This is a genomic window from Nocardia sp. NPDC050413 (assembly GCF_040655475.1).
Taxonomy (GTDB): domain Bacteria; phylum Actinomycetota; class Actinomycetes; order Mycobacteriales; family Mycobacteriaceae; genus Nocardia; species Nocardia coubleae.
Map to the genome: position 1 here is coordinate 113,764 of NZ_JBFAJZ010000008.1, position 100,624 is coordinate 214,387.

A 100,624-nucleotide genomic window follows, 5' to 3' on the forward strand; every position below is an offset into this window, starting at 1 on the left:
GCGTTGTACTGGAAACCAGGGATCATGCCCTGCTTCCACATCCAGGCGTTGGAGATGGTCGCGAGGATGGCGCCCGCGGCGAGCGGGGTGGCCAGGCCGAGGACGAGCAGGACGCCGCCGCCGAGTTCGCCTGCGATCACCAGGGCGGTGGCCAGCGACGGGTGGTCCCAGCCGCCACCGGCCATCATGTCCTTGGTTCCGTCGATGCCGGGGCCGTGGAACCAGCCGGTCAGCTTCTGCAGACCGTGGTAGATGAAGGTGCCGCCGACCACCAGGCGCAGCACGAACAAGCCGAAGTCGAGGGTGCCGCGCCGGGCCTCGCGGTTGCGGCGCTGCAGGCGGACCGAGTCCGCCGACGCGGCCGTCGCGGGCGGAATCGTCGCGTAGCCATAGTCGGTGTCGCCGGACTTGGCGCTGCTCGCCGTGGGGACCTCGTCGCCGGGATCCAGGCCGAGGTCCTCGTCGGTGCGCGGCACGTCCTTGGGGTCGGGCTTGCGCATCTGCGTGGTCGGCGAATCGAAGGGGCTGGTCACCGGCTGCCCCGCCGCGGAGGCGGACTCTCCGGCCCGCGCCGTCGCGTCGTCGGGGGAAGTGTCGTTCGACTTGTCGGTCACGGTCTCACCTTAGGACGTGGGATCGCGGTGCGTCGCCCTTCGCCGCATCAGGCGTGTCAGCCCCGCTCGACTGCCGGTAACGTCTGCACCATGAGTTCGGTATTCGCGGGCCGCGTGGCAGTCGGATTGGCGCTCGGCACGATTCTGGTCGCCGGGTGTGCCCGTTTCGACGAGTCGGCGTCCAGCCCGTTCACCACCGAGCCGTCGATCGGCGGTGCCAACGCGGAACCGAAGCCGCCGCAGGACTCGCCCTCGCAGGCGCCGCGCCCGACCGGGCCGTGTATCGACCCCGATCCCAATGTCATCGGCACCTGCCTCGATTCGGCCGCCGGGCTGATCGCGGTGGGTGACGGCGCGCTGGTCGCCGAGCGTCGCACCGGTCGCATCCTGTCGGTGACCCCGGTCGACGCGAGTACTCCGCAGCCACCCCCGGAGGAGGTCGCGGTGCTGCCCGTCGACGGGTCGGGCGACGGTGGCATCTCCGATATCACCTTGTCCCCGACCTTCTCCGAGGACGGGCTGATGTACGCCTACATCACCACCGGCAGCGACAACCGTGTGGTCCGCCTGTCCCGTGACGGCGCGCCGAAGGAGATCCTCACCGGAATCCCCAAGGGCGCCACCGGGAATCGCGGCGCGCTGGAATGGGCGACACCGAACCAGCTGCTGGTCCTCACCGGCGACGCGGGCAACCCCGGCGCCGCGGCCGACCCAGGCTCGCTCGGGGGCAAACTGTTGCGACTCGACTCACCGTCGTCGGGCACGAACACACCGCAGGTGGTCGCCTCGGGCATCGGCACCGCCGGAGACCTGTGCCGTGACGGCAAGGACGGCATGTGGGTCACCGACCGCACCGCCGCCGAGGACCGACTGCAGCATCTCGGCACCGACGGCACCCTCACCGTGTCGTGGACCTGGCCCGACCGCCCCGGCGTCGGCGGGTGCGCGGCGACCACCGACGGTGTGGCCGTCGCCCTCACCGAAGGAAAGGCACTCGCCGCCGTCACCGCCGACATGACCACCTTCGCGGTCACCACGGCGCCCACCCTGATCGCCCAGGACAAGTACGGCAAACTGCTCGGCGCCACGGGTGGTGCCGACGGCAGCGTCTGGGTGAGCACGGTCAACAAAACCGACGGCGCCCCAGGCGAATTCGACGACCGCGTCGTGCGCATCCCACCGCCCCAGGGCGGCGCGGGCGGCCCCGACTAGCGCTTCGGCGGCCGAAAGCCGGCCCAACTGTTCTCCCCGAACGGGCGAGAACAGTTGGGCTGCTTCGTTTCTCAGCTACAAGCCGCGATGACCAGGTCGCGAACGCGGGCGGCGTCGGCCTGGCCACGGGTGGCCTTCATGACGTCGCCGACGATCTTGCCCGCGGCCTGGACCTTGCCCGAGCGGATCTTGTCGGCGATATCGGGGTTGGCGGCGAGGGCCTTTTCGACCTCGGCCTGCAGGGCGGTGTCGTCACTGACCATGCCGAGGCCCTTGGCTTCGACGATCTGGGCGGGTTCGCCCTCGCCGGCCAGCACGAAGTCGACCACCTGCTTGGCGACCTTGTTGTTCACCGTCTTCGCCTCGACCAGGGCGATGACCGCCGCCACCTGCGCGGGGGTGATCGGGAGGTCGACCAGGGCGACCTCGCGTTCCTTGGCCTTCTCGGTGAGGTAGGCGACCCACCAGGAGCGGGCCTCGTTGGCGGGGGCACCTGCCTCGACGGTGGCGATGATGAGGTCGAGGGCGCCCGCGTTCACCAGGTCGCGCATCACCTCGTCGGACAGGCCCCAATCGGCCTGGATGCGCGCGCGGACCAGCCATGGGTACTCGGGGATGGTGGCGCGCAGTTCCTCGATCCACTCGGCGGCCGGGGCGACGGGCTCGAGGTCGGGTTCGGGGAAGTAGCGGTAGTCCTCGGCGGTCTCCTTGCGGCGACCCGCCGACGTGGACCCGTCGGCCTCGTTGAAGTGGCGGGTCTCCTGCACGATCTCGCCGCCCGCGGTGAGCACGGCGGCCTGACGGCGCATCTCGTAGCGCACCGCGACCTCGACGCTCTTGAGCGAGTTCACGTTCTTGGTCTCGGTGCGGGTACCGAATTCCTTCGCGCCGATCGCCATCAGCGATACGTTGGCGTCGCAGCGCAGCGAGCCCTGTTCCATCTTCACGTCGGAGACATTGAGCGAGCGCAGCACTTCGCGCAGCGCGGTGACGTAGGCGCGGGCCACCTCGGGCGCGCGTTCGCCCGCACCGGTGATCGGCTTGGTGACGATCTCGATCAGCGGCACACCCGCGCGGTTGAAATCGAGCAGCGAGTGGCTCGCGCCGTGGATGCGGCCGGTGGCACCGCCCACGTGCAGCGACTTGCCGGTGTCTTCTTCCATGTGCGCGCGCTCGATGTCGACGCGGAAGGTGCTGCCGTCGTCGAGCACCACGTCGAGGAAGCCGTCGGTGGCGATGGGCTCGTCGTACTGGCTGATCTGGTAGTTCTTCGGCTGATCCGGGTAGAAGTAGTTCTTGCGCGCGAACCGGCCCCACGGGGTGATCGAACAGTTCAGCGCCAGGCCGATGCGGATGGCCGACTCGACGGCCTTCTCGTTCACGACCGGCAGCGAGCCGGGGAGCCCGAGGCACACCGGGCACACCTGGGTATTGGGTTCGGCGCCGAACTCGGTGGGGCAACCGCAGAACATCTTGGTCGCCGTGGACAACTCGACGTGGACCTCCATGCCGAGCACCGGCTCGTACCGGGAGATGACATCGGCGTAATCCATCAACTCGACCGTGGGTGCGCTCATGCCTAGCAGTCTATGTAAGCCGCTCACGGCCGCGGCCGGTGGTCCTAGCGCGGCGGGACACGGCGGGTGAGCCAGTCGGTGACGTAGGTGAGAACGGCCGGATCGATGGTGGTTTCGATGGTCGAGTATTCGCTGGGGTTGCCGGTTTCGGTGGGCTGCATCAGGTGGTTGAGGCCGGGGAAGGTGTGCACCGTCGGGTCGGGCGCGCCCGCCAGCGCCTCGCGCATGGGCCCCTCGCTCTGGGCGGCGGGAACCTGCAGGTCCTTGCCGCCGAAGAAGGCGAGCACCGGCACGCGCAGGGCGCGCAGCGACGGTTGCGGGTCGAAGGTCATGAAGGAGGTCATATAGGGGGTGTTGAACGAATCGACCGCTTCCTTCGGTGCACGCTCGTTCTCGGGTAAGGACTCGTTGTGCTGCTGGGAGTACACCCGGGCGCCCTCGAGGTCACCGGCGCGCAGCATCGCGGTCCATCTCGTGAGGTAGTCGACCTGCTGATCGATCTTGTCCTGTGGCGCGCCCGAGGCGGCCATGATGACCTTGTTCTGTTCGATCAGCACGTCGGCGCCGGGCACCGACGGGCCGGCCATCAGGATCGCGAACGCGATATCGCTTCCCGGCCTTGCCGCGACCAGCGGTGCGAGGTAGCCGCCCTCGCTGTGGCCGAACAGGCCGACCTTCGCGTCGTCGATCTCGGGCCGCTCGCGCAGGAACGCCACACCGGCGGCGGCATCACCGGCGAGGGTGTCGTAGGTGGCGTCGTCGAGCTTGCCGCCGGTTCCGCCGACGCCGCGGTCGTCGGTGCGCAGCACCGCGTAGCCCGCGCGGGTGAGGGTGTCGGCGAGCACCAGGAACGGGCGGTGCCCGAGCAGTTCCTCGTTGCGGTCCTGCGGGCCGCTGCCGGTGATCATCAGCACCGCCGGGAACGGGCCTGGCCCTTCGGGTTCGGTGAGCGTGCCCGCGATGGTGATGTCGCCGCTGCGATAGGTGACGTCCTCGCTGCGGTAGGGGAACGGTGGCTTCGGGTCCTGCGGACGGGCGACGTTCTCGATCTTGCCGCGCCGCAGCGTGAGTGGCGCCGACTGGCCCGATTGCGTCCAGTCACCGGTGATCTGCTCCCCCTCGAGCTTGCCGCGGAATCGCGGGTCGCCCGGCGCGTCGGGGAGCGCGAACTCGACCTTGTCCGGCTCGGCGACAACGTCTTTCAGCGGCGCGTCACGCAGACCCTGGATGGGGATGTCGAGGGTGGCCGAACCGTCTTCGGCGAAACTCACCCCGATCGGGATCGGCTGCCCTGGCACCTCGATCGCGCCGTTCCAGTTGCCGTGCACGGTGGTTTCCCCGGAATCCGATGTGGACCCGGAGCATCCGCCGACCAGGGCGGTGAGGACTGCAAGAACCGAAACGAACACTCGACCGGTGCGCATGAAACCACGGTACCGACGCGCACCGACAAGTCCACGCAACGCCTCGCCAGGCAGGCCTCAGCCGAAGAAGGCCTGCGCCTCGCTGAGCCGTTCGGCCGGAACCCGTTTGAGCTGCTTGGTCGCCTCCGACAGCGGGACCAGACCGATGGTCGTGCCGTGCAGGGCGACCATCATCCCGAAATGTCCGGCGTGCACGGCCTCTGCCGCGTGCACGCCGAAGCGGGTGGCCAGGATCCGGTCGTAGGGTGTTGGGCTGCCGCCGCGCTGGACGTGGCCGAGCACCGTGGTGCGGACTTCTTTGCCGATCCGGCGCTCGATCTCGGACCCCAACTGCTGGGCGACACCGGTGAACCGCTCGTGCCCGAATTCGTCGATTCCGCCTTCACGCAGCGTGAACCCGGAATCCGGTGCGGGGTGGGCACCTTCGGCGACGACACAGATGAAGCTCTTCTCGCCGCGCTGGAAGCGGGACTTGATCATCGCGCACACCTGCGCGACGTCGAAGGGTTCCTCGGGCACCAGCGTCAGGTGCGCGCCCGCGGCGATGCCGGAGTTCAGCGCGATCCAGCCCGCGTGCCGTCCCATCACCTCGACGAGCATCACCCGCTGATGCGATTCGGCGGTGGTGTGCAGGCGGTCGATCGCCTCGGTGGCGATCGACAGCGCCGTGTCGTGGCCGAAGGTGACGTCGGTGCAGTCGATGTCGTTGTCGATGGTCTTGGGCACGCCGACCACCGGCACACCCTCCTCGGCCAGCCAGCTGGCCGCGGTGAGGGTGCCTTCGCCGCCGATCGGGATCAGGGCCTCGATGCCGTTGTCGTCGAGGGTCTGCTGGATGCGTGGCAGCCCGGCGCGCAGCACGTCGGGGTTGGTGCGGGCGGTACCGAGCATGGTGCCGCCCTTGGTGAGCAGCCGGTCGGTGCGGTCGTCGTTGTGGATGCGGATCTTGCGGTCCTCGAGTAGGCCTCGCCAACCGTCCTGGAATCCGACGATCGCGTCGCCGTAGCGGCCGTTCGCGGTTCGGACCACCGCCCGGATCACCGCGTTCAGTCCTGGACAGTCTCCGCCTCCGGTCAAGACTCCGATGCGCATGGCGTTCATCTTGCCCCACCAGCGCGGATCAGGGGCAGTGGCCTCCGGCGAGCTCGTCGAGGTGACCCGAGAGCAGGGTCGCCATCTTGTCGAGCATGGTCATACCGTCGGTGAAAGCGCCCGAATCGGGTTTGGCCGCAAAGGCAACCGCGATGCGGCCCGAGGGCGAATCGATCAGCCCGAACTGACGGACCAGGTACTTTCCGGACGTATCCGGTCCCCACCCGCCCTTGAACTCGGCGCTGGTGAATGCCCCCAGACCCCAGCGGTGGCTGACGACGATCTGCTGCATCAAACCGACCACCCGCTCGCTCTGCGGCAGGCACGGCAGCTGGGCGGCGAACCGGACCTGATCGGCCAGCGCCCACTCGGCCTGGCCGTAGATGGAGGCGTCCGAGCGGGTGCGCACGGTCGGCACGGTCGTCGTGGCGTCACCGCCCTCGCGCAGGACCCCTTCCACCGCGGCGGCCGCGTCGGCGTTGTTGCCGAAGGTCGACCACAGAGCGTCGGCGGCGGCGTTGTCGGAGGCGGTGATGGCGGCGTTCACCGACGAGTTGTAGGCGCTGCTGCGGCGCGAGACCGCGATGGCGAGCGGCACCTTGATCGTCGACCAAGCCGGGCCGGTCGTCCAGTCGCCGAAGGTGACCATCTTGGTCCCGGCGACCGGCATGATCGCCATCCCCACGCTGCCACGTAGCCCGCGTTGCAGATCGGCGAAGTCGGCGGCCAGGCTGCCGGGCACCGCGACGGAGACCTCGGCTGTCACCGGGCCGCCCGGCAAGGTGGCCGGGCTCTTCGTGGTGACCTGCGGTGCGGCGGGGCTGCTGTCGGAACCACAGCCCGCGGTGACCAATACGGCAACGCCCAGCAGTGCTGACAGCGCCACCCGTATCGGGTGGCGTCGGTTGTTCGTCATGATGTGAAGCATTTTCGTTTGTGAACTCCCCCGGGCTTTCGGTGCTGGGTAGCCGTGTCCGACACCGTACTGGGCTGTATGGCCCAACGCCCACTTCGTCCGTAAACCGTCAGGTCACACGGTTTTCACCCGAGTAGATGTTCATCGATTCGCCACGGACGAATCCGAGCAATGTCGATCCGGACTCCACGGCGAGGTCGACGGCGAGTGCACTCGGCGCCGATACCGCGGCCAGAATCGGGATGCCCGCCATCACGGCCTTCTGGACCAGTTCGAAGGAGGCCCGGCTGCTCACCACGAGCACCAGGTCGTGCGCGGGGATCCGGTTCTCCCGCACCGCCCAGCCGATCACCTTGTCGACGGCGTTGTGCCTGCCGATGTCCTCGCGCAGGGCGAGCAGGGTGCCGTCGGTGGTGAACAGGCCGGCCGCGTGCAGACCGCCGGTGGCGTCGAAGAGTTTCTGCCCTTCGCGCAGCAGGCCGGGCATCCGCGTCAGCACCTCGGTGCCGACGGCCGGGACCGCGGGCGGCAGCGGGAAGCGGGTGTGGGTGCGCACTTCGTCGAGGGCGCTCTTGCCGCACAGGCCGCAGCCGCCGGTGGTGACGAGGTTGCGCGGGTGCAGCGGCACGGGATCGCGCAGCCGCACGTCGAGCACGTTGTAGGTGTTGCGGCCCTCGCTGTCGGTGCCCGCGCAGTAGCGGGCGGTGACGATGTCGTCGGCGGCGCCGATGATGTTCTCACCGAGCAGGAAGCCGTGCACCAGGTCGATGTCGTTGCCCGGTGTTCGCATGGTGACCGAGAGCGACTGCCCGTCGACCCTGATCTCGAGTGGTTCCTCGACCGCGAGGGTGTCGGGGCGCTCGACCCGCCCGGTCGGTGACAGCCGGACGGTCTTGCGTCGTGCGGTGACTCTGCTCATCAGGTGTGCCGATCAGTCGGTGACGAGTGGTGCTCGTCGTCGCCGGAACGACGGTAGGCGAACCGGCCGGGTCTAGTCGTCTTCGTCGTCGGCGGCCTTGTTGCGTGCCCGCGCGATCTCGAGCGCCCGCTCGGCCGTCGCCTGGTCCGGGTACGGCCCCATCCGGTCGCCGTACCAGCAGGACTTGCCCTGCTCGGCCTTGTGATGCTTGAGGCAGTAGTACCACTGGTCGTCATCAGCCATACCGACAGTATGCAACGATTCGCATATCTGCGTCCGCAGGTCGGCGCGGCGTGGTGCGAAGCCGGTGGTCAGTACACGTAGACGACCGCGTTCTCGCCGCCGGTGCAGGTGACGAGCTTGCCCGCGGGCGTGCACGTCATCGTGTAGGTGCGGCCGGTCACCGGGCTGGTCGCCACCACCTCGCGGGCACCGCTCGCGCTGCCACCGCCCGCGTACGCCTCGCGGACCGCCTGCGCGAACGGGCAGCTGGTGACGGTGTTGCCGACCGCCGCCTTGCTGAAACTGCCACTGCCCGAACCGGAATCGCACGGTTGCGCCCCCGCGGGCAGGGTGACCGGGCCGGCCGAGGTGGTCGGTGCGGCCGTGGTAGCCCGTGGTGCGGTGGTGCCGGTCGGTCCGGCGGGCACCAGCGAGGTGGACGGTGCGCCTGCGGTGTCGGTGGAGTCGGTGGCCGCCATCAGCCGCCAGCCGATCGCCCCGCCGATGGCGACGACGATGACGGCGAGCACGCCGACGAGGATCGGCAACAGCATGGATCGGCGGTTCGAGTCCTGTTGGGACCAGGTGGGTTCCGGGACATAGGCCGGTTCGGGGCCGTAGGGGCCGTCGTTGTCGCGGTAGGCGTGGTCGCCGTAGGCCTGCTGGTCGTCGTACTGGGAGTAGGCGGCCTGATCGTTGTACGGATTCGCCGGGTCGACGGCATTGTGGGCACCGAAGGGCGCTGCGCCACCGCGGTATTGGTGAGTGGGCTGGGAACGCTGCGGGTCCGGGTCGTCGAAGCCGTAGTGCTCGGTCGGAGCGGAGCGGCGCGCCTCCGGGCCGCTCGGGTAGTGCTCGGTGGGCGCGGAGCGTTGGGCGTCCGGGTAGTGCCGGGTCTGCGCGGACCGCTGGTCGCCGATGCTCGCCGGGTCGAATTGTTCGGTGGGCGGGCTGAATTGATCGTTCTGCCCGTAGTGCTCGGTGGGCGCCGACCGCCGATGCTCCGGACCGAACACCTCGGTGGGCGGCGCGAAGTGGTTGCCACTGCCCGGCTGGGCCGGGTCTCGACGGTCGTCGGGCCGGTCTTTTCGCTGGTTGTCATCGAAACCGTCGGCCGACCGTGGGTCGTACTGCGCGGTCGGCGGACCGAAGGCATCGGGGCGCCGCGAAGCCGAGTCCTCGTCGTCCGGGATCCGGTCACCACTGTCCGGACCGAACCGATCACCACCGTGCGCCGAACTCGCCTCCGCCGCATACGGACCGAACGGATTGGCTGTGCCAGCGGACCGGGAATCCGGTGCGTGACCGGGCCCCGGGAATCGCTCGTCGTCGAATTGCCCGGCAGCAGGGCCGAATCGATCCGCGTCGAACTTCTGGGTCGCGGGCGCGGGCGGGTTCGCGCTCTCGCCCGGTCGCGGCCCGTACGGCGGACCCGGACGTGGTTCCGGACCGTTTTCGGCACCGAAAGATCCAGAGGGAGAGCTGAATCCCTGGTTGCGATCGGGCAGGTCGGTGCCGGGGAGCGGGTTCGGGCCGGTGCCACCGGAGACCGGCGGGGAGACCAGCCGGGCGGGTGGAGCCGGACGGTCACCGGGGTTCTGGCGGGAACCGAAATCGGCGGGCGGCTGCCCACCCGGCACCGGGTACTCCCCGGAGTACCGCTGAGTCGGGGCACTGCGTGGCGGTACCAGCGGGCCACGCTGGGCCTCGCCGGGACCACCGAATTGCGGTACGGGCGAGGAGGTTTCGCCAGGACGACCGCCACCGTATGCAGGACCGCCGGCGTGCGAGCCGCCGGGTTGCGGGACCGGCGACGAAGTCTCGCCCGCCAGTCCGCCGCCATACGCGGGACCACTCGGATGAGAGCCCCTCGCGGCGCCGGGTTGCGGGACAGGCGAAGAAGTATCACCCGGGCGATCGCCGCCGTAAGCGACACGGCCGGGGTGCGAGCCGCCAGGTTGCGGGACAGGCGAGGAAGTTTCGCCCGGCCGACCACCGCCGTACGCCAGACCACCGGGATGACCACCGCCCGGTTGCGGGACAGGCGAAGAAGTTTCACCCGGCCGACCGCTGCCGTACGCGCGGCCGCCGGGGTGCGGGGCGCTGGGCTGCGGTACGGGCGAAGATGTTTCGCCTGCTTGGTTGTCGCCGTAGAGGTGGGCGTCGGGGAACGGGCGCATCCGTGGGAGGCCCTGGTCGGGGGTGTAGGCGGGAGGCGGTGTGGGGACGACCGGTTCGGGGGTGGCGTCGTCGGCCGGGAGGGGCGCGAAATAGGTGTCGGCGGGGTGGATTTCGGTGGGGCCGGTGGGCTGGATGACGGCCGGGATGGACACCTCGCCGCTGCCCTCGACCGGAACGCGGTGGAAGCCCGCGGTGTCGGCGCGCGCCTCGGGCGGGCGGATGATGAGCGTCGGCTGGGCGCCGGTCGCGGAGGTCTGGCTGCGGGAGGTCTCGATGCCGCCGGTCGCGGTCACCGCGCCGACAACCCGGAACTCCCCTGTCGGCGTCGGTTTGGGCTGCTCCTGCGCCTCGTCGTCACGCTCGCGCGGCCCGGCGGAGCCACGGCCCGCGCCTGGTCTCGCGGCATCGGTGCCACGCGCCCCGGCTCCGTGCGCGGCGGCAGCGGCACCACCGATGATTCCACCTGCGGCATTACCGAATCCGGCCGCCGCGGGCACCCCGTGACCGGGCGCGTTGACCGGCCCACGGCCGACGATCGGGCCTGCTCCGGGTGCGCTCGCCAAGGCCTGCCTGGCGGCCAGCGCCAGCGCGCCGGCACTCGGGTACCGCTCGGCGGGATCCTTCGCCATGCCGACGGCGATGACGTCGTCGAATGCCACGGGCAGTCCGGCGATCGCGGTGCTCGGCCGCGGCGGTTCCTCGGTCAGGTGGGAGCGGATGAGCACGCTCATGCTGGCGCTGGGGAAAGGGGATGCGCCGGTGAGGCATTCGTGCAGCACGCAGGCCAGCGAATATATGTCGGCGCGGTGCGAGATGGGGGCGGCGTCGAACCGTTCGGGCGCCATGTAGATGTAGGAGCCCATGGCCATCCCGGCCTGGGTGAGCGCGCTGTCGCCCTCGGTGTGGGCGATGCCGAAGTCGGCGAGGTAGGCGAAGTCGGCGGGGGTGACGAGGATGTTGGCCGGTTTCACGTCGCGGTGCACGAGCCCGCCCGCGTGCGCGGCGTCGAGGGCGGCGGCGATCTGTTCGACGACGGCGACCGCGCGTTCCGGGTGCAGTGGCCCCCCGGCGCGCAGCACGCTCCGCAGGTCGGTGCCGGGCACCAGCCGCATGTCGATGAACAGCACCCCGTCGATGACGCCCCAGTCGTGGATCGGGATGACGTGCGGTTCGGCCAGTTTCGCCGCGGCCTGCGATTCGCGCCGGAACCGGACCTGGTAGGCGGGGTCCTGGGCGAGTTCGGCGGCCAGCAACTTCAGGGCGACTACCCGGTCCTTGCCGGTGTCGTAGGCCTCGTAGACCTCCCCCATGCCGCCTTTGCCCAGCATCGACCGCAACTCGTACGGGCCGAATCTGCTCCCCGTCCGTGACCCAGGTGCCTGCACCGGCGTCCGCCTCCCACGTCTTGCGGGCCGTGGGACCCGCGTCTCAGAACGACGATTCTCCCGGTGTCACTATGCCGTGGTCAAACGCGAACACGATGGCGGCGGCGCGATCGCGCAGGTCGAGCTTGCCGAATATGTGTCCGACATGGCTTTTCACAGTTACTTCCGAGATGCCCAGTTCGGTGGCGATCTCGCCGTTGACCCGGCCGCGTCCGATCAGTTCGAGCACCTCGTACTCGCGGGCGGTGAGGTCACCGAGGCGGCGGTCGGTGCGGGTACCGGCGTGTTTCACGGTTCGGTAGGCGGTGAGCACCCGACCGGTTACCGACGGATCGAGCCAGGCGCCGCCCGCCGCGACGGTACGGACGGCGCGGATGAGGTCCTCGGCGGGTGAGTCCTTGAGGAGGAAGCCCGCCGCGCCCGCGCGCAGGGCGCCCGACAGCAGTTGGTCGTCGTCGAAGGTCGTGAGGACGAGGACCGGTGGCGCGTCGGATCGCGCGCGCAGCAAACGGGTCGCATCGATGCCGCCGACCCGTTTCATGCGCAGGTCCATCAGCACCACGTCGGGCCGTTCGGCGGCGACGGCGGCCGCCACCTCGTCACCGTCGGCGCATTCGCTGACCACGAACCCGTCGCGACGGCGCAGGATGCGGCGCAGTCCGCCGCGCACCAGTTCCTGGTCGTCGACGACGAGCACGGAGACGGGGTTGTCGATCGGCGCGGCGGCCGTCACTGGTCCTCCTGGGTTTTCGGCCGGAGCAAGCCGGGCAGCATGGTGGACAGTGTTCCGCAGGAGCCCGATTTCAGCGGAAACTGGGCGTGCACGGTCCAGCCGTCGTCGTCGATTCCGGCGCTGATGGTTCCGGCGAGTAGTTCGGTGCGTTTGCGCATGCCGCGCAAGCCCATTCCGGTGCCGAGGCGTGGTGGCGGGCCGAGGGGCAGGGCGTTGCGCACCTCGAGGGCGGCGAGTTCCGGTGTCACGTCGAGCCGCACCGTCGCCGCGGCACCCGGTGCGTGTTTGGCGACATTGGCCAGCGATTCCTGCCCGATGCGGTACAGCGCGTGGCCGACCGCGCCGGTGACGACCGACAGCTCACCCGTGCGCTGGTAGTCGACGGTGAGTCCCGCGCGCCGGAAGTCACCGACCAGTTCGTCGATATCGGCGGCGCCGGGTTCCGGCTTCGGCTGGGCGGGGCTGGTGTCGAGCATGCCGACGGTGCGGCGGATGTCGGCCATGGCCTGGCGGCCGAGGCGTTCCGCGTCGACGAGCGCCTCCACCGCCTCGGTGACGTCCTCGTCGGTTTGCAGTGCGCGGCGCGCGGCGGTGAGGTGCAGCAGGGTGATCGAGAGCGAGTGCGCGATCACGTCGTGTACTTCGCGCGCGATTCGGCGTCGTTCCTCGTCGGCGGCCTGACCGGCTCGGATGGCCTGGTTCTCGCGTTCCTGGTACAGGAACCGGCGTTGGTACTGCAGCATCATCCCGACGAAGGTGCCGAGCACGATGCCGAGCACGTACATCGGCAGTCCTTCCAGCCGTTCTCCACCCCACTCCAGGTGTCCGGCCAGGTCGAAGGCGATCAGTTCGGCGATCGCGAGCAGGGTGAAACCGAGCGTCATGCCCCGGGTCGTCACCGCCGCCACCTCGCCCGCGACGACGACGAGGACGAAGGGGGCGAAGTCGGCGGGGACGGGTTGCAGCAGGAACAGCGCGCAGGCCAGCAGCCCGCTGGCCTTCAACAGGACCGGATAGGGCTTGATGTCGAACAGCGCGTACAGCGGGACCGGCAGGAATGCCGCGAACATGGCGAGCAGCGGCAGCACGGTCGGGAAGTACTCGTGGCGCTGGATGATCGCGGCGCCGGTGACCGCGAGCAATGCGACGTCGGCCGACACGATCAGCGCGGGCGGGTAGTCGTAGGGCAAGGAGGCGAGCCGCGTCCGTACGGACTCGGTGAACCGGTGCGCCACCGCGCGCAGCCGGGCCGTCGGCCTCGGCCTCCGTGCCGCAACGGTGTCGATCACCTCCATCCTGTCAGGCTAGCCGCCTGGGCAGCCCGCGACATCGTCCCGGGAACGGTCCGCGCCTCCTACCTGGGTAGGAGAAGAAGTCGCGTCTCCGGCACGACGAATCGCCGCCTCGCGCTCCGTAGCGTTGGCTGCACCCGCTCACGGAAGGTGAAGTTCATGACCTGGACCGAGCTGCATCAACGCACCGACATCGTGCACACCGTTCTCGCCAGGGCGCAGGTCGACCCGAACGACCCAGGTCTGTTCGCCGGTCTACCGGACCTGGACCGTCTCTTCGGCGGCGTCGACGGCCTGCTCCGGGCGCTGGCGAACCGCTGGGACAACCACCTGCGCGTCAAAGTCGAGCAGGCCGAGTTCGACGGCAAAACCCTGGTCGAGGCCTATCTCGAGCTCGCGGCCGAACAGCCCGCGCTGCGTGCTCTTCTCGACGCGCACACCGCGATCGGGCAGACTACCCGCGACTGCGCCCTGGCGCGCTGAGACCCGCCACCCGAATACCCTTGGGGGACAACACATGACCGATAACGGCACACCGCAACCTCCGATGCTGGAATTGACCGGCGTCGTCAAGCGGTATCGCGTAGGTGACCAGCAGGTACGCGCGCTCGACGACGTGAGCCTGCGCATCGAGACCGGGCAGTTCACCTCGATCATCGGTCCGTCCGGTTCGGGCAAGTCCACCCTCCTGCATCTGCTCGGTGCACTCGACCGGCCCGACGAGGGTTCGATTCGCTTCCGCGGCACCGAGATCGGCGATCTCGACGAAGACCGGCAGGCCGCGTTCCGGCTCGAGCAGGTCGGTTTCGTCTTCCAGTTCTTCAACCTGCTGCCCACGCTGTCGGCCTGGGAGAACGTGGCCGTGCCGAAACTGCTGGACGGCACCGGATTACGCAAGGCCAAGCCCCGCGCGCTGGAACTGCTCGACCTGGTCGGGCTCGGTGACCGCGCGCAGCACCGGCCCGCCGAGCTCTCGGGCGGACAGATGCAGCGGGTGGCGGTCGCGCGCGCACTCATCATGGACCCGCCGCTGATCCTGGCCGACGAACCGACGGGCAACCTCGACTCCAAGACCGGTGAGTCGATCCTCGGCCTGCTCGGTGACATCACCGCGCAGGGCAATTCGGTGGTGATGGTGACCCACGACATGGGTGCCGTCGCCTACTGCGATCGCGTGATCACGTTGCGCGACGGGCAGATCGGGGCCGACGACCAGGTGCCCGCGCGGGTGCGCGCATGATCGCGGCACTGGACCGGTTGCGGCTGTTCAATATCGGTGACCTCGTCCGGCACCCTGGTCGCACCGTCATGTCGACCGCGGTGATGGCGGTCTCGGCGGCGCTGCTTGTGGCGGTGCTGAGCATCTCCGGATCGGTGACCGGGTCGGTCGACCGGCTCACCAAGGGTCTCGCGGGCAATGCGGTCCTCGAGATCACCGGTATCACCGACGCGGGCTTCGAACAGTCTCTGCTGCCCGCTATTTCGGCCACGCCCGGTGTCGCGACGGCGGCTCCCATGCTGCGCAGCACACTCGGCGCGGGCCCCGACCGGGCCCTGCTGATCGGCGCCGACCAGAACATCAGCGCGCTCGGAGGCGATCTGACCGGGCCCATGTCGCAGTACACGGCCAAGCTGGTCAGCACGCCGCGCGGCGTGTTGGTCGGTGCGGCGACGGGTTACCGCGAGGGTGACTCGATCCCGATCGGCGGCGGCACCGCGACGGTCGCCGCCGTGCTCGACGAGGCGGCCACCGATCGTCTCAACGGTGGTCACGTCGTCGCCGCGCCGCTGCCACTGGCCCAGTTCCTCACCGACCGGGTGGGCAGGCTCGATTCGGTGCAGATCATGGCGAAGCCCGGCACCGATATCGCCGAGCTGCGCGCGGCACTCACCGCGGCGGTCGACGGACGGGCCGTGGTCGCCGAACCCAGCCTGCGGACGGCGCAGGCGGGTGGTGCCATCCAGATCATGCGGTACTCGACGCTGATGTCCTCGGCGGCGGCGCTGATCGTGGCGGCGTTCCTGATCTACAACGCGATGAGTATGGCTGTGGCACAACGCAGGCCGATGCTGTCGCTGCTGCGCGCGATCGGTGGTCAGCGTGGGCCGATGGTGCGTGATCTGCTCGTGGAGGCGGCGATTCTCGGGCTCGTCGGTGGCGCGATCGGTTCGGCGATCGGTGCCGTGATGGGCCGGTTCTCCATCGACCGGCTGCCTGCCGCGATGGTGCAGTCGGTGGAGGCGCGCACCGAGTTCCTCGTCCCGAACTACGCGGTGCCCGTCGCGATCGCCGCGTGTGTGGTCGCGACCGTGCTGGCCGCGGCGATCGCGGCCCGGCAGGTGTATCAGGTCGCGCCGGTCGAGGCGCTCGCCCCTGTCGAGTCGGGCGATGTCGCCGCCGCGGGGCGCGGGCTGCGGTGGGCCGCGCTGGTCGGTGGTATCGCTCTCATCGGTGCGGCCGTCGCGCTGGCCTACATCGATCTCGGTCGGCTGTCGTTGGCGGCGATCACCGTGTCGTTCACCGCGACGGTGGTGCTGTGCTTCGCCGCGACCGGGCCGATCGTGCGGGCGGCCGGGTCGATCGCCCGCTGGTTCGGTGCGCCCGGGGCACTCGGTGCGACCACACTGGAACGTGCGCCGCGCCGCGTGTGGGCGACGGCGATGACGGTGACGATCGGGGTGGCCGCGGTCGTCGCGCTCGGTGGCGCGTCGCAGAACATGGTCGATTCGGCGACCGACTCGTTCCAGAGTCTCGGTGAAGCCGATCTGTACGTGAGTCCGAGTCCGGTCGAACAGTTCCCCACCGGGCCCGTGCTTCCCGCCGACGTGTCGGACAAGGTCGCCGCCGTGCCCGGCGTCGCGAACGTGAGCCCGGGGCAGATGGCGTTCGCGACCATCGGCAGCGGGCGGGTGATGCTGCAGGGTTACCCGCCACGGGTGGAGGACAGCAGGCTCGGTGCCGTCGACCCGGCCGTCATCGACCGGATGGCGCGCGGGGAAGGCGTGGTCGTCACCCGCGATGTGGCCCGGTCGTTGGACCTCGAGGTCGGCGATCGGATCACCATGCCCACTCCTTCGGGCGAGCGCACATCCACTGTGCTCCAGGTGATTCCGTACTTCACCGCCATCTCCGGGGTGGTGATGATGAGCCTGGACCAGATGCGGGAGTGGTATCAGCGGCCCGGCGAGACGGTGCTCGCGGTGCGCTTCGAACCGGGTGCCGATCCGGCCGCGGTGCAGGCGGCGGTGCGGGCCGTGGTGCCCGAGCCGATCCATGTCGACACCGGTGCCGCCATGGTCGCGGCCATCTCCTCGAGCGTGGAGCAGGGTGCGGCGATGAGCACCATGATCCTGTGGATCGTGGTGCTGGTGGCCACGGTGGCGTTGCTGAACACGTTGATGCTGTCGGTGCTCGAACGGCGCCGCGAGCTCGGAGTGCTGCGTGCCATGGGCACCAATCGCAAGTTCCTGCTGCGCTCGGTACTCGCCGAGGCGGCGGGGATCGGGATCGTCGGTGCGGCGATCGGCATGGTCACCGGTGCGGCGGTCCAGTACCTGGGCACCGTGGCGATCGGGCACGCCATGACCATCGACATCGCCTACGCGCCGAGCCCGCTGCTCGTCGTCTACGGCATCGTCGCGCTGGGGTTGGCGCTACTCGGATCCATCCCGCCCGCGGTGCGCGCGTCGCGCATGCCGATCGTCGCGGCGCTGGCCGTCGACTGAGGTCACAGCGGCACCTCCGCCCACCAGGCGATCACCTCGTCCTGGGCGGAGGGCCGCGGTGCGCCGCCGGTCCCGCTGCTGCCCCGGCGGCTCACCACGACGAGATAGTTGTCGCGGTCCGGGTCACCGGGGAAGCCGATCACCTGGTGCGCGGTCTGGACGCGGCTGGTGGCCGGATCGGGCACCACCCAGCGCCGCACCGTCACCGGCACACCGTCCTTCTCCGCCCCGAAGCGGACGGCGGCGGGGAATGCATCCATGGCGGAACGGGCCTGCGCGGAGTTCGGGTACTCGAGGACGAGATAGCTCACCGCACCGAGCGCGTTGTCCACCCGGTCACACTGCCACCCCGCGCTGATCGGGTTCCACTGCAGCGCAGGCTCTTTCCACGCCAATTCGCTCACCTGCCGAACCCCGACACAATTCGCCCCGCGATACCCCTGCCCCTCGATCCCGGTGCCCTGCGGAACCAGTGTCGGGAACACCCGCCTGCTCGCCAGGAACGAATCGGTCGCCTCCGCCACGGCACTCGACGGCCCCGTCACCACCCCACCGATGGCCCCCTCTTCGTCGTCCCCATCCGGCAGAACCGCCACGACCAGCGCCAGAACCACCGTCACCAACACGACAACCAGCGCCGCGAGCACCACCCACCCGAGCCGCTGCAACCCCGACACCGGCCGAGACACCGCCGACTGCCGACGATAGGGAACCGGCCGAGGATGCCGCCCCTGCGGAGGCCGCCCAGGACCACCCATTCCCGGCCCTCCCCCCGGCGGTTGCATCGGCGTCCCCGCCGACGCGACCGGTGTGGCCGCGGCCTGCGAAGGCACCGCCCCGACATCGGGCCCGCGCTCACCGCCACCCGAACCATCCCGGTGCGCACCGAAATCCGGGACGTCGGAGCCTTCTCCGCCCTGCGCCGCCTCCCCGGCAGCCGGGGGCGACGGCACGTTCTCACCACCGTCCGACCCCGGCACGCCGCCGAGCGCAAACGGCCGGTCCACCGCCGCGGCATCTGTTACGGGGTCGCCGACAGGGGAAGCACCATGATCCGACTCATCTTTCAGATCCGGCGCAACGGAATCGCCCCGATCGGGCAGTTCTTCAGCGCCGCCATCGGTGTCCGACTCGGCATCGGCGTTGTGTTCCCCAGCACCCGAAATCGCTGAGCCGTCCGGCATATCGACGTGCGTGCGTGCGTTCCCGACTTCCGCGCTGCCGACTGCTGGGGTTCCACTTCCGGTCGACGTCGGCCGCGCGCTCGCCGCCGCTCCATCTCCCCAGGCGGTCTCTGCGCGCGGGGCCGCCGGCTCGGCAGCTTCCACAGCCGGACTGGCGGCACTTTCGCCGTCAGCCCCGGTGACCGGCGAGGCCGCTTCCGCACCGCTGGGCGTCGTGTGCGTCGCACCACCGGCTGCTCCCGGTGCGCTGTCCTGTCTACTCGCTGCCATGCCAGGCACAGCAGTGACATCCGTTCGTGCCGAGGAATTTTGGGCGTCCGAACGATCTCTGTTCGGCATACCGAGGACATCGGTCGCAGCTGTGCTCGACACGTCCCCCGCGACGGCGCCGGCGGGCACGACTGTCTTGCCGACCGACGACGAAACATCTGCCGCAACGGCTTTTGCTCCGCCCACCGAACCACGCGGTGTCGCCGACTGCTGGTGCGCGGACCGATCCGGTAGCTGTTCGACCGGCGGCTGCTGCGCGGCTGACTGAGCCGGTGGCCGCGGAGCCGGCGGTGGGGCCGCGGGCTGGTACGACGGAGGCTGCGCGAGCGGTTGAACCGGCGGCCGGGGCGCGAGCGGCTGTGCGGGTGGTTGAGCAGCCCCAGGTTGTTGCGGGAGCGGCTGCGGCGCCGGACCTTGCGGCACCGGCGGTTGAACCACCGGCTGCTGAACCGGCGGGCCGACATAGGGCTGGCCGACGGCCGGGGCCACCGGAGGTGATGCCGGGTGCCAATTGGGTTGGGGCCCAGCGGGTAACGGCGGCGCGAACCCCGGGGCGGGCACAGCTGTGGGGGGCTGCCCCTGGACGGATTGCGGCGGGTACGAGGCGGGAAGGACGGGTGGCTCGGTCGACGTGAGGGCCCGCCGAGCCGCCTTGGCGAAGGCGGTGCACGACTCGTAGCGGGCCGCGGGATGCTTGGCCATGGCGGCGGCGAGAACCGCGTCCATGGCGGGAGGTAGGCCCGTTCGGCGCAGGGCGAGCGGGGGTGGCGGTGCGTAGAGAGTGCCCCGGATGATCTCGTTGGGGTCGGGTGAGTCGAAGGGCGCCAGGCCGGTGAACAGCCAGTACAGGGTGCAGGCCAGGGAGTACTGGTCGGAGCGGTGGTCGAGTTCGGCGCCGGTCATCTGTTCGGGCGATGCGTAGGCCAGGGTGGCGGTGAACATGCCCTGCTGGGTGAGGTGGGTGGAGTCGGCGCGCAGACGGGCGATCCCGAAGTCGGTGAGGAACACCCGCTCCCCCTGCCCGCCGCCGGATCGCGCCAACAGGATGTTGGCCGGTTTAACGTCTCGGTGCAGCACACCGTGCCCGTGCGCGTAATCCAGTGCGTCGGCGACACCTTCGATGATCTGCACCGCGCGCTGCGGTGGCAGGGTACGTGGATCGACGGTGGCCGCGTCGATCCCGTCGACGTACTGCATGCTGATCCACAGCTGTTCGTCCTCGGCCCCCCGATCGAACACGGTGACGATGCCGGGATGATCCAGCGCCGCGGCCAGATCCGCTTCCCGCTCGAACCTGGCCCGAATCCGCGCGTCCGCGAACAGATCCCGGTTGAGCAGCTTCAACGCGGTCAACCGGTCGAGCCGCGGGTGTCGCGCCAGATACACCGTCCCCATACCGCCCTGGCCGAGCATCCGTTCGATGGTGAACCCGGCGAACACATCACCGATCTCGTGCACCACGACCCCCTTTCAGCGCCCGTCGCCGGACAGCGCGATCGTTCCGGCATATGCGAAACTTACTGGCATCCGCCCGAGATCGTCCGGGCGCGCTAGACGAGTAGTTTGCACCGCCGGAGCACAGCGCCCCCGCGCAACCGGTGGTGGGGAGGGTTTTCAGGTGGCTGGCTCTACTGTGAAGGCTGCCTGTCGCGGTCTCGTGTCCGGTGTGCTGTTGGTGTCGGCGGCGCTGACAGGTTCGTGCGCGGTGCCCGGGACCCCGACCGCCGCAACGGCACCGACGGTCCAGCGCGACGAGGGCGAGGCCTGGCGTCCCGGCCAGTCGGTGATCCTGCCCGACTCGCTCGCCGCCGAATTCACCCAGCTGCAGGCAACCCTGCCCGGCCAGGTGGGCATGGCATTGATGCCGATCGGCGGCGGACGCATGACGATCTACGGCGACTGGACCACCGGCATCGCCTGGTCCACCATCAAGGTTCCGCTCGCCGTCGCCGCCCTGCGCCACGACCACGACCAGTCCATCTTCGAGATGGTGCAGGCCGCGATCACGGTGTCGGACAACGACGCCGCCTACGGCCTGTGGCAGTCCCTCGGCGACGGCACGGCGGCCGCCGAGGCGGTGCAGCAGGTGCTCGACGAGGCCGGTGAGGTGAACACCGACAAGCCGGAGATGCGTACCGAACTCGACTACACGGCCTTCGGTGTCACCGAATGGTCGCTGGCCAACCAGGTGCGGTTCGCCTCCAAGCTGCCGTGCCTGCCCGACACCGAGGTCGTGATGCGGTTGATGGGCGAGATCACCCCCGAGCAGGGCTGGGGTCTCGGCCTGCTCGACCACGCGGAGTTCAAGGGCGGCTGGGGTCCCGACGACGACACCGGCATGTACACGGTCCGCCAGTTCGGGCTGATCCCCGTCGGCAGCGGCCAATTGGCGGTTGCCCTTGCCGCACAGGCGGATTCGGGCAGCTTCGAGGACACCACCGCCCTGCTCGACCGGATGGCGCTGCTCCTGGCACGTCATCTGCCCGATCTGCGCGGCGGAGTGTGCCCGCGCTGAGCGGGCCCGCTCAGCCGGGTACGACCAGACCGGATTCATAGGCGAGGACGACCGCTTGGGCCCGGTCGCGCAGGCCCAGCTTGGAAAAGACTTTGGAGACATGCGTTTTCACGGTCTGCTCGGCCACGAACAGTTCGCTCGCGATCTCGGTGTTGGACAGGCCCTTGGCTACCAGCTCCAGTACTTCGCGTTCGCGGGGTGTCAGCGTCGACAGGGCGGGCGAGGGTGCGGTGCGCACGGTGTTGCGCCGCCGGGTCACATCCGCGATCAAGCGGCGGGTGATCGTCGGTGCGAGCAGGGCCTGTCCGTCGGCGACGACCCGCACCGCGCGCACCAGCTCCTCGGCGGGTGCGTCCTTGAGCAGGAATCCGCTGGCGCCGAGGCTCAGTGCCTCGTACACGTAGTCGTCGATGTCGAAGGTCGTGAGCATGAGCACCCGCACGGGCGGGTCGAAACCGGCGGCGAGGATGGCGCGGGCGGCGTCGAGCCCGTTCATCTCGGGCATGCGCACATCCATCAGGACGACGTCGGGGCGCAGCCGTTTGGCTTCGGCGACCGCCACTTTGCCGTCGGGGGCGTCACCGACGACGCTGATATCGGGTTGGGCACCGAGCAGAGCGCCGAAGCCCTGCCGGACCATCGCCTGGTCGTCGGCGATCAAGACGGTAATAGCCACGCGACCACCTTACGGGGTCGGCAGCGTCACCGAGACCTCGAATCCGCCGGTCGCAGTGGGTCCGGCGAGCAGTTGTCCGCCGACCGCCGCCACCCGGGTGCGCATGCCGTCGATGCCGTGCCCGCCGCCTGTGCTCTTGCTCGCCACACCGGTGGCGGGGTCGTTGTGCACGGTCACTGTGACCACCCCCGGCCGCACGCCGACGGCGACGCGCACGGGCGCACCGGGCGCGTGCCGCGCACAGTTGGCCATCGACTCCTGGACGACGCGGTACACGACCAGCCCGGTGGTCTCGGGCACGGCCGACAGATCACCGTCGACGGTCCACTCGACGGGCAGACCGGCACGCGCGGCCGACTCGCACAGCGCGGGCACGTCGGCGGCACGCGGTTGCGGTGCGTGTTCGGGCAGTTGTCCGTCGCTGCGCAGCACGCCCAGCATGCCGCGGATCTCGTTGAGCGCGGTGCGCGCGGTGGCACCGATGGATTCGAATTCCGCCGTGGCGGCCGGGTGCAGATCGGTGATCCGGTAGGGCGCGGTCTGGGCTTGCACCACCACCATCGACATGTGGTGGGCGACCACATCGTGCAGGTCGCGGGCGATGCGCGCCTTCTCCTCGAGGATGGCTCGGCGCGCGCGTTCCACCTCGGTCACCTCGGCCTGTTCCTCGAGTTTGGCCCGTGAGGCGCCGAGGGTCTGCAGCAGATAGCCGAGCAGCGCGAGCGCACCGAACCCGACCGGCCACCCCCACAGCGGACCGTCGGCCGAACCGGGCATGGTCGTGGCGAACAGCATCGATTGCCCCGCCCACGCGACGACCACCACGGGCAGCGGCGCGCGCAACGCCACCGCGAACAGCAGCACGAACAGCACGATGACGTGCACCACCTGGAACGGCAGGTCGCTGTCGGCGGTGGGCGAGATCACCAGCGAGATGAGCAGCGCCGACCCTGCGGAGACGGCCCAGCCGAGGGCGGGGTTGATCCGGACGAGCAGGAGCGGGAACACCGCGAGCCCCGAGATGAGCGGTGCGACAGCGGCGGGCACCTGGTGGGTGACGAACAGCGTCGGCCACGCGATGCTGTACAGAATGAGCGCTACCAGCACGGTCGCCAGGTCGAACCAGGTGGTCGCGTCGATCCGGCGCACGGTGGTACGCAGTTGTCCGGTCATGGTCCTGAGCCTAGGAAACCGGTCGCCGACCCACCTCATACCCACGAACCAACTGCGACCCCCTACCCTGGTGTGACCCCGGCGCCGGGACACCACCCGTGCGCCTCGCGAAACCGGTCCACAGCGGGATGCCCGCCGTACGACCCGCTCCTTACTGTCGGAGGCCATGAAAACCCCGCTTCGCCCGGCACCCGCCGCTCGCCGTGCCCGTGCCACAGGTTCCGCGTCGCCCGCCGACACCACCACTCCCCATCGCCGCCGCAGCGGCATCGCGCTGTGCACCGCCGGGCTCGCGATGGCCTCCGCGGTCGTGATGTCGGCCCCGGGTGCGATGGGCACCACCCCGGGCAGCGGGGTCGAGAACGCGGCCGCCACCGCCGTGGTGCACTCCCTCACCGACGACGACCCGGACGTGCCCGCGCTGATCCCTCGCGATTTCGGTTTCAAGTTCGGGTACGACCCGGCCGAGCAGGACGGCATGCTGGTGAATCCGAACGGCGGCTGCTCCTCCCCGGTGACATTGCCCGGCGAGTTCGAGGCCGCCTGCAAGGCCCACGACCTGGGCTACGACATGCTGCGCTACGCCGAGCGGGTCGACGAGCCGCTCGGCCCGTGGGCACGGCGCTCGGTGGACGCGGCCCTGAACCGGCGCATCCACGCCGCCTGTGAGCTGCGCGACGACGAGTTCTCCCGCGCGCGCTGCGGTGTGATGGCCGATATCGCCTTCACCGCCGTCGACGTGAACTCGCGCAGGCAGGACTACGCCGCACCGGTGGTGGAGAACGTCTTCGCCGAGACCGACCCCGCCGATCGACCCAACCTGTGGCCCTTGGCGCGCACGGTGCTGGGGTTGTTCGCGGTGACGGCCGCCTGCGCGGTGATCATCGACGCGCTGCGCAAACGTCGCCGCGTGATCTGACCACATTGCCGATTTCTAGAACTTGTTCTAGCTTTCACGCATGACTCTGGTGATCGACGAGACGGTCGAGATCGATGCCCCCGCCGCGAAAGTCTGGCAGGTGCTCACCGATTTCGCACACTACGGCGAGTGGAATACCTTCTGCTACAAAGCCTCGAGCACCCTGGTGCCCGGCGAGCCGATCGACATGATGGTGAATCTCGGCGGCAACAAGCGCGCCCAGCGCGAGTGGATCCGCACCCACACGCCGGGCGTCGAGTTCAGCTACGCGATGAAGCCGGTGCCGCTGGGCGCACTGCACAGCCTGCGCTCGCACACCGTGGTCCCGCTCGGCGAGGACCGCTGCCGCTACGAATCGCGCTTCACCCTGGCCGGCTGGCTCAGCCCGGTGGTCACCCTGGCGCTCGGCAAGCACCTGCGTGCCGGGTTCGACGCCATGACGGCCGGGGTCGCCGCTCGCGCCGTCTCGTAACGTCGCCCGCGCGCTGGACTCGGCGCGATGACCGCCCGGCCGCGAACCGACCTCGCTGCCCGCGCCTACGAAAAGCGGGGCCCGCCAAGGATTCTCACCCTCGACGAGCCCCGCTCGGTACGAACTCTCAGACCGCGCCCGGGGTGGGCAGCGGGCCACGGGCTGCCTCGTAGGCCGCACCGACCCGGTACAGGCGGTCGTCGGCCAGCGCGGGCGCCATGATCTGCAGACCCACCGGCAGGTTGTCGTCGGCCGACAGCCCCGACGGCACCGACATGCCGGGGTGGCCCGCCAGGTTGGTCGGCAGGGTGCACAGGTCCGACAGGTACATGGCGAGCGGGTCGCCGACCTTCTCGCCCAGCTTCCACGGGGTGAACGGGCTGGTCGGCGAGACGAGCACGTCGACCTGTTCGTAGGCGGCGTCGAAGTCGCGCGCGATCATCGTGCGCACCTTCAGAGCCTGGCCGTAGTAGGCGTCGTAGTAGCCGGCCGACAGCGCGTAGGTGCCGATGATGATGCGGCGCTTGACCTCCGGGCCGAAACCGGCCTCACGGGTCAGCGACATCACCTGGTCGGCGCTGTGGCTGCCGTCGTCGCCGACGCGCAGGCCGTAGCGCATGGCATCGAAGCGCGCCAGGTTCGACGACACCTCCGACGGCATCACCAGGTAGTACGAGGACAGCGCGTACTCGAAGCTCGGGCACGACACCTCGATCACCTCGGCGCCCAGTTCCTTCAGCACCGCGACGGCGGCGTCGAAGGAGGCGATCACGCCGGGTTGGTAACTGTCGGAATGCAATTCGCGCACCACACCCACGCGCACACCGGTCAGGTCACCGTTGGCGCCCTGGCGCGCGGCCTCGACCACCGGGGCGACCGGCACCTTGCGCGAGGTGGAGTCGCGCGGGTCGTGCCCGGCGATCACCTCGTGCAGCAGCGCGGTGTCGAGCACGGTGCGACCACACGGCCCACCCTGGTCGAGCGACGACGCGCACGCGACGAGACCGTAGCGGGACACGGTGCCGTAGGTCGGTTTGACGCCCACGGTCGCGGTGACCGCGGCGGGCTGACGGATCGACCCACCGGTATCGGTGCCGATGGCCAGCGGCGCCTGGAACGAGGCCAGCGCGGCCGCCGAACCACCGCCGGAACCGCCCGGGATGCGGGTGGTGTCCCACGGGTTGCGGGTGGGGCCGTACGCGGAGTTCTCGGTGGACGAGCCCATGGCGAACTCGTCCATGTTGGTCTTGCCGAGAATCGGGATGCCTGCCGCACGCAACCGGGTGGTGACGGTGGCGTCATAGGGCGACATCCACCCCTCGAGCACCTTCGACGCACACGTGGTCGGCATGTCGGTGGTGGTGAAAACGTCCTTGAGCGCCAACGGAACTCCCGCCAGCGGCGAGGCGGGCTGCTCGCCGGCGGCGATCGCGGCGTCGACCACGGCGGCCGCTGCGAGGGCATGCTCGCTCGCGACGTGCAGGAAGGCGTTGAGCTCGCCGTCGACCTTGCCGATGCGGTCCAGGTGCGCCTGGGTGACCTCGGTGGAGGACACCTCGCCGCCGTGGATCTTGCTCGCCAGCTCGGCCGCCGACAGCGTGGTCAGCTCGCTCATTCGCCCTCTCCCAGAATCTGCGGGACCAGGAAACGCTGTTCTTCCACGGCGGGCGCCTGGTCCAGCGCCTGCTCGGGGGTGAGGCCGGGCACGACCACGTCGGGCCTGGTCACATTGGTCGTCGGGTTCGGCGATGCGGTGGCGGGGACGTCGGCGGCGACCTCGGAGATGGTCCGGACGTGGCTGAGGATCGAATCCAGCTGACCGGCGAACTGGTCGAGTTCGGCGTCGGTCAACGCCAGCCGGGACAGCCGGGCGAGGTGAGCGACCTCGTCGCGGGAGATTGCGGGCACCGCGGGACCCCTTTCGGCTTCGGGTGGGAAGAACTTCCGGTACAGCCTAACGAGGTGGGCGAACAGCCCCGGACGCACCCGCCTCGCACGAAAGTTCGCCCTCCTCGCCGCGATGGGGTCATACTCGAGTCGAGATCCCCCGGTTGGGGGTGTAAGTATTGCTTCACCGGGTATTCGTCTCGAACAGCCTCGGCCGTCAAGGAAAGGAACGCACGTGTCATACCTGCTCCGCGTGCAACTTCCGGATCGACCGGGAAGCCTCGGTTCCCTCGCATTGGCACTCGGCGGAGTGGGCGCGGACATCCTCTCGCTCGACGTCGTCGAGCGCGGCGCGGGATTCGCCATCGACGATCTTGTCGTCGAGGTGCCAACCGGCGCACTGCCCGACACCCTCATCACCGCCGCCGAATCCGTGCGCGATGTGAGTGTCGACTCCATCCGCCCGTACTCCGGCGTCCTCGACACCCATCGCGAACTCGAGCTGATCGATCAGGTCGCCGGCGCGCGCGACGACCGCATGCAGGTCCTCGTCGACGGGGTACCTCGGGTGTTACGGGCGGGCTGGTCGACCATCATCGCGCTCGGACCGTCGGGCGCGTACCGGGTGGTCGGCAGCCCGAGTGCCCCTGAGACACAAGCGGGTTCGGCTCCGTGGATGCCCATCGAGAAGCCGATGGGGCTCGACGGCGAAGCCGAATGGGTGCCGCAGATCTGGCGCGACATGGACACCAAACTCGCGGCCGCCCCGCTCGGCGGGTCAGGTAAGGCGCTGCTGCTCGGCCGCCCGGGCGGTCCCGATTTCCGCCCGTCCGAGGTCGCGCGGCTCGGCTACCTCGCTGGCATCGTGGCGACCGTGCTCAACTGAGCGCCAACCGCATCACGAACAGCGGCAGCCCGTCGTCGGTGCTCCAATTGCGTTCGGGCACAGCGACGAAGCCCAGACGCTCGTAGATGCGATGCGCGTCGACCATGGTGGACATGGTCGTCAGCGCCACCGCCTCGTAGCCGCCCGCCTTCGCCTCCTCGATCACGGTGCGCACCAACGCCGTTCCCACCCCGAGGCCACGCGCCCGCTTCGACACCGCAAGCATCCGGAACTCGAGTTCGCCGGGGCGGGCGATCTCGGCGTAGGGACTGCCGGGTTCGGCGATCGTGAGCGAACCGACGACCTGCCCTTCGTGCAGGGCGACGAGCACCTGTGCGTGCGCGGCCCGGTGCGCCGCGTCACCCAGTTCCCGCGTGTAGTCGTTGTCGGCGGGCACATACCCGTCGCCGACGTACACGTCGACGGTGAGGGCGGAGATGGCGTCGTATTCGTCGGGCTGCGCGGTCCGGATCTGCGGACCGCTCACTGTTGCGTGGTTGTTGCCGTGCATTCCCGCATGATCGCACCCGGGCGGCTGTGAGCTTCGACGCACCCGTCCCGGCTATCGGGACCGTCTCAGCTACCGAGATACGGGCGCAGGCCCGGGTGCTGCGCGGACCAGCGGTCGGGGTTGCGCGGTGAGTAGACCACATCGAGCTGGTCGCCGATCGACGGCCACTGCGCCGCGTCCCACGCGAACCGCCCGTACACGACCTTCGCGGGCACCGACGGGCCCGTGATGGTGCCGGTGATGGTCACGTAGTGCTCGCCGGTCATGGCCGGCAGCGGGCTCACCCCGGTCACCGACAGCAACCCGTGCTCGACCTGGACTCCCCCACCGCCACCACGCCTGGTCAGGAGGGCGCCGATCATGACCACGAGCATCGTCACCATGGCCGCCGCCATCACCACTTCGAGCATGACCCCATGGTAGGCCGACTACAGACCGACGAGTTCGCTGACGCCCTGCGTCCGCCGCACCTGCCACACCGCCGTCCTGGTGCGCTGGGACCGGCCGTTGTTGCGGTCGATGAGCGCGCGATTCGCGGTGGTGTAGATCAGCTGGGCGCCGCGGGCGTTGGTCTCCGGGTTCTGGAACAGCTGCACCAGACGGTCGGTCTCCTCCACCGGCAGGCCCGCACCGAGATCGTCGACGGCGAGGACACCGCCGGTGTCGAGCGCCTCGAGCATCGCGGGCAGCACCCGTAGCAGTGCGCGGGTCGCCGTCGATTCGTCGGCCAGGTCGAACGCGATGTCGATGCCTTCGTGCACCAGGCTCAGGCCGGGGCCGCGCCGGTCGACCATGCGGCGGTACAGGGTGTCACGGGCGGCACGCAGCGTGCTCAGCTCCCGTTCCACCAGCACGGCATCGGCGCCGCCCTGGTCCAGTTGTGCTGTGAGCGAGGCGATTCCGGCATCCATGTCACGCAGGTAGTCGGCGTACATCGGGTCGTGCTCGGCGATCAGCAGATCCTCGATGCCCAGATCGGCTGTGCGCAACAGCATCAGCAGGCGCGCGGCGTTGTCGGGCGAACGGGAGATGTGGCTGCCGAGCTCGTACGCCAAGGCCTCCGCACCGATATCGCCCTGCTGCACTTGCAGATTCGCCGCGAACCAGCGATAGGCGGGTACCAGAGCCTCCGCGTACAACTGACCGGCCAGACTCAGCAGCAACGCGTTCGGCCGCAGCAACGGCACCAGCGCCGTCACCCCGTACCGGGCCGCCTCGAACATCGGGCCGATCTTGACCTGATCCCCGTTGCGCTCGAACACGATTCGCTTCCTCGAACGAGGATGGGTGTAGAGCCACTCGGCGATCACATCAGCACTGTCGAGGCGGAAGCCGTAGGTATACGGAACGCCCTCCGCCACGAAGCCGGCCACGAATTCCGTCGGCCGGTCGGCGAATCCGAGATGCGGCCGACGCACCGGACCCGCATACGGATCCCAACCACTCACCGAATTCAACACGGCATCACGCATCTGCGCGAGCGCGTCGACCACACTGGTCTTCCCCGACGCCGCGACGCCGTACACCGCCGTCACCGGCACCGCGAGCGGTCCACCGGCCCCCTTGGTCAGCCGCAATTGCTGCGCCTCGGCCAAAGACCCATGATTGGCCACCTGAAAACTCCGCAACAAGGTGCAGTCCCGCCTCTCTATTCCGCCTCCCCGAGAATCTAGGCCAGATTCAGGTGGGGGGAGACTCCCGTTGGCGGCCAGACCATGTAGCAGGTCACCGTCGCCCGTTCCCGGTGAGTTACCCATGTTCTCACCTGTCTCTCGACGCGGTAGCCGATGCCCGAGGCCTCGAACAGACGTCAGAAGGTCTGTGTGGACCGACGGTAACAGGCGTCATCGGCACCCCTGGAAAGTTGAGAGTCGCTGGGTCTCGGCGGAAGTGTCCAGATTTGCGATCGTGTGCATGTCGCGCGCGGGGGTGTGGGTCTGGCGTAGTCTGGCCGAAAATCGGTGAGAGGCGGAGCTGCAGTGATGATTCGTGGGCTGGTTGTTGCGGCGTTGGGGGCCGGGGCCGTGGTTCCGGTGCTGATGGTCGGTGCGCCGACCGCGGCGGCCGATCCCTGTCCGGACGGGACCGCACGGGTGTTCCTGGGAAACTCGACGAACAGTTGCCAGGGGGCCGGGACCGTCAGCTACACCGAGGCGCCGGTGTCGAAGGTGTGCTCGATGACCGGTAGCGATGTCGTCGTCGACATCGAGGGCAACTCGAAGAAGACACACCGGCACGTGGAGCTCACCAACGGCCAGTGCGCCCAGTTCGACATCCGCACCCAGATGGCGAACACGGTCACCGTCACCCCGAGCTGAGCCGAACCCGGCCCGGGGCCGTCGCTACTCGGCTTCTGATTCGGCCGGGGCGCTGACCGCTACCGGCCCTTGCTCGAGCAGCAGGCGGAAACCGTCCTCGTCGAGGATCGGCACACCCAGTTCTTCGGCCTTGGCGGCCTTGGAACCGGGCGAATCGCCGATCACCACGAACGCGGTCTTCTTCGACACCGAGCTCGCCGCCTTGCCGCCGCGGACCAGGATCGCCTCCTTGGCGCCGTCGCGGGTGAAGGTCTGCAGCGAGCCGGTGACCACGATCGACAGCCCCTCGAGGGTGCGTTCGATGGAGGCGTCGCGCTCGTCCTCCATGCGCACACCGGCGGCCCGCCACTTGTCGACGATGGCGCGATGCCAGTCGACGGTGAACCACTCCACCACGGCCGCGGCGATCGTCGGACCCACGCCGTCGGTCGACGAAAGTTCTTCCACCGTCGCGGATTCGATGCGTTCGAGGCTGCCGAACTCGGCGGCCAGCGCGCGGGCGGCGGTCGGGCCGACGTGCCGGATGGACAACGAGACAAGCACCCGCCACAGCGGACGGTCCTTCACCGCCTGCAGGTTCTCCAGCAGCCGCCTGCCGTTGGCGGACAAGCCGCCTTCCTTGTTGGTGAACAGCGGAACCGACAGCAGTTTCTGCTCGTCGAGATCGAACAGATCACCTTCGTCGGTGATGGCGCCGGAGCGCAGCAACGCGTCGGCCGCTTTGTCGCCGAGCGCCTCGATGTCGAAGGCGCCGCGCCCGGCGAGATGGAACACCCGCTCGCGCAGCTGAGCGGGGCAGAACTGCTGGTTGGGGCAGCGGATGTCGGCGTCGCCCTCTTTCGCGGGCGCCAGTTCGGTGCCGCAATTGGGACAGTGGGTGGGCATCACGAACTCGCGTTCGTCGCCGGTGCGGGCGTCGACCACCGGGCCGAGCACCTCGGGGATCACGTCGCCGGCCTTGCGGATGGTGACGGTGTCGCCGATCAGCACACCCTTGCGTTTCACCTCCGAGGCGTTGTGCAGGGTGGCCATCGCGACCGTCGATCCCGCGATGGTGACGGGTTCCATCACGGCGAACGGGGTGACTCGCCCGGTGCGGCCGACGTTCACCTCGATGTTGAGCAGCGTGGTGGTCGCCTCTTCCGGTGGGTACTTGTAGGCGATGGCCCAGCGCGGGGCACGGGAGGTGGAGCCGAGCCGCCGCTGCAATGCCATCTCGTCGACCTTGATGACCTGCCCGTCGAGCTCGTGCTCGATGTCGTGGCGGTGCTCACCCCAGTAGGCGACCCGTTCGATCACCGCGTCCACGCCCTGCACCAGCCGGGTGTGCTCCGACACCGGCAGTCCCCAAGCGGCGAGCGCCTGGTAGGCCTCGTGCATGGAGGTGGGTCGGTAGCCGTCGATGCGACCGAACCCGTGGCAGATCATCCGCAGCTTGCGCTGGGCGGTGATCGCGGGGTTCTTCTGGCGCAGCGAGCCGGCGGCGGTATTGCGCGGGTTGGCGTAGGGCGGTTTGCCTTCGGCCACGATCTGGGCGTTGAGCGTCTGGAAATCCTCGAGCCGGAAGTACACCTCGCCGCGTACCTCGAGCAGTTCCGGGATGGGGAACTCCACGGTGGCGGTGAGTTCGGTGGGGATGTCGTCGATGGTGCGGGCGTTGAGGGTGACGTCTTCACCGGTTCGCCCGTCGCCGCGGGTGGCGGCGCGCACCAGTCTGCCGTTCTCGTACACCAGGTTCAGGGCCACACCGTCGATCTTGACCTCGCACAGGTAGTGCAGGTCGGGACCGGTTTCGGCCTCCACGCGGGCGGCCCAGGCGCGCAGTTCGTCGAAGTCGAACACATTGTCCAGCGACAGCATGCGCTCGAGGTGGTCGACCGCGGTGAACTCGGTGGCGAATCCGCCGCCGACCAGCTGGGTCGGCGAATCGGGTGTGCGCAGATCGGGGTGCGCCTCCTCCATCGCCTGCAGTTCACGCAGGAGCGCGTCGAACTCGCCGTCGGTGATGATCGGCGAGTCCCGCACGTAGTAGCGGAACTGGTGCTCCCGCACCTCGTCGGCCAACTGCTGCCACCGCACCCGCTGCTCGGGGGTGGCACCTTCGGCACTCACGGAAACCGCGCTGTCGCTCTCACTCACACCCAGCACATTAGTGGAGGCCACCGACACTTTCGGCGACCGTTCCCGCACGTCGCGGCCTCATACCGGCGAGATGACCTCGACGGTGGGAAAGTAGCTGCGATAGCGTGCCGCATCACGAGTGAGCAGCCGGTATCCGCTGATCGCGGCGTGCGCACCGATATAGAAGTCAGGCAGAGGTGACCGCTTCTCACCGCCCCGCCGACGGTAGGCGAGAAAGGCCCGAGCAGCCAGAAAGGCCGCGTCCCACGGCAGCGGTTCACGCTCGAACGCCTGAGGCGGCAACGCGGCCTCCACCGCTTCCTTCGTCGAATAGCCGATCGAGACCTCCGCGTAGATCAACGGATTGATCACCACTCGCCCGGAGTTGCGAGCGGCGGACAACTCCGAAGCCGACCATTGTTCCCAGGTGGGGTCGCCGTCCAGCACATCAATGAGCACACAGCTGTCGACCAACGTGGTTCGCCGCAGGGCGGTAACTGATTCAGTCACGCAGCAGCGCCATGATCTCGTCGGTCGTCAACCCCGCGACCTCAGGATTGTCGAATCGATGCCGACGCATCTGGCGAACGAGCCGCTCGCCGGGGCTGTCCTCGCCACCACGAACCACGATGCGCAACGCGCCGCCGTCCTCGATCACGTCGAGTTCGTCGCCTTCTTTGAGATTGAACTTCGCCCGCAGCTCAGCGGGGATGGTGACCTGGCCGTTCGCGTTCATGCGCATGTCGGACTCCATCTATTAGGCAACTACGTAATAGATGGTACCTCTGATGAGCCGACCAGCGGAAAGCTATTCGAAGTTGATCGACTCCGGGTCCTCGGTGAACGCGCGGGCGACGTCGGTGCTGAGAGAGAGGGCTTTGCGGGCCCAGTCCAGCGGTGCGCCTGCCAGCCCGCACCCCGGGGTCACCAACACCTGAGTGGCCAGGGTGGTGCGTGGGAAGCCGAGGCGGTCGATCAGGCGGACGGCGGGTTCCGCGATCGCCCGCCAGGTGGTCGGCGCGGCCGGTTGCTCCGTCGGAACGAGGCCGAGAGCGATCTTCTTGCCGCGGTCCACGATGTCGCCGAGCACGTCGAGGTCGGCGGTGGTAATGGTGGAGGCGTCGAAGGAGATTCCGGCGGCGGCGGTGCGGCCGATGGTGGCGAGGGCGGGCCGAGAAGCGCAGGTGTGCAACAGAACCGGGGCGCTCTGGGCGTCGATCACCGTGTCGAAGATGCGTAGCGCCTCGGGTTCGGGCAGAGCGCTGATCGTATTGAGGATGCTCGGGCCACGCAGCGAGCCGTCGAGGACCGTGGTGAGCTGCGGTTCGTCGAGCTGGATGACAACCTCGGCGCCGAGCCGCCTGCGCACCTCGTCCGCATGCCGTGCCAATCCCTCAGCGAGGGATTCCGAAAGATCGCGTACCGCACCGGTATCGGTGAGGATTTGATGCCCACCGGGGAGTTCCACCTCAGCGGCCAGAGTGAGCGGTCCGGCCGACTGCAGCTTCACGACGCGGCCGGTACCGACCAGACCTGCTGTCTCCCACGCCTCTTCGATGGCGTCGAGGTCGAACTGGAGCAGATCGCGCGCTCGGCGTGAAACAGCACCGGGACGGGCGGCCAGCCGGTATCCGCGCGTTGTCGAATCGAAGCGCAGGTCCACCAGCAAGGCCGAAACCCGGCCGATCATGTCGGCGCCGATTCCGCGCTGCGGCAGTTCGACCAGGTGCGCGAGGTCGGGCAGTTCACCGATGATCGTCGCGGCGGCTTCCCTCGGATCGGTGCCCGGCCACGACCCGATGCCCGTGGCGATGCCGCCGACGAGCAGGTCCGCGGGCGCGCTCTCCTCGGAGTTCTCGCTTCGCGACAATGTCACGTACACAACACCTTTCGTGTCGTCGAACGGCGCGCTCCTCAGGCGGAAGCGTCGGTGATCCCCGCGTCGACCCCGGCACGATCGGTGCCGTTGATGGTGCCGCTGCCGACCACGGTGTCGCCACCGTCGGCATCGGGCAGGTAGAGCACGATGGCCTGACCCTTCGCGACGCCGCTGAGCGGTTCACGCAGCCGCGCGACCAGCCCGTCACCCACCGGTTCGACGACGGCGGGCGCGGTGCCGCCGTGGGCGCGCACCTGCACCACACACTCGACCGGTTCGGTCGGGCGCACGCCGGAGGTCCAGATGGCGCGGTCGGCGGTGATGACGTCGACCTGCAGGTCTTCCACCGAGCCGACCTTCACCGTGCCGGAATCGGGGTCGATCCCGGTGACGTAGCGAGGCTTGCCGTCGGCGGCGGTGTGGCTCAGGCCGAGGCCCTTGCGCTGACCGACGGTGAACCCGTGCACGCCTTCATGGGTGCCGAGCACGGTGCCGTCGGAATCGACGAGCGCACCGGGGCGGATGCCGATCTTGGCGCCGAGGAACGCCCGGGTGTCGCCGGAGGGGATGAAGCAGATGTCGTGGCTGTCGGGCTTGTTCGCCACGGCGAGACCGCGCTCGGCCGCTTCTTCCCGGATACGCGGCTTCGGGGTGTCGCCGACCGGGAACATGGCCCGGGACAGCTGCTCGGCGGTGAGGACCGCGAGCACATAGGACTGGTCCTTGTCCGCGTCGACCGCGCGGCGCAGCACACCGCCTTCGAGGCGGGCGTAGTGCCCGGTGACCACGGCGTCGAAGCCGAGGGCCTGCGCCCGGTCGGCCAGGGCGGAGAACTTGATCTTCTCGTTGCAGCGCAGGCACGGGTTCGGGGTCTCGCCCGCGGCGTAGGCGGCGACGAAATCGTCGATCACGTCTTCTTTGAAGCGGTCGGCGAAATCCCACACGTAGAACGGGATGCCGAGCACATCGGCGGCGCGACGCGCGTCACCGGCGTCTTCCTTGGAGCAGCAGCCACGCGACCCGGTGCGCAGCGTGCCCGGCGACGCCGACAGCGCCAGATGCACCCCGACCACCTCGTGACCGGCGTCCACGGCCCGCGCCGCGGCCACCGCCGAATCGACTCCACCACTCATGGCGGCAAGTACTCGCATCAGGCACCTCCTCTAGCGCCGGCCAGACCCGCGGCCCTGGCCCTTTCGATGACCTGCGGCAGCACGGTCAGCAATGTGTCGATATCGGATTCGGTCGAGGTGTGGCCCAGCGAGAACCGCAGCGAACTGCGCGCCTGCCACGGCTCGACACCCATGGCGATCAGGACGTGACTCGGCGAGGCCACCCCCGCGTTGCACGCCGAGCCGGTCGAGCATTCGATACCGGCGGCGTCGAGCAGCATCAGCAGGGAGTCGCCCTCGCAACCGGGAAAGGTGAAGTGGGCGTTGCCGGGGAGTCTGCGTTCGTCGGCCGGGCCGTTGAGCACAGCGTCGGGTTCGAGCGCGAGCACACCGGCGATCAGCTTGTCGCGCAACGCTTTCAGGCTGTGCGCGGCCTCGACGGAGGCGGCGCGCAGGGCGGCGGCGAAGCCGACGGCGGCCGCCACGTCGGAGGTTCCCGAACGCAGGTCACGTTCGTGCCCGCCACCATGGATCAGCGGCACACAGGGCACCTGCCGACCGAGCAACAGCACACCGATCCCGTGCGGACCGCCGACCTTGTGCCCCGCGACGCTCAGCGCGGCCAGCCCGCTAGCGCCGAAATCGACCGGAACCTGGGTCACCGCCTGGATGGCGTCGCTGTGCATCGGAATATCGAATTCCTGTGCGACGGCAGCCAATTCGGCGATGGGCTGGACGGTGCCGACCTCGTTGTTGGCCCACATCACACTCACCAGCGCCACTTCGTCACCGTGCGCCTCGAGCACTTCGCGCAGCGCGTGCGGCGACACCACACCCTCGCCGTCGACGGGCAACCAGCTCACCTGCGCACCCTCGTGCTGCTCGAGCCACTCCACCGCGTCGAGCACCGCGTGATGCTCGACGGAGCTCACCACCAGCCGGGTCCGGCGCGGATCGGCAGCCCGCCGCCCCCAGAAAATCCCCTTGATCGCGAGATTGTCGCTCTCGGTGCCCCCAGAGGTGAAGATCACTTCCGACGGCCGCGCCCCCAACTCAGCGGCGATCGACTCCCGCGCCTCCTCGAGCGTCCGCCGCGCCGCCCGCCCCGACCCGTGCAGCGACGAGGCGTTCCCCACCATCCCCAAGGCAGCGGTCATCGCCTCGACAGCGGCAGGCAACATCGGAGTGGTCGCCGCATGATCGAGGTAGACCGTCTTGGGCGCACCCGAATAAGCCGACTTCATGACCGACAAAGCCTATACCACCGCTGACCTGGTCATCTTCGGGGTCCACCCCTGCTCTCTACGATTTTTCAACGATTCACCCGGGACTTCCAACACGTGTATCACCTACTTTCATTCCCGAATCGGCGAAGAGTGGGCCGCTGAGACGGTCGAGATAGCTTGCGAGCGAAGGCCGGGCTGTCGGACCGCAGCGGCCCGGCGACCTGATAGGCAGATGAATGCGAGATTCCGCACCCGTGTAGATGCTCCTCGGACCGCCGACGGCTGCCTGCAGCGCACACGCCTGCTAGGCCGGGAACGCCCGTGCAGCTGCCGACAACAGCCGCTGGCGGCGCCGCTATCGTGACAAATGCAATATTCCGCATGCCAGTGCCGGGCCGCCACCGGTGCATGCACGGGGCGGGCCCGAGATCACTTGGCACGCTTGTCGTCGTACCGCCGCGTAAAGGCCTGGACGAGGTCGCTGGACGAGCTGTGTACGGGCTACCCAGCCTCTGGTATCGACGTTCGAGGTCGGCTCTGGCGGCTGCGAATGCCGCCCAGCGTGGGACGGGGCGCCGGTGCGCGCTGACAGTGTTGTCTGGCCGCGGGAGCCATCGGTGGTGGAGTCGGTGTCCGTCGACGAAGCAACCGTCGCGGATCTGCGTCTCGATCAGGTGATCCCCGTGATAGTCGGTCTTCGGACGACTTCGAGCTCGCGGGACTGTTCCGACGACCTGTTCGTGACCGCGACACGGTCCGATATCGCCATGAACTCGTCGCCGATCTGACCGACGACGAGGTCCGCGCGGTGTTCGACAATTTTGCGGCTGGAATGCGGCGGAAGCGCGGCGCTGTGCCGGAGCAGCCAGACTCCAGCATCCGCGCCAACAGCAGCGCAGGCATCTGGACGCGGCTGCTGATTACCTCTCCACGATCACGACGCTGGCCCGCACCCTGCCTTGGCGCTGGTGATCACTCCTGGTCAGTGGGGTGACAGCCCGCGGTTCGCAGCGGTCCTCGACGCGATCGGGGTTCCCCAGTTCGTGACCGGGCAGACCCGCACGCGACCAGATCGGGTGCTGGCCGACAAGGCCTACAGCTCCCGTGCCAACCGCGCCTACCTGCGGCGGCGGGGTAGTCCTACGTCCTGCCCCCGAGACCGTCGCCCCGGGCTTCGGCCTGCCGAGCTGGCCTGTGGGCGACGGCGGCGGACTTCTGAACGCGAAGGGAGTCCGCGACGTGGCGGGCGGCCTGATCCTCGCCGCTCTCCTCCTGACCGGTCACCGCCGCGCGCTCGGCGTGGTCCTCCTGGCGCAAGCGCTCATCCCCCTCGGTGACATGACCAACGTCATGCTCCACAACGGTTCCGCCGCAACGGCGTTCGGCGTCCACGGCCTGACCGCCGCCCTGATACTCGTCATCGGTGCATCGACCCCGCGCGAGACCGGCGAAGCCACCGCCGTGCCCGCTGGTGGTGCGCTGGCGGCCGCGTGAGGACGGCGACGATCAGCCGATGACGAGGGAAATGAAGGCGGAGCTCCGTCGACCAACACGGAAGTGGACGCGTAGTGCAGGTTGCCGCCCACCGCTTCGGCGGCGACCTCGAGGTTCGGGAGTTGGGGCGCACAATCGTGGGAGATTCACAGCCATCGCGCATCGGCTGACGATGCCAGCTCCCGCGCTCGCGGGTACTGCGCCTTTCCGGCGTCGTTGCGTGGGACCTTCGGCACCGTCGTCATCACGCGCGGGAGCTTGTACCCGGCCAGCGAGGTGCGTAGGGAGGCACGGAGTTCGTCGAGAGTCAACTGGTGTCCCGGTCGCAATTCGACGACCGCGGCGACAGCGTCGCCGAAGCGTTCGTCCGGCACGCCGACGACGATGCAGTCGTACACCGCCGCAACGGCTTTGATCGCCGCCTCGACTTCCTCGACGTAGACCTTTTCGCCGCCGGTGTTGACGCAGTTCGAGCCGCGGCCGAGGAGGGTGACGCGGGCACCGGGCTCGATGCGGACGCGATCGCCGGGGACGACGTAGCGGATGCCGTTGATGGTCTTGAAGGTTTCGGCCGTCTTGACGGGGTCGTTGTAGTAGCCGAGGGGGATGCGGCCGGCGCGGGCCAGTTGGCCGATGGCGCCGACGTCGGCGGTGAGATCGAGGAGATGGCCGTTGTCGTCGAGAACGACGGAATCCGGGCCGAGGGCGACGCGGGGGCCGTCCTGTCGAACATTCTCGCGGGACTGCGCCGCTGTGCCCTGGAATCCGGTTTCGGTCGCCCCGATCGAGTCGGTGAATACGGTGTTCGGGAAATTCTCGAGCCACCTGTTCTTGACCTCGGGGCTGAATACCGCGGCGCTGCTCGCCACCACGACGAGGCTGGAACCACTGCCGAGACCGCTCGCCGTGCGTCGCTGATATTCCTCGATCAGCGGTCGGGCCATGGCGTCGCCGGTGAGGAACAGGAATTGGACGCGCTCACGATCGATGACGTCCCAGGTGGTCGCGGGGTCGAATTTGGGTTCGAGAATTGTCAGATCGCCGACGAACAGGTGCCGGAGAAGCCCGGTCTGGGCGCCGCCGTGCATGAGGGGGCTCAGCGGGAATTTCACCATTCGGCGAGTTTTCGCGGCCGCCTCGGACTGGTCGAATTCGCCCAGGAGCGTACCGGTTTCGAAATCGGTCCCACCGCCGAAAACCCGCCAATAGTCCTCGTGGCGCCACATCACGCCTTTCGGGAACCCGGTTGTTCCGCCCGTGTAGATGATATGGATGTCGTCGCCGCTACGTGGCCCGAAGTCACGCGTCCCCGGCTGTCCCTCGATCCCCTCCGCATAGGTGAGGCCGCCGAAACCCGACAGGTCCGATTCGTCGTCGGGAGCCATGGGATCGACCAGCGCCACACACGTATGAATCCTCGGATGCCGGGGTACACAGCGCGCGAGCACCGATGCGTAGGTGCGGTCGTGCAGCACCGCGACCGCGTCGGAATTCTCGAACAGGTAATCGAGTTCCCCCTCGACGTAGCGATAATTCACATTGATCGAAACAGCGCGCACCTTCAATGTCGCCAGCAAGGCGACCACATGCTCGATGCTGTTCTTCGCATACAGCGCCACATGATCCCCGGGCCCGATCCCCCGCCCGGCGAGAAAATGCGCGAGCCGATTCGCGGCGACGTCGAGCTCGCGGAACGTGAGCGCTCGCTCCCCCACCTTCACCGCCGGAAGATCGGGCACCGCATCCACTGCGTGCTCGAACAGATCTGCGATGTTCAGTGCCACGGTTCTCTCCTCATCCGATGCGGTTGTCTCAGCCTTCGACGCCGACCAGCAGTTCGTGCACGCCGTAGACCAACATGTCAGTCCGCAGCGGTACCTGCTCGGGTGGGACCGCGAGCGTCAGGGTCGGGAACCGCGCGAACAGTCGCGTCAGCCCGATCTCGAGTTCGGTTCTCGCCAAGTATTGGCCGATGCATTTATGTGCGCCGACCCCGAAGGAAATGTGGTTCACCGGTGGACGATCGAGGAGCAATCTGTCGGCGTCGTCGAGCAATGCGGGGTCGCGGTTCACCACCGGGACCGAGATCATCACCGATTGGCCCGCCGCAACGGTCACCTCCCCCAGGCGAACAGATTCACTTGCCGCGCGGACCGGGCCCATATGGGCCACCGACAGATAGCGCAGGAGTTCGTCCACAGCCGCTGCGGCGGACACCTCCCCGGCACGGAATCGCCGCAGCTGATCCGGAGCCGACAACAACGCGAACGTGCTGAGTGCCAGCATGTTCGCGGTGGTTTCGAATCCGGCGAGCAGGAGTACCTGACTGATCTGGAACAGTTCTTCGTCGTCGATCTCGGGATCACGAGCAAGGTCGGCGATCAGCCCACTCGACGGCGAGGCGCGGGTATGTCTGATGGCGTCGAGCAGAATTTCGCGCAGCTCGAGAATGGTCGCGATCATCGAGTCGCCCGACGCCGACAGATCGAACAATACGGAGGCCAGCCGTGCGATATCCCCGCTGAGTCGATCGGGAACCCCGAGCAGTTCGCAGATCAGGCGCAACGAAACCGGCATCGCGAACACGGCAAGCAGATCGGCTTCACCGGCGGAATCGAGCACCTCGGCCATTGTCGTGAGCTGTTCGTCGACGATGTCGACGGCCCGCGGCGCGAACTCCGCGATCCGCCCCGCCGAGAAGTACCCCGCGAGGAGCCGTCGGTACCGCGCATGGGAATCGCCGTCAAGACAGTTGAACATGCCCGGGGGTGTGCCGTATTCGCGCAGGATCGGCGGAAGTTCCCGAATCGGCGCTTCGGTCAACTTCCGGTCGGTGCTGAATCGGGAGTCTCTGAGGACGCTGCGCGCGATCCGGTAGTCGGTGACCAACCAGCCTTCGGCACCGCTGGCGAATCTGAGCGGGCTCACCGCAGGCAGTCCACGCAAACCGTCGGGTGGATCGAATGGACAGGTCCGCTCGGTCGGAATCGGCGACGCCTCGGGGTCCGACGCCGCCGCGCCCACTTCTGGTGTCATGTCACCGTCACCCGCGCCAGGAGATCGGGAGCGCACGGAGATGCCAGATGGCTGATTCCTCGTCCCAGTCCAGGTCGTCGATATCGACCGCGAGGCGCAGGCCGCTGAATCGCTCGAGCAGAACACGGAACGCCGTGTCGAGCTCTACCCTGGCGACTTTGTTCCCCAGGCAGTAATGCGCCGCGTAGCCGAGTGTTTGATGTTGGCGCTCGTCGCGGCCGAGCCGCAGCTCCTCCGGATTGTCGAAGACAGCCGGGTCTCGATTCGCGGCACCGGGCGCCGGAACGACGTAATCACCCGGTTGCAGGTGCATTCCGGCGATCTCGACGGGCTCGCGCACGAGCCACGGAATTCCTTCGCCGCCTGCCACCGAGGTGAGCCGCAAGAGTTCATCGATGATGTCGGGGATCCGCGCCGGTTCGTGACGCACCCGCTCGACGAGTTCATCTTCGACAAGCAGTCTGGCCAGCGACTTGGCCAGCATGTTGGCTGTCGTCTCGAACCCACCCATGACCATCGCGTAGGTCAGAACCACCACTTCGTAGGTGGAAAGGGCGGTGTGCGAGACGACCCGGGAGATGAAGTCCGAGCCGGTATTCCGCTGGCGTTCGTTGACGAGCTCGATGATGTAGACACCCAACCGGGTGCTCGCCTCGGTCGCGGTCCCGGCGTCTCCGCTGTGCCCACCAGCGAGAATCGCGCCGACCATCTCGATGACGAATTCCTCGTCGGTGCCTGGTATCCCGAGGATTTGGCACAGCACACGGATGGCGTACGGCCTGGCGAAATCCCGGACGAAATCGCACCCGTCGCCACGCTCACGCATGGAGTCGACGAGTTCGTTCGCGGTTCGCAGGGCGATGTCCTCGACCTGAGAGATCATCGTGCGATCGAGGACCCTGGTCGCGGCCTGCCGTAGCGCGGCGTGTGTTTTGTCCTTCTGGCACCCGATGGCGCCCGCGAGCATCAATCCGGCGGTCAGGCGGGGCGCTTCCTCGGTATCGATACCCTGGCGGGTGAACTCGGGGCGGCTGTAGATCGCCCGGTTGTCGTCGTAGCCGGTGATGATCCAGGATTCCGGACCGTGGGGAAGCTGGACCTTCCGTGCGCGCTCCCCCTGTGCCAGCATCTCCCGCAGCACTGGATCCAAGCCGAGTGATCGGCATGCCGCAGAAGGGAATTGGGTGATCTCTTCGTCTTTCAGCACGACTGGGACACCTTCCAGGTGATCGGGACGCGGGTCGCTCCGCCGGACAGCTCGTGGCTCAGCGGTTCGAGCTCTTCGAACGGCACAGCGAACCGCAGTTCCGGTAAGCGCCCGAGCAGCATCGCGAACGCCGTCTCCATTTCGCAGCGGGCCAGCGCGGCACCGACGCAGTAGTGCGTTCCCGCTCCGAACGACAGATGCGACGTGGCGGGGCGGGCGGGGCAGAAGTCACCCGGATCAGCGAAGACCGATGGATCGAGGTTTCCCGCCTCGATGTCCATAACCACCAGGTCGCCGCGCCGGATCGTGCACCCGCCCAGCTCGAAATCGGCAGTCGCATAACGCGGTACACCTGCGACGCGACCCTGCACCGGATGCGGCAACCGCAGGATCTCTTCGACCACCCGTGCCCGCGCGGCACGGTCGCCGACAACTATCTCGGCCTGGAATTCCGGGTGGCGAAGCAGATGGACGATGCCACGGTCGATCAGTGTCACTGTGTTGATCTGTCCGGCGAAGCGCAAGCCGGTCGCCAATCCGATGACGAGGTCGACATTTTCCAGGGCAGGGTGGTCGACCCGCAGACGAATGATGTCGCTGATGACATCGTCGCCGAGGTCGGCTTCCTTCTTCGCGACCAGCTGACGCATGTAATCCTTCAGCTGTTGGTCGGCCGGAGCGGAGATCTCGGGTTCGGCGAGGTTGGCCGCCGATTGGGACAACTCCTGAATCAGCTGGTGGTCTTCGTCCGGGACGCCGATCAGGCTGGAGATCACCTGCGAGGAGAGCGGTCCAGCGAAGTCCCGACGTAGTTCGGCGGGCGGTCCGGCGGCGATCATCGCGTCGATCAACGACGTCGTGATCGCCTCGACCTTGGCTTCGATCGCGTGCATGCGGCGCTTGGAGAACGCGTGCGCGACGGTGCGCCGGATAAGGTCGTCCGGCGGCGGCGGAGCGTTCGGATCGAGGTGCTTGAACCGGATGATCTCGGCGTGGGTGAACCGGGCCGGACATTCGACATCCACCGGCGGGAACCTGTTGAGTCGGCCGTCGGACAGCAGACGGCGGATCGTCTGATAGTCCTTCACCACCCAGCTGGGATCTCCCGCCGGTGATGTACCGAGCTCTACGACACTAGGACTCATCAGCTGCCACTCCCTTCCCTAGACCCCTTCATGTCTGCGGTCCCGGCCGTAGATGTTCAGATCGGCCGGTCCGCCGACCACCTCGGCGTCGATGCGTCCCGTGGCGGCGCGCATGAAATCCAGTGGCGTACCGGTGAGCATCATCTCCTCGCCGCCGCTGCCGGCCGTCAGTTCCTGGCCGGTGGACAGGACGATCCTGGTTCTCGGGTAGTCGAGGCGATCGAATTCGGTCGACAACCACTCGGTCGAGATCGTGACCGCGCTGTCGGACAACAGAACTCGCCTGCCGAGCGCGTCGTCCACATCATCGGCGTGCACGGCGATCTCGTGCACGAGCGTGAGCACTCCGACTCCGAAGGGCTGCCCGGCGACACCGTAGGTGTCCGCTGCCCAGATCGCGTCGTCCAGCGATTCCAGGTGTGGTCGCAGACGCTGCGCGACCGAGCGGAATCCCGATGCGAAGAACTGCGGTGTGGCCTGCGGGTAGGCGAGGGCCTGCACGTCCGGCGGCCGGGTACCGATCGTTCCGTCGATGACGTCTTCGCCGGTCGCGAGTAGATGGGCGAGCACGCCGCGGACGGTCCAGCCCGAACAGCGGGTGGGGTTGTCGAGTTCGCGCACACTGATATCGGCGAAACGATCGCCGAGTTGGCTGTATTCGCGGCATGTTTCATCGATGATGCGAGACTTGTCCCAGTGAACAAGGGTCATGTCGAGTCCTAACTGGCGCGATGCGCCCGCGACAGGTTGCCTGAGTCGGCCCATTCGGGGCCCGTATCGGAGAGGTCCAATCGGCGCTCGGCCACCGAGAGCGAGCTCACGACGGCGACTCCGAGTACGCCTTCGGCGTCATAGAGCTGAGCGACATTGACAGCCAGCCCGGCCGCGGCCAGGTGCTGGTGCGCTTCGAGCCCGAGGCCGCCTGCGGCCGGTGCGCGCGTGAAAGCCGCTGTCGTGTCGTGGTTGATGTAGCCGATGCCCGTCGATCCCAAGGCGGTGATCGTGTTCGTGAGCTCGGCGGTCGCGGCCAACCGGGCGACCGAGGACATCGGCACGCCCTCGATTGCCTCGACATGGTTGATCCAGATGCGTTTGCGCTGCGCGTTCTGCACATCGCGTGGCTGCTCGGTCCACAGGTCCGGTCCGGCACCGTCGTGGTTCCACCACAGGCCGGGCCTGGTCGGCGGGCCGGGCGGGCACGGTGGTCTCGCTCCGCGCTCGGCTGTCCAGAACTCGCCGGGTGGCTGTCGCGACTCGCGTAGCAGTGTGAGGGTCGCCCGCGCCACGAGCTGCCCTTCCTGGTGCGAACTCCAGTCCAGGACTTCGATATTCGCGCCTTTGCGGGTGGTCACCACTGTGGTTTCCAGCCCCGCGAAGCGAACCCGACGCAGGAGTTCCAAGGAGAAGCGGGCCGGGACGAGACCGGTGCTGGAGGCATGGTCGCCGAGCTCCTGCCCGGCCAGGGCTGCGACAGCCGTTCCGTTCACCGCCTCGGGATCCCATTGGCTGCGGGCGTAGCCACTCGGATGGCTGGTCCCCGCCGTGCGCACGAAAAGAGCCACAATTTCCCCTCCGCAGACCGTTCAGTCTGCAAATCACTCTGGGCGGTTCTACTACCCAGCGCCGGGCCGAGATTTCCCCATCGACCCGTTCACTTTGCTAAGAACCAGTACCAATATGCACAGTAGAACAGGTTCTATTTTGCCGCAACAGTTTTCGCCTCTTCGACCGAAGCCACCGGCGCTTCAGGCTGCACCTCCACACAGGCCACATTCATTTCCCTCGGCGCGCCGAGGACGAATTCGACCACCTGCGCGACATGGTCGGGATCCATCCGCCCCGAATGACGAGCCAGACCCCACCGCCCCCACAACCCGAACAGCGCACCGAGCTCGGCGGGCGCCCAGGTGCTCCCCATGGCGGTGCGCGTCGATCCCGGCCGCACGATCGACGTCCGAACTCCGGTCCCCTCCAACTCCTTCTGCATGGTCACCGCCAGCGCTTCCAAGGCGCACTTCGAGGCGGTGTAGGCAGCCATCATCGGCTTGAACCGGGTCACGTTCTCACTGCTGACGACCACGATGTCACCGCGACGGCGTTCGATCATCTCCGGCAGCAGAGCATAGATAAGCCGGTGTGCACCAAGCAGATTCACGTCAACCATGGCCGCAAGACCAGCAGGAGAAAGCTCCTCGACCGTGGCGATGTCGGCGTCACCGGCGCACAGAACCAGCGCGCCGACCGCACCGTGGGACTCGCCGAAACCCGCGGCGAACGCCTCGATCTCAGCGGCGGCCGTGAGATCCAGACAGACAGCTGTCGCCGCTCCGCCCTCGGCCCGGATCGCGGCGGCAGTACCGTCGAGCCGCGCGGCGTCGCGCCCGGTGGCGACTACTCGGCAACCTGCCACACCGAGGCGGAGCGCCACGGCGGCACCGATCCCCGACGATGCTCCCGTCACCACGACAACTGGTCGCTCGTCCTTCATTCAGATGCTCCCCACATGCGCTACATCGACTGTACGTAGCCTGGACAATGCCAGACATTCTGCGGTAGAACACGTTACATTCTAAAGAACGAAACCTGTTGCAGTTCTGGCAAGTTGAAGTGAGGGGAATTGTGTTATGGAGTCGCAGTCGAGGTTCGTCCGGGCGTTCGGAGACAGTCCCTACTATCTGACCCTCGTCAAATTCGCCGCCAAGGTCGACCTCGCAGCCCAGCGCCTCACCCGAGGCCGCGTCGGGCTGCTGACACTCGGCGGTTTTCCCAACCTGCTGCTGACCACCAAGGGGCGCAAGACGGGAGCCGAGCGGACCGTCTCGCTGCTCTACGTGCCACACGGCGACGACATGATCGTGGTCGGCTCCAATTTCGGCCAGGCAACCCACCCCGCATGGACCGCAAACCTGACCGCCGCAGGGCGGGCGGTAGTCCGCGTCGAGGGTGAAACGTTCTCCGTGATCGCACATCCGGTGCGCGCGGAGCAGCGCGCCGAACTGTGGGCCCACGTGATCGAGCATTGGCCCGACTACACCGACTACGCCGCCCGATCCCAACGAGAGCTGCGCATGTTCGTGCTGAGTCGCGAGTCCGAGCGCTGACGACGCCGTTCGAGCAGTCACGCTCGGTTCTCGGGCAGCCACGACACGAAGGAGGATCCGATGCTGATCTGCGGGATCAAAGCAACCCATGACGGGGGCATCGCACTTATCGACAACGGCCGGTTGGTCACCAGCATCGAAATGGAGAAGATCGACAATCTCGATCGCTATACCCCACTGGGCGACGCCGCGCGCGTCCCGGAGCTCCTACGCACAGCGGGCATCGACCATCGCGATGTCGACGCCTACGTCGTCGACGGGTGGTGGGCCCAGCCCGGCCAGGATCCGTTCGAACCGGCCGTACCGCTTCGACGCGACGATATGACCGTTCACCTGCCGGTCGCCGCCTACGCCGACTCCCCGGGCCGGTCGGAGCCGATTCAGCGCTACCACTTCGATGCACACGATTTCGGCTCGAGCAACGGTTATACGAGCTACTTCCACAACGCCAACCACCTACTCGGGTCGTACTGTTCGAGCCCGTTCGCGCAGCGGAACGAAGACTCGCTGGTGCTCGTGTGGGACGGCGGAACCACCCCGCGCCTCTACGATGTCCGGCCCGCGGATCGGTCGGTCCGCGCCGTCTCCTCGCTGCTGCGGGTACCCGGCAACTTCTTCTCCGACTTCAACGCGCATTTCGGCCCCTTCCGTCTCGACGGCCGCAACCTCGACATGAACGCCCTGATCCGCCACCACCTTTCTGTGGCCGGCAAAGCCATGGCCTACGCCGCCCTCGGTACCCCGTCGGACGCGGCGTTCCCGGTATTCGACGATCTGCTCGGTAGCTTCCCGAGCGTTGTTCCACAGAACGCCGCAGCGATGGCTCGAGCCATACTGGCGAAACGAGATGCCTATCTACCCGGCCTGTCCGATGCGGACATCATCGCCACTTTCCAGGAATACCTGGGACAACGATTACTCGCGGCGCTGGCTCGCGTGGTAGCCGAACACTTTCCCGGCGCGCCTCGAAACCTGTGCCTCGGTGGTGGATGCGCACTCAATATCAAATGGAACAGCCGGATACGAGCGTCGGGACTGTTCACCGACGTGTGGGTACCACCATTTCCGAACGATGCCGGGGCCGCCATCGGCACAGCGTGTTGCGAGATGTGGCACAACGGGCTGACAGCGCTCGACTGGTCCGTCTTCAGCGGTCCGCCCATTCGCACCGGAACGGTTCCGGAATCATGGACGGTCACGCCCTGCGATGAAGCCGGGGTAGCCAGAATTCTGCATGAATACGACGAGCCGGTCGTCGTCCTTTCCGGCCGCGCCGAACTCGGCCCACGGGCACTGGGTAATCGCAGCATTCTGGCACCCGCTCGGGACGCAGCAATGAAGCAGCGACTCAACCTGATCAAGGATCGAGCCGACTATCGACCGGTTGCGCCCATTTGCCTCGCCGACCGGGCCACCGAAATCTTCACGCCGGGGGGTAGCGATCCCTACATGCTGTTCGAGCACGAAATTCGCCCCGATTGGGTCGATCGCATCCCGGCGGTCATCCATCTCGACGGCACCGCACGGCTGCAGACCGTCCAACGAACCGACGATACCGCCGCGGCCCGGATCCTGACCGCCTACGAGGCACTCACAGGCGTCCCCGTGCTCTGCAACACCAGCGCGAACCTCAACGGCAGTGGCTTCTTCCCGGATGTCGCGTCGGCCCTTAGGTGGGGTGGCACACGGTACGTGTGGTCCGACGGACTGCTCTACACCAACCCGGATCCGACCCGTTCTATTGCCTAAAACTGAAACACGTTCTATCTTGCTGATATGGCTTTGAACGTCGCTGATCTGCTCGAACATGCTGTGGACGCGGTGCCCGATCGCACCGCAATCATTTGTGGAGACCGGCAGGTCACCTACCGTGAGCTCGACGAGCGCGCCAACCGGTTGGCGCACCATCTCGCCTCGCGCGGCGTCGGCAAGGGTGACCATGTCGGCGTGTACTCGCGCAACTCGATCGAGGCGCTCGAGACCATGATCGCGACGTACAAGCTGCGCGCGATCTCGGTCAGCATCAACTACCGCTATACCGCCGAGGAGGTCCGCTACATCGTCGACAACGCGGACCTGGTGGCGCTGGTGCACGAACGTCGCTACGCCGACATCGTCGCCGAGGTGCTGCCGCAGACGCCGAAGCTCACCGACGTGGTGGTGGTAGACGACGCCTCGGACGCCGATTTCAGTCGCTACAACGGCGTCGAATACAACGAAGCCATCGCCGCGCAATCGCCCGAACGGGATTTCGACGAGCGCAGTTCCGACGACACCTACATCCTGTACACCGGTGGCACAACGGGTTTCCCCAAGGGCGTGATGTGGCGGCACGAAGATGTGTGGCGCGCGCTCGGTGGCGGTATCAACCATGTCACCGGTGAATACGTGAAGGACGAATGGGAACTGGCGAACAACGCCAAGCAGTCCCCGGTCGGTATCGTGATGGCGCCGCTGTCGCCGCTGATTCACGGTGCGGCGCAGTGGGCGGCGTTCATCGCCCTGAACTCCGGTGGCACCGTCGTTTTCATTCCGCAGTTCGATGCCGATGTGGTGTGGCAGACGGTGGAAAAGCATCGCGTCAATGTCCTCACCGTTGTCGGCGACGCCATGGCCAAGCCGCTGCTCGACGCCTACAAGGCCGGTAGTTACGATTCGTCGTCGCTGTGGGCGTTCACGAGCCATGCCGCGCTGTTCTCGCAGTCACTGAAACAGGAATACCTCGAACTGTTCCCGAATGTGTTCATCACCGATGTCATCGGTTCGTCCGAGAGCGGCGGAACGGGCCTCGGTGTGGTGACCAAGGATTCCGATCATTCGCAGGGTCCCCGGGTGAAGTTCAGTGCGCAGGCCGCGCTGATCGACGACGACGGCAACCTGGTCGAGCCGAAACCCGGTGCGATCGGCCGGATGGCGCGCACCGGTCACGTGCCGATCGGCTACTACAAGGATCCGGAGAAGACCAAGACGATCTTCGTCGAGACCGGCGGCAAGCGCTACGTCGTGCCGGGCGACTACGCCCGCTACGAGGAAGACGGCACCGTCACCCTGCTCGGTCGCGGTTCGGAATGCATCAACACCGGCGGCGAGAAGGTGTTCCCCGAAGAGGTCGAGGGCGCACTCAAGTCGCACCCGGACGTTTTCGACGCGCTGGTCATCGGCCTGAAGGACGACCGGTACGGCCAGACCGTCGCCGCGATCATCCAGCCCCGCTCCGGCGCCACCATCGACCTGACCGAGCTGGATGCCCACGCCCGCACCAAGATCGCCGGTTACAAGGCGCCCCGTTCGTACTGGACCGTCGACGAGATGATGCGTCAGCCCAGTGGCAAGGCCAACTACCCGGCGGCCAAGAAGTACGCCGCCGAGCATGCCGACGAGGCCGCGTCGCCGCGCTGACCAAGAGCGATCAAAGGGCCCCTGACCACTAGGTCGGGGGCCCTTTGACGTGCAAGCGGGTCAGCCGTGCCGACCGCGGTCCGCCCGAAGCCGCTCGATGGCCCGACCGATCGGCACCATGTCCCGCGCCGATTCGAGATTCTGGCGTTGTCTCTCGGCCAGCTCCTCGTAGCTGGTCACCCCGTGCCAGTCTCCGTACGTCCAGCACTCCGTACCGGGCGTCATGGCCTTCCCGTCACAGATCGTTGCCGCGTCGGGATCATTGACGTAGCCGCAGATTCCGACGCCGAGAAGAACCAACCCGATCGGTATCGCGATGAACGCGACCAGCTTCGCCAGGCCGTTGTGCGCACCGTGCTGTTCGCCGGTCATCGTCCACCCATCCGCGGGATCCTGTTCCCGCACAATGCCATCGCCATCCGGTTGTATCAGATGTCGGCCGGCTTGGGCGGACGATGCGGCCACTATCGCTTGAGGAAGGAAGCGACGAAGCCGCCGTCGACGACCAGGTTGTGCAGTAGGCGAGCACTTCAGGATGTGTACGGCGGCACCGCAGTTCCGCCCGCAGCGAGGCCGAATTCTCGCTCGCCTCGTCCAACGTCGTCGAGACCGCGCAGCGCGGCATCCGCGTCAACTCGGTGAGCCCCGGCTACATCGACACCAAGATGTACCGCGACGCCAACCACCGATCCGCACGCTACCTGGGATTGGCAGGCAGACGCTGCGGATCCTGGTCGCTGAGGGAGGCAGCGCTACACCCGCGCGCATCAAGGACCTCACCGGCGCGAAGAGCCCTTCGGGCGTGAAATCCGCACAGCGGCATGCGATCCGGTCGATGCCGCTGCGGCCGCGGCAGCCTGGATGGCTCATCGGGAGGAAGCACCTCGACAACCGCCAAGAGGCCGCGATCGAGCGGTAGTTTTGTCCGTGTGAACCTGCTGTCCTCGGTTCGCGAGGTACTTGACCAGATCGACAGAGAGCACCGGTGACAGTCCGGCTCCGACACCGAGCCGACTTCACGGAATACCCAGGGGGAGAACAGAACAATGACGGCTGACCCGACACCTTTCGGAGGCGGCAGTGGCGGCGGGCCTACCGGCCCCGACTGGCCGAAGATCAGCGGGATAGCCGCGGTCGTCGCAATCCCGATCGCGATCCTCGCGATCGTCGTGCAGTGCGCCACCAACTCGACTCCCACCACTGCCGATATCAGCAGTGGTGGGACACCGGTGACCAACTCACATCCCGCACCCCCGACCTCGTCGACCACGCCTCCTGGACAGGAGCTGTGTGACGGTCCGAATAATCTGCGGATCTGCGTGATGAAGGACCACTCTGGCAGTCTCAGCTATTGGGCCACCACGAATGTCTCGGACGACTGCACCATCACGATTGGTCTGTACGACGACGACAGCGACTACCTGGGGCCGGTCTTCGAGCCGACTAAGGAACCTTGTGAGCGGGCCCAGTCGTATCGCCCACCGGACCTGGGCGACCCGACCACGGGCCGCAGGTACCACTCCGAGCTGGCGGTGGAATGGAGCGATGGCAGAGTCGAGGTCTACAAGAGTCCAACTCTCGTGTGGTGAGGCGACCGGCGGTGACATGGCCAGCCCTCTGAGCGCGATAGGCGGCATTCGCGGACGTTCATATCGGCTTTACCGGAGGCTGACGAGGAACGGGTCGAGTAGCTCGAGCAGGACTCTTGATCGGACCCAGAGCAGTCCACAACCCCCGACCGTCACCATCACCCGAAAACCCCTGGCTGCGATCGAACCGATCCCTCTAGCCTCACACCGGTGCAGCTCGAGATCAATGTCCACCGTGCACGGCTAGAACCGGACGAATACCGGGTGATCCGGCCCGTCCACCCGATCACCGGCGCTGTCCTCGCCGACCGTAATCCCTGGTACACCTTCGAATCGACCGCAGCGGCGGCTTTCCAGGTCACCGGACTGTGGCTGCTGGCGGCCCGATCCCGACACAGCCTCGTCCATATTCCGTTGCGCGGTAACCAGCCACCGGACCCCGCCTCTCCGACCGAGTGTGGCGAACTCGACCTTGTGCTGGGCCATTCGCGCAGCGGTTTCGCCCCGAATCGATGGAAAGCGCTGCGCCGCAGACTAGATCGCGGTCAACCCCAGACGGTGGCATGGAACCCCAACGATGTGCTGACCTGGGATGAGGTACACCGCGAAAACGCCGAGTGGCGCTGGCGACGGCCCGCCCGAGATCGCCTGCACGAGACAGTGCAGGCACACACTTTGATTTTGCTCGGCACCGCTGACAACTTCTCGCACACCGCCCGCTACATCCTGGACCTAGCACTGTGGCAACCCGACCCCGACATCCTGGACTATCACTCCGCGACCCTGCACCCTTCCGATGGTCAGCTGGATCAGCGCGGCCAAGGGATCTATCTGATCCGGTGGAGCTGAGGCTCAGCCGGCAAGGAGCAGCGGCGACCGCATGGTTCGACGCACGACATCGGTCCAGTTCGCCTGGAGGAAGTATTTCCAGATCTCGCCAATGAGATCGTCGAGTGGCCGGAGCCCAGCAGCTGTGGAGATGGGGCCGTCGCCCGCCTCCCATTTCGCAAATCCAACACAACGTTGGATACACGGACCTCGGCATGTGCGGATGTCTCGAGCCGCATCGGATCTCAGCGGGCCGCCGAGTGCTCAGCGGCAGAAGCGGACGTTGTCTGCCGCAGCGCGTCCGACCCTTACATCCCTTCGGCGAAGACCAGCCGCACGGTGACGCCGGACTTCCGGACTTCACGAGCGGCGCGGTATTCCGGTGAGTCGTACCAGGCCCTGACCTGATCGAGATCGGGAAACTCGAGCACAACCACACGCCCCGGCCAGTCGCCCTCCCGAACCTCGGGCTTGGCGGCCACGAGATATCGGCCGCCGTACTGGCGAATCGAGGGCTCAGCCAGCTTCCAGTACGCCAAGCCAACCTGCTCGTCGTGAACATCGGCCTCGACTACGACGTAGGCTGCCATCCGTAACTCCTGTCGCCGCGCAGACGGATTCGATGTATCGATCGTGTTCTCGCCGAAGGTACTTCACGCGAGCAGACTGGCCGCGCAGGTGTCGTGGAATCAGCATGTGCGGACGTACTCGACGCGCGGGCTGTGCTAGTCGATCACGCACCGGCTCCTTCGCGTGCGATCTGGGCGGTGGCCTCGGCCTCGATCCGCTCGAACTGCTCGCCCATGCGTGCCGCGAGTGCCTGGGCGGCCGACAGCGGACGCACCATCACCATGAAGTCATCGATGCGGCCGTCGGCATCGAAGTGCAGGAAGTCGCAGCCGGTGATCTGCTTGCCATCCACACTCGCCTCGAAGACCAACGCGTGATCGCGACCGTCCGGGGACACGATCTCGCGGACATAGTGGAAGTCCTCGAATACGCGCATCACCGCGCGCAGGATGGCCGCGGTGATCGCCTTGCCCGGGTACGGCTTGAACGCCACCGGGCTGGTGAACACCACGTTCTCAGCGAGCGCGGCTTCGATCGCGGCCTCGTCGCGGGCCTCCACGGCCGTCCGAAAGGGATGCATTCCCTCACCTTTCATAGTCAATTTCTTGAGTATGCTTGGCGACAGTAAGGAACTCGAGCGCATGGCGGCCGACGGGCTCATCGAGACCCGCGTGGTGCAGCAGGAACGCCGCCCCAACAAACGGCTGCACACCATCACCCCGGCCGGGCGTGCCGCACTGCACGAATTCATCGCCTCGGCGGCCAAGCCGACCGCGATCCGCGACGAGATGATGGTCAAGGTCCAGGGCATGGACGTCGAGGACACCGCGGCGGCGCGGGCGGCGGTCGCCGAGCGGATGGAATGTGCGAGAGCGAAATCGGCTCGCTACGAACGCCTTCGGAACAGACTGCTCGACGGCCGCAGCGAACAGGCCTACCTCGCCGAGGCCGAGCGCATCGGCCCCTATCTCACCCTGCTGCGCGGAATCTCCTTCGAACAGGAGAACATTCGATGGGCCGAGTTCGCGTTGGCGGCGATCGATCGACGCGTCACCTCGAACATCTAGCGTCGCGCACGCGCCCGGGGTCAGCGCACGGCTTCCCGTTGGCTCGAATCCGCGCGAGATTCCTCGCCGTGGCGTACGCCGGTATGGCGGGAAGGCGGCAGCCGTCGCAAGAGCGGTGGGTGTTCCTGGACCGCCAGCCGGTCGAGGAATTGGACAGCCGGTGAGCGGGTGTGGTGGTGCTGGCACTACCGCCTCGAGGCAGTAGGCGGGAGCCGGAATTCGGGTGCGCGTGGCATGGGCGGGCGGGTTGTCGATTCCTAGGCTCGAAATCGTCGGAAACGCACCGATGATTTCCGGCTCGAACAGGAGAAAAGACACTGCTCATGAACCGATTTCGGTGGAACTCCGGTAAAGCGGGCCTTTCAGTTGTTGTGGTGGGTGCGGTGCTCGCGGTGGCCGCGTGCGGGGGTGGGACGTCGGTGGGGGCATCGGACGGGGTGGTGACGATGCCGCCGCCTGAGGTGGCCGCCGCGATGGACGCGGTGGTTCGCCAGGGATTCCCGGGTGTCCAGGTGGTGATCGATGGGCCCGGCGGGCATCGGACGTTCAGTGCGGGCGTCGGTGACCTGGGCACCGGTGCACCGTTCCCGGACGACGCGCGCGTCCGGATCGGGAGCAACACCAAGACCTATGTGACCACGGTGATCATGCAGTTGGTCGCCGAGGGCAAGGTCGACCTGGACGCGTCGATCGAGCGCTACCTGCCCGGGGTGGTGCGCGGCAGCGGCAACGACGGCAACCGGATCACGGTGCGGCAGGTGTTGCAGCACACCAGCGGGGTGCCGGACTATCTGGGCAGTGGGTCCGGCGACGGCATCGCGGCCCAGAATTCCCAGCAGCTCGACCCGGACGAGGAGGCGCTGCGGTGGCAGCACTTCGAGATGACCGAGTTGGTCCGGCGGGCGATGACGACACCGCCACAGTTCGAACCGGGCGCGAAATCGGTGTACACGAACACCAATTACCTGCTGGCCGGCCTGCTGATCGAGCGGGTGACGGGCAATCCGGCCGCCGACGAGATCGGGCGCCGGATCCTCGAGCCGCTCGGCTTACGCGACACCTATGTGCCCGCTTCCCGCGAAACCGGCATCCGCGGCCCGCATGCCCGTGGCTACCACCGGGTCGACGGTGAGCCGGTCGATTTCACCGACTTCGACCCGTCCTGGGCCGCCACCGCCGGTGACATGGTCGCCACCGCGACCGACCTGAACCGCTTCTTCATCGCGTTGCTGTCCGGAAAGCTCGTGCCGCCCGCGCAATTGGCCGAGATGCAGCGCACCGTGCCGTTCGACCGGATGCCGGGCGCGGACTACGGACTGGCCCTGATCCACCGAACAGCGCCGTGCGGTGCGCAGGCGTGGGGGCACGGCGGCAGCATTCCCGGCTTCGCGACCCGCAACGGTGTGACGACCGATGGCACCGCGGTGACCGTCACGGTCAACCAGTTGCCGACCAGCGACGAAGAGGCCGACGCGGTGGACAGCGTGCTGGATGCCGCCCTGTGCGCTTCGTGATCACCCGTCACCAAGACCTGTGCGGCCGAACAACTTACGAGGAGAAACAGTGAAACGCGCGAAAGGGCTGACGGTCGCCCTGTCCGGCCTGATGGCCTGTGCCGCCCTGATCGGCTGTGCCGGTCCCGAGGCAGAGGCGGACCCACACACCGCGGTGCCGGACCGGTTCACCGGTCAGCAGCTGGAGTGGAAGGACTGCGGGGTTCCGAAACTGGACGAGGCCGGGGCACAGTGCGCCGACGTCACCGTGCCGGTGAACTACGCCGACCCACAGGGCCCGACTCTGACTGTGGCGATCTCCCGAATCGCCGGTACCGACCCGCAGCGCGGCGTGATGCTGTCCAATTCCGGCGGTCCCGGCGGTGAAGGTCTGGACTTCATGGTCGATGTCGGCAAGGCGATGACGCCCGAGGTGCGGGCTCGCTACGACCTGATCGGGATGGACCCGCGTGGTGTCGGGCGATCGTCGGCCGTCGACTGCAAGTGGCCGGTCGGCTTCGGGTTGCATTCGGCGGGGCTCGACGCGGTCGGCTTCGCGGAATCCGTTGCGATGCAAGGCGATCTGGCCGCCCGTTGTGCCGCGACCGAAGGGACGCGGCTGCCTCACATCACCACCCGCAACACCGCACGGGACATGGACGTCATCCGCGGCCTTCTCGGCGCGGAGAAGATCAGTTACTTCGGCACCTCGTACGGCACCTACCTGGGTGCGGTGTACATGCAGATGTTCCCCGACCGCAGCGACCGGATGGTGCTCGACAGCGCGGCCGACCCGGACGAGTACGGGCCGGTCGGCATGATGCAGGCCATGGGTCCGCTCAACGAGGCCGCGTTCGACCTGTGGGCGGATTGGGTCGCGGCGCGCGACGCGGAATACCACTTCGGTACCAGCCGCGCCCAGGTGCGCGAGGCTGTTCGAGCGCTGATCGAACAGGCCGCCGTCACGCCGATCCGGTTGGGCGAGTACGAGATCGACGAACACTGGCTGCCGGTGGTGTTGTTCGTCGGGTTGGACAGCCCCGACCAGTACGAGATGGTGGCCCGACAGATCCGGACCATCGCCGACGCCGCCGCGGGCAAACCCGCCCAGCCCGACGAGACACTGGATTCCACCCTCGGATTCGCCTTGAAGGCACGGCCGAAAGACAATTCGTCGCAGATGGCGATCATGTGCGGTGACGTGGCCACGCCGCGCGACCCCGAGTTCTACCGGCGCAATATCGAGGCCGCCCGCGCCACCCAGCCGCTGTTCGCCGGGTTCACCAACAACATCACCCCGTGCGCGTTCTGGGCACCGCCCGTCGAACCGACCACGGTGGTACGCAACTCGGTGCCGGCGTTGATCGTGCAATCCACCGGTGACACCCGGACCACCTACGACGGGGCGGTCGCCCTGCACGAAGATCTGAGCGCTTCCCGCATGGTCACCCTCCAGGACGTGCCGATCCACTGGATCTTCGGGCGCTACCAGAACACCTGCGTGTACTCGGCGGTGAACACCTACTTCCGCGACGGCACGCTGCCCGCCGACGACATGACCTGTCGAGCCGACTGACCGGACCGTGTGCGGCCCTGAATCCCCCACGGGTTCAGGGCTTCACGCGTTCAAGTAGGCAAGCACGGCGAGTACCCGACGATGGCCGACGTCCTCGGCAGACAGCCCCAGCTTCGCGAAGATGCTCCGAATATGTTTGTGCACAGCGCCTTCGCTGACCACCAACCGCTCGGCGATGGTCGCGTTGTTGTGGCCCTCCGCCATCAGCGCGAGCACCTCGCGCTCGCGGGCGGTCAGCGCGGCCATCGGGTCGTCGGCCTTGCGGCGCACCAGCAATTGCGAGATCACCTCGGGGTCCATCGCGGTGCCACCGGCCGCGACCCGGCGCAGGGAATCGAGGAAGCGATCGACCTTGCCGACGCGCTCCTTGAGCAGATAGCCGACACCGCCCATCCCGTCGCCGAGCAGTTCCGCGGCGTAGCTGTCCTCCACCCAGGACGACAGCACCAGCACGGGCAGTCCGGGGTGCAGTTTGCGTGCGCTGACGGCCGCGCGTAAGCCGTCGTCGGTGAATGTGGGCGGCAGGCGCACATCGACGACCACCGCGTCCGGGCGATCAGCGGCCACCGCCGTGAGGAAGTCGTCGGCGTTGTCCACGGCGGCGACAACCTCGATACCCGCGGTGCTCAGCAGCAGCACCAGGCCCTCCCGCAGCAGGGCATTGTCCTCGGCGATCATGACCCGCACGGCAACTCCACCCGCACTACAGTAGGGCCACCGGGTGGACTGGTCAGCGTCATCCGGCCGTCGAGTGCCTCGGCCCTGCGCCGGATTCCGGCCAACCCGCCGTCGTAGGTTTCCACGGCGCCGCCCACGCCGTCGTCGCGGATCTCGATCGTCAACAACTCGGGCGCACCGCCCAGCACCAGCGAGATGCCCGTGGCACCGGAATGCTTGGTGGCGTTGGTGAGTGCCTCGGTGATGACGAAGTACGCCGCCGCCTCCACCGCGGCGGGTCGCCTGCCCACCTCGTGGAGGTCGAGCGTGCAGGGGATCGGGATGCGGGCGGCCACCGCCGCGACGGCACTGGCCAGCCCACGGTCGGTGAGCACCGGCGGGTACACGTTGCGCACCACATCGCGAAGCTCGGCGAGCGCGGCCGTGGCGGTGTCCTGTGCCTTGCGCACGAGCTCGCGCGCGGTGTCCGGGTCCTGGTCGCGCAGCTGGTCGGCCAGTCCGAGCTGCATGATCACCGCCGCGAGGCGGGCCTGCGCGCCGTCGTGCAGGTCGCGTTCGATGCGGCGCAGTTCGGCGCCGTGCGCGTCGAGCGCGGCGGCGCGGGTGGCGGTGAGGGCCGCGACCCGGTCGGCCAGCAGGGCACCCTCGGGCGGTTTCAGCAGGGCGCGGGTGGCCATCGCCTGCCAGCGCGCGGCGACGGGGAGTTGCAGGGTCACCAGGGCCACCGGGACCGCGAGGACGAAGCTCAGTATCGCCCTCGGCCACGAGTCGACCGCGAATCCGAAACTGGCGAACTCCTCCCCCGGCGGCATCAGCTGCCAGAATGCGGGGATCGTCAGCTGAACTAGAGTGCTGAGCGGGAGGGCGAGGGCGAATACGGCGAGGTAGAGGCCGGTCAGCGCGTGGGCGACCAGCCAGCCGAAGTCCCGGCGGTTCGCCGGATCGGTGAACACCGTCGCGACTCGCTGCCGCAGTCCACCGGTGAACGGCTGATAGGCCTGCACCGCGGGTTCATCGAGGTAGCGTGCCGCTCGGCGCCGATCGAACGACACCAACGGGCGGACCAGCCGAACAGCCTCGGGCAGTGCCGGTATCCCGACCCCGATCAGGCAGAAGGCGCCGACGAGCAGCAGGCCGACCACCGCGAACAGCGCGAGCAGAGCGGTGACGCCACCGACCGCCAGGTACCAGACAGCGCCCGGCAACCGCCGTGCTTTGTCTCGCGCCGAGCGCAGGGCCTTCATCACCTCGCCATGCTGTCAGAACGGGACGCGACCGTGCCCGGCCGGTGCGCCGTCGGCATCGCCTCCGAACCCTTGACCCCAAGTCGAGTTGAGGTCTTAGCGTGGCGTTCGTCGATCACCACGCGAGAGGACATGCTCATGATTCTGGTTACCGGGGCCACCGGAAATATCGGAGGTCCGTTGCTGAAAGAGTTGCGGGCGTTCAGCTCCGAGCGGATCAGGGCATTCACCCGTGATCTTTCCGGCGCTGCCTTCCCGGCGGGGATCGAGGCGGTCGAGGGCGACCTGGCCGACCCCGCCTCGGTGGCGACGGCGCTGGAGGGGGTGCGGTCGATGTTCCTCGTGCCGGGGATCGGGCCGGACGCCGAGATCATCGACCGCGCCCGTCGAGCCGGTGTCGAGCATGTGGTTCTGGTGTCGTCGATCACCGTGGAGACCCACCCTCACCTCGGTCCCGCAGCCGACAAGGCGTCGGTGGAGAAGATTCTCGAGGCCAGTGGGATGGATTGGACGATTCTGCGGCCGACGCAGTTCGCGTCCAATGCGCTCATGTGGGCGCCGACCATCCAGGCGGGGCAGCCCGTCCAGCCGCCCTACGCCGATGTCGGGCTCCCCACGATTCATCCCGCCGATATCGCCTCGGTGGTCCGGGCCGCGCTGACCGAACCCGGGCACCGAGGGCAACGGTATGCGCTCACCGGCCCCGCACCGGTGAGCGCGCGTCAGCAGGTGACGACCATCGCCGGGCTGCTGCACCGCGACGTCGAGGTCACCGAGATCACCCGCGAGGAAGCCCGGGCAGGGATGGTCGCGGTCTTCGGGGAGGACGCCGCCGATGCCGTCCTGGATGTGACGGGTGGCGATGTCAACGACGCGCTGCTGCGGGTTCGTGACACCGTCACGCGGGTGACGGGGTCGACGGCCAGGACCTTCGAGCAGTGGGCCGAGGAGAACATCGACTCCTTCCGGTGATGGTCACCGGTTGGGGAACGAACCGACGAGTCCGCCGTCGATGACCAGGTCCTGCCCGGTGATGTAGGAGGCGTCGTCGGAAGCCAGGAAAGCCACCGCCGCAGCGACTTCCGCGCCGTGGCCGACGGCGCCCAGCGGTACCTGTGCGGCGTTGCGTGCGTCGGCCTCCGGATCGGTGGTGGCGTCGCGGTACATCTGGGTGTCGATGAAGCCGGGACTCACCGAGTTGACGCGGATACCGCGCGGCGCGAGATCCGAGCCGAGGGTGCGGGCCAGGTTGTGGACCGCGGCCTTGGTCGCGGAGTACACCGAGGCGACCGGAAGGCCGCGGTACAGCGTCCACGAGGCGTTGAGGACGATCGCGGAGCCCTCCCTCAGGAGCGGGAGGGCCTTCTGCACGGTGAAAAACACGCCCTTGAAGTTGATGTCGACGGACTGGTCGACGTCGGCCTCGGTGAGCTCCGCGGTGGGTTTGAATATTCCGGTACCGGCGTTGGCGAAGACGGCGTCGAGGTGGCCGCGCCAGCGCTGGATGGAGTGCATCAGGGCATCGAGGTCGTCGAGGTCCACCACGTCGGCGCGGACAGTCAGCACCCGCTGGCCCGCGTCGAGTTCGACTGCGGCACTGCTCAATCGGGTGTCGTCACGTCCGGTGATGACGACATAGGCGCCTTCGTCGAGAAGGCGACGTGCGGTGGCCAGGCCCATGCCCGAGGTGCCGCCGGTGATGAGAACGGTGCGGTTGGCAAAACGATTCATACCGACGATCCTGTGGGTCGCTCCGGTGTTTCAGCAGTGCCGGACGAACATGGGTCTGCCACCACCACCCACGGCCGGCCGACGCCCATGGCTCCCCGAACTACCGAGCGGCCGCCCCGAGCAAACTGTCCAACCGCACTTGTGTCGGGGTGTCGGCGGCCGGGGTATGCAGCAGCAGGCGATGACCGGGCAGGTCGGGCAACAGCAGAGTGGTGTAGTCGAAGACGAGTTCACCGGCCTCCGGGTGCAGGAGGACCTTCCTGCCCGTCGTCGTGTCACGAACATCGTGCTCGGCCCAGATTTCCGCGAATTCGGCACTCACGGAACACATGTCGGCGGCGATCCGGCCGAACTCGGCGTCGTCCGGGTAGCGCGCGGCATCGGCCCGGAACTGGGCCACGATCGCACGGGCCCCGTCGTGCCAGTGGCACACCGAGGACCGGTAGCGGGCGCTGGTGAAGAACGTCACCAGGCAGTTGTGGTCTTCCTCGCCGTAACCGAACACCGACTCGGCCGCACGGTTGACCACCACCAGATTCCAATGCCGATCCAACAGATACGCCGGGCGCGGCAGCCAGGAATCGATGACCTGGCGCAAACCCTCCGGAACCGGGCGGGCCGACGGCGCCTGCCGGGGTGGATTGAGCCCGGCCAGCAGGTAGAGATGTTCCCGCTCAGCCGAGTCCAACCGAAGCACCCTGGCAATCGCATCCAGCACCTCACCGGACACGTTGATGTCGCGCCCCTGCTCGAGCCAGGTGTACCAGGACACGCCGACCCCGGCGAGCACCGCGACCTCTTCGCGACGCAAGCCAGGAGTGCGTCGGCTCCGACGGGTCGCCCACGGCCAAGCCGGCTTCCTCGGGGGTCACCCGAGCCCGCCGAGACCGCAAGAACTCCTTCATCTCGGCGCTCCGCCTTGTGCGCGCCTCGGCGGAAAGCTTGGTAGAACTCATGGCGACGATGGTATGCACCGCCAGATCTCGAACAAGGCACCCTCCGGGGTGCACCCATGGCATGAGTGCTGTAATGCGCGGAGATGTCCTCGGCGAGACAGTCCGCGAATTCGGTCCACAGCTTCAGGTCGAGCGTGCGGAAATAATCAGCCTCGGCGGCCCACCGCGGCTGCGAGCTGTTCTCGGAGAATATCGCCGTGGCCTGCGTGTCTGGCGAACTCCTCGATCATGGCGAGCAACGTCCAGCGCATGCTGACCCTCCCCTCGCCGGGGATGTCGAGGGTGTCGTCGAGGTCGAAGCGGGCCGCGATGTCGCGGGAGCGGCGACTCGCGCGTTCGAACTCGGTGATGACATCGGCCAGTGATTCGTCATCGGACACGGCGAACGTCCCTTCGTCGCGGCGGGAGTATCCGTCGCATTCGTGCTCCGCGAGCCCGCCCCAGAATCGCTGGAACCAGATCCGCTCCGCACCGGCCGCGTGTTTGAGGAGCGAGATCGGTGTGGTGAGCGATGGGACGAGACGTCTGCGCGCGTCGGTTTCCGACAGCCCGCGGGCGGTATCGATGAGCGCTTCGCGGTTGCGGTCGAGCATATTCTCGAGGAGCAGCCGCTCCCCACCATCGGTAATCCGTTCGGTCTTCATCTCTTTCACTCCATTTCCGTTGTGCCAGAATGCGCGGATGGCCATCAAGTTCGATGCTGTCGACGCCGCGTTGCTCGCCGAGCTTGCGCGGGATCCCCGGGCGCCGATTCTCGAGCTGGCGCAGCGGCTCGGGATCGCGCGCAACACGGTGCAGGCGCGGATGAAGCGGCTCGAGTCCTCGGGGGCAGTGCGGGGGTATCCGCCGGATATCGATGTGGCGGCGATCGGGTTCGCGGTGCACGCGTTTCTCGGAATCGAGCTCGATCAGAACAAGATGGACCCGATCATCGAGCGGTTACGCGACTTCCCGCATGTGCTCGAGGTGCACGCGACGACCGGTCGCGCCGATCTGCTGGTCCGGGTGGCCGCGCGGTCACAGCAGGATCTGCTGGAGATCATTCAGCGGGTACACGCCATCGATGGGGTCAACCATACCGAGACGATGCTCGCGCTGGCTACACCGATCGGGTATCGGAGCCTGCCGCTGGTCGAGGATCTGACCGCACGTCGATCCGACGACGATGTGAGCTAGGTCTCTCGGCTCGAGCAGATTGACTCATCCGCCTCAGTGTCCTAGATCACTTTTGAGCAGTCTGATCAACTTTATGTGTGACTGTTGACACAGTTCACCCCTTCACGGCACATTTCGCAGCACGGGTAGCAGTTTTCCTTCGTGCAGTGAGGTGTTCATGACCAGCGTCGTCTGTTCCACCGCCCGACCGCTGGCCGAACCGGCCGCGTCCTACGATCTGGCCGACCGGTATCGGTCCGGCGCGGGTCCGGTCCTGCTCACCGGGGTCCAGGCCATCGCCCGGCTGCTGGTGGAACAGCATGTGCGTGACATCCGCGCCGGGCGCCGGGTCGCGACCTTCGTCTCGGGGTACCAGGGCAGCCCGCTGGGTGGCGTCGACAAGATGCTGCTCGGCATGCCGGAGGTGCTCACCGAACACGACATCACCTTCGTGCCGGGACTCAACGAGGAACTGGCCGCCACCTCGGTGTGGGGCAGCCAGGCCGACCTGCCCGCCGGGCGCCCGACCCACGACGGCGTGGTCGGCGTCTGGTACGGCAAGGGCCCCGGTGTGGACCGGGCGACCGACGCCATCCGCCACGCCAACATGTACGGGGTGAACCCGCGTGGCGGGGTGCTGCTGCTCGTCGGTGACGATCCGTCGTCGAAGTCGTCGACCGTGCCCGCCGTGAGTGAACGTTCGCTGGCCGCGATGGGTGTGCCGGTGTTGTTCCCGCGCAATGCCGAGGAGATCATCACCCTCGGTATGCAGGGCATCGCGCTGTCGCGGGCCTCGGGGTGTGTGGTGGCGTTGAAGATCGTCGCCGATGTCGCCGACGGCGCGTGGACGGTCGACGCCGACGTGGCCGACCTCGCCGTGACGGTGCCCGAGCTGCAGTGGGAGGGAAGGCCTTTCACGTATCGGCAGCGCCCGATGGCCGCCCCGACCGACAGCCTGCTCGCCGAGGCGGACCTGTACGGCCCGCGCTGGGCGATGGTGCACGCCTACGGCGCGGCCAATGCCATCGACAGCATCGAGGTCGACCCGCCGGAGGCGAAGGTCGGCATCGCCGCCACCGGAACAACATTCGACGCCGTGCGCCAAGCACTGCTCGAGCTCGGCGTCGACGAGGCCGCGATGCACCGGGCCGGAATCCGGTTGCTGCGCATCGGCATGCCCTATCCGATCGGCCCGGCCAAGGTCACCGAGTTCGCCCGTGGACTCGAGGAACTGATCGTGGTCGAGGACAAGACCGCCTTCATCGAAACCCAGATCCGCGAGATCCTCTACGGCACCGAGCACACGCCACGCATCCTCGGCAAGCACGACCAGCGCGGTGCCCGGCTGATGCCGGTCGACGGCGAACTCGACGCCGGGCGGCTGCTCGCCCCGCTGCGCCGGGTGCTGCGCGAGCGCGTCGAGCTGAAAAGAGCTGCGCCGCCCGCACTTCCGCTGGAGGTGCTCAGCACCAAGCGCACGCCGTACTTCTGCAGCGGCTGCCCGCACAACCGGTCAACCGCCCTGCCCGAGGGCTCGATCGGTGGCGGCGGCATCGGCTGTCACACGCTGGTCACCATGTCGGGCCGGGCCGACAGCGCCGTCACCGGGCTGACGCAGATGGGCGGCGAGGGCAGTCAGTGGATCGGGCAGGCACCGTTCACCGATGTGCCACACCTGTTCCAGAACATCGGCGACGGAACGTTCTTCCACTCCGGGCAGCTGGCCGTGCAGGCGTGCGTGGCGGCGGGAGTGAATATCACCTACAAGCTGCTCTACAACGAGGTCGTCGCAATGACCGGGGCGCAGGAGGTGGGCGGCATGCTCACCGTCGCGCAGCTCACCCACAAACTCACCGTCGAGGGCGTGAAGCAGATCATCGTCTGCGCCGACGAGCCGAAGCGGCACAGCAAGCGGGCGCTGGCCAGGGGCACGCTGCTGTGGCATCGCGACCGGCTCGACGAAGCCCAGCGGATGCTGCGCGAGATCGAGGGCGTCACCGTGCTGATCTACGACCAGCACTGCGCCGCCGACGCCCGCAGGCAGCGCAAACGCGGCACACTGCCGGTCCGCAACACCCGCGTGGTGATCAACGAGGCCGTCTGCGAGGGCTGCGGCGATTGCGGCACCAAGTCGAACTGCCTGTCCGTGCAGCCCGTCGACACCGAATTCGGGCGCAAGACCCGGATCGATCAGACCTCGTGCAACACCGACTACAGCTGCCTGGACGGCGACTGCCCATCGTTCGTGACGGTGGAGGTGTCACCCGACAGGCGTGCCGGCCGCAAAACCCTCGAGCCGCCCGCCGTTCCGGATCCGGCACCGGGCGTGCCGCAGCGCACCCAGAACGTGCTCATCGCGGGCATCGGCGGCACCGGCATCGTCACGGTGAACCAGGTGCTGGCCACCGCCGCCCTGCGCGCCGGGTACGAGGTGGAGACGCTCGATCAGATCGGCCTGAGTCAGAAGGCCGGGCCGGTGGTGTCGCATCTGCGGTTCTCGGGCTCGGAGCTGGAACCGGCCAACCGGCTCACCCCGGGCAGCGCGGACTGCCTGCTCGCCGTCGACCTGCTGACCGCCACCGATCCCCGATACCTGCGCTACGGCAACGCGGCGAGCACGGTGGCCGTGGCGTCGACGAGCAAGACGCCGACCGGCGACATGGTGTACGACAAATCGACGTCCTACCCCGAGACCGATGCTTTGCTGAATCGTCTTGCCGCCGTGACGCGTTCGATCGACCACTTCGACGCGCTCGCGGCCGCGGAGACCCTGTTCGGCAACACCGCGGCCGCCAATTTCCTCGTCGTCGGCGCGGCGGTGCAGGCGGGTGGGTTGCGATTGCCCGTGGCGGCGATCGAGGAAGCCATCGGGATCAACGGGGTCGCCGTGTCGGCCACCCTTGCCGCGTTCCGCTGGGGCCGCGTCGCCGTCGCGGATCCGGCGGCGTTCGCCGCGGCTGTCGATGAGGGGCAGCCGCGTCGGGTTCCACCGATCGCACCGGCGGAGCTGTTGGCCCACACCGGCTTCGAAGGCGAGGTACGACGGATCGTGGAACGGCGAGCCGGTGAGTTGGTCGGCTACCAGAACACGACGGTCGCGCGGCGCTACATCGACACCGTCGAAACGATCTGGGCCGCAGAACGTTCCGTCACCGAACGAACCGAGTTCAGCGAGGCCGTCGCACGCGGGCTCTACAAGTTCACCGCCTACAAGGACGAGTACGAAGTGGCGCGGCTGCTGGTCGACCCGGCGTTCCTCGCCGAGGTACAGGCCCAGGTGCCGGGTGGCGAGAAGCTCACCTACAAACTGCACCCACCCGTCCTGCGCGCCATGGGCCGGAAGAAGAAGATCGGTCTCGCACCGAAATCCCATGTGGCGCTGAAGGTCCTCGCCAAGGGCAAGTTCCTGCGTGGCACGAAGCTCGATCCCTTCGGCTACGCCCACGTGCGCAAGGTCGAACGTGAGCTGCTGGCCCACTACACCGCCATGGTGACGCGGCTCGCCGCCGAGCTGACCGAGGAGAACTACGAGACAGCAACTGCGGCAGCCGCTCTCGCCGACGTCGTGCGCGGCTACGAGGACATCAAACTCGCCAATGTCGAGCTGTACCGCGCCGGGCTGCGCGATCTCGGCATCGACTTCTGAGTGATCACGGCGCCGAATCCATCCGTGCCCAACAGCACAACACCAGGCCGCAGACCCGCGGCACGAACGAACCACCCGGACACGACCCGTGGTGGACGCAACCGGAAAGGATCGACAGTGACCGTCGCACACCCCGAAGCAGGAGTTTTCGGACGATCGCACGAGTTGAGTGCCCGCGCCCACGAGCAGGTGGTGTTCTGCGAGGACGACAGGTCCGGGCTGAAGGCGATCATCGCCATCCACTCCACGGCGCTCGGCCCGGCGCTCGGCGGCACCCGCTTCTACCCCTACGCCGACGAATCCGCGGCGTTGCAGGACGTGCTGCGACTGTCGTGGGGCATGACCTACAAGGCCGCCGCCGCTGGTGTCGACCTCGGTGGCGGCAAGGCCGTCATCATCGGTGACCCGGCGACGATGAAGAGCGAGGAACTGCTCGCCGCCTACGCGCGTTTCGTCGACACCCTCGGCGGCCGCTACATCACCGCGGGCGACGTGGGCACCACCACCGACGACCTCGACATCATCGGCAGGCACACCCGCTATGTCACCGGCCGCAGCGTCGCCGCGGGCGGCAGCGGTGACAGCGCCCGGCTCACCGCGCTCGGCGTGTTCCAGGCCATGCGCGCGGGCGCCGAATCCGTCTGGGGCGCACCGACACTGGCCGGGCGTACCGTCGGCGTGGAGGGCGTCGGCAAGGTCGGCCGCGAGCTCACCGCCCTGCTGCTCGCCGACGGCGCCGAGGTGTGCGTGACGGATGTGAACGAAGCGGCACTGCGCCGCATCGCCTCCGAGCACCCCGAGGTCCGGCTGCTGTCCACGGTCTCGACCGCACCGGTCGACGTGTACGCCCCGTGCGCGCTCGGCGCCACCCTCACCGCGTCGACCGCCGCGACGATCGAGGCCACACTCGTCTGCGGCGCGGCCAACAACCAGCTCGCCACCCCCGATGTGGAGCAGGCACTCACCGAACGCGGCATCACCTGGGTCCCCGACTTCGTCGCCAACAGCGGCGGACTCATCCAGGTGGCAGGCGAATTGCGCGCCGCCCCACCCGCCGAGGTGGAAGCCGAGGTCACCGACATCTTCCCGCGCTGCCGCGAGATCATCGCCACGGCGAAAGCCGACGGCATAGGCACGGGTGCCGCCGCCAATCGGTTCGCCGAACGCCGTCTCGACGCCATCCCCCGCTCGCTCTGAGCGCGCCCGAGTTTCAAGGAGGAGACACAGTGGCGATCACGAGCGGGTTGTTCCGCACGAAATCGGTCGAGCAATCGATCCGGGACACCGACGATCCCGATGCCAAGCTGCGCAAGGACCTGACGGCGAAGGACCTCACGATCTTCGGTGTCGCGGTGGTGATCGGTGCGGGCATCTTCACCCTCACCGCACGCACCGCGGGCACGGTGGCCGGGCCCGCGGTCTCGCTCGCGTTCGTCTTCGCGGCGATCGCGTGCGGGCTCACCGCCCTCTGCTACGCCGAGTTCGCCTCGACCGTTCCGGTGGCGGGCAGCGCGTACACCTTCGCCTACGCCACCTTCGGTGAGGTGATCGCCTGGATCATCGGCTGGGATCTGATCCTGGAATTCGCGCTCGCGGTCTCCGTGGTCGCCAAGGGCTGGTCGCAATATCTCGGTGAAGTGCTCGGGTCGTCGGCGCCGGTGGTGCACATCGGGTCGGTGAGTTTCGACTGGGGGGCGGTGGTGATCATCGCGGTGGTCGGCGTGCTGCTGGCCACCGGGACGAAGCTGTCGTCGCGGGTCTCGGCCATCGCCGTCGCCATCAAGCTCGGCGTGATCGCGCTGGTGCTCGTCGTCGGCGCGACCTACTTCAAGCCGTCGAACCTGTCGCCCTACATTCCGGCCGCCGAGCCGTCGGAGAAGGCCGAAGGGCTGCGGCAGTCACTGTTCGCCTTCGTCACGGGGTCCGGCGGCACCAGCTACGGCTGGTACGGCCTGCTCGCCGCCGCCAGCCTGGTGTTCTTCGCCTTCATCGGATTCGACGTCGTCGCCACCACCGCCGAGGAGACCCGCAACCCGCAGCGCGACATCCCGCGTGGCATCCTCGGTTCGCTTGCCATCGTGACCGTGCTCTACATCGCGGTGTCGCTGGTCCTCACCGGCATGGTCTCCTACACCCAGCTCGCCGACGGAAATGCCACCCTCGCAACAGCTTTCGCCATCCACGGCGCCACCTGGGTGAAGAACATCATCGCCATCGGCGCCCTGGCCGGGCTGTCGACGGTGGTCATGGTGATGTTCCTCGGGCAGACCCGGGTGCTGTTCGCCATGGCCCGCGACGGCCTGCTCCCCCGCAGCCTCGCCCAGACCGGCAAGAAGGGAACGCCCGTCCGGTTGACCGTCATCGTCGGCGTGGTCTGCGCCCTGCTGGCAGGTTTCGTCGACTTCGGCACGCTCGAGGAAATGGTCAATATCGGCACCCTGGTCGCCTTCGTGCTGGTTGCGGTGGGCGTGCTGGTCCTACGCCGCACCCGCCCCGACCTGCCGCGCGGGTTCCGCGTGCCGTTCGTCCCGGTTGTTCCGGTCCTCGGCGCGCTGGCCTGCCTGTGGCTGATGGTCAACCTCTCCATCGAGACCTGGCTGCGGTTCATCATCTGGATGGCACTCGGTGTCGTCGTCTACTTCGCCTACGGCCGCAGGCATTCCGTACTCGGTCGCCGACGACCGGATCCGGACAAGCCGGAATTGACACCAGTGGGATAGGCCACGTTTCACCTCCCCTGGCACTGAGTGCCAGGGGAGGTGAAATAATCGCCGGGACAGCCAGGGAAACGCGATGTTGGGAGTTCTGCAGTGGAGTTGATCGGTGTAATCGGTGGCGGCACGATGGGTGCGGGTATCGCCGAGGTGTGTGCCAAGGCGGGTAGCTCGGTGCTCGTGCTCGAGACCAAGCAGGAGTTCGCCGATGCCGCGCAGCAGCGCATCGCCACTTCCATCAGCAAGGGTGTGGCGCGCGGCAAGATCTCCCAGGAAGACGCCGACGCGGCCATCGCCCGGGTGCGCGTGACCCTGGACATGGACGAGTTCGCCGACCGCGACCTGGTGATCGAGGCCGCCCCGGAGATCGAGTCGCTGAAGTACGAGATCTTCGGCAAGCTGGACAAGATCGTCAAGCCCGAGGGCATCCTGGCCACCAACACCTCCTCGATCCCGGTGATCAAGGTGGCCGGTGCCACGCAGCGCCCCGAGCGCGTGGTCGGCGTGCACTTCTTCAACCCGGTGCCGGTGATGCCGCTGGTCGAGATCATCTCCACCCTGGTCACCGCGCCGGAAGCGGCCGAGGCCGTCACCGACTACGCCAAGAACACCCTCGGCAAGCTGACCGTGCAGGCCGGTGACCGTTCCGGTTTCATCGTCAACGCGCTGCTCATCCCGTACCTGTGCTCCGCGATCCGGATGCTCGAGTCGGGTTACGCCACCGCCGAGGACATCGACACCGCGATGAAGGGCGGCTGCGGTTACCCGATGGGCCCGCTGACGCTGCTCGACACCGTCGGCCTCGACATCGCGCTCGCCGCCGCCGAGTCGCTGTACGCCGAGTTCGCCGAGCCGCACTACGCCCCGCCGGCCCTGCTGCGCCGCATGGTCGACGCGGGCCGTCTCGGCCGCAAGACCGGTCGCGGTTTCTACGACTACGCCAAGTGAGAACCTGGTCCCGCGCCCGCCGGGCGCGGGACCGGCTCAGGCCACGCCCGCCGGGGCCGGGAAGAACCCGGTCTCGATGTAGTGGTCGAAATAGCGGGCGATGACGGCCGCGTCGACCGCCGGAATATCGATGGGCAGTGTTTCGGCCGACTCGACGCTGCTCGACTCGACCGCGCCGAGCAGCGAGCTCGCCCCCGCCGCCGCGACCGCCGCCACATAGTTGCCGCTCAGTGCCGACGCGCGCGCCAGGATCGGGTCGACCCCCGGCTGTTCGGCGGCCGCGGTGAGGATCTGCCCGAACTCCATCGGATCGATGAAGTCGAAACGGTAACCGCGACGCACGATCTCGTCGTAGACGATGCCGAGCGGCACCTCCGGACCCGCCGCCCGGAACACCCGGCCCAGCGCCGAATCGTCACGTGACCGCCGCACGATGCCCGCCGCGACATAGTCGACCGGCGCCATCCCGATCGCGACCGAGCGCACGTCGACGGCCGTGCCGAGTACGAGCATCGAGCGAAGCATCGTCCACCAGGCGTCCTCGGCCGGTGCGACGCCGGTGCGGGAATCACCGGTGATGAGGCCGGGCCGGTACACCGCGATCGGCACACCGCGCTCGGCCGCCGTGTGCATCAGCTGTTCGGCGACCCACTTGGTGAGCGCATAGCCCGGCAGCCCGGCCGGCACACCGTCGGCATGCGGAATGCCCGCGAGCACCGACGTCGTCGACACGTAGTGCACCGCTTTGACGCGGGTGGTGGTGGCCAGGCGCAGCACCTCGGTGGTTCCACCGACATTGGCCTCGCGCATCCGCCCGTACGGCTCGAGATGATTCACCAGGGCGCCGTTGTGGTAGATCACGTCGATCCGGTCGGCCAGTTCGGCGAAGCGGCGTGGGTCGATGCCGAGCTGCGGCCGGGCGAGATCGCCTGGGACACCGGCCAATCGGGCCCGATCGACCTCGATGCCGTAACCGGCCGCCGTGGCGACCACCCGGTCGAGTGCGGTGTCGGCGTCGGCGGCGCGCACGAGGCAGTGAACGGTCGCGGTGGTGTGTTCGAGCAGTTCGCGCAGCAGGAAGCTGCCGAGGAATCCGGTGGCGCCGGTGAGCAGGATGTTCGCCGGTTCGCCCGAGCGCGGTGGCGCGCACCCGTCGAGCGTGATCGACGGGTCGAGCACCCGGTCGAGTGCCGGATCGGGGCCGGTCGAGGAGGCCGCCTTCTCGTCGCGCAGGGCCAGCGCCAGGTCGCTGACCAGCGGATAGCTGAACAGCAGTCGCAATGCGACCTCGATGCCGAGCCGTTCGGCCAAGCCGGCGCGCACCCGGATCGCCGACAGCGAGGTACCGCCGAGGACGAAGAAGTCGTCGTCGCGGCCCACCCGCTCGAGCTCGAGCACGCTCGCGAACACCTCGGCGACGGCTCGTTCGTCGTCGGTGACCGGTGCCTGGTACTCGCGGATCTCGCGCGCGGGCGCGGGCAGCGCCTTGCGATCGAGCTTGCCGGTCGCGCCGAGCGGGAACCCGTCGAGCGTGAGCACCCGGTGCGGGATCATGTACGGCGGCAACAGGGTTCGCGCGGTGGCCAGCGCCTCCGCGACATCGACGCCGGACGGCGTGACGTAACCGACGAGCTGGTCGTGGTGCACCGTCACCGCCGCACCGGCCACCGACGGATGCGCGCGCAGTGCGGCCTCGATCTCGCCGGGTTCGATGCGCAGGCCGTGCAGCTTGAGCTGCACGTCGGTGCGGCCGAGGTAGGTCAGCTCGCCGGTGGGCAGGCGGCGCACCAGGTCACCGGTGCGGTACATGCGTTCGCCGACCGGGCCGTAGGGGTCGGCGACGAACCGCTCCATCGTGCGACCGGGGCTCCCCAGGTATCCGCGGGCCAGTTGCGCACCGGCCAGGTACAGCTCGCCGGGCGTTCCGAGGGGCACCGGCCGCAGCCGGGCGTCGAGCACATAGGCCCGAGAGTTCCAGTGCGGCAAGCCGATCGGGACGATGCCGTCACCCACGTCGGTGACGTCGGCGGCGGTGATCGAGACGGTCGCCTCGGTCGGCCCGTACAGGTTGTGCAACCGGCCGGAGGTGGCGGCGGCGAAACGGGCGATGGTCGCGTTCGGCAGCGCCTCACCGCCCACCCAGACCGCACGCAGCGAACGCAGAGCGCCCGCGGGCGCGGCATCGAGGAGCATCTGCAGCACCGACGGCACGATGGTCGTGCCGGTAACACCGTGGCGCGCGATGAGATCCGCCAGGTAGGCGGGGTCGGTGAGTCCGTGCGCGGCGGCGACGACCATGTGCGCCCCGGCGCGCAGCGGGGTCGCGAAACCGATCATCGAGGCGTCGAAGGTGAACGGAATCGACTGCAGCACAACATCGGCGGCGCCGACCGCGTACTCGCCGACCATGAATGCGGCCTGATTCACGATCGCCGAATGCGGTACACCGACACCCTTGGGTTTGCCGGTGGAGCCCGAGGTGAAGATCACGTAGGCGAGGTCGAGGGTCCGCAGCGGACGCAGCCGGTCGGCGTCGGTGAGCCAAGTGTCCGAGAAGGCGTTCAGCGCACCGGAATTCGCGACCAGGTCGACCGAGATCACGGGCAGGTCGTCGACCCCGACGGTGTCGGCGACCGTGCTGAGCACGCAGACCGGGTGCGCGGCGGTCAGGATGTCGGCGCGACGTTCGGCGGGCGACTCCGGGTCGATCGGCACGTACGCGCCGCCCGCCGCGAAGACCGCGTACATGGCGACGACCAGATCGAGCGACGGCCGGATCGCCACCCCGACGGTGCTGCCCGGCCCGACCCCGGTCGCCACGAGCAACCGGGCCAGCCGGTTGACCCGGCTCGCGAGCTCGCGGTAGGTCAGGGTCCGATCGGCGAAGGTCACCGCGGGCGCCGCCGGCGTGCGCGACGCCTGTGTGCGGAACTCGTCGAGCAACGTCACGTCCGGAATCAGCCGCAGCTCACCGGCCGGTTCAGTCCGTTCGAACTCGGTGAGCAACGGCAGGTCACCCACGACGCGGTCCGGGTGGGCGACGGCGGCCGCGAGCAGCGCGCCGAGGCGGGCACCGAGTGCCGCCATGGTCGACTCGTCGAACAGCGCGGTGGCGTAACGCCACGAACACCGCAGCCCGGCCGGTCCGTCCCCGTCCTCCTGGGGAACCACCGTCAATTGCAGGTCGACCGGGGCCACCTCGTCGCCCAGATCGACCGCCGCCACACTCAATTCGGGCAGTTCCAGGCGTGCGGCACCGAAGTTCTGGAACGACAGCGCCACCTGGTGCAGCGGATGATGCGCCTGGGTGCGGGGCGGATCCAGTTCGGCCACAAGACGTTCGAACGGCACGTCGGCGTGCCCGAAGGCCGCGAGATCGCTCTCGCGGACCCGGTCGAGCAGGGCGGCGAAGGGTTCCCCCGCCGCGATCCGGGTGCGCAGCACGACGGTGTTGACGAACATGCCGACCAGGTCGTCGAGTTCGGGCTCACCACGACCGGCGACCGGGGCGCCGAGGGTGACGTCGTCGGTGCCAGCCATCCGGGCCAGCAGTACGGCCAGTGCGGTGCGCACAACCATGAACAGCGAGGCATTGTGTTCGCGGGCAAGGGTTTCCAGCGCCCGGTGCAAGCCCGCGTCGAGGGCGAAGTGGTGCGCGGCGCCCCTGGTGCTCGCGACCGGTGGGCGCGGACGGTCGGTGGGCAGCTCGAGCAGGGCGGGCGCGCCCGCCAGCGCGGTGCGCCAGAAGTCGAGCTGGCGGGCAAGCAGCGACGCGGGATCGTCGGCGGCGCCGAGCAGTTCGTGCTGCCACAGGGTGTAGTCGGCGTACTGCACCGGCAGCGGTGACCAGGCGGGGGCATGCCCCTCGGTGCGGGCGATGTAGGCCGTCATCAGGTCGCGGGTGAGCGGGCCGAGGGAGAAGCCGTCGGTGGCGATGTGGTGCACCACCACGGCAAGGACATGCTCGGTCGCCGAGAGCTGGAAGACGGTGGCGCGCACCGGAACCCGCGCGCACACGTCGAACCCGCCGAAGGTGAGCCTGGCGAGCTCGCCGCGCAGGTCGGACTCCGCTATCGCGGTCACCGCCACCTCGAGACCGGCCGCGGCCACCGGGAGGACCTGCTGGTAGCCCTGGCCGTCGTGTTCGGGGTAGACCGTACGCAGCACTTCGTGGCGTTCGAGCACATCGTCGAGGGCGGCCGTGAGGGCGGCGGTGTCGAGCGGACCGGACAGGCGAAGCGCGACCGGAATGTTGTAGGTGCTCGCGTCGGGGTCGAGGCGGGCCATGAACCACATGCGCTGCTGGGCCAGCGACAGCGGAACCCGCGCACCACGTTCGCGGCGGGTCAACGGCACACGGGTGTCGGCGACGAGGTCGGCCAGCGCGGTCGCCAGCGCGGCGACACTCGCGTGCTCGAAGACGGTGCGCGCGGGCACCCTGGCGCCGGTGAGCGCGCCCAGACGCCCGGCCAGGCGGGTGGCGAGCAGGGAATTGCCGCCCAGAGCGAAGAAGTCGTCGTCGCGGCCTACCCGGTCGGCGCCGAGCAGCTCGGCGAAGACCTCGGCGACGGTGCGTTCGGCGTCGGTTCGCGGCTCGGCGAATTCGCGTGTGGTCAGTTCGGGGTCGGGCAGGGCGCGGTGGTCGAGTTTGCCGACCGGAGTCAGTGGCAGTTCGTCGAGCACCACGACGGCCGACGGCACCGCGTGCTGCGGCAACCGCTGCTCGGCGAGCCGGGTCAGTGCTGCCGGATCGACGGCCGCGCCGGGCGCGGGCACCACATAGGCGACGAGGGCGTCGACCCCGCTGGGCAGCGTCCTGATCAGCGTCGCGGCGAAGTGCACCGAGTCGTCGGCCGAGAGCACGGCGTCGATCTCACCCAGTTCGATGCGGAAACCGCGCAGCTTCACCTGCGCGTCGGTGCGGCCGAGAAATTTCAGGCCCATCCCACCGGGCACCGGCTCCCATTGCACCAGGTCACCGGTGCGGTAGAGCCTGCCGCCGCCCGCCGGGTCGGCGACGAAACGGCTCGCGGTGAGCCCGGCGCGGTCGTGGTAGCAGCGGGCCAGCCCGGCGCCTGCCAGGTACAGCTCGCCGGGGACGCGGTCGGGCACCGGGTGCAGCCGGGCGTCGAGGACCACCGCCGTCATGCCGGGGATCGTGTCACCGATCGTCACCACGTCGCCGGGGTCGAGCCGGTCGCTCATGGCGCAGACGATGGTGGTTTCGGTCGGGCCGTAGACGTTGAAGAAGGAGCGACCCGGCGCCCACCGCGCGATCAGTTCCGGCGGGTAGGCCTCACCGCCGACGGCGAGCGCACGCAGCTCGGGCAGCACGGTGGCATCGAGACCGGCCAGCGCGGCCGGCGTGATGAAGGCGTGAGTCACCCGTTCGGTACGCAGCAGTTCGGTGAGTTCGTCGCCGCCGTACACATCCGGCGGCGCGATGACCATCGTCGCGCTCGCACCCACCGCCAGCAGCAGTTCGAGCATGCTGGCATCGAAGCTGGGCGAGGCGAAATGCAAGGTGCGCGAATCGGTATCGATGCGGAATCGGCGGACCTGCTCGGCACACAGGCCCGCCAGACCGTTGTGGGTGACCGAGACGCCTTTGGGCACACCGGTGGAACCGGAGGTGTAGATGATGTAGGCCAGCTCGTCGGGACGCAGCTGCGCGGTGCGCTCCCCCGCGCACACGGGTTCATCCGACGCGGCGGCGAGTTCGGCTTGGTAGGCGGTGGAATCGATGGCGAGCCAGCGGATTCCGGTGTCGAGGCGGGCAGCGTCGTCGGCCGTGGCAAGGCCGAAGCCCGCGCCGGAGTCGCCGAGCATGTGGGCGACGCGTTCGGCCGGGTAGCGCGGGTCGACCGGCACGAAGGTGGCGCCGCACTTGGCCGCCGCCCACACCGCGACCACCGATTCGATCGAGCGGGTGAGCGCGAGGACGATGCGGTCACCGGGGCCGAGCCCGCGGGCGATGAGCACACGGGCCAGCCGGGAGGACCACTGGTCCAGCTCGGTGTAGGTGAGCGAGCGGCCGGCGAACCGCAACGCGGTGGCCTCGGGGGCGCGCTCGACGGCTGCCATGAGCAGCCGGGGCAGGGTGGCGGAGGTCGGTACTCGTCCACGTCGAACGGGGCGGGGTCGACGGACGCCAGAAACTTGCTCGGTCACCGGAAACGCTTCCCTTCACCATGGATCAACCCATGCGTTCGCACTGCTCACACGCCGCCGGGCGACGACTACACCCGGCGTATCGGGAAAATCCTGCGTGACGGTACCGCAAATATCTCATTTAGTTCATGGCATAGCCAATTCACAGGTTTCACTTCGCAGCGAAGTGGGTAAAGGGGACTCTTCGGTCAGCGGCGCAGGTCACGCGGTGATCAGGGCAGCATCGCACGCGCACGCTGCGGTAGCGCCCTTTTCACATTTGCGGGCAGCACCTGCTCGGCGGCAGGACGAACACCGGTAGCGGAGGCCGCGTTCGCGACCTCCGCTACCGGAACAAGACCGGGAGGGTTACCAGGCAGTAGCTCCGGTGGACGCCGGCTCCTGCTGCGTCACCGAGGGATCCTGCACGCGCGTATTGCCCGATTCGATCCATTCCGTGTCGAGCACACCGTGGCGCGAGCGGTCGGCGCCGCGAATGGCGCGCTCACACCGGCGTGCCAGGTCACGGCGGTCGGTGCCGGGGTACTCGCGCGGTTCCAGCACGATCTCGACGGTCATGCCTTTGCTGCGCAGCACCCGCTTCGCCGAGTCGGCGAAGGTGTCGTCGCCGACGAAACCCGGGACGGTGCACGGCATTCCGTCGCGGTCGAGGTAGCGCAACCGCACCGGCTGCACCGGGGTGGCGGTGTCGACGGCGGCCTGGAACATCGCCGGGCGCAGCGAACCGTAGGCCCGGCCGCACCAGGTGGTGCCCTCGGGGAACACCACGATCCGGTTACCCGCACTCAGCCGTTGCGCGACTTGCCCGACCACGCCCGGCAATTCGCGCAACCGGGCGCGCTCGATCGGGATCACGCGGGTGAGCTGGGCCAGCTTGCCGAGCAGCGGCCACTCGACCATGTCGGCACGCGCCACGAAACTCACCGGTTGTACGGCGGCCAGCGCGACCACGTCGGCCCAGCCGATGTGCCCGGCCACCACCATCATCGGCGTGCCCGGATCGGCGAATCCGGCCGCCGAGGCGTCGGCTCCGCGGTTGTCGATGACGCGCAGCCGCATCCCCAAGCAGCGCAACGCCGCTCGGGCGTACCGGCGCTGCATGTCCTCGCGACGCGCCTTCGGGGTGGCGACCGTGAGGACCGGGAAACCGAGCACCAGCCCGGCCACCCCGGCCAGCCTGGTCAGCATTCTGGCGGTACCGACCTCGTCGATCGGTTCGATACAGCCGGAACCACAGGGGCTCGACGGCATCCACGAGTGCGAGTGGGGGGCGGGCGGCGCGTCGAACACCATGGCGGTTACTTCCCGTCGAAATTGGCGGCCGCGCTCTGCAGCCGCTCCAGGTACCGGGTGTTGATGGTTTCCATACCGAGCAGCGCGACGAAGTCGGCGACCGCGAAATCGGGGTCGTGCGCCGGTTCGCCGCAGATCTCGGCACCCAGGCGCAGGTAGCCGCGTAACAGCGGCGGTAGCTTCGGGCGGCTCGGCGGGGTCAGCTGGTCGAGCGACAGTCCGTCGACGACGACCGGGTTGTAGGGCTCCACATAGCGTTCCGGGTCGCAGGAGTGGCGGCCCAGCAGCATGTCGCGCACGCCGCGCACGTTCACCCCGGCGGGGTCCTGCGGGCTGTCCTGCATGGGCACCGACACACACCCCATCACCCAGTCGTAACCGGTGAGCTGGATGTAGTGCAGGATGCCCGCCCACATGAGGGTGAGCACCGAGCCGTTGCGGTGGTCGGGCACCACGCACGCCCGACCCATCTCCACGATGCGGTGGCCCTCGGGATCGAGACGGGTGAGGTCGAATTCGGTAGCGGTGTAGTACCCGCCCGCCGCGATCACCTTGTCCGGCGGCAACATCCGGTAGCAGCCGACGAACTGTTCGGTGAACTCGTCACGCACGAGCAGGTGGTCGCAGTGCTCGTCGAACCGGTCGGCGTCGAGACCGGTACCGTTGTCGGGCATCTGGAAACCGGGTTCGGCGGCGAAGACCTGGAAGCGCAGGCGCTGCGCGGCTTCGCGATGCTCGGCGTCGGAGGCGACGACGAGCGAGTAGCGAGACTTCCCCACCCCGGAGTCCGGCGCCGGCGCGGTCAACACGGACGAAATTGTCATACCGCTGATGAAGCCAGCCCGACTTGGCATCGGGGCGACGCTCCAGTGTCGTGTCGATGCCCGTTCGGTGAACGAGACACCCGTCACACCGGGCGTTCACCGACCCGCTGCCCATCGTTCGCCCACCTGCGGGTTTCTGGCCGAACACCGTGGATTTCGCGTGAGATCCGGAATGCGGGTGCGCAGTGCGTAGCTTGCGAAACGGGGACGGCCCGCCGGTTTCCCGGCGGGCCGTCGGACAGTCGGATCAGGCCGCGACGCGATCCTTCTTGTCGTTGTTCGCACCGTCTGTCCCGGCGCGCTCGTCACCGGATGCGGCCGTCGGGAGCTCGCGCACCTCGGCCTCGGCGAAACCGGGGCGGGCCGTACCGGCGAACGCGACCAGCCAGCCCGCGACCGCCGCGAAGCGGTTACGGAAGCCCACCAGGTACATCAGGTGCACGGCCAGCCACATCGCCCAGGCGATGGTGCCGCGGAAGGTGATGCGCTCGTTGAGCTTCACCACGGCGCTGAACCGGCTGATCACCGCCATGCTGCCCTTGTCCCAGTAGACGAACGGCGTGCCCGCGTCCTTCTTGCCGCGAATGATGTCGGCGGCGTGACGGCCCTCCTGCATGGCCACCGGCGACTGGCCGGGGTAGCCGTTGAGCGAGGTCATGTCGCCGATGGCGTAGATGTCGGCGTGCCCGCCGACGGTCAGATCGGGGTTGATCAGGATGCGGCCCGCGCGGTCGGTCTCGGCGCCGGTGGCCTCGGCGAGCATGGTCGCGAAACCGCCCGCCTGCACGCCCGCCGACCACACGACGGTCTCGGCGGCGATACCGCGCTCGATGCCCTCCTTGTCGCGGACGGTCACCTTGCCCTCGGCGATGTCGGTGACGAAGGTGCCGAGCAGCACCTGCACGCCGCTACCCTCGAGCGACCGCTTGGCGTACTCCGAGAGCCCGCCGCCGAACGGCGGGAGCACCGCGTCGGCGCCCTCCACCAACGTGACCGAGACCTTCTGGTGGAAGTGCCTTTTCGCGAGTTCCTTGATCTGGCCCGCCACCTCGACACCGGTCGCGCCCGCGCCGACGACCACGAAGCTGAGCAGCTTGCGCTTGGTCGCCTCGTCGGCGTGCTCGGCCTTGGCGAAGACGGTGGCGATCTGATCGCGCAGCCGTTCGGCGTCGTCGATGGTCTTGAGCGAGAAGGTCTTGTCGGCGAAGTCGTCGCGGCCGAAGTAGCTCTGGCTGGCGCCGGTCGCCGCGATCAGCGAGCCGTAGCGGATCTGGCGGGTGCCCTCGGCGGTCTCATAGGTGAGCACGGCGGCGTCGGCATCGATGCCGGTGACCTTGCCCAGGCGGACGTCGGCCTCGGGGTGGCGGCGCAGTACGTTCTTGATCGGCGGGGCGATCTCTTCGGAGTCGAGTACGCCGGTCGCCACCTGGTACAGCAGCGGCTGGAACAGGTGCTCCGGGGTGCTCGAGATCAACACGAAGTTGATTCGCGACTTGGCCAGCTGCTTGGCTGCGGCAAGTCCGCCGAAGCCCGAGCCGACGATGACGACATCGGTGTGTTCCATGATCGCGCGCTCTCCAAGATCGGTAATGAATCCTTTCCTATGAGTAAACGCGATGCGGAACGCAAACGTTTCCCCCGCGTGGGCGCATAATGAAGATGACTCTTATCTGCATAACTAATATATGGGAGGTCAGCAGGTGGAACTACGTCAACTTTCCTACTTCGTGGCGGTCTGCGAGGAGCTCAGTTTCAGCCGTGCGGCGAGCCGCTGCTTCATCTCCCAGTCGGCCATCAGCCACCAGATCGCGCGCCTGGAACGCGACCTCGGCGCGCAGCTTTTCGAACGGACCACCCGGGCCGTGGTACCCACCGAAGCCACGCTGCGACTGCTCCCCCTGGCCAAGCAGATGCTGAGTCTCGAGTCGGCGATCCGGGCGGCCGTGCGCACCACCGGGCCGCGAATTCGGTTGGCCGCCAACATGTCTTTCGCGGCGCCGTCGCTGTCCGCGATCGCCACCGCGCGGGCCGCGCACCCCGACGCCGAGATCGAATACGTCATCAAACCGTTCCGTCAGCGGATCACCGCCGTCGCCGACGGTGACTGCGATCTGGCCTTGATCCGCGGCAGCGTGGAGCAGCCCGGTCTGGCCGTGGAACAGCTGTGGGTGGAGGACCTCGTGATCGCCATCTCCAGCAGTCATCCGCTCGCCGAACGCGGCGCGGTCACCCTTGCCGAACTCAGCCCCTATCCCCTGCTGCTCCCCCCGGAACAGGAGCAGGTGTTGTTGCACACACTCATCCGCTCGGCCTTCGCCGACCTCCCGACCGGCCCGACCTTCGGTCCCCCGATCCCACCCGACCACACAGCGACCATGGAGCTACTCAACCGCCCCGAGTCCTGGACGATCCTCTACGAAGGACCCACCAAGGGCCTGCTCACCCTCGACCTCACCGACCATCGGCTGCGGATTCCGGTGTCGGCGGTGTTGCGTGAGGACGCGAGAGAGAATCCGATCGTGCGCACCCTGCTCGACGCGCTCCACGAGCACTGATCAGGTCTTGGCGATGGTGGCGGACGGTCCGTCACCATTGCGGGGCGCGAACGGGAGTCGCGTGAGCGCGTCGGCGACTGCGGCGTGGAGATCGCGCATTTCCGGGTCGTTGTCTTCGACGGCCCAGGTGAGTTCCTCGACCGCGCGGATCAGGGCCCAGCCGCGGGCGCGTTCGGGGTCTACGTCGAGTGCTGCTGCCGTGGCGGCGATCACCGTGTCGGCGTGCTCGGGGGTCGGGTCGGACTGGATCTGGATCATCAGGAGGAAGCCCGCGTCGAAGGACGCTTCGCCGAGGCACGGTTTCGGGTCGATCAGAAGCCATGGTTCGCGTTCGGCGGCAACGATATTGCCGAGGTGGGTGTCGCGGTTGACGATCAACAGGGGACCTTCCGGGGCGCTCAGTGTGAGGCACCAGCGCTCTACCAACGCCCGTAGAGACGGTGAGATCTCTTGCGCCACAGCAGGGTCTGTCAGCCGGGTCCGGAGGCCGTCTATGACGTCGGTCGCGGCGGGGAGGGCCGGAAAGCTGTCGGGAACGGCGGGCGCTGGTCGTCGGAGCCTGCGATACAGCTCGCATGCCGTCTTCACCTTCGCCACGTTCTCCGGCCGTCCTTCGAGGCTCGGGAAGCCGGGCTGAATGAGCAATTCCGTTCCGGGGAAAGCCCATTCGAGCAACATCGCACCGGTGGCGGGGTCGAATTCGAGCAGCCGGACAGCACCGTCACCGTCATAGGCGTACAAGGCGGTCGCCTCGGCGACGTTCTCCTCGTCGACCATCGGCACCTTCAGGACCGCCTGCCGTCCGTCGTCGCGTCGGGCACCCGCCACGTAGGCGTGCGTTCCGCCGCCGAACGGCGCGGTGAACTCGCTGAGCCCCCACCGCTCGGCCAGCCCGGCCACGACGTCCGGCAACTCGTCGATCCACCGCGCACCGGCCGCGCCGAACACCGCGCGAACCGTCTCCTCGACCGCCGACGGCAACTCCACAGGCAATCCACCCGACACCATCAGCCCACCCTGCCGACGCCGACTCCTACCGTCAATCGAATTCCTACGCCCTCGACAGACCACCACCGAACCTGACAGCCTTCCGAACATGACGGATCCGCTCACCCCCGACTTCCCCTCCGGCTACGAGGTCTCCACCGACACCGCCCGCATCGACGCCGGACGCGTCCACACCTGGCTGTCCACCGACTCTTACTGGGCGAAGGGCAGAACGCGCGACAAGCAGGACAGCGCGATGGCCGGTTCCCTCAATTTCGGTGTCTACGACAGTGTTTCGGACGAGCAGGTGGCCTACGCCCGGGTCGTCACCGACCGTGCGACCTTCGCCTGGCTCTGCGACGTGTACGTCGACCGCTCGGTCCGAGGCAAAGGCCTCGGCACAGCCCTGGTCACCGCAGTCCGCGACCACCTCGCCCCCTACGGCCTGCGCCGCATCATGCTCGCCACCCACGACGCCCACGGCGTCTACGAGAAACTCGGCTTCGAGCCGCTGAGCAACCCGGAGCACTGGATGGCCCTCGAAATACGGTGAGCGCTACTGGCTAGCCGAGTCAGAATTCCAAGGACAGCCAATCGATTTCGATGGAGAAGGGGTACGGGAACGAGATATCCGGCGCGGAACCGCGAGCCCACTGCCCTGCCAGCAGATAGTTGGCGTTGCGGAGTGGACGAACGCCGGGGGGAAGTTGCGCATGGCCGGTTTCGAGGATGTACACACGCAGGGCGCCGATGCCGGTGAGATCCTTGGTCAGGTCCGCTTCCCAGTACGAGGGGATCCCCGCACCCGCGAAGCGAGCCTTCTTCGCTTCGACATCGGCCGGCGTGTTCGACGGTGACAGCACTTCACCTACCAGAACAGTGTCGGAGGCACGGACATCCGAGCCTGGTGGCAGGCAGCGGTGTACGAGGAAGTCCGGCGTCACGAAATCCGACTTTCCGGTGGAACCGAAGAATACGTTCGTCTCGAGGTTGCCGCGCCAGCAGCGTTCCGGATGAGATCGATTGTCGGCCGCTGCTGCATCCCTGATCGCCTGGGTCAATAGCAAGGTGGCCAACTGGTGCTCGCCCGGCCCGCGCCGCACGAACACCACACGCCCTTCCCACAGCTCGACCTGCGCGGCGATCTCCTCCGGTAGCTCCTCGAGTTCCTCCCAGGTCATCGACTCGGGAAGATCAGGGCGATCGACGCTCGGCATGGCCATGTCCCCATGCTACGCAGCGGAAAACGCAAAACTCGCCAGACCTGACGTCTCTCGACGACCGATCTGGCGAGTCAGCGGACGCGCCTAGCCCTTGTGGGACTTGACGGCCTCGGTCAGCTGCGGGGCGACGTTGAACAGGTCGCCCACGATGCCGTAGTCGGCGATCTCGAAGATGGGAGCCTCTTCGTCCTTGTTGACCGCGACGATGGTCTTCGAGGTCTGCATGCCCGCGCGGTGCTGGATGGCACCGGAGATGCCGAGGGCGATGTAGAGCTGCGGGGAGACGGTCTTACCGGTCTGACCCACCTGGAACTGGCCCGGGTAGTAGCCCGAGTCGACGGCGGCACGCGAGGCACCGACGGCGGCACCGAGCGAGTCGGCCAGCGCCTCGACGACCGAGAAGTTGTCGGCGGAACCGACACCGCGACCACCGGAGACGACGATGCTCGCCTCGGTGAGCTCCGGACGGTCACCGGCGACGACCGGCTCACGGGAGACGACCTTGACGACGCCCTCTTCCTGCGCGGGCACGGCCACGGCGACCTGCTCACCGGCGCCGGCCTGCGGGGCGGCCTCGATGGAGCCGGGGCGCACCGAGATCACCGGCACGTCGCCGGTGGCCTTGGCGTCGACGGTGAACGCGCCACCGAAGATGGAGTGCAGGGCCGAACCGTCCTCGTTGACGCCGATGACGTCGACGAGCAGACCGGAGCCGATGCGCGCGGCGAGGCGGCCCGACACCTCCTTGCCCTCGGCGGTGGCGGCGACGATCACGGCGGCGGGGGCGGCGGACTCGACCAGCGAGGCGAGCACGTCGACCTTCGGGGTGACCAGGAAGCTCTCGACCTCGTCGCCCTCGGCGACGTAGATCTTCTCGGCGCCCGCGGCGGCCAGGGCGGCGGCCAGCTTGTCGGCGGTGCCGGGGGCACCGGTGACGACGGCGGCCGGGGTGCCCAGCGCGCGTGCGGCGGTGAGCAGTTCGGTGCTGACCTTCTTCACGGCACCGTCGGCGTGCTCGACGAGCACAAGTACTTCAGCCATTGTTCTTTCTCCTAGGAAGTTCTCGGACGGTCCGGATCAGATGATCTTCTGGCCGATGAGGTAGGTGGCGATCTGGTTGCCGCCCTCGCCCTCGTCCGCGATCTTCTCGCCCGCGGTGCGAGCGGGCTTCGGGGTGGCGGCGGTGACCGCGGTGCCCGCGTTGGCCACACCGACGGTCGACGGGTCGATGCCCAGGTCGGCGAGGGTGAAGACCTGAACTTCCTTCTTCTTCGCGGCCATGATGCCCTTGAAGGACGGGAAGCGCGGCTCGTTGATCTTCTCGTTCACCGAGACGATCGCGGGCAGGGTGGCCTCGAGCTTGAACACACCCTCGTCGGTCTCGCGCTCGCCGGTGATCTTGTCGCCGTCGACGGTGAGCTTGCGCAGGTGGGTCAGCTGCGGGATGCCGAGGTACTCGGCGATGATCGCCGGGACCGCACCCGCGCGGCCGTCGGTGGATTCGTTGCCGGCGATGACCAGCTCGACGCCCTCGACCTGGCCGAGCGCACCGGCGAGCACCCAGGCGGTCTGCACGGCGTCGGAGCCGTGGATCGCGGGGTCGTTGATGTGGATGGCCTTGTCGGCACCCATGGACAGCGCCTTGCGGATGGCCTCGGTGGCGCGATCCGGACCGGCGGCCAGCACGGTGACCTCGCCGCCCTGGGCCTCCTTGATCAGCAGCGCTTCCTCGACGGCGCGCTCGTTGATCTCGTCGAGGACGGCGTCGGCGGCCTCACGGTCGAGGGTGTAGTCACCATCGGTCAGCTTGCGCTCGGACCAGGTGTCGGGGACCTGCTTGATGAGTACGACGATGTTCGGCATCGGTCTTCGTCGACCTCCTTCTGGGTTACACGTGAGTGGTGGGCCGCACGAGCTGGGCCGTACGTCCGTGTGGGTGCTCAGAGGGGAACAGTACCCTACGCTAAGTTACCGGTGGGTAACCTACTTGCGCAACAGGTCCCTGGCTCAGGAGCGGACCATCGGTACCAGTAACGTCGAGGCCATGAGCGAGGCTGTGATCCCTGCCGCACCGGTGGACGCAACACATGACCCACTGCCGCTGACCGGTGAGCGGACGGTGCCGGGTATCGCCGAGGAGAACTACTGGTTCCGTCGGCACGAGATCGCCTACGCCCGGCTGCTGGAGCACTGCGCGGACAAGACCGTGCTCGAGGCGGGCTCGGGCGAGGGCTACGGCGCGGACATGATCGCCGGGGTCGCCCAGCGGGTGATCGGCGTGGACTACGACGAGGGTGCCGTCGCGCACGTACGCGCGCGCTACCCGCGCGTGGAGATGATCCAGGGCAATCTCGCCGACCTCCCGCTCGACGACGAATCGGTCGACGTGGTGGTGAACTTCCAGGTCATCGAGCATCTGTGGGACCAGGCGCAGTTCCTGCGCGAATGCCTGCGCGTGCTGCGCCCGGGCGGACGGCTGCTCATCAGCACCCCGAACCGCATCACCTTCTCCCCCGGTCGCGACACCCCGCTCAACCCGTTCCACACGCGCGAACTCAACGCCGCCGAACTCACCGAACTGCTGGTGGAAGCCGGTTTCACAGTGTCGCGAATGCTCGGCGTGCACCACGGTGACGCCCTGAAAGCGCTGGACGCCAAGCACGGTGGCTCGTTCATCGACGCCCAGATCGAGCGCGCCCTCGCCGGTGAGCCCTGGCCCGCCGACCTCACCGCCGACGTCGCCGCCGTGACCATCGACGATTTCGACCTGCGTGAAGGCGATATCGATGCCAGCCTCGATCTGGTCGCGATCGCCGAAAAGGCAAGGCGTTGACAGATTCTCGCTCCGTCCCGGGCCAGTTCACGCTGGTCCTGCACTCGCATCTGCCCTGGCTGGCCCATCACGGGCGCTGGCCGGTGGGTGAGGAATGGCTGTACCAGTCCTGGGCCGCGTCCTACCTTCCGCTGGTCCGGGTGCTGAAAACCCTTGCCGCCGAAGGCCGCTCACATCTGCTGAGCCTGGGGATCACCCCGGTGCTCGCCGCCCAGCTCGACGACCCGCACTGCCTGGCGGGCATGCATCACTGGCTCGGCAACTGGCAGTTGCGCGCCGACGAGGCATCCATGGCGGGCAATGTGGCGCTCGGCAGGCACGAACACCGGCTCGCCGCAGCGGCTCTCGCCGATTTCGAGCAGGACTGGCGGCACGGCAGCGCGCCGGTCTGGCGTTCGCTGATCGACGCCGACGCCATCGAACTGCTCGGCGGTCCGCTCGCGCATCCCTTCCAGCCGCTGCTCGACCCCCGCCTGCGTCAGTACCAGCTGACCGAAGGCCTCGCCGACGCGCGGTTGCGCTGGGGCACCACCCCCACGGGAATCTGGGCGCCGGAATGCGGTTACACGCCGGGCATGGAGCTCGGTTACGACGCCGCCGGTGTGACACATTTCATGGTCGACGGCCCGTCGCTACGCGGTGACACCAGCCTCGGCAGGCCGGTGCGCGACGCCGATGTGGTCGCCTTCGGTCGCGATCTGCAGGTGAGTTACCGCGTGTGGTCGCCCAAACAGGGTTATCCGGGGCAGAGCGCGTACCGCGATTTCCACCACTACGACCATGCGACGGGACTCAAGCCGTCGCGGGTCACCGGCAAAACGGTGGCCGGTCCTGACAAGGCCCCTTACGATCCCGAACTCGCCGCCGAAGCCGTCACCCGCGATGTCGCCGACTTCGTCGAGACCGTGCGCGCGCGGCTGATCGAGGAGTCCGAACGGATCGGCAGGCCCGCGCTCGTGGTCGCCGCGTTCGACACCGAACTGTTCGGCCACTGGTGGCACGAGGGGCCGCAGTGGCTCGAGCAGGTGCTGCGCGCGTTGCCCGAGGCCGGGGTCACCGTCGGCACCCTCGCCGATGCCAGGGCGAACGGGTTCGTCGGTGAACCCGTGCAGCTCAACGACTCGTCGTGGGGTTCCGGCAAGGACTGGCGGGTGTGGGCGGGTGACCAGGTGGCCGACCTCGTCGAGCTCAATGCCGACGTGGTTCGGCTGGCGCTGGACACCCTCGACAAGGTGCGCCGCGACGGTGCGCTGCGCGATCCGGTCGCCGATCAATTGCTGCGCGAAGCCATCCTCACGGTGTCGAGCGACTGGGCGTTCATGGTGAGCAAGGACTCCGCCGCGGGCTACGCGCGCGACCGCGCCCACGAACACGCGCATGCGGTGCGGGAACTCGCGGAGGCGATCGGCGCCGGTCAGTTCGCCAAAGCGACCCGTCTCGCGGCAGGATGGAGCGCGGCCGACGGACTCTTCCCAGGTCTGGACGCACGGCGGTTGCCGACCGCCGTCCCGTCGGTCGCCGAAGGATCGTCATGAAGATTTTGATGGTGTCGTGGGAGTACCCGCCGGTCGTGGTCGGTGGGCTCGGTCGGCATGTGCATCACCTGGCCGTCGAACTTGCCGCGGCCGGGCACGAAGTGGTCGTGCTCGCCCGCAGGCCCACCGGCACCGATTCGCTCACCCACCCGACCCATTCCTATATCGCCGACGGTGTTCTCGTCGTCGCGGTCGCCGAGGACCCGCCGTGCTTCGACTTCGGCGAGGACATGCTCGCCTGGACGCTGGCCATGGGGCACGCGATGGTGCGCGCGGGCGTCGCGCTCGGCAAACCCGGCGTCGGTGACGGCTGGACGCCCGATGTGGTGCACGCCCACGACTGGCTCGTCGCCCACCCGGCGATCGCGCTGGCCGAGTTCTACGACGTGCCGCTCGTGTCGACCATTCACGCCACCGAGGCCGGACGTCACAGCGGCTGGGTGTCGGGGCGGGTGAACCGGCAGGTGCACTCGGTGGAGTGGTGGCTCGCCAACGAATCCGATCAGCTGATCACCTGCTCGACGTCCATGCAGGACGAGGTGGAGCGGCTCTACGGACCCGAACTTCCCCCGATCACGGTGATCCGCAACGGCATCGACGTCACGTCGTGGACGTTCCGGCCGCGCGCACCGCGTTCCGGACCGCCCCGGCTGCTGTATGTGGGCAGGCTCGAGTACGAGAAGGGTGTGCAGGACGCGATCGCCGCGCTGCCGCGGATCCGGCGCGCACATCCCGGGACCACCCTCACCGTCGCCGGGATCGGTACCCAGTTCGACTGGCTGCGCGAACGTGCTCGCGTGCACCGGGTGGCGCGCGCCGTCAACTTCGTCGGCAATCTCGGCCACACCGAACTGCTCGGCTGGTTGCACGGCGCCGACGCCATCGTCCTGCCCAGCCGCTACGAACCGTTCGGCATCGTCGCCCTCGAGGCGGCCGCCGCAGGCGTACCCCTGATCGCCTCCACCGCGGGCGGACTCGGCGAAGCGGTGATCGACGGCGTCACCGGCGCCTCCTTCGCCCCCGCCGACATCGACGGCCTGGTCGACGCCACCCGCGCCGTCCTCGACGACCCGCTCACCGCCCAGGACCGCGCCTACACCGCCCGCGAACGCCTCACCGCCGACTTCGCCTGGGACGTGGTGGCCGCCGAAACCACCCAGGTCTACACCACGGCCAAACGCCGGGTCCGCACTCCCCTCGGCCGCCCAACCATCCCCGAACGTCCTCTCCCGGAGCGGGATCCGAAGTAGACGTCGCTTCGTCACGCTCATGACGACGACCGGTTTCCAATGCGTTGACGTTCTAAACGTGAGCTGTGTAACAGTTCGAGGTTCGCGGCCGACACCCTTCGGCCACCGCTGAATCGCGGTGTGCGGCAAGGGGGTCGGCGGCCGGTCGGCCGTATTCGCCTTGCGGTGATCGTCGTGCCGAGCCTCGAAGGGTGAGCTGCTGTGTCGTCTCCGCTGTTGTCCAAGGGCCAGAACATCGCATTGCCGACGGATGTCGAACGCGTCGACATCGTCATCGGCTGGCCCGAGCCGACTGTCGAACTCGACGCCTCGGCACTCTTACTCGGCGCCGACCGCCGCGTCGCCTCCGATGCCGATTTCGTCTTCTACAACCAGCCCGAATCTCCCGACGGCTCGGTCAGATTCCTCGGAACCAGTGTGACGGACGAAGGGCGGCAGGCCAGGATTTCGATCGACCTCTCCGCACTTCCCGCCGGCATCCACACCGTCGCGCTGGCGGGTAGCGTCGGCACCGGCACCTTCGGCACACTCGGCAAGCTCGCCCTGCATGTGATAGACGCGGCGGGCCGCTCCCTCGCCGAATACGTGACTGCCGACGCCGACACCGAGTCGGCCTTCGTCTTCGGCGAGGTCTACCGCCGCGAAGGCGTCTGGAAGGTGCGCGCCGTCGGACAGGGCTGGGAATCCGGACTGGCCGGACTGGCAACGGATTTCGGGGTGTCGATCGACGATGGCGAGCCAGCGGCCGAACCGGTTCACGACGCGCCCGCGACCACTGTCACCGAGCCGGCGCCCGCGGCCGCGCCCGCACGTGGTGTACGCACCGCCAAGCGACCGGTGCGCAAGTCGAAACCGATCGAGTTCCGCCAGGCCGAATCCGACGCCTGGCAGCCCGCCCGGCTGTTCTCGGTCTTCGGCATCGGTGCAGGCGAGGAACAGGAACGGCGTACCACTTCGGCGCTCGTCGCGACGATGCAGGCCGTGCGCCCCTTCGCGCGGGCGGTCTGCGCGAGGATGGGTGCACCGGTCGGTGCCTTCGAGGGTTATATCGAAGTGCAGTACGAGGCGGGCGATTCGACGGTGGTGCCCGATGCCGTGCTGCGGGTGAGCCGGGGCAGCAAGCAGTGGACCGGGTTGCTCGAGGTGAAGACCGGGAACGGCAAGCTCAGGAAAGACCAGCTCGAGAGCTATCTCGATGTCGCGCGACGCCGCAAGTACGACGTCGTGGTCAGCCTGTCCAACGATATCCCGGCCGGTCCGGGCGAACTGCCGGTCCAGGTCGACCGCCGCAAGCTGACGAAGGTGGCCCTGCGGCACCTGTCGTGGGCGGAGGTGGCGCACGAGGCACGCATGTTGCTCTCGCACGGCAGTATCGACGACCCGCTGCAGACCTGGGTTCTCGGCGAGTTCCTGCGTTACCTCGACCATCCCCGTTCCGGCGCGGCGGAATTCGTCGACATGGGCAGGCACTGGGTCGTCGTGCGGGACGCGGTCATGGCGGGCACGTTGCGCGCGGGCGATCAGAAGGCGCTGACCGTCGCCGATACCTGGGTCTCGCTGTGTAGGCATCTCGCGCTGCGGCTCACCGCCGAACTCGGCGTCGAGGTCAAACACATTCTGCCGCGCAAGTTCCATACCGATCCGGCAGCTCGAGCCGCGGCCGTCGCCGAACGGTTGGCCGCCGACGGCTGCTTCGAGGCGGTACTGCGCATCCCCGACACCGTCGGCGATCTGACAGTGGTTGCCGACGTGCGCACCAACAAGGTGCGCTGCCGCATCGCGATGGCCGCCCCCGACGAAGGCACCTCGGCGCGCCGGGTGTCCTGGTTGATCAAGCAGCTCGCCGAGGCACCGGGCCGGGTGCAGGTGGAGGCCGTATTCTCCGAACGCGGCACCGAGAGCTGCGAACTGCTCGACGTCGTACGGGCGAACCCGAAATCTCTCATCGAGGGACGAACCGGATCGATCGTGTCGTTCACACTCGAACAGAGCTTCCCGATGGGCAACCGTCGCGCCGGAACCGCGGCGAGCTTCATCTCGAGCGTCACCTCCGCGACCGACGCCTTCTACGGGACGGTGGTTCAGCCGCTGCGCGAATGGGTTCCCGCCGCGCCACGGCAAGCCGATATCGGTCAAGCCGAGGCTTGACCCGACGTCGTCGACCCGCTGTCACGCCGGGTGGATTCCACCCCCGTGATAGCGGGTGGCGGCGTTCCAGAAGAAGAACCCGTCGATGCCGGCGGCGCGGGTGGCGTCGATCTGGGCTTTGACTTCGGCGTCGCCGTAACTCACGCCGAGGGAGAAGTCCTGGAGCCAGGGGATGACGCCTGCGTTGGTGCCCTTGGTCTGGGTGATGAAGTCCTGGAGGGAGCGGTAGACGATGTCGTAGGGCTGGGCGTTGGGGTTGGCGACGCCGTATTCGCCGGGGTTCCAGTGGGAGGGGTAGATCATGGGGGCGACGAAGTCGACGTGGCGGGCGATGAGGGGGATGTCCTGGGCGATCTGGTCGGGGCGGGTGGAGGCGATGCCGTAGACGGCGGCGCTCTGGTGGGCGCCCGCGCTGTTCACCGGGTGCCTGCTCTCGGCCAGGAAGGCCGCGATCGCCACCGACGGCGTGTCGGTGAGGCCGGTGAAGGTCATGCTCGTGAGGCTGCCGTCGGGACGGCGGACGTAGTCGTACATGATGCCGTCGAACCCGAGCCGCGCACCTTCCACGGCCAGGTCGATGTTGTAGCGGCGCACGTCGGGATGGGCGAAATTGGTGAAGGCGATCGGCCCGTAATGGCTGGAATACGGTTGGCCGGACGGATTCTGGACCACCCAGTCGTTGCGCCCGCTGTGCCACGCCCACGACGCCAGAGTCGGATCGCGGAACGCGACGATGCGCCCGACCACCTGCACACCCATGTCGTGCAACTGCCGAAGCGCGGCGGGCGCGTCGTAGATCTTCGTGGCGGCACCGGACTCACGGGCGAGCGGCACCTGCGAGTCGTAGCCGACGACGCCGTCCTCGTCCTTGATGTCGAGCTGCACGGTGTCGATGCGTCCCTGGCGCGCCAGGTCGAGGACGGATTCACGCAGCCCGTCGTGCGACCAGGCGTGCGCGGTGACGTGCACCGCCCGCATCCTCGGCAGGGTCCGCGCGGTGACGACGGTGCTGCTGGCCGCGTTGCCCGCGTCGTCGGCCGCGACCACTTCGAAGGCGGGCGCCCACGGCACCGCGAACTCGAACGACCCGTCTTCGGCGGGTGTCACCGATTCCGCACCGATGGATACCCGAGCGGCGTCGACGGCGGTGCCGCGCACCACCACCGGCGACCGGTACGACGTCACCGGTTCGGCGGGGTTCACGGTCAGCGTCGGTGGCGTGGTGTCGGCGAGCGGCACCACGGCCGATCTACTCAACGCGAATCCGGCCACGAGCGCGACCACGACGATCGCCAGGCCGACTCCGACGACGGTGCTCGTCCACCGCCACCGGACGGCCGAACGGAATGAGAACCCCAACGCCAACACCGCCTTCCAATACTGTTGACACGCCAACTATTTCGCGGTTCCGACACGGATGTGGCGGGTATCGGTAGATCAACTGTAAACCGAGGCCGCCGCGTAATATCGCATTGATGACAGGTGGTTCTCCTGCTCTTTCGCGACTTCTGCCGATCCTCGCGCTGACCACCGCCCTCGCGGCGTGCACGGACACGAGCACCGAGGCGGCCTCGGTCGACCCACCCACCGCCCACAGCACCACGACGGCACCGCCGAACCCGGCCGAAGTCGGCGCCAACGAGCTCGGCGTCGTCCCGGTGTTGATGTATCACCAGATTTCGGCGAACCCGGCGGGCGAATACGACCAGACCCCAGCCGAATTCCGCGACGAGCTCGAACGCCTCTACCGCGAGGGCTACCGCCCGGTGACCGCCGCCGACTACGCGTCCGGCCGCCTCGACCTCCCGGCGGGCACCCACCCGGTGGTCCTCACCTTCGACGATTCGACCACCAGCCAGCTCGCCTTCACCGATTCCGGCGCCGTGGCCCCCGACAGCGCGGCGGGCATCCTCGCCGAATTCGGCGCCCGCTACCCGGATTTCCGGCCGGTCGCCACCTTCTACGTGAACAACGAACCGTTCCAGGGCGATCCGCGCGCCCTGCCCTGGCTCGCGGCCAACGGCCACGAGATCGGCGCCCACACGGCCACACACCCGAACCTGTCGACGCTGGACGACAACAGCGTGCAACGCGAGTTCGCCGAGAACGTGCGCGCGGTGACGGCCGCCGCGCCCGGTACCACCGTGCGGACGATGGCGCTACCCCTCGGCATCCATCCCGACAACCGATCCCTCACCACGGCAGGCAGCTGGGACGGCACCACCTACACCTTCGACGCCGTGATGCTCGTCGGCTCGAATCCGGCCCCGGCTCCCTACGCCGGGCTCGATCCGGCCGGTGTGCCGCGCATCCGTTCCGGCCGCGGTGCGGTGCCCTTCGATTCGGCCCACTGGCTCGATCACCTCGCCGCCCACCCCGACCAGCGCTACACCGCCGACGGCGACACCACGCGCGTCTCGTTCCCCCGCGCCCTCGCCGGCGAGCTGAACCCGCGCTTCACCGCGCAGGCGAACCCGTACTGAGCTACGCGTCCGGGGTGAAGGTGAAGATCTCGCCGAGACGGGTAGCGACGACGACCTGCCCCTCGGGCCCGATCGATGTGCCGGTGGTGGTTCCGGTGGCGTTCGGCAGCGGATCGGAGTCGATCGTAGTGCCGGTGGTGGTGTCGAAGGTGATGAGGTTCAGGCCCGCGCCGATGGCGGCGACCGTGTAGCCGATCTCGCCCGAGGTCAGGGCGGGGGTGCCGCGCTGGGCCAGGTCCTTGCGTTCCCAGGCGCGGTCGGCGCGGTCGCCGTGATCGCGGACGGCGGCCAGGTAGCCGTCGTCGCCGGACGGGAGGATCAGGTCGTCGACCAGGGCGATGCGGCCGCGTGGGGTCCAGCCGAGCGCGTGGGTCCAGCGGGTGCTGCCGTCCTCGGTGTTCACCGCGATCAGGCGGCCGCTGTTGTCGCCGACGTACACGGTGGCGCCGTCGGCCGACAGGGCCGGGCTGGTCGCGCTGCCGTCGGTGAGCATGTCGGCGCTCCACAGCTGCGTCACGGTGCCGTCGGCGTAGGACATCGCCCGCAGCGAGGCCATCGGCTTGCCCGGTTCCCAGACCGTGACGAAGAAGCGGCCGGTCTCGGGGTCGACGGCGGTGGTGTTGGCGACCGCGCAGCGCGGGCCGCCGACCTGGCAGTCGTCGAGGCCGTCGCCGGAGGCGGGGCGGGTCAGGCCGGGGTACTTCAGGAAGTCGGGTTCGCCGAGCAGCTGCAGGGTCGGTACCTCGCGTTCGCCGGTCTGGCGGCTGAGCACGTCGACCTGGCCGGACTGGGTCACCGTGAGCACGCGGCCGTCACCGGTGAACTGGATCGCCACCGGCACCCCGGCGACGGGGGTGCGCCAGCGCGGCTGACCGAGGTAGTTGAACGAATTCACCGCGCCGTCGTCGCCGACGTAGACATTGTTGATGCCGTCGACCACGGTGGGCGCCTCGATCGTCGACGGGCCGAGCGGGTTGCAGAACCGTTTGCGGCCTGTCTGCATCTGATAGGAGAACACCGCGCAGTTGCCGGTGCTGGTGGTGACGAACAACTGACCCTCGCCGCCGATCGTCACGGGCTGGGCGATCGGCCCACCCACCGGCCGCGACCAGCTCAACGTCATCGCCGACGCACCCTCCACCGGGCTCGCGGCGCTGTTGCGGCCGTCGTGATGGGCTGCGGGCCAACCCTTTCCGGAGCCGACGGTGATGTCGTCCACATCGGTGCCGCAACCGGCCAGCGCCACCACACCGGCGGCAGCGAGCGAGGCGGCGACGCGAGTCCGAGTTCGCACCTGCTGATCTCCTGGGTAATCGGGCCGAGGATCGGGGTATGGCACGGTAAGTGTGCCCTGCGAAAGTACTCTGTGTACCCGATGACCGAATCCCCGGGGCTCACCCGGTGGACGCCGTCTTGGTCCGAGAGGGAGTAGTTCGTGACGAGCATGTGGGGCGCGCCGCTGAGCGCGCGCTGGCGTGGATCACGCCGCCGCGATCCGCAGCAGGCGCGTTTTCTGACCAGGGATTCGTTGCGCTGGGTGCTCGCCAATCGCGCCTACACCCCCTGGTACCTGGTGCGTTATTACCGCCTGTTCAAATTCCGGCTCACCAATCCGCACATCGTGCTGCGCGGAATGGTCTTCCTCGGGCGGAATGTGGAAATCCACGCCACTCCCGAATTGGCGCGCATGGAAATCGGGCGCTGGGTGCATATCGGCGACGGCAACGCCATCCGCTGCCACGAGGGTTCGCTGCGGATCGGCGACAAGGTGGTGTTCGGCAAGGACAATGTGGTCAACACCTACCTCGACATCGAGATCGGCGAGTCGACGCTGGTCGCCGACTGGTGCTACATCTGCGACTTCGACCACAAGATGGACGACATCACCCTGCCCATCAAGGACCAGGGCATCGTGAAGAGCCCCGTGCGGATCGGCCCCGATACCTGGATCGCCGCGAAGGTGACCGTCCTACGCGACACCCGGGTGGGCCGCGGCTGCGTGCTCGGCGCGCACGCGGTGGTGCGCGGCGACGTTCCCGACTACAGCATCGCCGTCGGGGCACCCGCCAAGGTCGTGAAGAACCGCAAGGTGGCTTGGGACGCCGGTGCCGCCGAGCGGGAGGCCTACCTGGCGGCGCTGGCCGATATCGAACGGAAGAAGAACGCGGGCGCACAAGCCTGAGCGACACTCCGCGGACAGGCCCGTTCCTGTCGGTGACGGTCGGTACGGTCGCGACGTGGACAGTTATGCGGCGCTGCTGCGCGGGATCATGCCGACCAACCCGAACATGCGCAACGACAAGTTGCGCGGAGTGTTCGAAGGGCTCGGTTTCGAGGGCGTCGCGACGGTACTGAGCAGCGGCAACGTGGTGTTCCGCACCGACGACGACCGCGACGATCTCGAAGACCGCATCCAGCAGGCGCTCGCGACCGAACTCGGCATCCCCGGCGGCACCATCGTGCGCAGCCACCCCGAACTGCGTGCGCTGCTCGATCGCGACCCGTTCGAGGGCCTTACCCACGAACGCGGTTCCTATCTCACCGTCACCTTCTTCAAACACACCATGCGCGAAGCCGATCCGTCCGCCTTCACCGACGACCCGCTCACCCGCGTCATCGGCTACGACCCCGCCGCACGAGCGTTCCTCACCGTGATCGACAACAGCACCGGCAAGACGCCCGATTTCATGGCCCGGCTGGAGAAGACCTACGGCAAGGACATCACCACCCGCACCTGGCTCACCGTGCAGCGCGTGGTGAAGAAGATGGAAGCCTGAACTCGGGCGTCAGGAAACCTGAGCGGCCTGTGCGGTGCAGAGGAAAACTGTTGCGTTGCGGCCGATTCGGGTGACGACCAAGGTGAAGGGGCGGTTGCCGCGCAGTTTGAGCTTCTTACGCAAGGCATCCGGGTCGATGTCGACGCCTCGGACCAGGATCTCGAGGGCACCGCAGTCGCGGCGGGCCAGTTCCTGACGGAGTATCTTCTCGCGCAGATCGAAGCGGTCCTCGATGCGGAAGCCGCGCATGCCGGTGGGCACTGTATCGCCGGTCAAGTAGGCGATGTGCGGATCCAGCTGCCAGAGACCGTGTTTCGCGGCGTAGTGGCGGACCAGACCAGCTCGGACGACGGCTCCGTCGGGGTCGATGATCCACTCGCCGGGCGCGCGTTCGGGGATGTCGTCGGGGTCGGCATCGGTGAGAGTTGTTGCGCCACCACGGGAATCGAGGACAGTGGCGCGTCGGGTGATGCCGGGTTCGGTGAGGCCGGGCGACCAGAGGCACGCTTCGCGAACGGCACCGTCGAGGGACACGATCTCGACCTCGCCGTCCCAGCCGAGCCGGTCGAAGTCCAGACCGGGCGCCGACTTCACGGCGATGTCGCGGCCCGCGTAGGCGGCGAGCAGGTCGGGCAGCGGGGGCTGGAGTTTGGCGGGGTCGTAGGTTCGGCGGCCGTCGGCGCGGCGGGCCGGGTCGGCGATGATCACGGAGTCGCGGGTGGTGGGGGTCAGCGCATCAGCCTTGGCCAGCAAGATGTTTCGGGTCGCAGAGGCCACCGCAGTGCCGCCGACAGCCTGTCGCCCGTCTCCCACACCGGAACCCGTTCCGGCCGCAGCTCCCGAACACGACGGCGTGATCGCGCCGGAATACCCGGCCGACAGCGGCGCGACACCGAGATTGTGGGCGGCCATCGCCAGTCGCACGTCATCGAGATCGCTCCCGACAACCGCCGGGCACACCGCAGCGAGTTCGGCCAGCTCGGCACCGATCGAGCACGTCACGTCGTGCACGGCACGACCGGCCAACCGCGCGGCCCGATGCCGGGCGACGAGTGCGGGGGTGGCCTGTTGCAGCGCGTCGTCGGTGAACAGCCACTCCCCCGCCGCGGGCAGCTTCACCAGCGCCTTGCGCCGCAACCGCACGGTCTCGATCAAGGCGGCACCGTGCTCGGGAAACGAGCGACGCACCTGCTCGATATCGCGCAGGTGCGTCGCCGCCGTCAGCTCCAGCCGGTCGACCTCGGCGAGCGCGGCACGTCCCGCCGCGCTGCCGAGGAAGGCGACATCGTCGCGGCCGAAGCGGTATCCCACCTACTTCTGCGCCGCGCCCGGCTTCACGCCGGTGATCATCGCGTTGTAGAAGAACTCGCGCGGAACCACCTTGCGCAGCACGTTCTCGTCGAGCCAGCTCAGGCCGAGCCAGGCACGGTACTGGGCCATGCGGTACCCGACGGTCAGCTTCTCGTCGGGGACGGCCGCCTCGAAGGTGCGCACGGGCCAGCCCCACAGGGCGGCGGCGAATTCCTCGGTGGTGGCCTTCACGTCGACGGCGCCGGCCGACTTCGCCATCTTCTCCAGGTCACTGGGGTCGAAGGTGTGCAGGTCGACGACGGCCTCGAGCGCGGCGGCGCGCGACGACTCGTCCAGCTCGGTCTGCGGGCGACGCCACCCCGACAGGAACGGCAGCTTGGTGACCTCGGTGGTCACCTTCCAGGTGAGCTGACCGAGCTTGCGGGCGTAGAAGTTGCCCACGGTGGTCGGTTCACCGGCGAACACGAAACGCCCGCCCGGCTTGAGCACGCGCAGGCATTCCTTCAGCGCCAGCTCCACATCCGGGATGTGGTGCAGCACGGCGTGCCCGCACACCAGGTCGAAGGTGTCGTCCTCGTAGGGGATGGTCTCGGCGTCGGCGACGCGGCCGTCCACGTCGAGGCCGAGGTGCTCGGCGTTGCGCAGCGCCACCTTCACCATGCCCGGCGAGAGGTCGGTGACCGAACCGGTCTTGGCCACCCCGCCCTGCATCAGGTTGAGCAGGAAGAACCCCGTGCCGCAGCCGAGTTCGAGCGCCCGCTCGTACGGCAGCGGGGCGGGGCCGACGGCCAGGTCGAACCGGCCGCGGGCATAGTCGATACAGCGCTCGTCGTAGGAGATCGACCACTTGTCGTCGTAGGTCTCGGCTTCCCAGTCGTGGTACAGAACCTGGGCGAGCTTGGTGTCCTTCAGCGCTGCTTCGACCTCGGCCTCGGTGGCGTGCGGGTTCGGCGCCGGATCATCGGGGTGAACCGTCATAACACGCAAGAGTAATAGGAGACCCTCAGCACGCAATCGCCGGTCTTGTTTCGCGCCATTCCTGCTGGTCGACTGACCGGTCCAGAGTCAGCGTCCGGTGAATACGGCGCTGTTCGGGCCGTCGGCGGCGAAGGATCGGGTGCCGGTGCGGGTGTCGTCGGTGTCGAAGAGGGCGGACCACTCGGTGACGGCGGTGGAGTGGGCGTGGGGGCCCGCTTCGAAGACAGCTTTGGCGGCGGCGAGGGCGCGAGGGGCGGCTGTGACGAACTGATCGGCCCAGCGGCGGGCGGCGGTGAGGACGTCGTCGGGGGGGACCACTTCATCGACCAGGCCCAGTGTCGCGGCCTCCTCGGCGTCGACGAAGCGGCCGGTGTAGACGAGGTCCTTGGCGCGGCTCTGGCCGATCAGCAGCGAGAGCCTGCGGATGCCGGACAGGGGGATCAGGCCTGCCTTGATCTGGGGGAAACCGAGCTTCACGTTGTCGCCGACGATGCGGTGGTCGGCGCCGAGCGCCAGCTCGAGTCCCGCACCGAGGCAATAGCCGGCGATCGCGGCCACGGTCGGTTGCGGCACGCGGGTGAGACAGCCGAGGGCGGCCTGCAGGTCGGCGGCCATGGCGGCGGCCTGGCCGGAGTCGAGCTCGGCGAGTTCGCGCATCTCGTCGCCCGCGCTGAACACCCGCTCGTCGCCGTAGACGATCAGGGCGGCCACCCCCGGATGGTCGGCGACCGTCCGCGCGGCCGCCGCGACCTCGCGGGCCAGCTGGGCGTCGACGAGGTTCAGCGGCGGACGATCGATGCGCAGCAGCGCGACGCCGCGAGCGGAGGGCTCGGCGGGCAGCTCGAGGGTGACGAATTCGGCCATGGCGCCAAACCTACCGGCCGCGCAGCGCGTCCACGTCCGGGAGCTGGTCGAAATACCGTTCGTTGTCGGGAAAGTCCGACAGCGGACGACCGTCGGCGCCCGGCGCGTACCTCGGCATGATCGGCGTGATCGGCCGCTGGGCGGCCAGCACCGCGGTGGTGTCGGCGAACTCGCACAGGGCGTCGAGTTGCGACCAGGTGGGCGGCATCAGTACGTGCTCGCCCGCACGCCAGCTCTCGAGCGCCTCGACCGGGGTCTGCCAGCGCACGTGCGCGGCCTCGGAGGTCGCACCGTCGGCGATCTGCCCCTCCGGCAGGACCGCGACGAAGAACCGGGTGTCGTAGCGGCGCGGCTCGGCCTCGGGCGTGATCCAGTTCGACCATGGACGCAGCAGGTCGGCGCGCAGCACCAGGCCCTCGGCGGCCAGGAAGCCCGCGAGGGAGATCTCGCGCCGCTCCAGCCGACCACGTGCCTCCCGGTAGACCGTCGAATCGCACACCACGGTGTCGACGGTCGGGCCGGCGAGCAGCACACCGCACTCCTCGAACGTCTCGCGCACCGCCGCGGCGACCAGCGCCTGCGCGGACTGCTCGTCGGTGCCGAATCGCTGTGCCCACCAGGCGGGTTCGGGTCCGGTCCAGGCGATGTCGGCGGTGCCGTCGGCCGGGTCGACCCCGCCGCCCGGGAACACGGTGACCCCCGCCGCGAACGCCATCCCGCTCACCCGCTGCTGCAGGAAAACCTCGATGCCGCGCGCACCGTCGCGCACCAGCATCACCGTCGACGCATCCCGCGCCCGCACCACGGACTCGCTCATAGCCGTTCCTCTCCACGACCAGCACCATTGCCGATCGATACGCGACAGACCCCGACCACACCACACGGCCGGTCCCCGATCCTTACGCACCCTAACCGTTGCTTGGTCCGTGATGCGACCGACCGGTCCACCCACCGGTCCACCTCGAGCAACCACACGAAGCCACCCTCACCACCGGGTCCGCCCCCAACAACAGCTCAAACCCGCCCCCTGTGCGCCACCTACCAGGCTCCTCAGCCCCCCCGGCACCACTGGAGTCCGCCACCCACCGGCATCACTCGAGTCCGCCACCCACCGGTCTCCCACAGCCCGCCCGATGCGACTCGAGTTCGCCGCCTACCTGGCTCCCAGCCCACAAAACACCACTCGAGCCCACCACCCACGGGTCTCCCGCTGCCCACCCGGCACTACCCGAGTCCGCCACCCACCGGGCTCCCAGCCCACAAGGCACCACCCGAGCCCGCCGCCTACCGCACTCCCAGCCGAAGCGGCACCACCCGAGTCCGCCGCCTACCGCACTCCCAGCCGAAGCGGCACCACCCGAGTCCGCCGCCTG

At 68.3% G+C, this 100,624-nt stretch carries 86 protein-coding genes and 1 pseudogene (1 of these 87 cut by a window edge); 34 read left to right on the forward strand and 53 right to left on the reverse strand.

Going from position 1 to position 100,624, the window contains the following annotated elements; translation table 11 throughout:
* Positions 1–614, reverse strand: partial view of a DoxX family protein gene (locus tag AB0I19_RS20055; RefSeq protein WP_067493251.1) — the 5' portion only. The gene continues 223 nt to the left of window position 1, outside the view; the window shows 614 of its 837 coding nt (coding positions 1–614); its start codon is at positions 612–614; its stop codon lies off the left edge, out of view.
* A gap of 90 nt (positions 615–704) precedes the next feature.
* On the opposite strand from AB0I19_RS20055, the gene AB0I19_RS20060 reads away from it, so the two are divergent.
* Positions 705–1,826, forward strand: a complete 1,122-nt coding sequence (locus tag AB0I19_RS20060) for a PQQ-dependent sugar dehydrogenase (RefSeq protein WP_357150494.1) — start codon at positions 705–707, stop codon at positions 1,824–1,826.
* A 71-nt stretch (positions 1,827–1,897) separates the two neighbouring features.
* Here the strand turns inward: AB0I19_RS20060 and gatB are convergent, their stop codons facing one another.
* The 9 genes from gatB to AB0I19_RS20105 form a co-directional block, all read right to left on the reverse strand.
* Positions 1,898–3,403, reverse strand: a complete 1,506-nt coding sequence (gene gatB / locus AB0I19_RS20065) for an Asp-tRNA(Asn)/Glu-tRNA(Gln) amidotransferase subunit GatB (protein ID WP_067493247.1) — start codon at positions 3,401–3,403, stop codon at positions 1,898–1,900.
* A 44-nt stretch (positions 3,404–3,447) separates the two neighbouring features.
* Positions 3,448–4,827 (reverse strand): alpha/beta fold hydrolase, encoded by a 1,380-nt coding sequence (locus AB0I19_RS20070; RefSeq protein ID WP_357150495.1) that lies wholly within the window; start codon positions 4,825–4,827, stop codon positions 3,448–3,450.
* Between the two features lie 57 nt (positions 4,828–4,884).
* A complete protein-coding gene (locus AB0I19_RS20075) occupies positions 4,885–5,919 on the reverse strand; it encodes an ATP-dependent 6-phosphofructokinase (RefSeq protein ID WP_067493464.1) in 1,035 nt (344 codons plus the stop codon).
* 28 nt (positions 5,920–5,947) lie between these two features.
* On the reverse strand, positions 5,948–6,835 hold the full coding sequence (locus AB0I19_RS20080) for a hypothetical protein (RefSeq protein WP_357150496.1): 888 nt from the start codon (positions 6,833–6,835) through the stop codon (positions 5,948–5,950).
* Positions 6,836–6,944: 109 nt separating this feature from the next.
* On the reverse strand, positions 6,945–7,754 hold the full coding sequence (gene fdhD / locus AB0I19_RS20085; protein ID WP_357150497.1) for a formate dehydrogenase accessory sulfurtransferase FdhD: 810 nt from the start codon (positions 7,752–7,754) through the stop codon (positions 6,945–6,947).
* Positions 7,755–7,826: 72 nt separating this feature from the next.
* Positions 7,827–7,997 carry a hypothetical protein gene (locus AB0I19_RS20090; protein WP_166655716.1) on the reverse strand — a complete coding sequence of 57 codons (171 nt, stop codon included), beginning with the start codon at positions 7,995–7,997 and terminating at the stop codon, positions 7,827–7,829.
* Positions 7,998–8,065: 68 nt separating this feature from the next.
* On the reverse strand, positions 8,066–11,485 hold the full coding sequence (locus AB0I19_RS20095) for a protein kinase (protein ID WP_357150498.1): 3,420 nt from the start codon (positions 11,483–11,485) through the stop codon (positions 8,066–8,068).
* A 100-nt stretch (positions 11,486–11,585) separates the two neighbouring features.
* On the reverse strand, positions 11,586–12,275 hold the full coding sequence (locus AB0I19_RS20100; RefSeq protein WP_357150499.1) for a response regulator transcription factor: 690 nt from the start codon (positions 12,273–12,275) through the stop codon (positions 11,586–11,588).
* Positions 12,272–13,570, reverse strand: a complete 1,299-nt coding sequence (locus AB0I19_RS20105) for a histidine kinase (protein ID WP_357150500.1) — start codon at positions 13,568–13,570, stop codon at positions 12,272–12,274. The genes AB0I19_RS20100 and AB0I19_RS20105 overlap by 4 nt, the downstream gene beginning before the upstream one ends.
* 156 nt (positions 13,571–13,726) lie before the next feature.
* Between AB0I19_RS20105 and AB0I19_RS20110 the strand changes: the two genes are divergently transcribed.
* Genes AB0I19_RS20110 through AB0I19_RS20120 form a run of 3 tightly spaced genes read left to right on the forward strand, consistent with a single transcriptional unit; the run spans position 13,727 to position 17,293 of the window.
* Positions 13,727–14,050, forward strand: a complete 324-nt coding sequence (locus AB0I19_RS20110) for a hypothetical protein (protein WP_357150501.1) — start codon at positions 13,727–13,729, stop codon at positions 14,048–14,050.
* Between the two features lie 34 nt (positions 14,051–14,084).
* The gene (locus tag AB0I19_RS20115) at positions 14,085–14,807 is read left to right on the forward strand and encodes an ABC transporter ATP-binding protein (protein WP_225279117.1); all 723 of its coding nucleotides are present in this window, start codon (positions 14,085–14,087) and stop codon (positions 14,805–14,807) included.
* Positions 14,804–17,293 carry an FtsX-like permease family protein gene (locus AB0I19_RS20120; RefSeq protein WP_357150502.1) on the forward strand — a complete coding sequence of 830 codons (2,490 nt, stop codon included), beginning with the start codon at positions 14,804–14,806 and terminating at the stop codon, positions 17,291–17,293. The genes AB0I19_RS20115 and AB0I19_RS20120 overlap by 4 nt, the downstream gene beginning before the upstream one ends.
* Positions 17,294–17,295: 2 nt before the next feature.
* Here AB0I19_RS20120 and AB0I19_RS20125 read toward each other — a convergent pair whose 3' ends face one another.
* A complete protein-coding gene (locus AB0I19_RS20125; protein ID WP_357150503.1) occupies positions 17,296–20,205 on the reverse strand; it encodes a protein kinase in 2,910 nt (969 codons plus the stop codon).
* A gap of 160 nt (positions 20,206–20,365) precedes the next feature.
* Here AB0I19_RS20125 and AB0I19_RS20130 point away from each other — a divergent pair, with 160 nt between their 5' ends.
* Positions 20,366–21,262, forward strand: coding sequence for a hypothetical protein (locus AB0I19_RS20130; protein ID WP_357150504.1), 897 nt, complete (start codon positions 20,366–20,368; stop codon positions 21,260–21,262).
* Positions 21,263–21,272: 10 nt separating this feature from the next.
* On the opposite strand, the gene AB0I19_RS20135 is transcribed toward AB0I19_RS20130, so the two are convergent.
* Positions 21,273–21,938 carry a response regulator transcription factor gene (locus AB0I19_RS20135; protein WP_067493235.1) on the reverse strand — a complete coding sequence of 222 codons (666 nt, stop codon included), beginning with the start codon at positions 21,936–21,938 and terminating at the stop codon, positions 21,273–21,275.
* A 9-nt stretch (positions 21,939–21,947) separates the two neighbouring features.
* The gene (locus AB0I19_RS20140; RefSeq protein ID WP_357150505.1) at positions 21,948–23,111 is read right to left on the reverse strand and encodes a histidine kinase; all 1,164 of its coding nucleotides are present in this window, start codon (positions 23,109–23,111) and stop codon (positions 21,948–21,950) included.
* Between the two features lie 166 nt (positions 23,112–23,277).
* On the opposite strand from AB0I19_RS20140, the gene AB0I19_RS20145 reads away from it, so the two are divergent.
* The gene (locus tag AB0I19_RS20145; protein WP_357150506.1) at positions 23,278–24,030 is read left to right on the forward strand and encodes a hypothetical protein; all 753 of its coding nucleotides are present in this window, start codon (positions 23,278–23,280) and stop codon (positions 24,028–24,030) included.
* A gap of 40 nt (positions 24,031–24,070) precedes the next feature.
* On the forward strand, positions 24,071–24,502 hold the full coding sequence (locus AB0I19_RS20150; protein ID WP_357150507.1) for an SRPBCC domain-containing protein: 432 nt from the start codon (positions 24,071–24,073) through the stop codon (positions 24,500–24,502).
* Positions 24,503–24,629: 127 nt separating this feature from the next.
* Here AB0I19_RS20150 and gatA read toward each other — a convergent pair whose 3' ends face one another.
* Both gatA and gatC read right to left on the reverse strand, forming a co-directional pair.
* Positions 24,630–26,117 (reverse strand): Asp-tRNA(Asn)/Glu-tRNA(Gln) amidotransferase subunit GatA, encoded by a 1,488-nt coding sequence (gene gatA, locus AB0I19_RS20155; protein ID WP_357150508.1) that lies wholly within the window; start codon positions 26,115–26,117, stop codon positions 24,630–24,632.
* Complete coding sequence (gene gatC, locus AB0I19_RS20160) at positions 26,114–26,410, reverse strand: Asp-tRNA(Asn)/Glu-tRNA(Gln) amidotransferase subunit GatC (RefSeq protein ID WP_067493225.1); 297 nt, start codon at positions 26,408–26,410, stop codon at positions 26,114–26,116. The genes gatA and gatC overlap by 4 nt, the downstream gene beginning before the upstream one ends.
* Before the next feature lie 214 nt (positions 26,411–26,624).
* Here gatC and AB0I19_RS20165 point away from each other — a divergent pair, with 214 nt between their 5' ends.
* Positions 26,625–27,275 carry an amino acid-binding protein gene (locus AB0I19_RS20165; RefSeq protein WP_181698526.1) on the forward strand — a complete coding sequence of 217 codons (651 nt, stop codon included), beginning with the start codon at positions 26,625–26,627 and terminating at the stop codon, positions 27,273–27,275.
* Here the strand turns inward: AB0I19_RS20165 and AB0I19_RS20170 are convergent.
* From AB0I19_RS20170 to AB0I19_RS20180, 3 genes are all read right to left on the reverse strand, one after another.
* A complete protein-coding gene (locus AB0I19_RS20170) occupies positions 27,268–27,786 on the reverse strand; it encodes a GNAT family N-acetyltransferase (RefSeq protein WP_067636926.1) in 519 nt (172 codons plus the stop codon). The genes AB0I19_RS20165 and AB0I19_RS20170 overlap by 8 nt on opposite strands.
* 65 nt (positions 27,787–27,851) lie before the next feature.
* Positions 27,852–28,196, reverse strand: a complete 345-nt coding sequence (locus AB0I19_RS20175) for a hypothetical protein (protein ID WP_357150509.1) — start codon at positions 28,194–28,196, stop codon at positions 27,852–27,854.
* A gap of 18 nt (positions 28,197–28,214) precedes the next feature.
* Positions 28,215–29,399 (reverse strand): ATP-binding protein, encoded by a 1,185-nt coding sequence (locus AB0I19_RS20180; RefSeq protein ID WP_357150510.1) that lies wholly within the window; start codon positions 29,397–29,399, stop codon positions 28,215–28,217.
* A 366-nt stretch (positions 29,400–29,765) separates the two neighbouring features.
* Here AB0I19_RS20180 and AB0I19_RS20185 point away from each other — a divergent pair, with 366 nt between their 5' ends.
* Positions 29,766–30,104 carry a hypothetical protein gene (locus AB0I19_RS20185; RefSeq protein ID WP_357150511.1) on the forward strand — a complete coding sequence of 113 codons (339 nt, stop codon included), beginning with the start codon at positions 29,766–29,768 and terminating at the stop codon, positions 30,102–30,104.
* 24 nt (positions 30,105–30,128) lie between these two features.
* On the opposite strand, the gene ligA is transcribed toward AB0I19_RS20185, so the two are convergent.
* The 6 genes from ligA to AB0I19_RS20215 all read right to left on the reverse strand — a co-directional run bounded on the left by ligA (position 30,129) and on the right by AB0I19_RS20215 (position 36,460).
* On the reverse strand, positions 30,129–32,216 hold the full coding sequence (ligA, locus tag AB0I19_RS20190; RefSeq protein ID WP_357150608.1) for an NAD-dependent DNA ligase LigA: 2,088 nt from the start codon (positions 32,214–32,216) through the stop codon (positions 30,129–30,131).
* An 87-nt stretch (positions 32,217–32,303) separates the two neighbouring features.
* Positions 32,304–32,735 carry a type II toxin-antitoxin system VapC family toxin gene (locus AB0I19_RS20195; RefSeq protein ID WP_201449940.1) on the reverse strand — a complete coding sequence of 144 codons (432 nt, stop codon included), beginning with the start codon at positions 32,733–32,735 and terminating at the stop codon, positions 32,304–32,306.
* Entirely contained in the window at positions 32,728–32,967 is a 240-nt protein-coding gene (locus AB0I19_RS20200) for an AbrB/MazE/SpoVT family DNA-binding domain-containing protein (RefSeq protein WP_357150512.1), read from the reverse strand. The genes AB0I19_RS20195 and AB0I19_RS20200 overlap by 8 nt, the downstream gene beginning before the upstream one ends.
* A 66-nt stretch (positions 32,968–33,033) precedes the next feature.
* Positions 33,034–34,101 carry a methionine synthase gene (locus AB0I19_RS20205; protein ID WP_357150513.1) on the reverse strand — a complete coding sequence of 356 codons (1,068 nt, stop codon included), beginning with the start codon at positions 34,099–34,101 and terminating at the stop codon, positions 33,034–33,036.
* Positions 34,102–34,139: 38 nt separating this feature from the next.
* A complete protein-coding gene (gene mnmA / locus AB0I19_RS20210; protein ID WP_357150514.1) occupies positions 34,140–35,255 on the reverse strand; it encodes a tRNA 2-thiouridine(34) synthase MnmA in 1,116 nt (371 codons plus the stop codon).
* Positions 35,255–36,460, reverse strand: coding sequence for a cysteine desulfurase family protein (locus tag AB0I19_RS20215; RefSeq protein WP_357150515.1), 1,206 nt, complete (start codon positions 36,458–36,460; stop codon positions 35,255–35,257). Before AB0I19_RS20215 ends, mnmA begins: the two co-directional genes overlap by 1 nt.
* 941 nt (positions 36,461–37,401) lie before the next feature.
* Between AB0I19_RS20215 and AB0I19_RS20220 the strand changes: the two are divergent.
* Positions 37,402–37,578 (forward strand): annotated as a pseudogene (locus AB0I19_RS20220) (IS5/IS1182 family transposase); the annotation flags it as partial.
* Positions 37,547–37,936, forward strand: a complete 390-nt coding sequence (locus AB0I19_RS20225) for a DUF4267 domain-containing protein (protein WP_357150516.1) — start codon at positions 37,547–37,549, stop codon at positions 37,934–37,936. The pseudogene AB0I19_RS20220 and the gene AB0I19_RS20225, both read left to right, overlap by 32 nt.
* A 146-nt stretch (positions 37,937–38,082) precedes the next feature.
* Here the strand turns inward: AB0I19_RS20225 and AB0I19_RS20230 are convergent, their stop codons facing one another.
* From AB0I19_RS20230 to AB0I19_RS20260, 7 genes are all read right to left on the reverse strand, one after another.
* Positions 38,083–39,720 (reverse strand): acyl-CoA synthetase, encoded by a 1,638-nt coding sequence (locus AB0I19_RS20230; protein WP_357150517.1) that lies wholly within the window; start codon positions 39,718–39,720, stop codon positions 38,083–38,085.
* A gap of 28 nt (positions 39,721–39,748) precedes the next feature.
* On the reverse strand, positions 39,749–40,864 hold the full coding sequence (locus AB0I19_RS20235) for a cytochrome P450 (RefSeq protein ID WP_357150518.1): 1,116 nt from the start codon (positions 40,862–40,864) through the stop codon (positions 39,749–39,751).
* 115 nt (positions 40,865–40,979) lie between these two features.
* Positions 40,980–42,179: a cytochrome P450 gene (locus AB0I19_RS20240; RefSeq protein WP_357150519.1), complete on the reverse strand. Its 1,200-nt coding sequence runs from the start codon at positions 42,177–42,179 to the stop codon at positions 40,980–40,982.
* Positions 42,173–43,324, reverse strand: coding sequence for a cytochrome P450 (locus tag AB0I19_RS20245; RefSeq protein WP_356986385.1), 1,152 nt, complete (start codon positions 43,322–43,324; stop codon positions 42,173–42,175). The genes AB0I19_RS20240 and AB0I19_RS20245 overlap by 7 nt, the downstream gene beginning before the upstream one ends.
* An 18-nt stretch (positions 43,325–43,342) precedes the next feature.
* Complete coding sequence (locus AB0I19_RS20250; RefSeq protein ID WP_357150520.1) at positions 43,343–44,035, reverse strand: maleylpyruvate isomerase family mycothiol-dependent enzyme; 693 nt, start codon at positions 44,033–44,035, stop codon at positions 43,343–43,345.
* Positions 44,036–44,043: 8 nt separating this feature from the next.
* The gene (locus tag AB0I19_RS20255) at positions 44,044–44,886 is read right to left on the reverse strand and encodes an acyl-CoA thioesterase domain-containing protein (protein ID WP_357150521.1); all 843 of its coding nucleotides are present in this window, start codon (positions 44,884–44,886) and stop codon (positions 44,044–44,046) included.
* A gap of 134 nt (positions 44,887–45,020) precedes the next feature.
* Positions 45,021–45,812, reverse strand: coding sequence for an SDR family NAD(P)-dependent oxidoreductase (locus AB0I19_RS20260; protein ID WP_357150522.1), 792 nt, complete (start codon positions 45,810–45,812; stop codon positions 45,021–45,023).
* Positions 45,813–45,948: 136 nt separating this feature from the next.
* Between AB0I19_RS20260 and AB0I19_RS20265 the strand changes: the two genes are divergently transcribed.
* Genes AB0I19_RS20265 through AB0I19_RS20275 form a run of 3 tightly spaced genes read left to right on the forward strand, consistent with a single transcriptional unit; the run spans position 45,949 to position 49,824 of the window.
* Positions 45,949–46,425, forward strand: coding sequence for a nitroreductase family deazaflavin-dependent oxidoreductase (locus AB0I19_RS20265; protein ID WP_181698511.1), 477 nt, complete (start codon positions 45,949–45,951; stop codon positions 46,423–46,425).
* 60 nt (positions 46,426–46,485) lie between these two features.
* Positions 46,486–48,174: a carbamoyltransferase N-terminal domain-containing protein gene (locus tag AB0I19_RS20270; RefSeq protein WP_357150523.1), complete on the forward strand. Its 1,689-nt coding sequence runs from the start codon at positions 46,486–46,488 to the stop codon at positions 48,172–48,174.
* A gap of 27 nt (positions 48,175–48,201) precedes the next feature.
* Positions 48,202–49,824, forward strand: coding sequence for an acyl-CoA synthetase (locus AB0I19_RS20275; RefSeq protein WP_357150524.1), 1,623 nt, complete (start codon positions 48,202–48,204; stop codon positions 49,822–49,824).
* A gap of 60 nt (positions 49,825–49,884) precedes the next feature.
* Here the strand turns inward: AB0I19_RS20275 and AB0I19_RS20280 are convergent, their stop codons facing one another.
* On the reverse strand, positions 49,885–50,289 hold the full coding sequence (locus tag AB0I19_RS20280) for a hypothetical protein (protein WP_357150525.1): 405 nt from the start codon (positions 50,287–50,289) through the stop codon (positions 49,885–49,887).
* Between the two features lie 581 nt (positions 50,290–50,870).
* On the opposite strand from AB0I19_RS20280, the gene AB0I19_RS20285 reads away from it, so the two are divergent.
* Complete coding sequence (locus AB0I19_RS20285) at positions 50,871–51,413, forward strand: hypothetical protein (protein WP_357150526.1); 543 nt, start codon at positions 50,871–50,873, stop codon at positions 51,411–51,413.
* A gap of 210 nt (positions 51,414–51,623) precedes the next feature.
* Positions 51,624–52,262, forward strand: a complete 639-nt coding sequence (locus AB0I19_RS20290) for a hypothetical protein (RefSeq protein WP_357150527.1) — start codon at positions 51,624–51,626, stop codon at positions 52,260–52,262.
* Between the two features lie 287 nt (positions 52,263–52,549).
* Here the strand turns inward: AB0I19_RS20290 and AB0I19_RS20295 are convergent, their stop codons facing one another.
* Both AB0I19_RS20295 and AB0I19_RS20300 read right to left on the reverse strand, forming a co-directional pair.
* Positions 52,550–52,831 (reverse strand): DUF1330 domain-containing protein, encoded by a 282-nt coding sequence (locus AB0I19_RS20295; protein WP_357150528.1) that lies wholly within the window; start codon positions 52,829–52,831, stop codon positions 52,550–52,552.
* A gap of 143 nt (positions 52,832–52,974) precedes the next feature.
* The gene (locus AB0I19_RS20300) at positions 52,975–53,391 is read right to left on the reverse strand and encodes a nuclear transport factor 2 family protein (RefSeq protein WP_357150529.1); all 417 of its coding nucleotides are present in this window, start codon (positions 53,389–53,391) and stop codon (positions 52,975–52,977) included.
* A 31-nt stretch (positions 53,392–53,422) separates the two neighbouring features.
* On the opposite strand from AB0I19_RS20300, the gene AB0I19_RS20305 reads away from it, so the two are divergent.
* The 3 genes from AB0I19_RS20305 to AB0I19_RS20315 all read left to right on the forward strand — a co-directional run bounded on the left by AB0I19_RS20305 (position 53,423) and on the right by AB0I19_RS20315 (position 56,947).
* The gene (locus tag AB0I19_RS20305) at positions 53,423–53,878 is read left to right on the forward strand and encodes a PadR family transcriptional regulator (RefSeq protein ID WP_357150530.1); all 456 of its coding nucleotides are present in this window, start codon (positions 53,423–53,425) and stop codon (positions 53,876–53,878) included.
* A 323-nt stretch (positions 53,879–54,201) separates the two neighbouring features.
* On the forward strand, positions 54,202–55,392 hold the full coding sequence (locus AB0I19_RS20310) for a serine hydrolase domain-containing protein (protein ID WP_357150531.1): 1,191 nt from the start codon (positions 54,202–54,204) through the stop codon (positions 55,390–55,392).
* Positions 55,393–55,441: 49 nt separating this feature from the next.
* Positions 55,442–56,947 carry an alpha/beta fold hydrolase gene (locus tag AB0I19_RS20315; protein WP_357150532.1) on the forward strand — a complete coding sequence of 502 codons (1,506 nt, stop codon included), beginning with the start codon at positions 55,442–55,444 and terminating at the stop codon, positions 56,945–56,947.
* A gap of 42 nt (positions 56,948–56,989) precedes the next feature.
* Here the strand turns inward: AB0I19_RS20315 and AB0I19_RS20320 are convergent, their stop codons facing one another.
* Together AB0I19_RS20320 and AB0I19_RS20325 are read right to left on the reverse strand one after the other, a co-directional pair.
* Positions 56,990–57,634 (reverse strand): response regulator transcription factor, encoded by a 645-nt coding sequence (locus tag AB0I19_RS20320; RefSeq protein ID WP_067493207.1) that lies wholly within the window; start codon positions 57,632–57,634, stop codon positions 56,990–56,992.
* Positions 57,622–58,869, reverse strand: a complete 1,248-nt coding sequence (locus tag AB0I19_RS20325) for a sensor domain-containing protein (protein WP_357150609.1) — start codon at positions 58,867–58,869, stop codon at positions 57,622–57,624. Before AB0I19_RS20325 ends, AB0I19_RS20320 begins: the two co-directional genes overlap by 13 nt.
* Before the next feature lie 138 nt (positions 58,870–59,007).
* On the opposite strand from AB0I19_RS20325, the gene AB0I19_RS20330 reads away from it, so the two are divergent.
* Positions 59,008–59,841 (forward strand): NAD(P)H-binding protein, encoded by an 834-nt coding sequence (locus tag AB0I19_RS20330; RefSeq protein WP_357150533.1) that lies wholly within the window; start codon positions 59,008–59,010, stop codon positions 59,839–59,841.
* Positions 59,842–59,844: 3 nt separating this feature from the next.
* On the opposite strand, the gene AB0I19_RS20335 is transcribed toward AB0I19_RS20330, so the two are convergent.
* The 3 genes from AB0I19_RS20335 to AB0I19_RS20345 form a co-directional block, all read right to left on the reverse strand.
* Positions 59,845–60,600 (reverse strand): SDR family oxidoreductase, encoded by a 756-nt coding sequence (locus AB0I19_RS20335; protein WP_357150534.1) that lies wholly within the window; start codon positions 60,598–60,600, stop codon positions 59,845–59,847.
* A gap of 100 nt (positions 60,601–60,700) precedes the next feature.
* Complete coding sequence (locus AB0I19_RS20340) at positions 60,701–61,411, reverse strand: helix-turn-helix transcriptional regulator (protein WP_357150535.1); 711 nt, start codon at positions 61,409–61,411, stop codon at positions 60,701–60,703.
* Positions 61,412–61,702: 291 nt separating this feature from the next.
* Positions 61,703–62,200 carry a DinB family protein gene (locus AB0I19_RS20345; protein ID WP_357150536.1) on the reverse strand — a complete coding sequence of 166 codons (498 nt, stop codon included), beginning with the start codon at positions 62,198–62,200 and terminating at the stop codon, positions 61,703–61,705.
* Positions 62,201–62,237: 37 nt separating this feature from the next.
* Here AB0I19_RS20345 and AB0I19_RS20350 point away from each other — a divergent pair, with 37 nt between their 5' ends.
* The 5 genes from AB0I19_RS20350 (at position 62,238) to AB0I19_RS20370 (ending at position 70,019) form a co-directional block, all read left to right on the forward strand.
* Positions 62,238–62,732, forward strand: coding sequence for an Lrp/AsnC family transcriptional regulator (locus AB0I19_RS20350; RefSeq protein ID WP_067493199.1), 495 nt, complete (start codon positions 62,238–62,240; stop codon positions 62,730–62,732).
* 157 nt (positions 62,733–62,889) lie between these two features.
* Positions 62,890–66,357 carry an indolepyruvate ferredoxin oxidoreductase family protein gene (locus AB0I19_RS20355; RefSeq protein WP_357150537.1) on the forward strand — a complete coding sequence of 1,156 codons (3,468 nt, stop codon included), beginning with the start codon at positions 62,890–62,892 and terminating at the stop codon, positions 66,355–66,357.
* Between the two features lie 117 nt (positions 66,358–66,474).
* On the forward strand, positions 66,475–67,554 hold the full coding sequence (locus AB0I19_RS20360) for a Glu/Leu/Phe/Val dehydrogenase dimerization domain-containing protein (RefSeq protein WP_357150538.1): 1,080 nt from the start codon (positions 66,475–66,477) through the stop codon (positions 67,552–67,554).
* Positions 67,555–67,583: 29 nt separating this feature from the next.
* Positions 67,584–69,077, forward strand: coding sequence for an amino acid permease (locus tag AB0I19_RS20365; protein WP_357150539.1), 1,494 nt, complete (start codon positions 67,584–67,586; stop codon positions 69,075–69,077).
* 90 nt (positions 69,078–69,167) lie between these two features.
* A complete protein-coding gene (locus AB0I19_RS20370; RefSeq protein WP_067493193.1) occupies positions 69,168–70,019 on the forward strand; it encodes a 3-hydroxybutyryl-CoA dehydrogenase in 852 nt (283 codons plus the stop codon).
* A 36-nt stretch (positions 70,020–70,055) separates the two neighbouring features.
* Here the strand turns inward: AB0I19_RS20370 and AB0I19_RS20375 are convergent, their stop codons facing one another.
* The 4 genes from AB0I19_RS20375 to AB0I19_RS20390 all read right to left on the reverse strand — a co-directional run bounded on the left by AB0I19_RS20375 (position 70,056) and on the right by AB0I19_RS20390 (position 79,871).
* The gene (locus AB0I19_RS20375; RefSeq protein ID WP_357150540.1) at positions 70,056–76,103 is read right to left on the reverse strand and encodes an amino acid adenylation domain-containing protein; all 6,048 of its coding nucleotides are present in this window, start codon (positions 76,101–76,103) and stop codon (positions 70,056–70,058) included.
* Positions 76,104–76,538: 435 nt separating this feature from the next.
* Complete coding sequence (locus AB0I19_RS20380; RefSeq protein ID WP_357150541.1) at positions 76,539–77,483, reverse strand: lysophospholipid acyltransferase family protein; 945 nt, start codon at positions 77,481–77,483, stop codon at positions 76,539–76,541.
* A 5-nt stretch (positions 77,484–77,488) separates the two neighbouring features.
* Positions 77,489–78,307 (reverse strand): GNAT family N-acyltransferase, encoded by an 819-nt coding sequence (locus tag AB0I19_RS20385; RefSeq protein ID WP_067636974.1) that lies wholly within the window; start codon positions 78,305–78,307, stop codon positions 77,489–77,491.
* Positions 78,308–78,554: 247 nt separating this feature from the next.
* Positions 78,555–79,871 (reverse strand): NAD(P)/FAD-dependent oxidoreductase, encoded by a 1,317-nt coding sequence (locus tag AB0I19_RS20390; RefSeq protein WP_357150542.1) that lies wholly within the window; start codon positions 79,869–79,871, stop codon positions 78,555–78,557.
* A 136-nt stretch (positions 79,872–80,007) separates the two neighbouring features.
* Between AB0I19_RS20390 and AB0I19_RS20395 the strand changes: the two genes are divergently transcribed.
* Positions 80,008–80,862 (forward strand): LysR family transcriptional regulator, encoded by an 855-nt coding sequence (locus AB0I19_RS20395; RefSeq protein ID WP_067493438.1) that lies wholly within the window; start codon positions 80,008–80,010, stop codon positions 80,860–80,862.
* Here the strand turns inward: AB0I19_RS20395 and AB0I19_RS20400 are convergent, their stop codons facing one another.
* On the reverse strand, positions 80,863–81,849 hold the full coding sequence (locus AB0I19_RS20400) for an aminoglycoside phosphotransferase family protein (RefSeq protein WP_357150543.1): 987 nt from the start codon (positions 81,847–81,849) through the stop codon (positions 80,863–80,865).
* A gap of 109 nt (positions 81,850–81,958) precedes the next feature.
* On the opposite strand from AB0I19_RS20400, the gene AB0I19_RS20405 reads away from it, so the two are divergent.
* The gene (locus AB0I19_RS20405; protein WP_357150544.1) at positions 81,959–82,402 is read left to right on the forward strand and encodes a GNAT family N-acetyltransferase; all 444 of its coding nucleotides are present in this window, start codon (positions 81,959–81,961) and stop codon (positions 82,400–82,402) included.
* Positions 82,403–82,421: 19 nt separating this feature from the next.
* On the opposite strand, the gene AB0I19_RS20410 is transcribed toward AB0I19_RS20405, so the two are convergent.
* The 3 genes from AB0I19_RS20410 to AB0I19_RS20420 all read right to left on the reverse strand — a co-directional run bounded on the left by AB0I19_RS20410 (position 82,422) and on the right by AB0I19_RS20420 (position 84,935).
* Complete coding sequence (locus tag AB0I19_RS20410) at positions 82,422–83,072, reverse strand: Uma2 family endonuclease (protein ID WP_357150545.1); 651 nt, start codon at positions 83,070–83,072, stop codon at positions 82,422–82,424.
* 84 nt (positions 83,073–83,156) lie between these two features.
* The gene (locus AB0I19_RS20415) at positions 83,157–84,113 is read right to left on the reverse strand and encodes an electron transfer flavoprotein subunit alpha/FixB family protein (RefSeq protein ID WP_357150546.1); all 957 of its coding nucleotides are present in this window, start codon (positions 84,111–84,113) and stop codon (positions 83,157–83,159) included.
* A 36-nt stretch (positions 84,114–84,149) separates the two neighbouring features.
* The gene (locus AB0I19_RS20420) at positions 84,150–84,935 is read right to left on the reverse strand and encodes an electron transfer flavoprotein subunit beta/FixA family protein (protein WP_067493177.1); all 786 of its coding nucleotides are present in this window, start codon (positions 84,933–84,935) and stop codon (positions 84,150–84,152) included.
* Between the two features lie 181 nt (positions 84,936–85,116).
* Here AB0I19_RS20420 and AB0I19_RS20425 point away from each other — a divergent pair, with 181 nt between their 5' ends.
* The 4 genes from AB0I19_RS20425 (at position 85,117) to AB0I19_RS20440 (ending at position 90,838) form a co-directional block, all read left to right on the forward strand.
* Positions 85,117–85,905 carry a class I SAM-dependent methyltransferase gene (locus tag AB0I19_RS20425; protein ID WP_357150547.1) on the forward strand — a complete coding sequence of 263 codons (789 nt, stop codon included), beginning with the start codon at positions 85,117–85,119 and terminating at the stop codon, positions 85,903–85,905.
* The gene (locus AB0I19_RS20430) at positions 85,902–87,440 is read left to right on the forward strand and encodes a glycoside hydrolase family 57 protein (protein ID WP_357150548.1); all 1,539 of its coding nucleotides are present in this window, start codon (positions 85,902–85,904) and stop codon (positions 87,438–87,440) included. Before AB0I19_RS20425 ends, AB0I19_RS20430 begins: the two co-directional genes overlap by 4 nt.
* Positions 87,437–88,690, forward strand: coding sequence for a glycosyltransferase family 4 protein (locus AB0I19_RS20435; protein WP_067493171.1), 1,254 nt, complete (start codon positions 87,437–87,439; stop codon positions 88,688–88,690). The genes AB0I19_RS20430 and AB0I19_RS20435 overlap by 4 nt, the downstream gene beginning before the upstream one ends.
* 201 nt (positions 88,691–88,891) lie before the next feature.
* On the forward strand, positions 88,892–90,838 hold the full coding sequence (locus tag AB0I19_RS20440; protein ID WP_357150549.1) for a TerD family protein: 1,947 nt from the start codon (positions 88,892–88,894) through the stop codon (positions 90,836–90,838).
* Positions 90,839–90,859: 21 nt separating this feature from the next.
* On the opposite strand, the gene AB0I19_RS20445 is transcribed toward AB0I19_RS20440, so the two are convergent.
* On the reverse strand, positions 90,860–92,197 hold the full coding sequence (locus AB0I19_RS20445; protein ID WP_357150550.1) for a putative glycoside hydrolase: 1,338 nt from the start codon (positions 92,195–92,197) through the stop codon (positions 90,860–90,862).
* Positions 92,198–92,313: 116 nt separating this feature from the next.
* Here AB0I19_RS20445 and AB0I19_RS20450 point away from each other — a divergent pair, with 116 nt between their 5' ends.
* On the forward strand, positions 92,314–93,321 hold the full coding sequence (locus AB0I19_RS20450; RefSeq protein WP_357150551.1) for a polysaccharide deacetylase family protein: 1,008 nt from the start codon (positions 92,314–92,316) through the stop codon (positions 93,319–93,321).
* 1 nt (position 93,322) lies between these two features.
* Here AB0I19_RS20450 and AB0I19_RS20455 read toward each other — a convergent pair whose 3' ends face one another.
* Complete coding sequence (locus AB0I19_RS20455) at positions 93,323–94,615, reverse strand: PQQ-binding-like beta-propeller repeat protein (protein ID WP_357150552.1); 1,293 nt, start codon at positions 94,613–94,615, stop codon at positions 93,323–93,325.
* Positions 94,616–94,765: 150 nt separating this feature from the next.
* Here AB0I19_RS20455 and AB0I19_RS20460 point away from each other — a divergent pair, with 150 nt between their 5' ends.
* Both AB0I19_RS20460 and AB0I19_RS20465 read left to right on the forward strand, forming a co-directional pair.
* Positions 94,766–95,503: an acyltransferase gene (locus AB0I19_RS20460; RefSeq protein WP_174550295.1), complete on the forward strand. Its 738-nt coding sequence runs from the start codon at positions 94,766–94,768 to the stop codon at positions 95,501–95,503.
* A gap of 55 nt (positions 95,504–95,558) precedes the next feature.
* Positions 95,559–96,098: a DUF1697 domain-containing protein gene (locus AB0I19_RS20465; RefSeq protein ID WP_357150553.1), complete on the forward strand. Its 540-nt coding sequence runs from the start codon at positions 95,559–95,561 to the stop codon at positions 96,096–96,098.
* Between the two features lie 9 nt (positions 96,099–96,107).
* Here the strand turns inward: AB0I19_RS20465 and AB0I19_RS20470 are convergent, their stop codons facing one another.
* The 4 genes from AB0I19_RS20470 to AB0I19_RS20485 form a co-directional block, all read right to left on the reverse strand.
* The gene (locus AB0I19_RS20470; protein ID WP_357150554.1) at positions 96,108–97,409 is read right to left on the reverse strand and encodes a class I SAM-dependent methyltransferase; all 1,302 of its coding nucleotides are present in this window, start codon (positions 97,407–97,409) and stop codon (positions 96,108–96,110) included.
* Positions 97,410–98,387, reverse strand: coding sequence for a methyltransferase domain-containing protein (locus AB0I19_RS20475; RefSeq protein WP_357150555.1), 978 nt, complete (start codon positions 98,385–98,387; stop codon positions 97,410–97,412).
* An 87-nt stretch (positions 98,388–98,474) separates the two neighbouring features.
* On the reverse strand, positions 98,475–99,251 hold the full coding sequence (locus AB0I19_RS20480; RefSeq protein WP_181698475.1) for an enoyl-CoA hydratase-related protein: 777 nt from the start codon (positions 99,249–99,251) through the stop codon (positions 98,475–98,477).
* 10 nt (positions 99,252–99,261) lie between these two features.
* Positions 99,262–100,068: an NUDIX hydrolase gene (locus tag AB0I19_RS20485; protein ID WP_357150556.1), complete on the reverse strand. Its 807-nt coding sequence runs from the start codon at positions 100,066–100,068 to the stop codon at positions 99,262–99,264.
* Positions 100,069–100,624: the final 556 nt, after the last annotated feature.

Coding starts and splice junctions, on each gene's coding strand:
- AB0I19_RS20060 (WP_357150494.1), top strand. CDS start 705: ATGAGTTCGGTATTCGCGGGCCGCGTGGCAGTCGGATTGGCGCTCGGC.
- gatB (WP_067493247.1), bottom strand. CDS start 3,403: ATGAGCGCACCCACGGTCGAGTTGATGGATTACGCCGATGTCATCTCC.
- AB0I19_RS20070 (WP_357150495.1), bottom strand. CDS start 4,827: ATGCGCACCGGTCGAGTGTTCGTTTCGGTTCTTGCAGTCCTCACCGCC.
- AB0I19_RS20075 (WP_067493464.1), bottom strand. CDS start 5,919: ATGCGCATCGGAGTCTTGACCGGAGGCGGAGACTGTCCAGGACTGAAC.
- AB0I19_RS20080 (WP_357150496.1), bottom strand. CDS start 6,835: ATGACGAACAACCGACGCCACCCGATACGGGTGGCGCTGTCAGCACTG.
- fdhD (WP_357150497.1), bottom strand. CDS start 7,754: ATGAGCAGAGTCACCGCACGACGCAAGACCGTCCGGCTGTCACCGACC.
- AB0I19_RS20090 (WP_166655716.1), bottom strand. CDS start 7,997: ATGGCTGATGACGACCAGTGGTACTACTGCCTCAAGCATCACAAGGCC.
- AB0I19_RS20095 (WP_357150498.1), bottom strand. CDS start 11,485: ATGCTGGGCAAAGGCGGCATGGGGGAGGTCTACGAGGCCTACGACACC.
- AB0I19_RS20105 (WP_357150500.1), bottom strand. CDS start 13,570: ATGGAGGTGATCGACACCGTTGCGGCACGGAGGCCGAGGCCGACGGCC.
- AB0I19_RS20110 (WP_357150501.1), top strand. CDS start 13,727: ATGACCTGGACCGAGCTGCATCAACGCACCGACATCGTGCACACCGTT.
- AB0I19_RS20115 (WP_225279117.1), top strand. CDS start 14,085: ATGACCGATAACGGCACACCGCAACCTCCGATGCTGGAATTGACCGGC.
- AB0I19_RS20120 (WP_357150502.1), top strand. CDS start 14,804: ATGATCGCGGCACTGGACCGGTTGCGGCTGTTCAATATCGGTGACCTC.
- AB0I19_RS20140 (WP_357150505.1), bottom strand. CDS start 23,111: ATGACCGGACAACTGCGTACCACCGTGCGCCGGATCGACGCGACCACC.
- AB0I19_RS20145 (WP_357150506.1), top strand. CDS start 23,278: ATGAAAACCCCGCTTCGCCCGGCACCCGCCGCTCGCCGTGCCCGTGCC.
- AB0I19_RS20150 (WP_357150507.1), top strand. CDS start 24,071: ATGACTCTGGTGATCGACGAGACGGTCGAGATCGATGCCCCCGCCGCG.
- gatA (WP_357150508.1), bottom strand. CDS start 26,117: ATGAGCGAGCTGACCACGCTGTCGGCGGCCGAGCTGGCGAGCAAGATC.
- AB0I19_RS20170 (WP_067636926.1), bottom strand. CDS start 27,786: ATGCACGGCAACAACCACGCAACAGTGAGCGGTCCGCAGATCCGGACC.
- AB0I19_RS20175 (WP_357150509.1), bottom strand. CDS start 28,196: ATGCTCGAAGTGGTGATGGCGGCGGCCATGGTGACGATGCTCGTGGTC.
- AB0I19_RS20200 (WP_357150512.1), bottom strand. CDS start 32,967: ATGCGCATGAACGCGAACGGCCAGGTCACCATCCCCGCTGAGCTGCGG.
- mnmA (WP_357150514.1), bottom strand. CDS start 35,255: ATGCGAGTACTTGCCGCCATGAGTGGTGGAGTCGATTCGGCGGTGGCC.
- AB0I19_RS20215 (WP_357150515.1), bottom strand. CDS start 36,460: ATGAAGTCGGCTTATTCGGGTGCGCCCAAGACGGTCTACCTCGATCAT.
- AB0I19_RS20245 (WP_356986385.1), bottom strand. CDS start 43,324: ATGAGTCCTAGTGTCGTAGAGCTCGGTACATCACCGGCGGGAGATCCC.
- AB0I19_RS20250 (WP_357150520.1), bottom strand. CDS start 44,035: ATGACCCTTGTTCACTGGGACAAGTCTCGCATCATCGATGAAACATGC.
- AB0I19_RS20260 (WP_357150522.1), bottom strand. CDS start 45,812: ATGAAGGACGAGCGACCAGTTGTCGTGGTGACGGGAGCATCGTCGGGG.
- AB0I19_RS20265 (WP_181698511.1), top strand. CDS start 45,949: ATGGAGTCGCAGTCGAGGTTCGTCCGGGCGTTCGGAGACAGTCCCTAC.
- AB0I19_RS20270 (WP_357150523.1), top strand. CDS start 46,486: ATGCTGATCTGCGGGATCAAAGCAACCCATGACGGGGGCATCGCACTT.
- AB0I19_RS20275 (WP_357150524.1), top strand. CDS start 48,202: ATGGCTTTGAACGTCGCTGATCTGCTCGAACATGCTGTGGACGCGGTG.
- AB0I19_RS20285 (WP_357150526.1), top strand. CDS start 50,871: ATGACGGCTGACCCGACACCTTTCGGAGGCGGCAGTGGCGGCGGGCCT.
- AB0I19_RS20295 (WP_357150528.1), bottom strand. CDS start 52,831: ATGGCAGCCTACGTCGTAGTCGAGGCCGATGTTCACGACGAGCAGGTT.
- AB0I19_RS20300 (WP_357150529.1), bottom strand. CDS start 53,391: ATGCATCCCTTTCGGACGGCCGTGGAGGCCCGCGACGAGGCCGCGATC.
- AB0I19_RS20305 (WP_357150530.1), top strand. CDS start 53,423: ATGCTTGGCGACAGTAAGGAACTCGAGCGCATGGCGGCCGACGGGCTC.
- AB0I19_RS20310 (WP_357150531.1), top strand. CDS start 54,202: ATGAACCGATTTCGGTGGAACTCCGGTAAAGCGGGCCTTTCAGTTGTT.
- AB0I19_RS20325 (WP_357150609.1), bottom strand. CDS start 58,869: ATGAAGGCCCTGCGCTCGGCGCGAGACAAAGCACGGCGGTTGCCGGGC.
- AB0I19_RS20330 (WP_357150533.1), top strand. CDS start 59,008: ATGATTCTGGTTACCGGGGCCACCGGAAATATCGGAGGTCCGTTGCTG.
- AB0I19_RS20335 (WP_357150534.1), bottom strand. CDS start 60,600: ATGAATCGTTTTGCCAACCGCACCGTTCTCATCACCGGCGGCACCTCG.
- AB0I19_RS20345 (WP_357150536.1), bottom strand. CDS start 62,200: ATGAAGACCGAACGGATTACCGATGGTGGGGAGCGGCTGCTCCTCGAG.
- AB0I19_RS20350 (WP_067493199.1), top strand. CDS start 62,238: ATGGCCATCAAGTTCGATGCTGTCGACGCCGCGTTGCTCGCCGAGCTT.
- AB0I19_RS20355 (WP_357150537.1), top strand. CDS start 62,890: ATGACCAGCGTCGTCTGTTCCACCGCCCGACCGCTGGCCGAACCGGCC.
- AB0I19_RS20375 (WP_357150540.1), bottom strand. CDS start 76,103: ATGGCAGCCGTCGAGCGCGCCCCCGAGGCCACCGCGTTGCGGTTCGCC.
- AB0I19_RS20380 (WP_357150541.1), bottom strand. CDS start 77,483: ATGGTGTTCGACGCGCCGCCCGCCCCCCACTCGCACTCGTGGATGCCG.
- AB0I19_RS20385 (WP_067636974.1), bottom strand. CDS start 78,307: ATGACAATTTCGTCCGTGTTGACCGCGCCGGCGCCGGACTCCGGGGTG.
- AB0I19_RS20390 (WP_357150542.1), bottom strand. CDS start 79,871: ATGGAACACACCGATGTCGTCATCGTCGGCTCGGGCTTCGGCGGACTT.
- AB0I19_RS20405 (WP_357150544.1), top strand. CDS start 81,959: ATGACGGATCCGCTCACCCCCGACTTCCCCTCCGGCTACGAGGTCTCC.
- AB0I19_RS20410 (WP_357150545.1), bottom strand. CDS start 83,072: ATGGCCATGCCGAGCGTCGATCGCCCTGATCTTCCCGAGTCGATGACC.
- AB0I19_RS20415 (WP_357150546.1), bottom strand. CDS start 84,113: ATGGCTGAAGTACTTGTGCTCGTCGAGCACGCCGACGGTGCCGTGAAG.
- AB0I19_RS20420 (WP_067493177.1), bottom strand. CDS start 84,935: ATGCCGAACATCGTCGTACTCATCAAGCAGGTCCCCGACACCTGGTCC.
- AB0I19_RS20425 (WP_357150547.1), top strand. CDS start 85,117: ATGAGCGAGGCTGTGATCCCTGCCGCACCGGTGGACGCAACACATGAC.
- AB0I19_RS20435 (WP_067493171.1), top strand. CDS start 87,437: ATGAAGATTTTGATGGTGTCGTGGGAGTACCCGCCGGTCGTGGTCGGT.
- AB0I19_RS20450 (WP_357150551.1), top strand. CDS start 92,314: ATGACAGGTGGTTCTCCTGCTCTTTCGCGACTTCTGCCGATCCTCGCG.
- AB0I19_RS20460 (WP_174550295.1), top strand. CDS start 94,766: ATGTGGGGCGCGCCGCTGAGCGCGCGCTGGCGTGGATCACGCCGCCGC.
- AB0I19_RS20475 (WP_357150555.1), bottom strand. CDS start 98,387: ATGACGGTTCACCCCGATGATCCGGCGCCGAACCCGCACGCCACCGAG.
- AB0I19_RS20480 (WP_181698475.1), bottom strand. CDS start 99,251: ATGGCCGAATTCGTCACCCTCGAGCTGCCCGCCGAGCCCTCCGCTCGC.
- AB0I19_RS20485 (WP_357150556.1), bottom strand. CDS start 100,068: ATGAGCGAGTCCGTGGTGCGGGCGCGGGATGCGTCGACGGTGATGCTG.